95 protein-coding genes, 1 pseudogene and 1 other annotated feature (1 of these 97 only partly in view) are annotated in these 115,343 nt (G+C 49.9%); of the genes and pseudogenes, 63 read left to right on the forward strand and 33 right to left on the reverse strand.

Features of this window, described 5'->3' with window-relative positions; all coding sequences use genetic code 11:
- The 5 genes from yeiB to mglC form a co-directional block, all read left to right on the forward strand.
- A protein-coding gene (yeiB, locus tag M495_RS07260; protein WP_020825990.1) for a DUF418 domain-containing protein YeiB crosses the window boundary here: on the forward strand, window positions 1-941 show its 3' portion. Its footprint begins 241 nt before the window's first position; 941 of the gene's 1,182 nt are visible here — the last part of the coding sequence; its start codon lies beyond the left edge, outside the window; the stop codon is at window positions 939-941.
- A gap of 129 nt (window positions 942-1,070) precedes the next feature.
- Window positions 1,071-2,108: an HTH-type transcriptional regulator GalS gene (gene galS, locus M495_RS07265; RefSeq protein WP_020825991.1), complete on the forward strand. Its 1,038-nt coding sequence runs from the start codon at window positions 1,071-1,073 to the stop codon at window positions 2,106-2,108.
- 254 nt (window positions 2,109-2,362) lie between these two features.
- On the forward strand, window positions 2,363-3,355 hold the full coding sequence (gene mglB, locus M495_RS07270; RefSeq protein WP_020825992.1) for a galactose/glucose ABC transporter substrate-binding protein MglB: 993 nt from the start codon (window positions 2,363-2,365) through the stop codon (window positions 3,353-3,355).
- 164 nt (window positions 3,356-3,519) lie between these two features.
- Window positions 3,520-5,028 carry a galactose/methyl galactoside ABC transporter ATP-binding protein MglA gene (gene mglA / locus M495_RS07275; protein WP_020825993.1) on the forward strand — a complete coding sequence of 503 codons (1,509 nt, stop codon included), beginning with the start codon at window positions 3,520-3,522 and terminating at the stop codon, window positions 5,026-5,028.
- A gap of 11 nt (window positions 5,029-5,039) precedes the next feature.
- On the forward strand, window positions 5,040-6,050 hold the full coding sequence (gene mglC, locus M495_RS07280) for a galactose/methyl galactoside ABC transporter permease MglC (RefSeq protein ID WP_012005998.1): 1,011 nt from the start codon (window positions 5,040-5,042) through the stop codon (window positions 6,048-6,050).
- A 66-nt stretch (window positions 6,051-6,116) separates the two neighbouring features.
- Here the strand turns inward: mglC and sanA are convergent, their stop codons facing one another.
- The 7 genes from sanA to metG form a co-directional block, all read right to left on the reverse strand.
- Entirely contained in the window at window positions 6,117-6,854 is a 738-nt protein-coding gene (sanA, locus tag M495_RS07285) for an outer membrane permeability protein SanA (protein WP_020825994.1), read from the reverse strand.
- Between the two features lie 167 nt (window positions 6,855-7,021).
- On the reverse strand, window positions 7,022-8,719 hold the full coding sequence (locus tag M495_RS07290) for an NAD-dependent malic enzyme (RefSeq protein WP_020825995.1): 1,698 nt from the start codon (window positions 8,717-8,719) through the stop codon (window positions 7,022-7,024).
- A gap of 222 nt (window positions 8,720-8,941) precedes the next feature.
- Window positions 8,942-9,826, reverse strand: a complete 885-nt coding sequence (cdd, locus tag M495_RS07295; RefSeq protein ID WP_020825996.1) for a cytidine deaminase — start codon at window positions 9,824-9,826, stop codon at window positions 8,942-8,944.
- 135 nt (window positions 9,827-9,961) lie between these two features.
- Window positions 9,962-10,657 carry a CidB/LrgB family autolysis modulator gene (locus M495_RS07300; protein ID WP_020825997.1) on the reverse strand — a complete coding sequence of 232 codons (696 nt, stop codon included), beginning with the start codon at window positions 10,655-10,657 and terminating at the stop codon, window positions 9,962-9,964.
- Window positions 10,654-11,061, reverse strand: a complete 408-nt coding sequence (locus M495_RS07305; protein WP_020825998.1) for a CidA/LrgA family protein — start codon at window positions 11,059-11,061, stop codon at window positions 10,654-10,656. Before M495_RS07305 ends, M495_RS07300 begins: the two co-directional genes overlap by 4 nt.
- Window positions 11,062-11,197: 136 nt before the next feature.
- Entirely contained in the window at window positions 11,198-12,421 is a 1,224-nt protein-coding gene (locus tag M495_RS07310) for an MFS transporter (RefSeq protein ID WP_020825999.1), read from the reverse strand.
- 219 nt (window positions 12,422-12,640) lie between these two features.
- On the reverse strand, window positions 12,641-14,668 hold the full coding sequence (metG, locus tag M495_RS07315; protein ID WP_020826000.1) for a methionine--tRNA ligase: 2,028 nt from the start codon (window positions 14,666-14,668) through the stop codon (window positions 12,641-12,643).
- 160 nt (window positions 14,669-14,828) lie between these two features.
- Here metG and apbC point away from each other — a divergent pair, with 160 nt between their 5' ends.
- A complete protein-coding gene (gene apbC / locus M495_RS07320) occupies window positions 14,829-15,941 on the forward strand; it encodes an iron-sulfur cluster carrier protein ApbC (protein WP_020826001.1) in 1,113 nt (370 codons plus the stop codon).
- Between the two features lie 68 nt (window positions 15,942-16,009).
- Here apbC and M495_RS07325 read toward each other — a convergent pair whose 3' ends face one another.
- Window positions 16,010-16,624, reverse strand: coding sequence for a phosphatase PAP2 family protein (locus tag M495_RS07325; RefSeq protein WP_020826002.1), 615 nt, complete (start codon window positions 16,622-16,624; stop codon window positions 16,010-16,012).
- Window positions 16,625-16,867: 243 nt separating this feature from the next.
- On the opposite strand from M495_RS07325, the gene udk reads away from it, so the two are divergent.
- The 4 genes from udk (at window position 16,868) to dcuC (ending at window position 21,649) form a co-directional block, all read left to right on the forward strand.
- A complete protein-coding gene (udk, locus tag M495_RS07330; protein WP_020826003.1) occupies window positions 16,868-17,509 on the forward strand; it encodes a uridine kinase in 642 nt (213 codons plus the stop codon).
- 126 nt (window positions 17,510-17,635) lie between these two features.
- On the forward strand, window positions 17,636-18,217 hold the full coding sequence (gene dcd / locus M495_RS07335; RefSeq protein ID WP_012006010.1) for a dCTP deaminase: 582 nt from the start codon (window positions 17,636-17,638) through the stop codon (window positions 18,215-18,217).
- Window positions 18,218-18,261: 44 nt separating this feature from the next.
- Window positions 18,262-20,097 carry an outer membrane assembly protein AsmA gene (gene asmA / locus M495_RS07340; RefSeq protein WP_041414362.1) on the forward strand — a complete coding sequence of 612 codons (1,836 nt, stop codon included), beginning with the start codon at window positions 18,262-18,264 and terminating at the stop codon, window positions 20,095-20,097.
- Between the two features lie 193 nt (window positions 20,098-20,290).
- Window positions 20,291-21,649: an anaerobic C4-dicarboxylate transporter DcuC gene (dcuC, locus tag M495_RS07345; RefSeq protein WP_020826005.1), complete on the forward strand. Its 1,359-nt coding sequence runs from the start codon at window positions 20,291-20,293 to the stop codon at window positions 21,647-21,649.
- Between the two features lie 28 nt (window positions 21,650-21,677).
- On the opposite strand, the gene M495_RS07350 is transcribed toward dcuC, so the two are convergent.
- Window positions 21,678-23,264 (reverse strand): TerC family protein, encoded by a 1,587-nt coding sequence (locus tag M495_RS07350; protein ID WP_020826006.1) that lies wholly within the window; start codon window positions 23,262-23,264, stop codon window positions 21,678-21,680.
- A gap of 694 nt (window positions 23,265-23,958) precedes the next feature.
- Between M495_RS07350 and galU the strand changes: the two genes are divergently transcribed.
- The 34 genes and pseudogenes from galU to gndA all read left to right on the forward strand — a co-directional run bounded on the left by galU (window position 23,959) and on the right by gndA (window position 72,321).
- Entirely contained in the window at window positions 23,959-24,858 is a 900-nt protein-coding gene (gene galU, locus M495_RS07355; RefSeq protein WP_041414364.1) for a UTP--glucose-1-phosphate uridylyltransferase GalU, read from the forward strand.
- Between the two features lie 45 nt (window positions 24,859-24,903).
- Window positions 24,904-25,797 carry a UTP--glucose-1-phosphate uridylyltransferase gene (locus M495_RS07360; RefSeq protein ID WP_020826008.1) on the forward strand — a complete coding sequence of 298 codons (894 nt, stop codon included), beginning with the start codon at window positions 24,904-24,906 and terminating at the stop codon, window positions 25,795-25,797.
- 291 nt (window positions 25,798-26,088) lie between these two features.
- Window positions 26,089-27,225 carry a polysaccharide export protein gene (locus M495_RS07365; RefSeq protein WP_020826009.1) on the forward strand — a complete coding sequence of 379 codons (1,137 nt, stop codon included), beginning with the start codon at window positions 26,089-26,091 and terminating at the stop codon, window positions 27,223-27,225.
- A 3-nt stretch (window positions 27,226-27,228) separates the two neighbouring features.
- Entirely contained in the window at window positions 27,229-27,663 is a 435-nt protein-coding gene (locus tag M495_RS07370; protein ID WP_020826010.1) for an arsenate reductase/protein-tyrosine-phosphatase family protein, read from the forward strand.
- A 15-nt stretch (window positions 27,664-27,678) separates the two neighbouring features.
- Window positions 27,679-29,871, forward strand: coding sequence for a tyrosine-protein kinase Wzc (wzc, locus tag M495_RS07375; protein WP_020826011.1), 2,193 nt, complete (start codon window positions 27,679-27,681; stop codon window positions 29,869-29,871).
- A gap of 2 nt (window positions 29,872-29,873) precedes the next feature.
- Window positions 29,874-30,992, forward strand: coding sequence for a glycosyltransferase family 4 protein (locus tag M495_RS07380; protein WP_020826012.1), 1,119 nt, complete (start codon window positions 29,874-29,876; stop codon window positions 30,990-30,992).
- 27 nt (window positions 30,993-31,019) lie between these two features.
- The gene (locus tag M495_RS07385) at window positions 31,020-32,234 is read left to right on the forward strand and encodes a lipopolysaccharide biosynthesis protein (protein ID WP_020826013.1); all 1,215 of its coding nucleotides are present in this window, start codon (window positions 31,020-31,022) and stop codon (window positions 32,232-32,234) included.
- Window positions 32,221-33,390 carry an O-antigen ligase family protein gene (locus M495_RS07390; RefSeq protein WP_081667695.1) on the forward strand — a complete coding sequence of 390 codons (1,170 nt, stop codon included), beginning with the start codon at window positions 32,221-32,223 and terminating at the stop codon, window positions 33,388-33,390. Before M495_RS07385 ends, M495_RS07390 begins: the two co-directional genes overlap by 14 nt.
- Window positions 33,380-34,570, forward strand: coding sequence for a glycosyltransferase family 4 protein (locus M495_RS07395; RefSeq protein WP_081667696.1), 1,191 nt, complete (start codon window positions 33,380-33,382; stop codon window positions 34,568-34,570). Before M495_RS07390 ends, M495_RS07395 begins: the two co-directional genes overlap by 11 nt.
- A 7-nt stretch (window positions 34,571-34,577) precedes the next feature.
- Window positions 34,578-35,576, forward strand: coding sequence for an acyltransferase family protein (locus M495_RS07400; RefSeq protein ID WP_081667697.1), 999 nt, complete (start codon window positions 34,578-34,580; stop codon window positions 35,574-35,576).
- 33 nt (window positions 35,577-35,609) lie between these two features.
- The gene (gene gmd, locus M495_RS07405) at window positions 35,610-36,641 is read left to right on the forward strand and encodes a GDP-mannose 4,6-dehydratase (RefSeq protein ID WP_020826017.1); all 1,032 of its coding nucleotides are present in this window, start codon (window positions 35,610-35,612) and stop codon (window positions 36,639-36,641) included.
- Between the two features lie 11 nt (window positions 36,642-36,652).
- Window positions 36,653-37,537 (forward strand): GDP-mannose 4,6-dehydratase, encoded by an 885-nt coding sequence (locus M495_RS07410; protein ID WP_020826018.1) that lies wholly within the window; start codon window positions 36,653-36,655, stop codon window positions 37,535-37,537.
- A 5-nt stretch (window positions 37,538-37,542) separates the two neighbouring features.
- On the forward strand, window positions 37,543-38,652 hold the full coding sequence (locus tag M495_RS07415; protein ID WP_020826019.1) for a glycosyltransferase family 4 protein: 1,110 nt from the start codon (window positions 37,543-37,545) through the stop codon (window positions 38,650-38,652).
- 133 nt (window positions 38,653-38,785) lie between these two features.
- Window positions 38,786-40,219, forward strand: a complete 1,434-nt coding sequence (gene wbaP / locus M495_RS07420) for an undecaprenyl-phosphate galactose phosphotransferase WbaP (RefSeq protein WP_020826020.1) — start codon at window positions 38,786-38,788, stop codon at window positions 40,217-40,219.
- A gap of 208 nt (window positions 40,220-40,427) precedes the next feature.
- The gene (locus tag M495_RS07425) at window positions 40,428-41,840 is read left to right on the forward strand and encodes an undecaprenyl-phosphate glucose phosphotransferase (protein ID WP_020826021.1); all 1,413 of its coding nucleotides are present in this window, start codon (window positions 40,428-40,430) and stop codon (window positions 41,838-41,840) included.
- 17 nt (window positions 41,841-41,857) lie between these two features.
- Complete coding sequence (locus M495_RS07430) at window positions 41,858-43,729, forward strand: right-handed parallel beta-helix repeat-containing protein (RefSeq protein WP_051150506.1); 1,872 nt, start codon at window positions 41,858-41,860, stop codon at window positions 43,727-43,729.
- Window positions 43,730-44,073: 344 nt separating this feature from the next.
- Window positions 44,074-46,665 (forward strand): beta strand repeat-containing protein, encoded by a 2,592-nt coding sequence (locus tag M495_RS07435; protein ID WP_041414368.1) that lies wholly within the window; start codon window positions 44,074-44,076, stop codon window positions 46,663-46,665.
- Between the two features lie 384 nt (window positions 46,666-47,049).
- On the forward strand, window positions 47,050-48,816 hold the full coding sequence (locus tag M495_RS07440; protein ID WP_020826025.1) for a type I secretion system permease/ATPase: 1,767 nt from the start codon (window positions 47,050-47,052) through the stop codon (window positions 48,814-48,816).
- A gap of 54 nt (window positions 48,817-48,870) precedes the next feature.
- Entirely contained in the window at window positions 48,871-50,202 is a 1,332-nt protein-coding gene (locus M495_RS07445) for an HlyD family type I secretion periplasmic adaptor subunit (RefSeq protein WP_020826026.1), read from the forward strand.
- A 2-nt stretch (window positions 50,203-50,204) separates the two neighbouring features.
- Window positions 50,205-51,587, forward strand: a complete 1,383-nt coding sequence (locus M495_RS07450; protein ID WP_020826027.1) for a TolC family outer membrane protein — start codon at window positions 50,205-50,207, stop codon at window positions 51,585-51,587.
- 297 nt (window positions 51,588-51,884) lie between these two features.
- Window positions 51,885-53,309, forward strand: a complete 1,425-nt coding sequence (locus tag M495_RS07455) for a mannose-1-phosphate guanylyltransferase/mannose-6-phosphate isomerase (RefSeq protein WP_020826028.1) — start codon at window positions 51,885-51,887, stop codon at window positions 53,307-53,309.
- 1 nt (window position 53,310) lies between these two features.
- A pseudogene (gene cpsG / locus M495_RS07460) lies at window positions 53,311-54,677 on the forward strand (phosphomannomutase CpsG).
- Between the two features lie 196 nt (window positions 54,678-54,873).
- Entirely contained in the window at window positions 54,874-55,890 is a 1,017-nt protein-coding gene (galE, locus tag M495_RS07465) for a UDP-glucose 4-epimerase GalE (RefSeq protein ID WP_020826029.1), read from the forward strand.
- 637 nt (window positions 55,891-56,527) lie between these two features.
- Entirely contained in the window at window positions 56,528-57,940 is a 1,413-nt protein-coding gene (locus M495_RS07470) for a mannose-1-phosphate guanylyltransferase/mannose-6-phosphate isomerase (protein ID WP_020826030.1), read from the forward strand.
- Window positions 57,941-57,955: 15 nt separating this feature from the next.
- Window positions 57,956-59,329 (forward strand): phosphomannomutase CpsG, encoded by a 1,374-nt coding sequence (gene cpsG / locus M495_RS07475; protein ID WP_020826031.1) that lies wholly within the window; start codon window positions 57,956-57,958, stop codon window positions 59,327-59,329.
- 2 nt (window positions 59,330-59,331) lie between these two features.
- On the forward strand, window positions 59,332-60,126 hold the full coding sequence (locus tag M495_RS07480; RefSeq protein WP_169534191.1) for an ABC transporter permease: 795 nt from the start codon (window positions 59,332-59,334) through the stop codon (window positions 60,124-60,126).
- On the forward strand, window positions 60,126-61,355 hold the full coding sequence (locus M495_RS07485; RefSeq protein WP_020826033.1) for an ABC transporter ATP-binding protein: 1,230 nt from the start codon (window positions 60,126-60,128) through the stop codon (window positions 61,353-61,355). The genes M495_RS07480 and M495_RS07485 overlap by 1 nt, the downstream gene beginning before the upstream one ends.
- Window positions 61,345-62,787 carry a class I SAM-dependent methyltransferase gene (locus M495_RS24640; RefSeq protein ID WP_081667698.1) on the forward strand — a complete coding sequence of 481 codons (1,443 nt, stop codon included), beginning with the start codon at window positions 61,345-61,347 and terminating at the stop codon, window positions 62,785-62,787. The genes M495_RS07485 and M495_RS24640 overlap by 11 nt, the downstream gene beginning before the upstream one ends.
- Entirely contained in the window at window positions 62,787-66,512 is a 3,726-nt protein-coding gene (locus M495_RS07495) for a glycosyltransferase (RefSeq protein WP_020826035.1), read from the forward strand. The genes M495_RS24640 and M495_RS07495 overlap by 1 nt, the downstream gene beginning before the upstream one ends.
- A 38-nt stretch (window positions 66,513-66,550) precedes the next feature.
- Complete coding sequence (gene gmd, locus M495_RS07500; RefSeq protein ID WP_020826036.1) at window positions 66,551-67,591, forward strand: GDP-mannose 4,6-dehydratase; 1,041 nt, start codon at window positions 66,551-66,553, stop codon at window positions 67,589-67,591.
- Window positions 67,591-68,484 (forward strand): GDP-mannose 4,6-dehydratase, encoded by an 894-nt coding sequence (locus M495_RS07505; protein ID WP_020826037.1) that lies wholly within the window; start codon window positions 67,591-67,593, stop codon window positions 68,482-68,484. Before gmd (M495_RS07500) ends, M495_RS07505 begins: the two co-directional genes overlap by 1 nt.
- A gap of 2 nt (window positions 68,485-68,486) precedes the next feature.
- Window positions 68,487-69,620, forward strand: a complete 1,134-nt coding sequence (locus M495_RS07510) for a glycosyltransferase family 4 protein (RefSeq protein WP_041414373.1) — start codon at window positions 68,487-68,489, stop codon at window positions 69,618-69,620.
- Window positions 69,621-69,628: 8 nt separating this feature from the next.
- A complete protein-coding gene (locus M495_RS07515; protein WP_020826039.1) occupies window positions 69,629-70,744 on the forward strand; it encodes a glycosyltransferase family 4 protein in 1,116 nt (371 codons plus the stop codon).
- A 170-nt stretch (window positions 70,745-70,914) separates the two neighbouring features.
- Window positions 70,915-72,321 carry an NADP-dependent phosphogluconate dehydrogenase gene (gene gndA / locus M495_RS07520; RefSeq protein WP_020826040.1) on the forward strand — a complete coding sequence of 469 codons (1,407 nt, stop codon included), beginning with the start codon at window positions 70,915-70,917 and terminating at the stop codon, window positions 72,319-72,321.
- A 74-nt stretch (window positions 72,322-72,395) separates the two neighbouring features.
- On the opposite strand, the gene hisIE is transcribed toward gndA, so the two are convergent.
- The 9 genes from hisIE to hisL form a co-directional block, all read right to left on the reverse strand.
- Window positions 72,396-73,010 (reverse strand): bifunctional phosphoribosyl-AMP cyclohydrolase/phosphoribosyl-ATP diphosphatase HisIE, encoded by a 615-nt coding sequence (gene hisIE / locus M495_RS07525; protein ID WP_020826041.1) that lies wholly within the window; start codon window positions 73,008-73,010, stop codon window positions 72,396-72,398.
- On the reverse strand, window positions 73,004-73,780 hold the full coding sequence (gene hisF, locus M495_RS07530; RefSeq protein ID WP_020826042.1) for an imidazole glycerol phosphate synthase subunit HisF: 777 nt from the start codon (window positions 73,778-73,780) through the stop codon (window positions 73,004-73,006). The genes hisIE and hisF overlap by 7 nt, the downstream gene beginning before the upstream one ends.
- Window positions 73,762-74,499: a 1-(5-phosphoribosyl)-5-[(5-phosphoribosylamino)methylideneamino]imidazole-4-carboxamide isomerase gene (hisA, locus tag M495_RS07535; RefSeq protein ID WP_020826043.1), complete on the reverse strand. Its 738-nt coding sequence runs from the start codon at window positions 74,497-74,499 to the stop codon at window positions 73,762-73,764. The genes hisF and hisA overlap by 19 nt, the downstream gene beginning before the upstream one ends.
- A gap of 5 nt (window positions 74,500-74,504) precedes the next feature.
- Window positions 74,505-75,095 (reverse strand): imidazole glycerol phosphate synthase subunit HisH, encoded by a 591-nt coding sequence (hisH, locus tag M495_RS07540; RefSeq protein WP_020826044.1) that lies wholly within the window; start codon window positions 75,093-75,095, stop codon window positions 74,505-74,507.
- The gene (gene hisB / locus M495_RS07545) at window positions 75,095-76,162 is read right to left on the reverse strand and encodes a bifunctional histidinol-phosphatase/imidazoleglycerol-phosphate dehydratase HisB (RefSeq protein ID WP_020826045.1); all 1,068 of its coding nucleotides are present in this window, start codon (window positions 76,160-76,162) and stop codon (window positions 75,095-75,097) included. Before hisB ends, hisH begins: the two co-directional genes overlap by 1 nt.
- The gene (gene hisC / locus M495_RS07550; protein ID WP_020826046.1) at window positions 76,159-77,247 is read right to left on the reverse strand and encodes a histidinol-phosphate transaminase; all 1,089 of its coding nucleotides are present in this window, start codon (window positions 77,245-77,247) and stop codon (window positions 76,159-76,161) included. Before hisC ends, hisB begins: the two co-directional genes overlap by 4 nt.
- On the reverse strand, window positions 77,244-78,551 hold the full coding sequence (gene hisD, locus M495_RS07555; protein WP_020826047.1) for a histidinol dehydrogenase: 1,308 nt from the start codon (window positions 78,549-78,551) through the stop codon (window positions 77,244-77,246). Before hisD ends, hisC begins: the two co-directional genes overlap by 4 nt.
- Before the next feature lie 4 nt (window positions 78,552-78,555).
- Window positions 78,556-79,455 carry an ATP phosphoribosyltransferase gene (hisG, locus tag M495_RS07560; protein ID WP_041414374.1) on the reverse strand — a complete coding sequence of 300 codons (900 nt, stop codon included), beginning with the start codon at window positions 79,453-79,455 and terminating at the stop codon, window positions 78,556-78,558.
- 195 nt (window positions 79,456-79,650) lie between these two features.
- Window positions 79,651-79,777 (reverse strand) — a sequence feature (His leader region).
- Window positions 79,753-79,800, reverse strand: a complete 48-nt coding sequence (gene hisL / locus M495_RS25510; RefSeq protein WP_101495319.1) for a his operon leader peptide — start codon at window positions 79,798-79,800, stop codon at window positions 79,753-79,755. (Overlaps the previous feature by 25 nt.)
- Before the next feature lie 229 nt (window positions 79,801-80,029).
- On the opposite strand from hisL, the gene M495_RS07565 reads away from it, so the two are divergent.
- Window positions 80,030-80,854, forward strand: coding sequence for an SDR family oxidoreductase (locus M495_RS07565; RefSeq protein ID WP_020826049.1), 825 nt, complete (start codon window positions 80,030-80,032; stop codon window positions 80,852-80,854).
- Here the strand turns inward: M495_RS07565 and M495_RS07570 are convergent.
- Window positions 80,847-81,788 (reverse strand): LysR family transcriptional regulator, encoded by a 942-nt coding sequence (locus M495_RS07570; RefSeq protein ID WP_020826050.1) that lies wholly within the window; start codon window positions 81,786-81,788, stop codon window positions 80,847-80,849. The genes M495_RS07565 and M495_RS07570 overlap by 8 nt on opposite strands.
- 247 nt (window positions 81,789-82,035) lie before the next feature.
- Here M495_RS07570 and speB point away from each other — a divergent pair, with 247 nt between their 5' ends.
- Both speB and M495_RS07580 read left to right on the forward strand, forming a co-directional pair.
- Window positions 82,036-82,968: an agmatinase gene (speB, locus tag M495_RS07575; protein ID WP_020826051.1), complete on the forward strand. Its 933-nt coding sequence runs from the start codon at window positions 82,036-82,038 to the stop codon at window positions 82,966-82,968.
- 73 nt (window positions 82,969-83,041) lie between these two features.
- On the forward strand, window positions 83,042-84,424 hold the full coding sequence (locus M495_RS07580) for a sodium:solute symporter (RefSeq protein WP_020826052.1): 1,383 nt from the start codon (window positions 83,042-83,044) through the stop codon (window positions 84,422-84,424).
- A 39-nt stretch (window positions 84,425-84,463) separates the two neighbouring features.
- Here the strand turns inward: M495_RS07580 and M495_RS07585 are convergent, their stop codons facing one another.
- The gene (locus tag M495_RS07585; protein WP_020826053.1) at window positions 84,464-85,444 is read right to left on the reverse strand and encodes a magnesium and cobalt transport protein CorA; all 981 of its coding nucleotides are present in this window, start codon (window positions 85,442-85,444) and stop codon (window positions 84,464-84,466) included.
- A gap of 11 nt (window positions 85,445-85,455) precedes the next feature.
- The gene (locus M495_RS07590; RefSeq protein WP_020826054.1) at window positions 85,456-85,875 is read right to left on the reverse strand and encodes a GNAT family N-acetyltransferase; all 420 of its coding nucleotides are present in this window, start codon (window positions 85,873-85,875) and stop codon (window positions 85,456-85,458) included.
- A 131-nt stretch (window positions 85,876-86,006) separates the two neighbouring features.
- Between M495_RS07590 and M495_RS07595 the strand changes: the two genes are divergently transcribed.
- A complete protein-coding gene (locus tag M495_RS07595; RefSeq protein WP_020826055.1) occupies window positions 86,007-87,104 on the forward strand; it encodes a PQQ-dependent sugar dehydrogenase in 1,098 nt (365 codons plus the stop codon).
- Window positions 87,105-87,143: 39 nt separating this feature from the next.
- Here M495_RS07595 and M495_RS07600 read toward each other — a convergent pair whose 3' ends face one another.
- Together M495_RS07600 and M495_RS07605 are read right to left on the reverse strand one after the other, a co-directional pair.
- A complete protein-coding gene (locus M495_RS07600) occupies window positions 87,144-87,764 on the reverse strand; it encodes a glutathione S-transferase family protein (protein WP_020826056.1) in 621 nt (206 codons plus the stop codon).
- 106 nt (window positions 87,765-87,870) lie between these two features.
- Window positions 87,871-88,527 carry an HAD family hydrolase gene (locus M495_RS07605; protein ID WP_020826057.1) on the reverse strand — a complete coding sequence of 219 codons (657 nt, stop codon included), beginning with the start codon at window positions 88,525-88,527 and terminating at the stop codon, window positions 87,871-87,873.
- Between the two features lie 294 nt (window positions 88,528-88,821).
- Between M495_RS07605 and M495_RS07610 the strand changes: the two genes are divergently transcribed.
- Window positions 88,822-89,841, forward strand: coding sequence for an isopenicillin N synthase family dioxygenase (locus M495_RS07610; RefSeq protein WP_020826058.1), 1,020 nt, complete (start codon window positions 88,822-88,824; stop codon window positions 89,839-89,841).
- 69 nt (window positions 89,842-89,910) lie between these two features.
- Here M495_RS07610 and M495_RS07615 read toward each other — a convergent pair whose 3' ends face one another.
- Both M495_RS07615 and M495_RS07620 read right to left on the reverse strand, forming a co-directional pair.
- Complete coding sequence (locus M495_RS07615) at window positions 89,911-91,056, reverse strand: trans-sulfuration enzyme family protein (RefSeq protein ID WP_020826059.1); 1,146 nt, start codon at window positions 91,054-91,056, stop codon at window positions 89,911-89,913.
- 14 nt (window positions 91,057-91,070) lie between these two features.
- Window positions 91,071-92,438, reverse strand: a complete 1,368-nt coding sequence (locus tag M495_RS07620; RefSeq protein WP_020826060.1) for a pyridoxal-phosphate dependent enzyme — start codon at window positions 92,436-92,438, stop codon at window positions 91,071-91,073.
- Between the two features lie 464 nt (window positions 92,439-92,902).
- Between M495_RS07620 and M495_RS07625 the strand changes: the two genes are divergently transcribed.
- Window positions 92,903-94,108 carry a serine hydrolase gene (locus M495_RS07625; RefSeq protein ID WP_020826062.1) on the forward strand — a complete coding sequence of 402 codons (1,206 nt, stop codon included), beginning with the start codon at window positions 92,903-92,905 and terminating at the stop codon, window positions 94,106-94,108.
- Between the two features lie 68 nt (window positions 94,109-94,176).
- Here M495_RS07625 and M495_RS07630 read toward each other — a convergent pair whose 3' ends face one another.
- The 4 genes from M495_RS07630 to deoC form a co-directional block, all read right to left on the reverse strand.
- Window positions 94,177-95,544 carry an L-serine ammonia-lyase gene (locus M495_RS07630; protein WP_020826063.1) on the reverse strand — a complete coding sequence of 456 codons (1,368 nt, stop codon included), beginning with the start codon at window positions 95,542-95,544 and terminating at the stop codon, window positions 94,177-94,179.
- 90 nt (window positions 95,545-95,634) lie between these two features.
- On the reverse strand, window positions 95,635-96,930 hold the full coding sequence (locus M495_RS07635; RefSeq protein ID WP_020826064.1) for an HAAAP family serine/threonine permease: 1,296 nt from the start codon (window positions 96,928-96,930) through the stop codon (window positions 95,635-95,637).
- 968 nt (window positions 96,931-97,898) lie between these two features.
- Window positions 97,899-98,663 carry a DNA-binding transcriptional repressor DeoR gene (gene deoR, locus M495_RS07640; protein WP_020826065.1) on the reverse strand — a complete coding sequence of 255 codons (765 nt, stop codon included), beginning with the start codon at window positions 98,661-98,663 and terminating at the stop codon, window positions 97,899-97,901.
- A gap of 141 nt (window positions 98,664-98,804) precedes the next feature.
- Window positions 98,805-99,485: a deoxyribose-phosphate aldolase gene (gene deoC, locus M495_RS07645; protein ID WP_020826066.1), complete on the reverse strand. Its 681-nt coding sequence runs from the start codon at window positions 99,483-99,485 to the stop codon at window positions 98,805-98,807.
- A gap of 218 nt (window positions 99,486-99,703) precedes the next feature.
- Here deoC and M495_RS07650 point away from each other — a divergent pair, with 218 nt between their 5' ends.
- On the forward strand, window positions 99,704-100,543 hold the full coding sequence (locus tag M495_RS07650; RefSeq protein WP_020826067.1) for an aldose epimerase family protein: 840 nt from the start codon (window positions 99,704-99,706) through the stop codon (window positions 100,541-100,543).
- 34 nt (window positions 100,544-100,577) lie between these two features.
- Here M495_RS07650 and ybjG read toward each other — a convergent pair whose 3' ends face one another.
- Both ybjG and M495_RS07660 read right to left on the reverse strand, forming a co-directional pair.
- Window positions 100,578-101,183, reverse strand: coding sequence for an undecaprenyl-diphosphate phosphatase (gene ybjG, locus M495_RS07655; protein WP_041415284.1), 606 nt, complete (start codon window positions 101,181-101,183; stop codon window positions 100,578-100,580).
- A gap of 5 nt (window positions 101,184-101,188) precedes the next feature.
- Entirely contained in the window at window positions 101,189-101,923 is a 735-nt protein-coding gene (locus M495_RS07660; protein ID WP_041415286.1) for a phosphatase PAP2 family protein, read from the reverse strand.
- Window positions 101,924-102,083: 160 nt separating this feature from the next.
- On the opposite strand from M495_RS07660, the gene M495_RS07665 reads away from it, so the two are divergent.
- From M495_RS07665 to M495_RS07675, 3 genes are all read left to right on the forward strand, one after another.
- On the forward strand, window positions 102,084-102,932 hold the full coding sequence (locus M495_RS07665; protein WP_020826070.1) for a 5'-methylthioadenosine/S-adenosylhomocysteine nucleosidase: 849 nt from the start codon (window positions 102,084-102,086) through the stop codon (window positions 102,930-102,932).
- Between the two features lie 140 nt (window positions 102,933-103,072).
- Window positions 103,073-103,585, forward strand: a complete 513-nt coding sequence (gene eco, locus M495_RS07670; RefSeq protein ID WP_020826071.1) for a serine protease inhibitor ecotin — start codon at window positions 103,073-103,075, stop codon at window positions 103,583-103,585.
- A gap of 205 nt (window positions 103,586-103,790) precedes the next feature.
- The gene (locus tag M495_RS07675) at window positions 103,791-104,759 is read left to right on the forward strand and encodes a threonine ammonia-lyase (protein ID WP_020826072.1); all 969 of its coding nucleotides are present in this window, start codon (window positions 103,791-103,793) and stop codon (window positions 104,757-104,759) included.
- 283 nt (window positions 104,760-105,042) lie between these two features.
- On the opposite strand, the gene M495_RS07680 is transcribed toward M495_RS07675, so the two are convergent.
- On the reverse strand, window positions 105,043-106,731 hold the full coding sequence (locus M495_RS07680; RefSeq protein ID WP_041414378.1) for an aspartate:alanine antiporter: 1,689 nt from the start codon (window positions 106,729-106,731) through the stop codon (window positions 105,043-105,045).
- Between the two features lie 427 nt (window positions 106,732-107,158).
- Between M495_RS07680 and M495_RS07685 the strand changes: the two genes are divergently transcribed.
- Complete coding sequence (locus M495_RS07685; protein WP_020826074.1) at window positions 107,159-107,548, forward strand: inner membrane protein YbjM; 390 nt, start codon at window positions 107,159-107,161, stop codon at window positions 107,546-107,548.
- Between the two features lie 43 nt (window positions 107,549-107,591).
- On the opposite strand, the gene M495_RS07690 is transcribed toward M495_RS07685, so the two are convergent.
- Window positions 107,592-107,855 carry a GrxA family glutaredoxin gene (locus M495_RS07690; RefSeq protein WP_012006074.1) on the reverse strand — a complete coding sequence of 88 codons (264 nt, stop codon included), beginning with the start codon at window positions 107,853-107,855 and terminating at the stop codon, window positions 107,592-107,594.
- 242 nt (window positions 107,856-108,097) lie between these two features.
- Between M495_RS07690 and M495_RS07695 the strand changes: the two genes are divergently transcribed.
- From M495_RS07695 to M495_RS07730, 8 genes are all read left to right on the forward strand, one after another.
- Window positions 108,098-108,403, forward strand: coding sequence for a YbjC family protein (locus M495_RS07695; protein ID WP_020826075.1), 306 nt, complete (start codon window positions 108,098-108,100; stop codon window positions 108,401-108,403).
- Between the two features lie 56 nt (window positions 108,404-108,459).
- Window positions 108,460-109,362: a 30S ribosomal protein S6--L-glutamate ligase gene (rimK, locus tag M495_RS07700; protein ID WP_020826076.1), complete on the forward strand. Its 903-nt coding sequence runs from the start codon at window positions 108,460-108,462 to the stop codon at window positions 109,360-109,362.
- Window positions 109,363-109,523: 161 nt separating this feature from the next.
- Entirely contained in the window at window positions 109,524-110,003 is a 480-nt protein-coding gene (locus M495_RS07705) for a type III secretion system chaperone family protein (RefSeq protein ID WP_020826077.1), read from the forward strand.
- Window positions 110,004-110,411: 408 nt separating this feature from the next.
- The gene (gene potF / locus M495_RS07710) at window positions 110,412-111,521 is read left to right on the forward strand and encodes a spermidine/putrescine ABC transporter substrate-binding protein PotF (RefSeq protein WP_020826078.1); all 1,110 of its coding nucleotides are present in this window, start codon (window positions 110,412-110,414) and stop codon (window positions 111,519-111,521) included.
- 137 nt (window positions 111,522-111,658) lie between these two features.
- Window positions 111,659-112,792: a putrescine ABC transporter ATP-binding subunit PotG gene (gene potG, locus M495_RS07715; RefSeq protein ID WP_020826079.1), complete on the forward strand. Its 1,134-nt coding sequence runs from the start codon at window positions 111,659-111,661 to the stop codon at window positions 112,790-112,792.
- A gap of 25 nt (window positions 112,793-112,817) precedes the next feature.
- The gene (potH, locus tag M495_RS07720; protein ID WP_020826080.1) at window positions 112,818-113,783 is read left to right on the forward strand and encodes a putrescine ABC transporter permease PotH; all 966 of its coding nucleotides are present in this window, start codon (window positions 112,818-112,820) and stop codon (window positions 113,781-113,783) included.
- On the forward strand, window positions 113,780-114,625 hold the full coding sequence (gene potI, locus M495_RS07725; RefSeq protein ID WP_020826081.1) for a putrescine ABC transporter permease PotI: 846 nt from the start codon (window positions 113,780-113,782) through the stop codon (window positions 114,623-114,625). Before potH ends, potI begins: the two co-directional genes overlap by 4 nt.
- 222 nt (window positions 114,626-114,847) lie before the next feature.
- Entirely contained in the window at window positions 114,848-115,327 is a 480-nt protein-coding gene (locus tag M495_RS07730; RefSeq protein WP_051150507.1) for a YbjO family protein, read from the forward strand.
- Window positions 115,328-115,343 lie beyond the last annotated feature (16 nt).

Here is a 115,343-nt window from a genome sequence, read left to right on the forward strand (position 1 = left end):
TGCAGATGCTGCTGCGCCGCGGCAAAGGCTGGATACGTGCACGGCTGTCGTGGCTGGTGCTGTTTGGCCTGGGACATGCCATTTTCCTTTGGGACGGCGATATCCTGCTGGCCTATGGGCTGATCGGGTTGGTGTGCTGGCGGATGATCCGCGATGCGAAAGAAACCTATCAACTGTTGAAAACCGGCGTGGTGCTGTACCTGATTGGTGTCGGGGTGCTGTTGTTGTTGGGCTTCATTTCGCACGGTGAACCTGGCAGTTTCTGGCAACCCGGCGTGGCAGAGCTGCAGTATGAGAAGTTTTGGAAGCTGCAGGGCGGGATGGAAGCCTGGCGCAGCCGCACCGATCTTCTTTCCTCCAGCCTGCTGGCGATTGGCGCGCAATACGGTTGGGAGTTGGCGGGGCTGATGCTGTTCGGCGCCGGTTTAATGCGCAGTGGCTGGCTACGCGGCACTTATTCACCGGGTTACTACCGCCGGCAGGCAGCATGGCTGATACCGCTTTCATTGCTGATCCAACTGCCGGCCGTGGTGCTGCAATGGCATCTTCACTGGGACTACCGTTGGAGCGGTTTTTTATTGCAGGTGCCACGTGAGCTGGGGGCGCCCCTGCAGGCGATGGGCTATCTGGCGCTGTGCTACGGTTTTTGGCCGACGCTGTCGCGTTTGCGCATTGGGCACTGGTTGACGCAGGTCGGGCGCATGGCGCTGAGCAATTACCTGCTGCAAACGCTGATCTGTACCACGCTGTTTTATCGCTTTGGCCTGTATCAACAGTTTGACCGCCTGCAACTTTTGGCTTTCGTTCCGTTGGTCTGGCTGGCTAACCTGTTGTTTTCAAACCTGTGGCTGCGCTATTTCGAGCAGGGGCCGGTGGAGTGGCTGTGGCGCAAACTCACCGCCCTGGCTACCGGCAAGGTGGAGCCCAAGGTGGTGAATTGAGATCTGGCGCAGGTAGGTTAAAAAAATGTATGTAAACGTTTTCTTTCCTGTGACGTAATTCACGCAGAGGAGGATGACAAACGGGGTAGGATAGCGCCACTGTCAACTACCCCGACCTCAGGATCCTTCATGACCTCTGTTCACCCAACCACCATTCGCGACGTGGCGAAGCGTGCGGGCGTGTCTGTAGCGACAGTCTCCCGCGTGCTGAATCACAGCGCCTTGACCAGCAAAGAGACGCGCGAGCAGGTATTGAAGGCGGTGGCTGAACTGGGCTATCGACCCAATGCCAATGCGCAAGCCCTGGCCACCCAGAGCAGCGATACCCTTGGGGTGGTGGTGATGGACGTCTCCGATCCCTTCTTCGGCGCACTGGTGAAAGCGGTAGACACCGTGGCGCAACAACACCACAAATACCTGTTGATCGGTAACAGCTATCACCAGGCGGATAAAGAGCGCCACGCCATCGAGGTGCTGATTCGCCAACGCTGCAACGCCTTGATTGTTCATGCTAAAACTCTATGTGATGCCGAGCTGATCGCCTTTCTCGATCAGGTGCCGGGTATGGTGCTGATCAACAGAATCATACCCGGCTATGAACATCGCTGTGTCGGGCTCGATAACGTCAGCGGCGCAGAGATGGCGATGCGTTTGCTGCTGTCGCAGGGCCACCAGCGTATTGGTTATCTGGGCTCGAACCATCCAATCGAAGACGGGCCGCTGCGCCAGCAAGGCTACACGCAGGCGATGGCGGCGGCCGGGCTGGCAACGCCCGACAGCTGGCGCGCCTATGGTTCGCCAGATTTGCAGGGCGGGGAAGAGGCGATGATCGAACTGCTTGGCCGCAACCTGCATCTTAGTGCGGTATTCGCCTACAACGACGCCATGGCCGCCGGGGCGATGGCGGTGCTGAAAGAAAACGCTATCACAGTACCGCAAAACTTTTCGCTGGTTGGGTTCGACGACATCCCCATCGCTCGTTACACCAGCCCCAAGCTCACCACGGTGCGTTACCCGATTGTCACCATGGCGACGCTGGCCACCGAACTGGCCTTGCTGGGCGCGGCAGGCAAGCTGGAGCCGCAGGCCCGCCATTTGTTTATGCCGACCCTGGTCCGACGCCATTCTGTGGCCCCTTGGCAAAGTGAGGCGGCGGTCACTCTCTGAACATTTAATCTTGTGTAACCGTTTTCAATCTGTGAGAAAATTCACAGATTATTAACATCACGCCGTCTATGCTCTAGGCGTTTTCCAGCGTAAAGGCACTTGCCGCTGCTGTTTTAACTCACGCTGGCGCCACATTTTTCAGGAATAACATGATTCACGGATGACAGGGAAACTGCCAGGCCCGGTCGTGCTGACACCGCCGGTTGCCCTTGGCCTAATACCGAGCAAGACCCTACATAAACCGGAGACACACAATGAATAAGAAGGTTTTCACCCTGGCCGCGACGGCCGCAGCCATGATGTTTGGCGCCGCAGCTCACGCAGATACCCGTATTGGCGTCACGATTTATAAATATGACGACAACTTTATGTCGGTGGTGCGCAAGGCAATCGAGAAAGACGCCAAGGCCTCTCCGGATGTCACCCTGCTGATGAATGACTCGCAGAACGACCAATCCAAACAAAACGACCAGATCGACGTGCTGATCGCCAAGGGCGTAAAAGCGCTGGCGATTAACCTGGTGGATCCAGCGGCTGCCCCGGTGGTGATTGATAAGGCACGCGCAAACGATATCCCTATCGTGTTCTACAACAAAGAGCCTTCCCGCAAAGCGCTGGACAGCTATGACAAAGCCTATTACGTGGGCACCGACTCTAAAGAGTCCGGCGTGATCCAGGGCCAACTGATTGAGAAACACTGGAAGGCCAACCCGAACTGGGATTTGAATAAAGACGGCCAGATCCAGTACGTGTTGCTGAAAGGTGAACCGGGCCATCCGGATGCAGAAGCGCGTACCACTTACGTGGTGAAAACGCTGAATGACGACGGTATCAAAACTCAGCAACTGCAGATGGACACCGCGATGTGGGACACCGCACAGGCAAAAGACAAGATGGACGCCTGGCTGTCCGGCCCTAACGCCAACAAAATCGAAGTGGTTATCGCCAACAACGATGCCATGGCGATGGGGGCGGTAGAAGCGCTGAAAGCGCACAACAAATCCAGCATCCCGGTATTCGGTGTCGATGCCTTGCCAGAGGCTCTGGCGATGGTGAAATCCGGCGCAATGGCAGGGACGGTGCTGAACGATGCCGACAATCAGGCCAAAGCCACCTTCGAGCTGGCGAAAAACCTGGCGGCGGGCAAACCTGCTGCCGACGGCACCCAATATAAAATCGACAATAAAGTGGTGCGCATTCCTTACGTTGGCGTAGATAAGGACAATTTGTCCAAATTTGTTAAGTAAGTTCTGAATGGCCCCGCCTGCGGTGCGCTGCCCGGCGCCAACACCAGGAAAGCCGCCGGCGGGGTAATTTTTCTTAAAATCACAGCCCAGATCCGATGAGTTTCAAGCTGCAGCTAATTAGGCGGCGGTTTGGAAGGTGTCGGGTCACATAGCCAGGTGTATTTATGGCCGACAGCCCACGCGAATTTTTGCTGGAAATGACTGATATCAGTAAATCATTTCCCGGCGTCAAGGCATTGGATAATGTGAATCTGCGCGTTCGTCCGCACTCCATTCATGCATTAATGGGAGAGAACGGCGCGGGGAAATCGACATTATTAAAATGCCTGTTCGGCATTTATAAAAAGGATGCCGGCAGTATTATTTTTCAGGGCCAGGAAATAGATTTCAAAAGCTCTAAAGAGGCGCTGGAACACGGCGTGTCCATGGTGCATCAGGAATTAAACCTGGTCTTGCAGCGCACCGTGATGGACAACATGTGGTTGGGGCGCTACCCGACCAAGGGCATGTTTGTCGATCAGGACAAGATGCTGAAAGATACCCAGGCGATATTCGACGAGCTGGATATTGATATTAACCCGCGGGATAAAGTGGGCACGCTATCGGTATCGCAAATGCAGATGATTGAAATCGCCAAGGCTTTCTCCTATGACGCCAAGATTGTCATTATGGATGAGCCCACTTCATCGCTGACGGAAAAAGAGGTGAACCACCTGTTCACCATTATCCGCAAGCTGAAGGAACGCGGCTGCGGCATCGTCTATATCTCGCATAAGATGGAAGAGATCTTCCAGCTGTGCGACGAAATCACCATTCTGCGTGATGGCCAGTGGATCGCCACCCAGCCGCTGGAAGGGCTGGATATGGACAAGATCATCTCGATGATGGTGGGGCGTTCGCTCAGCCAGCGTTTCCCCGATCGACAGAATACGCCGGGCGAGGTGATCCTGGAGGTGAAGAACCTGACCTCCTTGCGCCAGCCTTCGATTCGCGACGTCTCTTTCGATCTGCATCAGGGCGAGATCCTCGGCATCGCCGGGCTGGTGGGGGCCAAACGTACCGACATCGTCGAAACCCTGTTTGGCATCCGCGAAAAAATTGCGGGTACCATCAAGCTGCACGGTAAAACCATCAACAACCACAGCGCCAATGAGGCGATAAACCACGGTTTCGCACTGGTCACCGAAGAACGTCGTTCCACCGGGATTTATGCCTATCTGGACGTGGGGTTCAACTCGCTGATCTCCAATATTCGCAACTACAAAAATAAAATCGGCCTGTTGGATAACGCACGCATGAAAAGCGATACCCAGTGGGTGATCGATGCCATGCGGGTCAAAACCCCGGGCCATCATACCCACATAGGTTCGCTGTCGGGCGGTAATCAGCAGAAGGTGATCATCGGCCGTTGGCTGCTGACTCAGCCGGAAATATTAATGCTGGATGAGCCGACGCGCGGCATTGACGTCGGCGCCAAATTCGAAATTTATCAGCTGATGACCGAACTGGCGAAGAAGGGCAAGGGGATCATTATTGTCTCGTCTGAAATGCCGGAGCTTTTGGGAATTACCGACAGAATACTGGTGATGAGTAATGGTCAGGTTGCGGGCATCGTTAACACCAAACAGACCTCGCAAAATGAAATTTTACGTCTCGCATCCCTGCACCTTTAAGGATCAGAATTATGAACGCGCTGAATAAAAAAACTTTGTTCACCTATTTCAAGGAAGGTGGCATTTACGTGGTGTTGCTGGTGCTGCTGGCAATTATTATTATCCAGGATCCGACCTTCCTCAGTCTAATGAACCTGAGCAATATCCTGACCCAGTCTTCGGTGCGCATCATTATTGCACTGGGCGTGGCGGGGCTGATTGTTACCCAGGGGACCGACCTGTCCGCCGGGCGCCAGGTTGGCCTGGCGGCGGTGATCGCGGCGACGTTGTTGCAGTCGATGGACAACGTGAACAAGGTATTTCCGCATATGGAAACCTGGTCGATCCCACTGGTGATCCTGCTGGTGTGCGCCGTGGGTGCGGTGATCGGTCTGGTGAACGGTTTGATCATCGCTTACCTCAATGTGACGCCGTTTATTACCACGCTGGGCACCATGATCATCGTTTACGGCATCAACTCGCTGTATTACGACTCCGTTGGCGCATCGCCAGTGGCGGGGTTTGATCCCAAGTTTTCCACCTTTGCCCAGGGGTTCCTGCGTTTTGGCGACTTTAAGCTGTCGTACATCACCTTCTACGCCATCATTGCGATTATTTTTGTCTGGATCCTGTGGAATAAAACCCGCTTCGGCAAAAATATTTTCGCCATCGGCGGAAACCCTGAGGCAGCCAAGGTTTCTGGCGTGAACGTGCCGTTGAACCTGATCATGATTTATGCGCTGTCCGGGGTGTTCTACGCCTTCGGTGGTTTACTGGAAGCGGGCCGTATCGGCAGCGCCACCAATAACCTGGGCTTTATGTATGAACTGGACGCCATTGCGGCGTGCGTGGTAGGCGGGGTGTCCTTTGCCGGCGGTGTCGGGACGGTGCTGGGGGTCGTGACCGGGGTCATCATCTTTACGGTTATCAACTACGGCCTGACCTACATTGGCGTTAACCCTTACTGGCAGTACATCATCAAGGGTGGCATCATTATCTTCGCCGTGGCGTTGGACTCCTTAAAATACGCCAAGAAAAAATAGTTGTGTCTCAGCTATGAAAACGGCCAGCAAATGCTGGCCGTTGCTGTTTCCAGGGCGGGATAAAGCTTATTTGGCCTTTTGTTTTTCCGCAGCCAGCTTGTGTTCCAGCTCAACCAATTGCTCTGGCGAAACTGCCGGGTAGCCTTGGGCATCTTCCGGTACGGTATGCATGGCGGAAATGGGGATCAGTGGCCCGAGGAAGCGCGGCTCGCGTTTTAGTATGTACAAATCGGTCAGTGCGCCAAGGCGGGCGAAGATCTCGCGTGCCCGTACCGTCATCATGTCTTTTGGCGAAGGAACTGCGTAGCACTGAGCCTGGATCCCCATATGCAGCGCGATAAACAGCGCGCGCTCGCAATGGAAGCGCTGGGTGATAATGATAAAGTCGTTGGTGTCGAACACTTTGCGGGTGCGTACGATAGAGTCAAGAGTACGGAAACCGGCATAATCCAGCACGATATCGCTGGGTGCTACGCCGGCGGCGATCAAATCGCGGCGCATGGTCATCGGCTCGTTGTAGCTTTGCTGGGCATTGTCGCCGCTCAGCAGCAGGTATTTCACTTTGCCGCTGTTATAGGCATTAATCGCGCCCTGAATGCGGTAGCGATAATATTGGTTGATCACGCCGGTGCGGTAATATTTGGCCGTGCCCAGTACCACGCCGACCTGGCGATGAGGCAGGCCTTGCAGTTCGTCATAGACGTAAGGCGCGGTTTTCCAACTGATCCAACGATCGAGCGCGAGAGCCGAAAGCATCAACAGCGCAGTGATGATGAACAGGCTGATTATCAGGCGTTTCCACATGTTATTGCCTTACGCGCACAGGGGCCAAAAAAGATGGCTCAAGGCTACTTTACCTGACAGGCCGACGCAAGCTTGACGCCCTATCAAGCAAGCATTGCACCGCATTTTTAGGCGGTTTGAGCATAAAAAAAGCCCGGCGAGCCGGGCCTGATGTTTAACTGTGCAAATCAGAATGAAGTGCGCTTATAGCTGCGGTATTGCGGGCGCCAGAAGTTGTGTTCGATGCCTTTCGACAGCGCTTCTTCTGAGGTGACCACAGCAACGCCTTGCAGCTGTGCCGCTTTACCCACTTCCATGGCAATGCACTTGGACACGCCCTGAATATCGTCGATATTCGGCAGCAGTGCGCCATGCCCATCAGTTGCCAGCGGCGAACAGTCGGCCAGCGCACGGCTGGCGGCCATCAGCATCGCGTCGGTGACGCGGGTGGCGCCGGAGGCCAGTACGCCCAATCCAATCCCCGGGAAGATATAGGAGTTGTTGCACTGGGCAATCGGGAATACCTGATCTTTGTAGCTCACCGGCGCAAACGGGCTGCCGGTTGCTACTAATGCAGCGCCTTCGGTCCAGTTAATGATGTCTTCCGGGCGGGCTTCCACGCGGGAGGTTGGGTTGGACAGCGGCATGACGATCGGGCGCGGGCAGTGCTTGTGCATTTCGCGGATCAGTTCTTCGGTAAACAGGCCTGGCTGGCCCGAAACGCCGATCAAAATGGTTGGCTTGGCATTACGCACCACGTCCAGCAGGGAAATGGCATCGCTTTCTGTCTGCCATGCAGTCAGATTCTCGCTCTTTTGCACCAGCTTGCTCTGGAAATCGAGCAGGTTAGGCAGTTTGTCGGTCAGCAGGCCGAAACGGTCGACCATAAAGACGCGCGCACGGGCTTCGTCTTCGCTCAGGCCTTCGGATTTCATCTGCGCGATAATTTGCTCGGCAATACCGCAACCTGCAGAGCCGGCACCCAGGAAGGTGACGGTCTGATCGCGCAGTTGGCTGCCGGCGGCGCGGCTGGCGGCGATCAGGCTGCCCAGCGTGACGGCTGCGGTGCCCTGAATGTCGTCGTTGAAGCAGCAGATTTCGTCACGGTAGCGGTTCAGCAGCGGGGTGGCGTTATTCTGCGCAAAATCTTCGAACTGCAGCAGCACGTTCGGCCAGCGGCGCTTGACTGCCTGGATAAACTCTTCAACAAAGGCGTGGTATTCGTCGCCTGAAATACGCGGGTGACGCCAGCCCATGTACAGCGGATCGTTCAGGCGCTGCGGGTTGTTGGTGCCGACGTCCAGCACCACCGGCAGGGTATACGCCGGGCTGATGCCGCCGCAGGCGGTGTACAGCGACAGTTTACCGATTGGAATGCCCATGCCGCCGATACCCTGGTCGCCCAGACCGAGAATGCGCTCACCGTCGGTGACAACGATCACCTTAACGTTTTGCTTGGTGGCGTTTTGCAGCATGTCGTCAATGCGGTCGCGGTTAGGGTAGGAGATAAACAGCCCACGCGCCCGGCGGTAAATATCGGAGAAGTGCTCACAGGCCTCACCCACCGTCGGCGTGTAGATGATCGGCATCATCTCGCTCAGGTGCGCTTCCAGCAGGCGATAGAACAGGGTTTCGTTGGTGTCCTGGATATTACGCAGATAAATGTGTTTATCGCTGTCGTTTTTGAAATCCTGGTACTGGCGGTAGGCACGTTCCGCCTGCTCTTCGATGGTTTCTACCGCTTCTGGCAGCAACCCGTGCAGGTTGAAATGGCTGCGTTCATCCTCGGTGAAAGCGCTGCCTTTATTGAGCAGCGGAAATTCCAGCAGAATAGGGCCGGCATAAGGGATGTAGAGAGGGCGTTTGCTTTCGTATTCAAGTTCCATGGCTTTTGCTCTTCAACGTATCGGATAACTTTATGGGCTAGATCCTAAAAGATCGGGGAAATATGTACAGCAATTGTTATCGGATCATGAGGTAAATTGGCGTAATTATCGACGATCAAGTCCTAATTTAACTAAAGAAAGTGTTTTAAGACGTGAATGCCATTGTAATCGGCTGGCGGGGCTGGTAACAGCGGTGCCGGGCAGCACCGCCGGGGGGCAGATTTAGAAAGTGATACGACTGACATTTTGGCAACCCAGCGCGGCCAACGTGGCGCGGGTGGCATCCCATTGGGTGAGGATGGCACTGTCGGGCTCGGCCAGCACCGCTCGAACCACTTTTTGGCAGTCGCCGCCGGAGACGTTCATCAGAATCAGCGCGGCCTGCAGCGGCGGCAGGCTGGGGTTGAAGGCTGCGTTTTCCGCATAGCGACCGCTATAAATCGTCCCGTCTTCGGCTTCCAGTGCGACGCCGCTGTGGGCATTGCTGTAGGGCGCGTGACTCTGATTGGCGGCAGCCAGCGCGGCCATCTCCAGTTCGTCGGTCAGCGTCAGTTGGAAACCATGATCGACGTGGTCCATCAGCAACGTGGCGATATTCAGGTCTTTCGGGCCGAAGGCATCCGGCAGATAGTCGCCCAGGGTGGCCGGTTCGCGACCGGGCAGACGAATTTTCAGCGTGGTACCACTGTTGAGTTCGTTCATAAACTGACGGCAGTGACCACAAGGCGTGTAATTAACGGTGATGGAGGCTAACGTTGATTCGCCGCGTAGCCAGGCATGAGTCACGGCACACTGCTCTGCATGAATGGTTTGTTGCATCGGCGCGCCGCTGAACTCCATGTTGGCGCCAAAATACAGGTTGCCGCTCTGCCCGCGAGCAATGGCGCCAACATAAAACTGCGAAATCGGCGCTAACGAGCAGGCCGCCGCCAGCGGCAGCAGAGCGAATGCCAGAGCATCATCATCCAGCCCGCAGCGCTGCTTGATAGCATCCACTTGTTCCGCCTTGAGCATGGCCGGAAAATCAGGCGCATCAAAATAAGGCAGCAGGGCGGATTGCAATGTGGCGGGCAGTTCAGCAAAAGCGGTTTGAAAACGCGGGTGCATAGAAACTCTCTCTACAGGTTAACGGGATAACATTCTAGGCAGCCCGGCGCGAATAAAGTGTGATGTAAATCTCTTTATTGATGAAATCAATGCAATGAAAACCATAAATGCGAGATGTATCGCAAGTTTTAGACCTTACGCAAACAGGTGCAACAGTACCGGAAACAGAAACGGCGCCAGCAGCGAGGTGATGATGCCGCAGATCACCAGGGCCAGTGAACCAAATGCCCCTTCCTGATAGTCCATTTCCGCACAGCGTGCCGTGCCGAGCGCATGTGACGCGGTCCCCATAGCCAACCCGCGTGCCGAGCGGGTTGTGATTTTCAATACTTTGAACAGCGTATGCCCGAAAACCGCGCCGAGAATACCGACGAAAATCACGCAAACGGCGCTGATTGCCGGAATGCCGCCGAGCGACTCTGCGACCGCCATGGCGATGGGCGTGGTGACCGATTTTGGCATGATGGAAGCGGCAATTTCCGGCGTAGCCCCCATCCATAAAGCGATGGCGCCGCCGCTGATCATCGCGGTGAGGCTGCCGATAAAGCAGACGGCGATAATGGACTTCCAGCGCGCGCGGATCTGATGCAGCTGTTCATACAGCGGATAAGCCAATGCCACTACGGCCGGTTGCAGCAAGTCATTGAGGATTTTACTGCCCTGAAAATAACGCTCATAAGGAATGCCGGTCAGCAACAGCAGGGGGATGATCACCGCCATCGACACCAGCAGTGGGTTCAGCAACGGCATGTTCAGCCATTGCGCCAGTTTGCGCGCTGCAAAATAGATGGCCAGCGTCAGCGGTAATGACCACCAGATTTCATGGATCATTTTTCGCCCTCCGCGGCATCAGGCTTGCCGATGATGGTGCGTTCCCGGTGGAAATAATGTGAGGTGTAGCCGACCACCACCAACACCATCAGGGTGCTGACGATGCAGGACACCACCAGCGGCCCCAGATGCTCGATAATTTGGTCATAGTATTTCATCACTCCCACGCCGATAGGCACGAACAACAGCACCATATAGCGGATCAGCAGGTGGCAACCGGGTTTGACCCATTTGGCCGGCAGAATTTGGGTGGAGAGCAGGGCGAACAGCAACAGCATGCCGATAATGCTGCCCGGAATGGCGATCGGCAGCAGAGCCGCGATGGCATTGCCGGCGAACAGACAAAGGTAGATAAGGACGAATGCCCTCAGGTATTTCCAGCACAGAGTGAGTAGCTTGGCCATAACTTAATCCCGTTTAACCGATGCATTCATCATACAATTAAACTGTGATCTTCGCCACAAATCACACCATGAATTCTCTCTATGGCTACCATGCCGATGGGGCTGGTTGACAACCGCGATGAAAAGGGACGCAGGTTTATTCTGCACTGGCGAAGTTGGCATTCTGTTGTTGCCTCTGCGCCAGGCGATGCCCGAGAAAAAAGAATAGCAGGCTGAGCAGCGCAGCAGCAATCAACATCAGAAACATCATTTGCGGCGCGGCGTAGCTGAGAATAAAACCGCACAGTACCGGATTGATGGCGCCGCCCAGAGCGCTCAGGTTTTGTACGCCGTAATAGCTGCCTTTCAGGTGCTGTGGCGCGATGAAGTCGATAAACATATATTCCACCGGGATCACTATGATTTCGCCCAGGGTGAATATCGCCATGGCAAGGATCCAGAGCCAGAGCGATTGCCCGGCCAGCCAAAAACCGATCAGCCCGAGAATGAAAAATAGCGTGCCCAGCGTCAGCCAGCGCAGCATATTTTCCTGACGCATGCCGCGGCTGAGCAGATACTGCAGGGCGATGACGATACAGGCGTTGACGATCATCACCGCCCCAATGACCTGATAAGCGAACTCTGCATTAGAAACGGTGATCAGGTATTGCGATAAATAGCCGGAGAACTGGCCGAAAACCACCGCACCCAGCGTACTGCCAAGTGTGAAGTAAATCAGCCGGCGATCGTTACGCAGAATGGTCAGCGTTTGGCGAAAATTAGGGCGCGCGGTGGGCGTTGCATCCAGCGCGACCGGGGCCGTAGCGGGCTGCTTGCCCAGGATGACGTTCAGCGTCGCCACCGTGAATAAAGCCAATCCACCGGAAAGGTAAAACGGCAACAGCGGATCCAGACCTGCCACCAGTACCCCCAACGATGATCCAACCGCCCAGCCGACGTTGACCAGCGTATAGTTTATTGAAAAGGCTTTGATGCGCTGCGCGACCGGCAGCCAGTCGGCAAAGCACGCTTTAATGGTGATGCCCAATACGGAATAGGCGGTATGTAAAATAGCCAAAACCACAACGATACCCCCCGGCCGCGGGATCCACGGGATAGCGAAAAAACTCAGGGCGAACAAAAGAATGGAAATCAGGATCAGCGTGTTTTTGTTGAATTTGTCTACCAGGTAGCCGCCATACAGGCTGGCGAAAATGCCGATCGCCAGGCTGATACCCAGAATGATGCCGACGCTTTTGGGCAGCAGATGAAAATGCCCGGTCAGATAGATAGTAATGAACGGCAGCGTTACGCCGCGGCCAATGGTCAGTACCAGCGAACTGACCAGCAAGGCGTTAATCAGCGGTGGGAATCCCTTCATATCAGACCTGTTTATGCATACAGTGATAAAACCAGTATGGATAACATAGCTCATTTTGGCCGTCTGGGAAGAGGCGATGTAAAAAAAGAGGTTACTTCGGTAAGCTCCTGGAGAGGGATTACTTGCCGGTTTTAGCCTGAAGCCTGGCGTATCACTACTGGACTAAGCGCATAAAAAGGGCCGAGCAAGCTCGACCCTTTAGAGGTTGGAAAACAGGTATTATTTCACCTGCATTCCTGGCTGTGCGCCGCTGTCCGGGCTCAGCAGGAAGATCTCTTTCCCTCCTGGGCCGGCAGCCATCACCATGCCTTCAGAAATCCCGAAGCGCATTTTACGCGGTGCCAGGTTGGCGACCATGATGGTCAGACGGCCTTCAAGCGCTTTCGGATCCGGGTAAGCGGAGCGAATGCCAGAGAAGATCTGACGTGATTCGCCGCCCAGATCCAGCTGCAGCTTCAGCAACTTGTCTGAACCTTCAACAAAGTCGGCGCTCTTGATCAGCGCAATGCGCATATCAACCTTGGCGAAATCGTCAAAGGTGATGGTTTCCTGAATAGGATCGTCCGCCAACGGCCCGCTGACCACTTTCGTTGCCGCCATGTCTTCTTTCGAGGCGCTAACCATTTCATTGACCTTATCCAGGTCGATACGGTTGAACAGCGCCTTGAATGCGTTGACCTGATGCCCCAACAGCGGTTGCTGGATGCTGTCCCAGGTAAGCTCGCAGTTGAGGAAGGCTTCGGTACGTTCGGTCAGTGACGGCAGCACCGGTTTCAGATAGGTCATCAGCACGCGGAACAGGTTGATGCCCATGGAACAGATGGCCTGCAGATCGGCATCGCGGCCTTCTTGCTTCGCCACCACCCAAGGAGCCTGTTCGTCCACATAGCGGTTAGCCAAATCGGCCAGCGCCATGATTTCGCGGATTGCACGGCCCGACTCACGGCTGGCGTAGGCGTCGGCGATGCTTTGCGCTGCGTCAACGAAGGTCTGGTACAGCGCCGGATCGGCCAGCTTGTCGGCCAGTTGGCCACCGAAACGCTTGCTGATAAAGCCGGCGTTGCGCGAAGCCAGGTTGACCACTTTGTTGACGATGTCGGCGTTCACCCGCTGCACGAAATCTTCCAGATTCAGGTCGATATCGTCAATGCGTGAAGACAGCTTGGCGGCGTAGTAATAACGCAGGCAGTCGGCATCCAGGTGTTGCAAGTAGGTGCCGGCCTTGATGAAAGTGCCGCGAGATTTGGACATCTTGGCGCCGTTCACTGTCACATAGCCGTGCACGAACAGATTGGTCGGTTTGCGGAAGTTACTGCCTTCCAGCATCGCCGGCCAGAACAGGCTGTGGAAATAAACGATGTCTTTACCGATAAAGTGATACAGCTCGGTCGTGGAGTCCTTACGCCAGAACTCGTCGAAATCCAGATCGCCGCGCTTGTCGCACAGGTTTTTGAATGAACCCATGTAACCGATAGGCGCATCTAGCCAGACGTAGAAGTATTTGCCCGGCGCGTCCGGGATTTCAAAGCCGAAATACGGCGCATCGCGGGAGATATCCCACTGTTGCAGGCCGGATTCGAACCACTCCTGCATCTTGTTTGCCACCTGTTCTTGCAGCGCGCCGGAACGGGTCCAGGCCTGCAGCATTTCGCTGAACGACGGCAGATCAAAGAAGAAGTGCTCTGAATCACGCAATACCGGTGTTGCCCCGGAAACCACGGATTTCGGCTCGATCAACTCGGTCGGGCTGTAGGTCGCGCCGCAGACTTCGCAGTTGTCGCCGTATTGGTCCGGTGATTTACATTTCGGGCAGGTGCCTTTGACGAAACGGTCGGGCAGGAACATGCCTTTCTCCGGATCGTACAGCTGGGAAATGGTGCGGTTCTTGATAAAGCCGTTTTCTTTCAGGCGGCCGTAAATCAGGCTCGACAGTTCACGGTTTTCATCGCTATGGGTGGAATGATAGTTATCATAGCTGATGCCAAAACCGGCGAAATCCTGTTGGTGTTCCTGGCTCATCTCCGCAATCATTTCTTCCGGCTTGATGCCCAACTGCTGAGCTTTCAGCATGATTGGCGTGCCGTGCGCATCGTCCGCACAGATGAAATGAACCTCGTTGCCGCGCATTCGTTGGTAACGAACCCAGATATCTGCCTGGATATGCTCGAGCATGTGGCCGAGATGGATGGAACCATTTGCGTACGGTAGCGCGCACGTCACCAATAATTTTTTCGCGACTTGAGCCATAGTGAGAACTTGGTTTCTGTAATGAATAAAAAGGGTCTTCGATGTTACCCGATCGCGCCCGCCACGGCTAGGGCGGTTTCTTTGTGCGGACATGCGCCGACCGGCTCTCACTTCTGATATGCTTAGCGGGAAGCTATCCATTCAAAATCAAGGAGCCGGGATGAACGCAAAATCCCCCGAGCAGACCAACCCCGAAGTTCTGCGTGCCCTGGTGACCGGTGTACTGGCCGCCTTTGAACACCCGACGTTAAAAAACAATCTGACTGCGCTGAAGGCAATTCACCACTGCGCGCTGCTGGATAATGTGCTGCATATTGAATTGACCATGCCCTTTGCCTGGCAAAGTGGTTTTGAGGCGCTCAAAGACAGCGTCAGCGCAGAACTGCTGCGCGTGACCGGCGCCGAAGCGATTGACTGGAAACTGAAGCATGATATCACCACGCTGAAACGCGCCAACGATCAGGCTGGCATCAAGGGCGTGCGCAATATTATCGCCATCAGTTCCGGCAAGGGCGGGGTAGGCAAATCCACCACAGCGGTTAACCTGGCGTTAGCGCTGGTGGCAGAAGGCGCCAAGGTCGGTATTTTGGACGCCGACATCTATGGCCCGTCAATTCCGAACATGCTGGGGACCGAAAACGAGCGACCAACCTCGCCGGACGGTCAGCACATGGCGCCGATCGTGGCCCACGGGTTAGCGACCAACTCGATCGGTTATCTGGTGACCGATGACAACGCCATGGTTTGGCGTGGCCCAATGGCCAGCAAGGCGCTGATGCAACTGCTGCAGGACACGCTGTGGCCGGATCTGGACTATTTGGTGCTGGATATGCCGCCGGGCACTGGCGACATCCAGTTGACGCTGTCGCAAAATATTCCGGTCACTGGCGCTCTGGTTGTTACAACACCGCAGGATATTGCGCTGCTCGATGCCGCCAAGGGCATTGTGATGTTTGAAAAAGTGCATGTGCCGGTCTTGGGTATCGTGGAAAACATGAGCGTGCATATTTGCAGCAACTGCGGACATCACGAGCCGATCTTCGGTACCGGCGGGGCGGAGAAGCTGGTGAAGAAATACCACAGCCGCCTGTTGGGGCAACTGCCGCTGCACATTTCTCTGCGCGAGGATTTGGATCGCGGTGCGCCAACGGTGATAAGCCGACCGGACAGTGAGTTTGCCGAACTGTATCGCCAACTTGCCGGCCGGGTGGCCGCGCAAATGTACTGGCAGGGCGAAGCTATCCCAACAGAAATTTCTTTCCGCGCGTTGTAGTTGTAATCGTCGCAGGCAGAAAGATAAAACCCCGGATATTTCCGGGGTTTTGCTTATGGGGGAATAACTTATTTGTGCAAATCAGCCCTGGTGTACGGGCGTTCGATCTGTGCCAATACGGTGGCAATATGCTCCAACAGCCCCTGAGTCGGTGCCGGTTGCCGTACGCCCATGAGCACCATTGGTAGCGCCAGTGCGACGATAATCTGCGGAACGGAAAGCTGGGGGCGTGGTTTACCACGCTGCAACCACAGGAACAGGGTGCTGGCCAGATAACCCAGAATCAGTCCGCTCACCACTTCCGAAGGTGAGTGCACATGGATAGCAAGCCGAGAGAGCCCGATGGTAAGCGGCAAGACCAGACCCACCACCAGCGCCATGCTGCGCACGGCATGAGAAAATCGGCCGGTCAACGTCCAGAGCAGTACTGGCCAGATGCTGGCCGCCAACGCAGAGTGGCCGCTAAAACCGGTAAAATCATAGCTTTTAATGCCAATGCCCCAGCCCATAAAGGCCAGTTTGGATGCACACACCACGCCACCGGCGCAGCCGAAGACCAGCGCCCACTGCCAGCCGGCAGTCCGGGTGGTGCGAGGGGCGACCAATACGGCAAAAAGAATCAGCGAGCAGGGCAACAGCAACATGCTGTCGCCAAAAAATGTCAGAAAATGCCAGTCCAGCACGTCAATCTCCGGTAAAAGATATCATCCCATTAGCAGGATGATGAGCAAGCGTCGGAGTTTACCCTGTGGCGTTCAATTGCCCTAGACGCAATAATCTTAAAACGCTGCCATGCCTATTCTGGCGAAATAACCGCAGATAGCGCCCAACGGCGCCAATATAGTCTGGCGCAATGCCCGCTAACTCCCTATAATTGTCGCGTTTTAGTCCCCCCCTTCACACTACGAAATCAGGTCTTTAATTTTATGACTGACAAGCCGCATCAGTGCGTCATTATTGGTATCGCCGGCGCATCTGCCTCCGGAAAAAGCCTTATCGCCAGTACATTGTATCGTGAGCTTCGCGATCAGGTTGGCGATGAACATATCGGCGTTATTCCTGAAGACAGTTACTACAAAGACCAGACACACCTGACCATGGAAGAACGGGTCAAGACCAACTATGACCACCCGAGTGCCATGGACCACAATCTGCTGTTCCAGCATCTGCAAATGCTGAAATCAGGCAGGGCGATAGAATTACCTTTGTATAGCTACACCGAACACACACGCAAAAAAGAGACTGTTCACCTGGAACCGAAAAAGGTGATTATTTTGGAGGGGATCCTGCTATTAACGGACATCCGTTTGCGTCAGGAAATGAACTTCTCGATCTTTGTCGATACGCCACTGGATATTTGCTTAATGCGCCGTATGAAGCGCGACGTGAATGAGCGTGGTCGGTCAATGGATTCGGTGATGGCGCAATACCAGAAAACCGTTCGTCCGATGTTCCTGCAGTTTATCGAACCTTCCAAACAATATGCTGACATTATCGTTCCTCGCGGGGGTAAAAACCGCATTGCGATCGATATTCTGAAAGCCAAAATCAGCCAATTCTTTGAATAATGCCGTTCAATGGCCGGGAAACCTGTGTTTCCGGCCAGCGGGCAACTATTTACGCTGCAGCGTAGACCTTTCGCTCGTTGTGTGGCAATTTTTGTTTTAGTGACACGCTTTGATGGAGATAAACAAATGAGACTGTGCGACCGTGATATAGAAGCCTGGCTGGATTGCGAAAAACTGGTGATTTCACCGCGTCCGCCGATTGAGCGTATTAACGGGGCCACAGTGGATGTCCGTTTAGGCAATCAGTTCCGCGTGTTTCGCGGCCACACCGCCGCGTTTATCGATCTCAGTGGGCCGAAAGACGAAGTCAGTGCCGCATTGGATCGCGTGATGAGTGATGAAATCGTTCTGCCAGAAGGCGAAGCCTTTTTCCTGCATCCGGGCGAACTGGCACTTGCGGTGACGCTGGAGTCGGTGACGCTGCCAAACGATCTGGTGGGGTGGCTGGACGGTCGTTCCTCTCTGGCGCGTCTGGGTTTAATGGTGCACGTTACCGCACACCGTATCGACCCAGGCTGGCAGGGCCGAATTGTTCTGGAGTTCTATAATTCAGGTAAGCTGCCGCTGGCATTACGCCCGGGCATGCTGATTGGCGCGCTGAGTTTTGAACCGCTTTCAGGGCCGGCGGCACGTCCTTACAACAGCCGGCAGGATGCAAAATACCGCGATCAACAGGGTGCGGTAGCCAGTCGAATCGACAAGGACTAACAGCGCTGGAAGCACTGTCGGTGTGGCGTTGACAAGAGGATGGCATGAGAAGATTACTGACGACTTTGGTGATTTTGCTGGTGGTGCTGGTGGCGGGGATGTCTGCGCTGGTACTGTTGGTTAATCCGAATGATTTTCGTGCCTACATGGTCACGAAGGTTGAACAAAAGAGCGGTTATCATCTGACGTTGGATGGCGATCTGCGTTGGCATATCTGGCCACAGCTCAGCATTCTTGCAGGGCGTATGACGCTGACCGCGCCGGGGGCCACAGCCCCAGTGGTGAGCGCAGAAAACATGCGTCTTGATGTCAAACTGCTGCCGTTGCTGTCGCATCAACTGTTTGTAAAACAGGTGATGCTGAAAAATGCCGTCATCCGCCTTACGCCAGAAAGTGAAGAACAAGATCAACCTGATGCGCCTATTGCTCCCGCCGGCCGTGCTGAAGCGTCGGTAGATACGCCCTGGAAATTTGATATCGATAACCTTCGCGTGGTGGACAGCCTGCTGATTTGGCAGCGCCCCAATAACGAACAGATTAACGTTCGCGATATCAACCTCAGCCTGCAGCAAAATGCCAAACGCCAGGCGCAAATGGAACTGTCCAGCCGGGTGAACCGCAATCAACGCGATCTAAGTTTCAGCATCGCAGCGGATATCGATTTACAGCAATACCCTCGGCGTATTGCGGCCAATGTGAGCCAGTTCAGTTACCAACTGGAAGGTGCAGACATTCTGGCCGGTGGCATCAAGGGTGATGGCACCACTCAGGTGGTATATCAACAAACACCACAGCAAGTCGCGCTGAGCCAACTGAATGTTAGCGCTAATGACAGCCGGTTTACCGGTGCAGCCGATATTAAACTCGGTGAAATCCCGACTTATGTGCTGAACCTGGCATCCACTGCGGTGAATATGGATGCGTATACCGGTTGGCAATCCAACGGTTCGCAAGTCCAGCAAGCGCAGGGCGTGACTTCGGCGCCAGTCATTGCCAGCCAAATTGACGATCCGCAACAAAATCTAGAGGTGTTGCGAGACTTTAACGCGCAACTCAAACTGAACGTGGATCAACTGACCTATCGCGGTATGAGCATTGCCCATTTGGTGCTAGAGGCGGAAAACCGCCAGGGCTTGTTAACATCGCATTCATTCTCAGGTCAGTTGGCCGGTGGTGATTTCGCGTTGCCGGGGACGCTCGACGCCCGGGGCAGCCACCCGGTAATCACTGTACAGCCGGTACTGAAACAGGTTGAACTTGGCACCGTTTTGAAAGCGTTTGAGATGCCACAGGTGTTGACCGGCAAATTCAGCATGCAGGGGGATTTAACCGGCGATCGCTTTACCTCACAGTCATTTGAACGACGCTGGCAGGGCACGGCTCAGATGACGATGCAGGACGCGCAGTTGCACGGCCTGAATATTCAGCAACTGATTCAGCAAGCGGTGGCGCGTAACGACAACAGCGTGCGCGGGCAAGACGATTACCAGCGTTACACCGAAGTGAAGCAATTGTCGGCGAAAGCCAGCCTAAATCACGGCATGATAAAAATCACCGAGCTGGGCGCAGATTCCCCGTTGTTGAACCTCAGTGGTGGCGGCAGCGTAAATATGCCGGGCAAACAGTGCGATATGGCGCTTAATGTGCGGGTAACCGGTGGTTGGCAAGGGCGCAGCGATCTGATCGAACAACTGCAGAAAACGCCGATTCCGTTGCGGGTTTATGGCCCGTGGAATCAGCTCAACTACCAATTGCAGGTCGATCAGGTACTGCGTAAAACGCTGCAGAACCGGGCGAAGGACGCGCTGAACAAATGGGCTGAAAAGAACCAGGATTCACGCGAAGGGCAGGATCTGAAAAAGCTGCTCGATAAACTCTAATCTTAACGATGCGGGTCGGTTCTCGGCCCGCATTTTTGATAAACCCCGTAAAGTGTTTCTCCCCCCAATAATTTCCTCCCGTAACATTGACGAACATCATGATGCATTTGGCTGAGTTTGTGCAGAGTGTGCGCAGTTAAGCGATTTATACGCTTTGGCATGGTCAATAACGATAAAGATAAGTTGAGGGAATATGATAGAGCTTCTGATTGGGGCGGTCGTCGCGGCGGGCGTTGGCCGCTACATCATCAAGGGCTACTCCGCTACCGGGGTGTTGATGGTGGGGGGCTTATTGCTGTTGGCAATCAGCGCCCTGATGGGCAAAAGCCTGTTGCCTGCCAGTGCTGCCACTACCGGGTGGCGTGCGACTGACATCATCGAATACGTCAAAATCTTGCTGATGAGTCGCGGTGGCGATCTTGGCATGATGATTATGATGCTGTGTGGCTTTGCCGCTTATATGACGCACATTGGCGCGAATGATGTGGTGGTGAAGCTGGCTTCTCGTCCGCTGCAGATGATCAACTCTCCCTATCTTTTGATGGTCGCGGCTTATTTTGTCGCTTGTCTGATGTCACTGGCGGTCTCTTCAGCTACGGGCCTGGGCGTGTTGCTGATGGCCACGTTATTCCCGTTGATGGTCAACGTCGGCATCAGCCGAGGGGCGGCGGCAGCTATCTGTGCTTCGCCTGCGGCGATTATCCTGGCGCCAACCTCGGGTGACGTGGTGTTGGCAGCCAAGGCGGCGGAAATGCCACTGGTCGATTTTGCATTTAAAACCACTTTACCGATTTCCATTGCGGCCATTGTCTGCATGGCCATCGCGCATTTCTTCTGGCAACGCTATCTGGACAAAAAGAACAACGAACAGCATCACATTATGGATGTGAGTGAAATCACCACCCACGCACCCGGTTTCTACGCCGTACTGCCTTTCACACCGATACTCGGTGTATTGGTATTTGACGGCAAATGGGGGCCGGAACTGCATATCATCACCGTGTTGGTCGGGTGCATGTTGCTGGCGGCGGTAATTGAATTTCTGCGCAGTTTTAGCGCCAAACAGGTATTCACCGGGTTGGAAGTGGCCTATCGCGGTATGGCGGATGCGTTCGCCAGCGTCGTTATGCTGTTGGTGGCAGCCGGCGTTTTCGCTCAAGGGTTGAGTACCGTCGGGTTTATCAGTGGGCTGATTAGCCTGGCGCAGTCGTTCGGTACCGGTGGCATTATCATGATGTTGGTGTTGGTGGTGATTACCATGCTGGCAGCCATGACGACCGGTTCGGGTAATGCGCCATTTTATGCTTTCGTTGAACTTATCCCTAAATTGGCGGCACAGATGGGGGTTAATCCGGCGTATCTGGTGATCCCGATGCTACAGGCGTCAAATCTGGGACGCACCCTGTCACCGGTTTCCGGCGTGGTGGTTGCGGTGGCCGGCATGGCTAAGATCTCGCCTTTCGAGGTGGTAAAACGCACTTCGGTGCCGGTGATCGTCGGGTTAATCGTGGTTATCGTGGCGACGGAGTTGCTGGTTCCCCAGCATTTATAAAAGAAGCCGGGCTAGGCCCGGCCTGAGTTTAAACTTCGTAGTCCGGTTCTGGTACTGACAACGGCGTGATTTTCACTTTCAAAATACGGTGGCTGCTGACTTCCAGCGGTTCAAACAGGTAGTCACCGATCCGCAATTGCTCACCTTCCTGAGGGATACGTTGGCTGTGCTCCATCAACAAGCCAGCCAGCGTGTGGTACTCACGCTTATCCTCCAGTGGTAATGGCAGATAAAGTACCAAATCCTCCAGTGGCATATAGCCATTGGCAGTCCAACTGCCATCCTCATTTTGCTGGATGTCATGCCGGGCATCGACTTCTTCACCTGCTTCCGGCAGGTTACCGGCGATGGTTTCCATCACGTCGGTCAGCGTGACAATCCCTTCGACCGAGCCGAACTCATCAACCACAAAGGCAAAATGCGTCTGTGCCTGGCGGAATTGCTCCAGCGCACTCAGCAGGGTTAACTGTTCGGGGAAGATCAGCGGTTGCAGCACCAGAGAGCGTAAATCAAGTGGGGCTTGGTTCAACTGCTGTTTCAACACGTCAATAGTATGGATGACGCCGAGCGGCTCATCACTGGCGCTGTTTTCCACCACAACGATGCGCGTATGCTGGTTTTTTTCCAGCAACTGGGTCAGTTTTTCTTGTGGATCGTTCAACTCAAGGTATTCCACATCATGGCGGGAGGTCATGATGCTGCTAACCGTACGCTGTGCCATGCCCAGCACGCGTTCTATCATGTGACGTTCCTGCTGATTGAAAATCTCGCCGCTTTCACTGTCGCTATCGGCCAGTAGATTAGCGGAGTGGCTGTCCACTTCAGCTTCCTCATGCTTGCCGCTCAGCATGCGCAGCACGGCTTCTGCCGTTCGTTCGCGCAGGGGCCGCACCTTGGAAAGAAAACGGCGGCGATTAAACTGTGACAGCTGGTTCAACGCTTCAATCATTACGGAGAAGCCTATTGCAGCGTACAAATAGCCTTTAGGAATGTGGTAGCCAAAACCTTCGGCGACCAGGCTAAAGCCGATCATCAGCAGGAAGCTCAGGCACAGGATGACGATTGTAGGATGGGCATTGACGAAGCGTGTTAATGGCTTGCTGGCCAACAGCATCAAGCCGATAGCGATACAAACCGCAATCATCATGACGGCGAGATGGTCGACCATGCCGACGGCGGTTATCACCGAGTCGAGCGAGAAGACGGCATCCAACACCACAATTTGCGCCACCACAGGCCAGAAACGGGCGCCTTTGCGCGAACCATGTTGCTCTTCATCTTTACCCTCCAGCCGCTCGTTAAGCTCCATGGTAGCTTTGAACAACAGGAAGATACCCCCGACCAGCATAATAAGGTCGCGTCCGCTAAACGGATGACCGGCGGCAAAAAACAGCGGTTGGGTGAGCGTGGCCAACCACGAGATGGAAGCCAGCAGGGCCAAGCGCATCAGCAGTGCCAGTAACAAGCCAACGATGCGGGCTTTATCTCTTTGATGTTTAGGTAATTTTTCCGCCAGAATGGCGATAAAGATAAGGTTGTCTATACCCAGAACGATTTCCAGCACGACCAGAGTGGCCAGGCCGGCCCAAATTGTTGGATCTGCGATCCATTCCATACGCCCAATTTCACCTGTAAGTTCGACGGCTTATGCCGCCTGTGAATGATGGGTGCTTGACGGGGAAAATTCAACTTTAAAACCGCTGTCTGGCATGACAAGCAAGCAAAATGAAGGAAATGGCCAAAATAGTGCATAAAAAATCACCCCCTTAAGTGGAGAACAACACAATACGAAGTGGAAATATGAGGGTTTTTGAGTGAAGAATCTGGTACTGGAGCAGAAGTATGGGAAGTTGTAGATAAAATCAACGGAAATATAAGGTTTTAAAAACATATCGTTAGGGACATTATGGACTGTTAGACTTTGTACAATCTTTCCGTCTTGGTAGTCTTATTCTGAAAAGGGTACTTAACGGGTATCTTAGGCTTGTATCGATAAGGCAATAGTATAAGAATCTTAGCCATATAAACATTTACAAGTATCATCGTTTGGTTATAAGGGTGTATTTATTTTGTCTTTTCTGTGATCTGTCGAACGCTTAACAAAAGAGCAGGATCCTTAACTTACATTAAAATGCGATTAGTCGCCGGACGCCCATACAACGCCGACATAAGAGAACGATGACAGTGCATTGGTAGCTGAAAGCCAGGGGCGGTAGCGTGGCTAAACCACGTTGATCCAGATTTCATAAGCGTCTTGGGATAGGCTGAGTTCAGCTGCGTTATAGTTATTTGATTGTGGATAAAAAAACATGCAAAAGAGACTGAAGGCTGTGATCCCCGTAGCTGGCCTGGGAACCCGTATGTTGCCAGCCACGAAAGCCATTCCTAAAGAAATGCTGCCGGTGGTCGATAAACCACTGATTCAGTACATTGTTAACGAGTGTGTGGCTGCCGGGATCAAAGACATTGTGCTGGTCACCCACTCCTCAAAAAATGCGATTGAAAACCACTTCGATACCTCTTTTGAGCTAGAGGCCGTTTTGGAATCCCGCGTAAAGCGTCAGTTACTGGAAGAAGTGCAGACTATCTGCCCAGCCGACGTGACGGTTATGCAAGTGCGCCAGGGGCAGGCAAAAGGTTTGGGTCACGCGGTGTTATGTGCCAAACCTATGGTAGGTGATGAGCCATTTGTCGTTTTGCTGCCTGACGTATTGTTGGATGATTCCACTGCAGACCTGCGTAAAGAAAACCTGGCCAAGATGATCGAACGTTTTACGGAGACTGGTTTTAGCCAGATCATGGTGGAACCGGTACCGGAGCAAGACGTCTCGAAATACGGGGTTGTCGATTGCGGTGGTGCAACGTTATCTGCAGGTCAGAGTACCCCGATGACGGCGGTTGTTGAAAAGCCAGCGCTTGAAGATGCACCTTCTAACTTGGCGGTAGTGGGGCGTTATGTTCTGTCGGCCGATATCTGGCCGCTACTGGAAAAAACCTTACCGGGCGCCGGTGATGAAATTCAACTGACCGATGCCATTGCGGCATTGATGGAGCAGGAAACCGTAGAGGCTTTCCACATGAGCGGCAAATCACACGACTGTGGTGATAAGCTGGGTTATATGAAGGCATTCGTGCAGTATGGTCTGCGTCACACCTCGGAAGGCGAAGGCTTTACCCAGTGGTTAAAGCAGACGTTGAACAGCAAGTAAGAGTTGCGGCTGAAAAGACGATCATAATATTGAAAGAGGATTACCATGACCAAGTTGAAAGCTGTCATTCCTGTTGCAGGGTTGGGTATGCGTATGCTGCCTGCAACCAAGGCTATTCCCAAGGAAATGTTGCCGATCGTCGATAAGCCATTGATTCAATATATTGTCAATGAGTGTGTTGCGGCAGGAATCAAAGAAATTATTTTGGTGACGCACTCTTCTAAAAATGCGATTGAAAACCATTTCGATACCTCATTCGAACTGGAAGCCATGCTTGAAGCGCGTGTAAAACGTCAGTTGCTGGACGAGGTACAGTCGATTACACCAAAAGGTGTAACACTGATGCATATTCGTCAAGGTCAACCAAAAGGGTTAGGGCATGCGGTACTTTGTGCTAAACCCTTAGTAGGTGATTCGCCTTTTGTCGTTTTACTTCCCGATGTCTTACTTGATGACGCAAAAGCCAATCTGAAAAAAGACAACCTTCCGCATATGATTGCCCGCTTTGAACAGACAGGCCTGAGTCAGGTGCTGGTTCAGGCAGCCGATGAGCATGTGCTGCATGATTACTCCGTTGTTGAATGTGAGACTAACAGCTTACAGCCAGGTGAGAGCTCGCGGATGACTTCTATTATCGAGAAGCCTGGTCGCGAGGTGCAACTGAAGTCCAATTATTCCGCAGTGGGACGCTATGTTTTGTCTGCAGATATTTGGCCACTCCTTGAGAAGACCGAGCCAGGGGCCTGGGGACGGATCCAGCTTACGGATGCCATTGCTGAACTGTTAAAACACAAACCGGTTGAGGCAATGGAGCTGGTGGGCGAATCATTCAACTGTGGCGAAAAAATGGGGTATCTGCGGGCATTTGTCACCTATGGTTTGCGCCATCCTACTCAGGGTAAGGCTTTTCGTGCTTGGGCAGAGCAGCTTTCATTATAATAAAGTTAATTTCCCCGAGAGTCGGGGAGAGTCGATGTTTAGGTGGTTTTAAGTTGCGTTTAACGAGGATGCCTTTAGATAGGCATACCTTTTTTTTTGGTTATTATGCAATAATGCTCTTGACGTAACTTTTATAGTAGCAGGTGCGAATTCAATGCTTGCACAATGAGTGCGAATTTTTCATACCCGCTTGAACAGATGACAAATCATTTTGCTGAGTGCCGATAGCGCTATGGTTGGCCCGGGGCTTGGCACTGCAAACATTCTTACTTTGATAGCGATGATAACTCGATGGCAAAAAAACAATGGAAACTGATACCGCTTTTGGTATCGATCAGTGTGATCAGTGGCTGTACGATCGTCCCCGGTTCTCACCTTTCAACCAGTGGCAAAGATGTAGTCAAGCAACAGGATAGTGATTTTGATATCGATAAGTTGGTGAATATTTATCCAATGACGCCAAGCCTGATTGAAAAATTACGACCAAAGCCAGTCATAGCACAAGCTAATGCATCACTAGAGCGAGAACTACAAAATTATGAATATCGCATTGGCGTTGGCGATGTGCTAATGGTGACCGTATGGGATCATCCAGAATTGACTACGCCGGCGGGCCAGTATCGTAGCGCAAGCGATACGGGTAACTGGGTGAATTCTGATGGGACTATTTTTTACCCGTATATTGGTAAAGTAAAAGTTTCAGGAAAAACAGTTAGTCAGGTCCGTGGCGACATAGCAGGAAGGTTGGCACAGTATATTGAAAGTCCGCAAGTTGATGTCAGTATTGCTGCATTTCGTTCACAAAAAGTTTATGTGACCGGTGAAGTCGAAAAGTCAGGCCAGCAACCTATCACCAATGTTCCATTGACAATTATGGATGCAGTCAACGCGGCGGGTGGTTTAAGTGCTGGCGCGGATTGGCGAAATGTAGTGTTGACACATAATGGAAAAGAGCATCGGATTTCTTTGCAAGCCTTGATGCAAAAAGGTGATTTGACTCAGAACCGCTTGCTGTACCCTGGTGATATCTTATATATCCCGCGTAATGATGATTTGAAAGTTTTTGTGATGGGTGAGGTAAAAAAACAATCCACTTTACGTATGGACAGAAGCGGGATGACTTTGACTGAGGCGCTGGGTAATGCTGAAGGTATGGATCAGGCCATGTCAGACGCAACCGGTGTGTTTGTCATTCGTCCATTACGTGGAAGTGAAGGTCAGAAGATTGCGAATATCTATCAGTTAAATGCTTCAGATGCATCTGCGTTGGTGATGGGAACCGAGTTCCAATTGCAACCTTATGATATCGTTTACGTTACTACTGCACCAATAGTTCGTTGGAATCGTGTTATTTCACAATTGGTACCAACAATTACAGGTGTACATGATATGACTGAAACGGTACGTTTCATCAAACAATGGAATTAACATATGTTTGATTCAATTTTAGTTGTTTGCGTAGGTAACATATGCCGCTCTCCTATAGGGGAGCGTCTTCTTAAACAGAAACTGCCACACAAAAAAATAGCTTCTGCAGGTCTTGGTGCCTTAAAAGGACACTCTGCGGATGATACTGCGATAGAGGTATCTTCAGAGAAGGGCCTTTCTCTGGATGGGCATATTGCTCAGCAGCTTACAGCCACATTATGCAGGCAATATGATCTTATTTTAGTAATGGAAAAGAGACATATTGATGCGGTGAGCAACATTCAACCTGAAGTTCGCGGAAAGACAATGCTTTTCGGCCATTGGGTTGATAAGAAAGAAATTGCAGATCCATATCGGCAAAGCAAAGAAGCATTTGAGCATATATATAAACTCCTCGAAGAGTCCGCTGAACAGTGGGCTCAGGTGCTGAATAAATAATTTATAAGGCCTATAATGTTAGATAAAAGCAAGGGGTCTGCATCCCCAAATGTAGCGAAGAATGAAGATATAGATTTAGGGCGATTGGTCGGAACATTAATTGACCATCGTTGGTTGATTACTGGTGTCACATCTATATTTGCTCTAATAGGTTTGGTATATGTCATATTTGCAACACCAATATATCAAGCAGATGCATTGGTTCAAGTTGAACAAAATATGGGTAGTTCTATACTCAGTGATATATCTAAAGTCCTCCCAGATAGCCAACCGGTTTCAGCAACTGAAATTGAGTTGATTAAGTCCCGGATGGTTATTGGTAAAACGCTGGATGAAATGAATTTAGATACTGAAGTGGAACCTAACTACTTTCCAGTATTTGGCAAAGGCTTTACGCGTCTCACCAAAAGTATTAGTGAAAGACCTCAGGTTGCTCTGAGTAGTTTGCGTGTTCCAAATTATTTGTTAGATGAAAAATTAAAATTGTCCTTTAAGAATAAAAATTCTTACGAGTTATCATACGGTGGCGATAAAATTTTAGATGGTAGCATCGGTAAATTATCAGAAGCCCATGGCGTAAGTATTCTAGTTAGCGACTTCCAGGGGGACGAAGGTACTAGTTTTACTGTAAAAAAACGCCCTAGGCTCGATGCAATTAATGATCTTATCGATAAGATGACTGTAGCAGATAAAGGAAAAGATACCGGAATTTTGGCTCTGAGTTTGACAGGGGATGATCCTACCAAGATAAAGAAAGTTCTTAATAGCATCATCAATAATTATCTGCAGCAAAATGTTGAAAGAAAATCTGAAGAGGCAGGGAAAAGCCTCGAATTTTTGAAAGAGCAATTACCGCAGGTCAGACAGAATCTGGATTTAGCAGAAAATAAGCTTAATCAATTCAGACAGCAAAATGATTCAGTCGATCTGTCGTTAGAGGCAAAATCCGTTCTGGATACAATGGTGGCGGTAGAGTCTCAACTTAACGAGCTAACGTTCAAAGAGGCCGAAATTTCCAAGCTGTATACGAAAGAGCATCCTGCATATAGAGCATTAATTGAGAAAAGGGCAACTTTAGAAAAAGAAAAGGCCAAACTCAATAAACGCGTAAGTAATATGCCGAAAACACAGCAAGAGATTCTAAGTTTAACGCGGGATGTCCAAGCTGGTCAAGAAGTGTACATGCAGTTGCTAAATAAACAGCAAGAGTTAAGTATAAATAAAGCAAGCACCGTAGGTAATGTCCGAATTATTGATTATGCAGATACTCAGCTAAAACCAGTGAAGCCAAAGAAGATTTTCTTTGTATTGTTTGCTGTTATTTTAGGTGCGGTAATCTCAGTGACGCTTGTGTTAATAAAAATGTTGCTGCATAAGGGTATTGACAGTGCGGAGGAGTTGGAAAGTAACGGCATCAGTGTATATGCGAGCATTCCACTATCAGAATGGCAAAGTGCAAAAGATAAAGAGCTAGCCTTACGTGGTAAGAAATTAAATACACGTTCAAATGAGTTGTTAGCGACAGGTAATCCTGCCGACTTAGCTATTGAGGCAATTAGGAGTTTGAGAACTAGTTTGCATTTTGCAATGCTAGATGCAAAGAATAATATTCTAATGATTTCAGGTGCAAGTCCTTCTATTGGTAAAACTTTCGTGAGTGTGAACTTGGCTGCAACCATTGCGCAGTCCGGGCAGAAAGTCTTAGTTATTGATAGTGATATGCGCAAAGGTTATATACACGATATCTTTGGTTTTACCGCGAACAATGGTCTGTCTTCTATATTGGCTGGACAGCTCAGTGCAGAACAAACGGTTATTCGGTCGAATGTCGATAATCTAGATGTAATAGCTAGAGGTAAGGTCCCGCCGAATCCCTCCGAATTATTGATGAATGAACGGTTCGAAAAACTAATGAAGTGGGCAAGTGAGCATTATGATTTTGTGCTTATTGATACGCCACCTATTTTAGCTGTCACTGATGCGGCAATAATAGGGCATCATGTTGGTACTTCGCTAATGGTTGCGCGTTTTGAAATCAACACTACAAAAGAAGTTGAAGTTAGTATTAGGCGCTTTGAACAGAATGGTGTCGAAATTAAAGGTGTGATTCTTAATGCTATGGTACGGAAGTTAGGTTCCTACTACTCGAATTACGGTTACTACCAATATGAATATAAGAGTGACAGTAAAAGTAAGGGAAGCAAATAATAATGAAAGTACTATTACTGACTAATGAGTATAGTCCCTTTAATGGAGGGATTTCCCGTTATACTCAAATGCTTGTTCAGCATAAACCAGCTGGTGTGGAGATCGAGCTTGTAGCACCTAGTTATCATAAAGAAGTTTCCGAGAATAGCGACGCGCTTAAAATTAAAGTGAAGAGATATAAGGGTGGGAAGTTTACATGGAAGGATTTCCCCACGCTTTTAAAAATAGTGGCGAAAATAAATACTCGCGAATATGATAGGATTCATGTGGCTGACTGGCCATTTTGGCTTGCAGTTTGTTTTAGAAACAAATTTATGCCATGGAAGGAAAAAATAAAATTCACTTGTACCATTTATGGCAGTGAGATTCTTAATTTTAAGAATGGCAGAATCTCTCTATTGGTTAAACGACTCTTACCATTTAGAGATGTCACAGCATTATATCCGATAAGTGATTATACCAAGAATATCATGGTAAATACGTTTCCGGAAAGCCGAACACTACCATGTAAAACAGTACTATTGGGTATTGATGAGGCTTGGCGAAAAGAGATTGATGTTAATGATATAAAAAGAAAAGTGGACCAGGATAAAACGGATTTTGTATTGGTTACAGTGGGGAGGCTGGATTCTAGGAAGGGGCATGATCTAATTATCGAGGCGATTAGCCAGTCTGGTTTGGCTGCTAATATTATATATAATGTTATTGGCAGAGGTGATGATGATTATAAACGTGCCCTTAAAGATCTTGGGGAAAAAAATAATGTCAGAGTAAATATATTTGATAATTTAAGTGATGATGAAGTTAAATGCCAATATAGACAGTCTGATCTATTCGTTTTAGCTGCGCGTACAGATGCACGAAAAGTTGAAGGCTTCGGGCTTGTTTTTCTTGAAGCAGCTGCATGCGGTGTGCCTTCATTAGCTACGAACGTTGGGGCTATCCCAGAAGTCGTCAGTTCAGGATTAGGACTTATAGTTGAAGAATCCAGTGACAGTATTGCATCAGGTATTCGTCAGTTGTATTACGACACAGAGCAACTAGCCAGTCTCAAGCAGACATGCGGAAAAAAAGCTGCTTCCTATAATTGGGAAAAAACCGCGCAAGAAACCTTCTCATAAATTCTCACAGGCAGCTACGGGCAGTATATGAAAGGAAGTATAATTAACATAGCATGTCAGTTTTTGAAGCTTGGTTTTCAGTTCCTGTATTTTACAATTGCTGCAAAAATGCTCGGGGCTGATAAATTTGGTCTTTGGGCATCTATATCTGCGTTGTGCAATATTCTTAGCCCACTTATCATTATGGGTATCGGACCTTGTATAATAAAGGTACATGCTTCTGATAAAAACTATAGCTTATTTAGGAGTTATTATTACTTAGGTGCTATTCTACTTCTTCTCGGAACATTGATTTTAACGCCTGTAGCTGGCCTGTTATATAAAACGGATTTCTACACGGTATCATTAGTGTTGCTTGCCGAGCTATTTGTATTTCGGCAGGTAGAGTTGTTATCACAAATGTACTTGGCTAAAGGAAATAAGCTTGCTTTCTCACTTTTCCCTGTCGTATTTATAATATTCAAACTGTCATTTGTTTTTTCGACAGATTGGATTAATATATCAAATGACTTTATTTATATGAATTTCTTAGCATCATTAATATTTATAATTCCAGTTATGTTCTGGGAGGAGCTAAGGAGTATAAAAGGAAACGTGAAGCTGAAGTTTTTATCAGCAATAAACATGATGAGAGAAGCTATCTATTTTTCGTTGGCAACAACGGCAAAGACAGTATATACGGATTCAGACAAGGTTATTTTAGGTACTGTTAATAATTTAAGAGATGTAGCAAACTATAATATTGCCTATAAATTAATTAGTTTAGTTTTCGTACCTGTTTCTGCTGTATTATCCATTCAAGCTCCGACTTTATACTATCTTGGTTCATTAAAGAACAAGTCTGAGCTTAAAAGAAAAATAACACGCCTTATAATATTATGTGTTTCGATGTCGACGATAATTGGTTTGGTAATGGTCACAACTCTTCCATTTATCATAAGCTTCTTTGGTCATGAGTATGCCGCTGCTAAAAACATGGTTTATCTTTTATTGCCAGCTCCGATAATAATGAGTATGCATTATGTTTTTGCTGATGGTATTACCGCTATGGGATTCCAAAAGTTGCGGGCATATATGTCAATTATTACTGCGGTAATAAATGCGGTTTTGGGGTTGATCTTTATACCTATATATGGTGTTGCGGGGGCGGTTGCTGTTACTCTATTTTCCGAAAGTCTTCTGCTGATACTATTTTCATCTGTTTATAGAGCGAAATTAAAGAAAAAATATGATGAATATTAAAATATCATGGTGGGGAATATACGTATTAACAGCGTTTATATTAGGTTGCGTTAAGGTAAACATTGGTAATGGCGATGTTTATTTTATTGATATTTTTAGCGCTCTAACGTTTTTTTATGTTGTTACGAATATTCCCAACTCGATTAGAACAAAGTCATTTATATTTATTATCAGCTATACCTTGATTTGTTGTTTAATTGCTGTAAATTCTTCGATAAGGCACGGAGTACAGCTCCCTACGATCGTAGGTATGGTTAGGTATTTTGAATATTTGATATGGGGTGTGGCCTTTTTCATTAAGTATCAACATAATTATGATACGGGAAAAGTCCCTATAGAAATTAAAATATTATATATATTTTTACTTGCTGTATCAATTCTGCAATTCTTTGGTTTTACAGTTTTTCTTGAATCATGGCAAGAATTCAACTTCAAATATGGCGATGGATTCCGTGCACCTGGTGTTTTTTTACATCCTAATATTAATTCATTCTTTCTTTCGTTTTTCCCGATATTGTATTTTTATGGGCGACGAGAAAATATTCGAATTCAGATGCTGGTTGCATTTATAATTGTTGTCGCTTTAGTGTTAACGAATAGTCGAGGGAATTTTGCAATAGCCAGTATTGCTTTTGTTATGCTTTATGTCCGAGGAATAAAAATTACCCTTCTAGCAGTATTTGCTGTTTTGGGAGTTATTGGGATATCCAGTTATATCGACTATTCTGGCTTGGCTGGTTGGTTACGTTTGGACTCAAGCTATTCATTAACTGACAATACCTCTTTCACTTTACGATTACAGCTTTGGGAAAGTGCATTAAAGATGTTTTATCAGTCTCCAATTTTGGGGCAGGGATTTAAGCAGTTTCCTGTGTTAACAGATGTATTTATTTGGGGAGACTCGGGGAACGGTGTTGAAGAAGTTAAAACACATGCGAATTCATTTATCCTAGGTTCCTTGGCTGAGAATGGGCTGGTATTTACGCTTCTAATTCTTTATAGAATGAAAAAAATTCTAGCTGAGTACGGAACAATGTTTTTCTCGCTATTTGTTTTTATTTTAATGTATGACGATTTGTTCCATGATCCATATTCAATGACATTGCTACTCTTTATGGCAATTTCTTTAACTAGGTATAAATTGGATGAAAAATAACCAAATACTAGGGGTTATCTGCAATAACAGAATGTTGTCTGATACATCAGGTAATTATTGGGTCAGCAAGCAAACATACGGAGATAACTTCTGGAAACGTTATTTAACGATTTTTTCAGTGGTGCGACCAATCTGCAGAGTTACTCTTGTTGACAATATACCTGATGGATGGGTAAGAATAACTTTAGATAATGTAAAACCAATTCCAATTCCTGATTTCCAGGGGGTTGGACAGTTATTGAAAATTTTTAGCAAGTTAAGAAAGGAGTTACTTAGCGCAATAGGGCTGGTTGATAAGATAATTATCAGGGGGCCAACTATTCTATCTTCAGTAATCCAAGATAAATTTTTGGTTCCCAAAACTGCATATGGAATTGAAGTTGTTTCAGATCCCTGGGATGATTTTGCAAAAGGTTCTTACAATCATAAACTAAGGATTTTTCTGCAGCAATTCTTTTATCTGACTTTCAAGATGCTTGTAAAAAATGCATATGTTATATCTTATGTGACATCAAATTATCTTCAGAAAAAGTATCCAGCTAAAAATGCCGAATTTAGTACTAACTACTCATCTATATCGCTAACATCTTCAGACATTATTGATTCTGGCATAACGTGCTTCCCGCGAAGTGACGTATGGCATATTGGGTTGATTGCGCGTTTGGATACACCCCATAAAGGCGGTGATATCCTATTGAAGTCAATTAAGAAATGTCTAGACGTTGGGGCGAATGTTAAATGTACCATTGTGGGAGATGGTATCGAATTAGCCGTTCTAAAAAGATTGACCCAGCAATTAGGGATACAAAAACATGTAATGTTCCCTGGTGCAGTATCAACAAAAGACGAGGTGTTTGCCTATCTTGACTCCTTTGACATATTCGTCCTGCCTACTCGTCAAGAAGGGTTGCCGCGAAGTGTGATTGAAGCAATGGCACGAGGGTTACCTTGCCTTTCAACGCCAATTGGTGGAGTTCCAGAAATTGTTAATGAAAACGAGTTGTTCAAATTAGATGACTTGGATGAGTTGGCGATGAAAATAATGAACCTTATGGATAATCCTGATTACTGTACTCGCCTTTCACAAGAGAATCTGCATAAAAGTAAATGTTTTGAAGAGGCTGAGTTAGAAAGTCGTCGGAATAAACTTTATTCAATCTTGCTTGCAGCTCCTATGTAGGGATTATATGAATAATTCAAATAAACTTACTGCAATTCAAGTTATGCGAGGCATTGCAGTAGTGTTGGTTCTTTTTTTTCACGCTACTGAAAATCTTGTTGCTAAAGGGGTCGGTGGCACCGTGTTAAGCACAGGTCAGTCTGGGGTAGATATATTCTTTATTATTAGTGGATTTATAATATTTTACTCAGCTAAAAACAAAGTTGGCAAATCCGGAATGATTTCTTTCCTCGCAAGCAGAGTAAAGAGAATTGTTCCTAATTACTGGTTTTATACTTTTTTTTTCGCGGCTTTATTGATTGTATTTCCAGATAAGTTCGATCGCTCTATATTTGATATAAACCATCTTGCTCATTCTTTGTTTTTCGTTCCAATGACTGATAATGCACCGCCTTTAATATCACTTGGTTGGACCTTGAACTATGAAGTGTACTTTTATTCTGTTTTCTTAATATCTATATTAATGTCGGTTAAGTACAGGCTCGCTTTCGTTTCATTTGTGATTTTTTTGATATTCATATTTGCAAACAATAGCAACCTTAATCAATTTTATAAAAATGATGTTGTCTTCGAGTTTATCTTGGGTGCAATGCTTTATATATATTACACTAAGTATTATAGGGAATTCACTTATATCCCTGAGACCGTTTTCTATATTGCAATAGCATTGATTATTTACTTGATGAGTCGTATTTCTATAGAGTCAAGATTTTTGAGTTTCGGGATTCCAAGCTTTATTGTTATGGTGCTTTCCCTTCATGTTAGATTCAGTGGTTTAATTGGAGAGTTATTGGAAAGAATAGGAGAGGCTTCTTATTCTATTTATCTTTCCCATGCGCTATCAATGCCGTTTGTTATAAAACTACTTCTCTTCTTTGGGAGTGGTTTCTATCTATCAATGACAATCTCTATAATATTTTGTTTAATGGTTGGTTGGTGTTCATATCAAGTATTAGAACGGAGATTATTTGATTTTTCTTGGTGGAAGTTTAAAGTGGTGATTTAGGTTTTTTTCTGATTTTTTATTAAGGAAATAAAAATGAAAGCGATTGTTACTGGTATTACTGGTCAGGATGGGGCATATTTGGCTGAGTTACTCTTAAATAAAGGGTATACTGTTTATGGTACTTATAGAAGAACCAGTTCCGTTAATTTTTGGCGGATAAAGGAACTTGGTATCAAGGGGCATAAAAATCTTCATCTAGTTGAATATGATTTGACAGATCTCAGTGCTAGTATTCGACTTTTGCAAGAGACTGAAGCAACAGAAGTATATAACCTTGCAGCGCAAAGCTTCGTTGGGGTTTCTTTTCAACAGCCTATTACAACCGCAGAGATTACAGGGATTGGGCCTTTAAATTTACTGGAAGCCATCCGCATAGTAAATCCAAAAATTCGGTTTTACCAAGCTTCGACTTCAGAAATGTTTGGTAAAGTACAGGAAATTCCTCAAGTGGAGTCTACACCGTTCTATCCACGTAGCCCGTATGGTGTTGCAAAACTATATGCGCATTGGATGACGGTCAATTATCGCGAATCTTATGATATATTTGCAACCAGTGGTATTTTATTCAACCATGAGTCGCCGCTTCGTGGCCAAGAGTTCGTTACAAGAAAAATCTCTGATGGGATTGCAAAAATAAAATTAGGCCAGCTCGATAAAATTGAACTTGGCAACCTTGATGCAAAAAGGGATTGGGGGTTTGCTAAAGATTACGTTGAGGGCATGTACTTAATGTTGCAGGCTGAAAAACCTGATACATACGTACTTGCCACTAATCGTACCGAAACCGTTCGTGATTTTGTTTCACTTTGTGCACAAGCTGCGGGAATGGATATCGAGTGGAATGGAAAAAATGAAGATGAGTATGGTGTGGACAAGCTTACAGGTAAGACCATTGTTAGCATCAATCCGAAATTTTATCGCCCGGCAGAGGTAGAGCTCCTAATTGGTAATCCAATTAAAGCCAGCAACGATTTAGGTTGGTCGCCAAAAACCACTTTGGAGGACTTGGCAAAAATGATGGTTGAAGCAGACTTGGGAAGAAATTCAAAAGGTTATTCTTTTTAAAGGTGATCTAAATGAAAGTACTCGTCACTGGAGGTAATGGGTTCACTGGTAAATATGTGGTCTCAGCTTTTGAAGCGGCGGGTTATCAAGTATTAGTAGGGGGGCGTAGCTCCCCTTCATCAAAAAAAGAAGTAATATTTGATATCCTGGATAAAGGTTGTTTGCGTGAAACTTTATCATTACATAAGCCAGATGGAGTCATTCACCTTGCAGGTAGTGCCTTTGTTGGTGAAGGGGACTCTAGCGTTTTCTATCGCAATAATACAATTGGAACTATTAATCTCCTAGAGGCTGTAAAAGAATCTGGAATAGATGTTAATAAAATCATCATTTCCAGTTCTGCTAATATATATGGAAACCCGGCAACCTCAGTAATAAATGAAAATGTAGAGCCTATGCCTGTGAACCACTATTCGTCAAGTAAGTTGGCTATGGAAAACATGGTTAAAGGCTGGTTTTCTGAATTTCCAATTATCATAACCAGACCGTTTAATTACACTGGTGTTGGGCAGAATGTTGAGTTTTTAGTTCCCAAAATAGTATCGCATTTTAAACGTAACTGCGACATTATAGAACTTGGTAATATAGATGTTCAGCGGGATTTTTCTGACGTCTCTGAAATAGCTATTTGTTATTTGAAACTTTTTGATAGCAAGCATTCATCTACTACTGTCAATCTTTGCTCTGGGGTTTCAACTTCATTGGACAAAATAATTAAAGAAATGACAGATATAAGTGGACGAAAAATAGAAGTGAAAGTAAACCCAGATTTTGTGCGAAATAATGAAATTAAAATTCTATGTGGCGACAATTCAAGGCTTAAAAACATGATTAACTTCGCCCCTTCAGGGGAGCTGCGAAGTACATTAGAAAATATGTTTAACTCATCAATGTGAAAATTATGAAAATTGCTATTATTCATGACTGGCTGGTAACTTATGCGGGGGCGGAGCGTGTTCTAGAAAGGATGCTCAAAGTTTATCCAGATGCTGATTTGTTTTCTATGGTTGATTTCTTAGATAAAAGAGACTTTATACAGAATAAACCAGTTACTACAAGTTTTATTCAAAAATTGCCATTTTCCAAAAAAAAATACAGAGGGTATTTACCATTAATGCCGTTTGCCGTTGAGCAACTTGATCTGTCAATGTATGATGTAATCATATCTAGCTCCCATGCAGTCGCAAAAGGTGTTATTACTGGTCCGGATCAGTTACATATTTGTATGTGCTATAGTCCTATTCGCTATGCATGGGATCTGCAACATCAATATTTGAAGGAATCGCAACTTGAGTCTGGTATAAAGTCTTTTTTTGCCAGGTATTTCTTACATAAAATTCGTCTTTGGGATATTAGAAGTAGTTATGGCGTAGATAATTTTATTGCCATTTCAACTTTTATTAAACATAGAATTAATAAATGCTACCGTAGAGATTCCGATGTTATCTATCCCCCCGTATTTGTGGAAGACTTTGAGACGGTTTTTGATAAAGATGATTTCTACATGACATCTTCTAGACAGGTGCCGTATAAAAAAATAGATCTAATTGTTGAAGCATTCAATAAAATGCCAGATAAAAAACTCATCGTTATAGGAGATGGCCCGCAACATAAATTAATAAAATCTATTGCCGGGGATAATGTCTCAATAATGGGGTATCAGAGTTTTGGAGTTCTTAAGGATTATCTTAGTAGAGCCAAAGCATTTGTCTTTGCTGCAGAAGAGGATTTTGGTATTGCTCCCCTTGAGGCGCAGGCCTGCGGCACACCTGTGATTGCTTACGGTAAGGGGGGGGCAAAAGAAACAATTATTATCGACGGAGAAAATAGAACTGGCGTATTCTTTAAAGAACAGACTGTAGATTCTATTATTGGTGCCGTTAGGGACTTTGAGGCGTTGAATATTTCCCCGTCGGCATGTCGAAAAAATTCAGAAAGATTCTCGTCATCTGTTTTTGACAAGAAATTTAAAGATTATATCGAATGTAAAATCAGTGAAAAATTCGATTGATAATTAAAATAATATAAAGATCAATGTGGGCGCGTGATACGGCTAAGGTATACTCCGCAGCGCCCTTTAATTTTACAAGGGGCTTATATGGCCGTTTACTGGATTAGAAATCTCTCTATACATGGGATTTTATATGAAATCATCTAATGGCTTTGCATCTGCCTTTATATCAAAAGTTTTATTAGCATTATCAGATTTATTTCTTTTTAATTTCTCAATTTTAGTTGCATATTTCTTTATATCAAGCGCGTTTGGTAATTTTAGCGAGTTCGTGCCAGAGGGTGAACTTGGTGCACGAGTTCTTGCACACTTTATATTATCCATTTTGTGTGTGCTATGGTTTTGGACAAGGTTAAGACATTATTCTTATAGAAAACCATTTTGGTTTGAATTAAAGGAAATATTTCGCACGTTAATAATATTTGCTGTTTTAGATTTGGCCTTAGTTGCTTTTTCAAAGTGGAATTTCTCTCGATACTTATGGTTTGTAACTTGGATATCTATTCTATTCCTAGTTCCAATTGGTCGAGTTCTTGTTAAGAAGGCCCTTAATTATTTGGGGTTTTGGAAGAAACAGACAATCATAATCGGTTCTGGAAGAAATGCATTCGAAGCTTATGCCGCATTGCAAAGCGAAGAGGTCCTTGGGTTTGATGTTGTTGGTTTTGTTTGTACAGATATCCCTTGTGAGTCACAGTACTTTGGAGTTCCAGTAATTAAAAATGAAGATGAACTTTGGAATTTAGCAGACGTTGATAATACACAATTTATTGTTGCATTGGAGTTTGAACAAAACCTTCTCCGTGACTGGTGGCTTAAAAACTTAGCGAAAAGGAATTGTCGTTCAGTTTCAGTGATTCCTACTTTGCGAGGTGTTCCTCTATACGGAACAGATATGTCGTTTATCTTCAGTCATGAGGTAATGATATTGCGAGTAAGCAATAATTTGGCAAAACGGTCATCCCGGTTAATTAAACGAGTCTTTGATATTGTTGGTTCTTTATTTATTATGTTGCTTTTATCCCCTTTGTTGTTACTGATCGCTTATAAAGTATCTAGGGATGGTGGAAAACCAATATATGGACATGAGCGTGTCGGGCACAATGGTAAAAAATTTAAATGCCTGAAGTTCCGTTCTATGGTGTTAAATTCCCAAGAGGTTTTGCAGAATTTATTGGCTAGCGATCCTGAAGCTCAAGCTGAATGGAATAAGGATTTCAAACTCAAGAACGATCCAAGGATTACTAGCGTTGGTGCTTTTTTGCGTAAAACGAGCCTAGATGAGTTGCCTCAGCTATGGAATGTGTTTATTGGTGAGATGAGTCTTGTAGGGCCGCGGCCTGTAGTAGAGCAAGAACTTGAGCGTTACGCTGGAGATGTTGACTATTATTACATGGCTAAGCCAGGAATGACTGGATTGTGGCAAGTCAGTGGACGTAATGATATTGACTATGATACCAGAGTTTATTTTGACGCTTGGTACGTAAAAAACTGGGCTCTTTGGAATGATATCGTTATCCTTTTCAAGACTATAGCTGTTGTACTTAAGCGAGATGGTGCATATTAAACTTGCTTTATCAATAAATTTTATTTTTAGTTAACTGACCATTCTAGTGCCTTTTCAAGTTGGTGAATGAACGCCGTTTGAAACGCCACACTAGAATGGTTTTTTTATTCTATAAAACCACCTTGGTCACATTAAAGCTGCATATGTAGTTAGACAATGTGTCGGAGGGTAACTATACTTCAATAAGTATCTTTTTAAAGGTGTGGTTATGGATTGTCTTTCAAATATTAAAACAAAAACAAAAACAAAAACAAAAACAAATACCTCAATCATTTCTGCTATGCAAAGGATCTGCGATCTTGTTTCTATTCTTTTAGGATGGTTTTTTGCAAATATATACGATAATGAGATGATTACTCAAGTATCGCTACTAAGTATTATTATTTTATTCCAGTTCATTACCAGTATAAATAATGTATATACAACTTGGCGTGGCGAGAAATTATTAACTACAGTATATAGAGTTGGTATAAATTGTTTCTTATCTTTCTTTGTTTTTTTTGTTGTGAACTTTTCATTTTCAAAATATAGTCTTGATGATCTCCGTGTTTTGGCAATGTGGTTTTTGATTACACTGTTTTTTTTCTCCTTATTTGGTTTTTTTATTAGATGCCTATGTAAGTATATGAGGAAAAAAGGTTTTAGAGTTAAAAAAGTTGCTATTTTTGGTAAGTCAGAAAATGCATATAAACTTTTTAATCACTTTAAGGATTATCCGTGGTTAGGTTTTTATGTATACGGGTTTTATAATAACTCCTCGTTAAAAAATACATCTGAGTATCCTATTTATTATGCTGGAAATGAAAATAATTTAATGTTCGACATCGGTAATGGATTGGTTGACCATGTTTATATTGCCACTGACTATTATAATGAACAAGAAATAAAATCATTGCTCTTTAAACTTTCCAATACTACAAGCAGTGTGCATTATATTCCAAATATGATCTCATATGGTCTGTTGCAATCCGCAAACACTGATATTGAAGGCATTCCCATCCTTCCTATATATGAGACATCGTTTAATGGAATGAATATGTTGTTGAAACGTCTTATCGATATTCTTCTTTCATTTGTACTGATTGTATTGTTTTTACCGATCATGATATTAACATATCTTTCTGTTATGTTAACCTCACCTGGATCCGTTATTTTTAAACAAAAACGTTATGGTCTAGATGGAAAGGAGATTAATGTTTTTAAATTTAGAACAATGCATGATTCAGCCAATGGCAACAATATAAGGCAAGCCACTATTGATGACTCAAGAGTAACTAAGATAGGCCGGATTTTACGCAGAACTTCGCTGGATGAGCTACCTCAATTATTCAATGTTTTTTTAGGAAGCATGTCACTTGTAGGCCCTCGCCCGCATGCTGTCGCTCATAATGAAGAGTTTAGAAAATTAATTCATGGCTATATGTTGCGCCATAAAGTAAAACCTGGGATTACCGGTTGGGCGCAAATTTGTGGTTGGCGAGGTGAGACTGACACATTGGATAAAATGAAAAAAAGAATTGAATATGATTTTTATTATATAAATAATTGGTCTGTAATGTTTGATGTGAAAATTCTTTTCCTAACTATTATCCATGGTTTGTGGAATAAAAACGCATATTGATTTACGTGAGGTGTGAGATGGAAAGACGGTTGTTTTTGAAGAGAATTAGTATCCTGACATCATGGGGAATACTGCTAGGTAAGTGTGATTTTTCTTTTGGCCAGGATAGTCGAAAAAATTCTTTGAATAAAATTTCTTTTAATGATGTAAAAAATAATATTATGCCTAGTGGGGTAGACGATATACTAATTGAACTTGCCGCACATGATTATGATGGCAGTTTTGAGACGACTTTGGTTAGAAATAAATCAGAAGATAATCACCTGATGGCAGGAAAAAATTGGTCTGATGTCGGATTGGTAAATAAAAAGGCATTGGTATTTGATGCAGAGGGAAAAGCATTCTTGTTAACGTCTAAAAATGGTATCTTCTCTATTGAGAGCCTTGGAGGGGGGATCGGTCAGGATGATAGCTCCCTAATGGAGATTGCTCAATACCTTTCTTCCAAGCCTGTTCATTTGGTAAAGAATAAGGTTTATTACTATAGCAAGCCTGTCAGTCACACTGTAGGTTTTGGTTGGATAGGTAATCATGCCACAATTAAATTCTTGCCGAGGATGGATAATGAACCTAGAGTTCCTTTTATAACCTCACCTGCAACAGATAAAAATATAATTAACGATTCTCATAATTCCAGCACTGGTGTGAAAGGTGTATTGTTTAAAGATCTTACTATAGATACTAATTATAATGATTATTCTGGTAAAGTCGGATTTCTTTATGCCGAAAATACGTTGGATAATTGGTCTAGTTGTCAGTTTGAAAATGTTTCATTTATTAATTCAAAATTTGACAACCTTGCATTGCAAAATAATTGCAGAGATATAATTTTCTCTAGGTGCACATTTAATAACTCTGGTGAAGACGGTGTAACTATTAGGAAAAACTGTAATAATATTAAATTTATTGATTCTTGCGTTTTTTCAAATACCGCGAAGGTACAAAGTGGCGGCGATGGAATAGTTGTTAAAGGAAGTCACATTAGCGTTATCGGTTGCCGATTTGAAAATATCGGCATAGGTAAAAAAGGGGCTGCTATTGCGAATAATGCTGAAGACGCTGATAATGCCGAGCAAGCCAGTTATGGTGTTTTTAACCATAATTATTTTTTGAACTGTCATGGTGGGTTAGGTATTGGTACTGTGAAGAGCTCCCTGGCATTTTCGAATGATTGGATATCGAATATTACTGCTTCAAATAATATTTTTGAAAATGTAGGAAAAGTTGCCATTGGTGCACGATATGTTCACAATTTTACCTCTCACCATAACGTTATTAAAAATCAAACCAGTGCGAAGGATTTTGCAGTTGAGCTTCTTCATGTCACTGGAGCAGATTGTGATTTCTCTGTCAGCCAGTCTCAAGGTGGGACCTTACATTTACGAGATTGTTCAGGTGGTGTGAAACTTTCATCTACGAATGTAGCACTGGCAGGTTTCAATAATGCAGTGTTTATAGAGAAATGTGTCGATGTTAAGGTTGAGTTGGATATAAGTAATTCTGGAAGAGGTGGTTGTTATATTGACACTATAAGCTCTAGTACAGTTTCTATAAAAGCGATTGATATTAAGGGAGTTGCTCTTCAAGTAATAAATTCAATTAATACAAACTTCAATTCTACAGTGGTAAACTCTGCTTTTGATGGTGTCATACTCAGAAAGTTTAAAAATATAATTCTTAATGCTGATATAAAAAATATCGGCACTACCGCAAAAGGTAAATATAATTCCGTTGGTGTCTACTCTGGTAATGGCGCAGTGTTAAATATATCATCTGATTCTAACAATGCTAATTATGATTTGTTTGTTGATAAGAGTTCCACTGGTATAAAAATGTCCCCTAAATCAGAAAATCCATCCATATTGAGAACTAATTATAATGAATTTTGATGAGGCAGTTGGTGACTCCTTCCTATCTTTCTTCTTTTTATGTGTTTTTTCACTTTATTATCCCTATCTAATAAATAATGCCATTTAGATTACAAGGAAATGATTCACATCCTAATGTTTTCCTATGGTATTAATTTTTTGTTTTTGTTATTTATTGAAAAATAAAGGGAAAAAATCAAAAATTAATATGTTGTGGCCTTACTTGACAAAGTTTTAGTTAGCTCCTTTATTTAGATTGTAGGGATGTGCGTCTAGTCCCTATACAGCTTAAGATTTCTGATGTTTTCCCTCTTCATTCGTTAGGTCGGATGAGTTAGAGGTTGGTCTTTCTAAAGGGGTAATTTATGGCTTCTCTAGCAAATCAGCAAACCGCTGCTGCGATTTTCTATGCGGTCTTGGGTCGAAATCCCAGTGAGTATTCTTTTAAGAATTTTGGTGAGCAATTAGAAACTGGTCAGTATACTTTGGCTAATTTTGTCAGCACACTGTTGGCGAGTGCCGAAGGGATAACCCTCTTTCAAGGGAAAAGTAACTCGGATATTGTCACGAAGGTTTATACCTTAGTATATGGTTCAACACCGAGTTCGAGTACAGTTTCAGATCTCCTGACTACTGGTAGTTTACCTAATGTGATTGCTTCCTTAGTAGACAATGTTCTGCATTATGAAGGCTTTGACTCATCACTGCTGAGTTCACAACTTGCATTCACCAACAAAATTAACTCGATCCTCTATTCTTCTACGGCCAGTTTGCCTGCACTGAATCTCCAAGAGCAAATTGCGGCGTTATATCTGGGCATTCCAGGAAGAGAAGTTGATTCTAGCGGATTGAAATACTGGAGTACAGATTTACAAAGAGGCACCAGCTATGCTGATGTAATTCGTAAACAACTTCTTACCCCTGAATATCAACAGAAAGTAGGGCAACTTTCTGGTGATGCGTATATTCAGCATGTTTATACCTTAGTTCACGGTGTTGGAGCAACAGCCCAGCAACTTGCGATATATTCTGCATTAGGTTCTGATAAAGCTTTGATTGCTCAGGCAATCATTAATGATTTACGAACATCAACCGCTACTGATACAACTACAGTCACTCAACAACATGGGTTTGAGTTCGATATCGGCACCAGCTTGTTGTATAAAACTGCTGCCTCACTCACGGCAACAGCGGCTGGCGGTAATGCCACCGGCACGGTTAACACCGGTTCTTCACACCAGATCAGTAATGCTGAAACCGCCGTACTGCAAAACGTGTTGTTAAACGCCAACGCGGCCAGTGTAGTTAACCTGAAGTTCGCCGATCATCTGGCGAATCTGACTATTAACGGCTCCAGCGCAGCAACGGTTAACCTGTCAGACAATGGCGTCAACCCGGGTGTGGACATTACTGTGAATAACGGCAACGTTATTCTTAACGCCAGTTCTGGTGCTGATGATGTTCTCGTTACTACCGATGCAAACGTTGGCCTTGCAACTTCGACGGCCAAGTTTAACCTCGGCGAAGGTAATGACAGCCTGAAATGGTTAGGCAATGCCGCGGTTGGTGGTGCTAACACGGTAAGTGCCAACATCCAGGCCAACGGTGGTAATGGGGTTGATACCATTTCGGCCAACTTTATTACCAAAAACGTGGTGATGGGAGGGAACGCTCTGGCTCGTACGGCGACGATTACCACCAACTCCTCACAATTCTCTAACTTTGAGAAAATTGACCTGGCTGGTTATATTGGCAAAGCGACGGTAAGCAGTGGTTCAACGGCTGCCAACCATACCTTTGACTTTGGTGTATTAACTGGGCGCGCCACCTCAGAATCAAGCCTTACTGGGACTCTTAGCACCACGGTCAATCAGGCAGCAACTTCCACTATTGGCTCACAAGGTTTTGTGTTGTCTGGTTTGGCCGAGGCAGTGAAAGTGATTAATGCTGCCGGCGGTAACTCCGCGCAGTTGGAAGTGACCGGTAATGCGACGGCGGCAAGTAGTGTGGAAATTACTTTCCTGCAGAATGCCACGGACCACTTTAACGTCACTTTCGATGCCGTTAGTTCAACCGATGTGAATGCCGGTTCACTGGCTCTGAACAGCAGCAGCAGTCTGTTGTTGCCAACTGTACTGAGCACGCTGAACATTGCGTCTGGCGGTACCGGTAGTTTTGACAATATCTTGTCACTGACTGGCACAAATGCTCAGGTGCAAAACATTGCTGTTACAGGCGATCACTTACTGGATCTGACTGTGGGCAGTGGTTTTAGTAACGTGCGTGATATTAACGCTTCTGCTAATACTGGTGGTTTGGATCTGAACTCAAACCATGCCGGTACCGGTGACGGTATTATCGTTCAATTGCTTAACATCCTGCCGTTGAGTGCCGTGACTACAGGGCTGTTGGCTCCGGTACTTACCGCTTTAGGCCTGAACGGTTATCAACTGACTGTCGAAGGGACCGGCGCGGCTGACAGCTTCAACGTCCTGGGTAACACAACCCTGGCCGGTGGCAACGGTGTGAATACCTATGAACTGAAGTCCAGTACCACTCAGGCCGGTGTTACCATTACCGACTTTGACAGCACCAAAGACAAGATCGTTGATGCAGCCTCTGCTTTGACCATCTCCGGCAATACCAGCGGCACTGCGGTGGCGGATTACGGCACCCGTGCTTCTGATACTCTGGATGCGCTGCTGGGTACTCTGGTTGGCGGCCTGACCAACGGTGTTATTGGCCTGTTGGGCGGTATCCTCGGTCTCGGTAGCAGCAACGCACTGACGGCTAAAGTGGGTGTGGCGTCAGTAGTGTTTGGCGGTACTGGCGATAATGCCAGCTCTTATGTGATTATTGATAACAACAATAACCACACGCTGGATACTAGCGACAGCGTTGTTTACCTGACAGGGCAAAACCATCAGCAACTGCTGGATACTTTGCATTACGCATAAGGTAAGCTCTGCAGGTTAATAGTTTCCATTGAAACTGTTATTAGTTAAATAATACGGGGAGGTCAAACTTCCCGTATTGTTTTATTTTGTGATCGGCGTCATTATCTCTAACTTATTCCATTCCTCATAATTCCCTCATATTTCATCATGTCTTTCATCTTGTTGTTTTCCCTGCGTTTCTAACAAATGTTTCTGCGGTTTTTTTTTACGTATTGCCTTGCTGATATGTGCTTTCTCTACCTATAGTTAAAAAAAGTATCTGCAGTCTCGAGCATGTTTGGGGAGGCTTCTTTAGGATTTTCTTTATTTTTGTTTTTTTAGGAATTTCCTTAGAAGAAATCAATGCGGATTGGGCTGACAGTGCACATGATGTAAGGGCAGAATGTGAATCAATTTATACCGCGCAATGAAATTGCGGATGTTATACGGACACGCAGTAAAGTTTTTTGGACCGTTGGCATATTCACCGCATTTATTAACTTGTTAATGCTTGTTCCTTCAATCTATATGCTCCAGGTTTATGACCGGGTGCTTCCTTCGCGCAATGAAATCACCTTACTGATGCTGACGCTTATTATGCTGGGAATGTTCGGCATGATGGCGCTGCTGGAGTATGTGCGCAGCATGGTGGTGATCCGTATCGGCAGCCAATTGGACATGCGGTTGAATACGCGTGTCTACACGGCAGCCTACGAATCTAACCTTAAGAATGGTTCTTCCGATGCAGGGCAGATGCTGGGCGATTTGACTACCGTACGGCAGTTCCTGACCGGCAGCGCACTGTTTGCTTTCTTCGATGCGCCCTGGTTCCCGATTTACCTACTGGTGATTTTCCTGTTCAACCCGTGGTTGGGTTTGTTTGCTCTGGTTGGCTCATTGCTGCTGGTTGCGTTGGCGGTGGTCAACGAAATGGTGTCCAAGCAACCCTTGGGCGAAGCGAGCAAGTTATCGATCATGTCCAGCAGCCTGGCAAGTACCAATTTGCGCAATGCTGAAGTGATCGAAGCATTGGGCATGCTGCCTAATCTAAAACGACGTTGGTTTGGATTGCATCAGAGATTTCTCAATAGCCAGCGTGTTGCCAGCGAGCGCGCGACCACCGTCAGTTCCATCACCAAATTTGTTCGTCTCTCTCTGCAGTCATTGGTCCTGGGGCTAGGGGGATGGTTGGCGATTGATGGGCATATCACCCCCGGCATGATGATCGCGGGCTCTATTTTGATGGGGCGTACTCTGGCGCCCATCGAGCAGGTGATTAACGTCTGGAAAAGCTGGAGCTCAGCCAAACTGTCCTATCAGCGTTTGGTCAAACTGCTTGATAAGCATCCACCGCGCGGAATGGGGATGTCGCTTCCCCGTCCAGAAGGGATCATCTCGGTCGAAGGCGTCACCGCCACCCCTCCGGGATCAAAAGCCGATGCGGTGTTGCACAATGTCAGCTTTGCTATTCAACCGGGCGACGTGCTGGGGATTATCGGGCCAAGCGCTTCCGGTAAGTCTACGCTGGCGCGTTTACTGGTCGGTATCTGGCCAGTCAGTGAAGGCATTGTGCGTCTTGATAATGCTGATATCTACCAGTGGAATAAAGATGAGCTGGGGCCTTACATTGGCTACCTGCCGCAGGATATCGAACTCTTTGCCGGCACCATCGCTGAAAACATCGCTCGCTTTAACGATATCGACTCCGAGAAAGTTATTGAAGCCGCCAAGCTGGCCGGGGTGCATGAACTGATCCTGCGCTTCCCTAATGGTTACGACTCGATCATCGGTAACGGCGGGGCAGGGTTATCCGGCGGACAGAAGCAGCGAATTGGCCTGGCGCGTGCGCTGTATGGCGATCCATCTCTGATCGTGTTGGACGAGCCTAACTCCAATTTGGATGACGCCGGTGAGAAGGCACTGAATCAGGCCATTTTGTTCCTCAAGCAGCGTAATAAAACGGTGATTCTGATTACTCATCGCACCAACCTGCTGTCGATGACCACCAAGCTGCTGCTGTTGGTCAACGGTAGCGTCAATGCGTTTGGCCCAACGCAGCAGGTTCTGCAAGCCCTGGCCAATGCGCAAAAAGCGCAGACTCCACAGCAAGCCGTGCGTGCGGTCAATTCCGAGCCGGACGAAGGCAATATCCCAAAAACTCAAATTAATTAAGCCGTGAACTTGCCGGGCGGGGCCACAGCGCCGCCTGCAGTCGAAGGAGTTGGTATGTCTACGCACATTGGCGAGCCGCAAGACTCGTATTCAGAAGAGATCCCACAGGACGAGCGGCGTTTTACCCGCATGGGATGGTTGGTGGTGGGGCTTGGCCTGTTTGGTTTTTTCGCCTGGGCTGCATTTGCACCTTTGGATAAAGGGGTTGCTTCGCCAGGCTCGGTGATTGTTTCCGGCAACCGCAAGACCGTGCAGGCGCCAGCCAGCGGCATCATTAAAAGCATCACCGTAAAAGAAGGCGACAGGGTTAAAGCCGGTGAAGTATTGGTGCAACTGAGTCAGGTACAGGCGCAGGCGCAGGTTGATTCTCTGCGCGATCAATACTACACCACTCTGGCCACCGAAGGCCGCTTGCTTGCTGAACGTGATGGTTTAAGCAAAGTGACTTTCTCGCCGGTCTTCGAACAACTTCAGGCTCAGCCGCGGGTTGCCGAGATCATCGCGCTGCAAACCCAGCTCTTCTCCTCGCGCCGTCAGGGGCTGCAAAGCGAAGTCGACGGTTATAAACAGTCGATGGACGGTATGCGCTTCCAACTAAAAGGCCTGCAGGATTCCAGGGTCAACAAGCAGATCCAGCTTTCCAGCCTGCGTGAGCAGATGAACAGCATGAAACAACTGGCTGCCGACGGCTATTTACCGCGTAACCGCTATCTTGAAGTACAGCGTCAGTTTGCGGAAGTTAACAGCAGCATCGATGAAACCGTCGGGCGGATCGGCCAAGTACAAAAACAGCTGCAGGAATCTCAGCAGCGGATCGATCAGCGTTTTGCCGACTACCAGCGCGAGGTCAGAACCCAACTGGCGCAAACGCAGATGGACGCCAGTGAATTCCGAAACAAACTGGAAATGGCGAATTTTGATCTCGGCAACACCGCTATCACCTCGCCGGTGGATGGCACCGTAGTCGGATTAAATATCTTTACTCAGGGGGGCGTCGTGGGAGCGGGTGACCACCTGATGGACGTTGTACCCAGTCAGGCTACGCTGGTGGTGGATTCCCGCCTGAAGGTAGAGTTGATTGACAAGGTGTACAACGGGTTGCCGGTGGATTTGATGTTTACCGCTTTCAACCAGAACAAAACCCCGAAAATCCCGGGGACGGTGACATTGGTTTCTGCCGACCGTTTGGTTGACAAGGCCAATGGCGAACCCTACTACCAAATGCAGGTCACGGTATCTCCAGAAGGCATGAAAATGCTGGGTGGGGAGGATGTTAAGCCGGGTATGCCTGTTGAGGTGTTCGTGAAGACAGGGTCACGCTCACTGCTGAGCTATTTGTTTAAACCTATTTTGGATCGCGCTCATACTTCATTAACCGAGGAATAATTTTGATTCAATTTAAACGACAGGTTGCTGGCCTTGCTATCAGTACCCTCTTGTTTGCGATATCTGCGCCGGTTCATTCGATAGGGATTCTAGACGCATATTCGCTGGCACTTGAAAAAGATCCGACCTTTCGGGCGGCTATAAAAGAAAAAGAAGCGGGGGATGAAAACGAAAACATCGGCAGGGCGGGGTTGCTGCCGAAGGTGTCGGCCAATTACCAGAATTCGCCACGTAACTGGCAGACACAAAAGTCTCAGCAGCGCGAAAGTTTTTTTAGCGACGCTCTTACTGAGGTTACCAAGCGGCAACAGTACCGCAGCTATTCCAGTTCGATAACGCTGACACAGCCGTTGTTCGATTATGAAGCCTATGCGCGTTATAAGGCCGGCGTGGCGCAAACGCTGATGTCAGATGAGCGTTACCGCAGTAAGTATCTTGATCTGGCCGTGCGGGTAATTTCCGCCTATGTTGAAGTGGCTTACTCCAAAGACCAGATTGCGCTGGCCTCAGCGCAAAAGGCGGCTTACAAAGAGCAATTGGCGCTAAACGATCGCTTAATGAGCGCGGGTGAAGGCACCATTACCGACGTTTCAGAGACCCAGGCGCGCTACAGTCTGGCAGAGGCGCAGGAAATTGAGGCACGTGATGCTCTGGATGCGGCACAACGCGAGCTGGAGGTGATTATTGGCGTACCGCTCGATCAACTGGATGAGCTACAGGTACTGCGCCCCGGTAAATTCCAGGTGGCGCCGTTAATCCCTTCCAAATTTGAAGAGTGGCAAAAAATTGCCCTGGAGAATAACCCGATGTTGGCTGCCTCGCGCCATGGCGTTGATGCCGCCAAGTATGAAGTGGAGAGAAACCGCGCGGGCTTTATGCCGCAGGTTCAGCTCTATGCTTCGCATTCGGAAAATGACTCCAGCAGTGATAACACGGTTAACCAAAAATACCGCACCGACAGTATCGGCGTGCAGGTGAGTGTGCCGATCTATGCCGGCGGTGGGGTATCAGCATCGACTCGCCAGGCGGCATCACGCTATGGGCAGGCGATGTATGAAATGGATGCACAAGTCGGTACCACGCTTAACGATCTGCGTAAGCAGTTCAATCTTTGCATCAGTAGTCGCGCAAAATTAGCGGCGTATGAACTGGCGGTAAAATCTGCGACAACGCAGGTAACGGCCACCCGCCAGAGCGTGTTGGCAGGGCAGCGCGTCAACGTCGATGTGCTGAATGCCGAGCAACAACTTTACAGCGCGCAGCGAGACCTGGCTTCGGCTAAGTACACCTACATAAAGTCCTGGATCACCCTGTTGAGCGACTCTGGAACGCTTGACGAAAAGGACGTAAAACGAGTGGCGCAGTATTTCTCTATGAATCGTTGACCGGGTAGGGATAAATGGTTCAAATACTCACCATGAGTATTTGTCTGAAAGAGCAGCCTCAAGCTGCTCTTTTTTGTCTCAATACGTTATGTTATCGGCCAGTAGCGCTCTTGCCCTGACTCAGAATGGTCCAGTTTTCGGAAAATGTAGCCGCGTCTTTCATTATGGGTGCTCAGAGGCTTAGGGTGGGGTATGATTTTAATATATACATAATTGTATGACTTTTATAATTGTGGGTTGATGGGCACTACGTCGTGCTCTCATTTTTAAGACCGACGACTGGGTAAAGGGTTAATAATGTCAAAACTAATTCCTGTGGTTATGGCCGGTGGCACTGGAAGCCGGCTGTGGCCGCTGTCGCGCGAATCATTTCCAAAACAATTCCTCTCTATAGATGACAGTGGGTTCAGTTTGCTGCAGCAAACTTTGCAGCGTTTGTCTGGGTTGGATGGGGTTAAAGTGGCTGCACCTTTGGTTATCTGCAATGAAAACCATCGTTTTCTGGTTGCGGAACAACTACGCGAAATTGATCAACTTGCCACTAATATTATTTTAGAGCCTGTTGGGCGCAACACCGCTCCAGCGGTGGCTTTGGCTGCTCATCTGGCTGCAGAAGAAGACGAAGACAGCATATTGCTGGTTTTGGCTGCCGACCATTTGATTAAAAAGGTGGATAATTTCCACTCGGCAATAAAAACGGCCATTCAGCATGCCAGCGAAGATCATTTGGTGACTTTCGGCATTATTCCAGAGCACCCGGAAACGGGTTATGGCTATATCAAGCGCGGTAGTGCGCTCTCTGACGAATGCTTCAAAGTCGATGCATTTGTCGAGAAACCTAGTTTGGACAAGGCCGTTGAATACCTGGCAAGCGGTGAGTTTAGCTGGAACAGCGGCATGTTCATGTTCAAAACTGATAAATTCCTGCAAGAGCTGCAACAGTTCAGTCCGGAAATTTTTAGTACCACGCAACAGTCCGTCGCGGATAGTCAGCGCGATATGAACTTTATCCGTGTCGATCAGGAAATATTCAAGCACTGCCCAAGTGACTCGATAGATTACGCGGTGATGGAAAAAACAGGTGATGCAGTGGTTATTCCTATCGATGCTGGTTGGAGTGACGTAGGCTCCTGGTCATCACTGTGGGATGTTTCAGAAAAAGATCACTTGGGGAACGTAAATGTTGGCGAAATTATATCCATAGATTCAACTGACAACTATATTTCTTCGGAGTCTGCACTGGTAGCTACTATTGGGCTTGATAATCTGATTGTGGTCAATACTAACGATGCATTGCTGATTGCTAGTAAAGATAGGGTGCAAGATGTGAAGAAAGTGGTGGATGAGCTTAAGAAACGCAAGCTTCACCACTTCCGTAAACACTCTTCTTCATACCAGCCTTGGGGAAAGATTAGCGAGATTGACAACGGTAATTATTACCAAGTAAAAAAAATTGTTGTGCGTCCGTCGGAGGGATTGTCTGTTCAACGTCATCACCATCGTTCCGAGTACTGGGTAGTAGTTAGCGGTACAGCTAAAGTTCAGGTAGATGATAAAGAGTTTTACCTAACAGAAAATCAATCTACTTTTATCCCCGCAGGTAGTGTTCATACCCTTGAGAATAGAGGGAAAATTGACTTGGAGATGATTGAGGTCAGATCCGGGCAATATCTTGGCGACGATGACATTGAGCGATTGCATGACCGGTATGGGAGAAAATAAAATGGAAAAGTTAGCATGTTTTAAGGCTTATGACGTTCGCGGTAAGTTGGGTGAGGAACTGAATGATGATATCGCCTACCGTATTGGGCGCGCTTATGGCGAGTTCTTAAAGCCAAAGACTATTGTCCTTGGAAGCGATGTACGGCTGACCAGTGAAAGCTTGAAGTTGTCTTTGGCAAAGGGGCTGCAAGACGCTGGTACCGACGTGATCGACATTGGTATGACCGGCACCGAAGAGGTCTATTTTGCCACCACTCATCTGAAAGCGGGTGGTGGTGTGGAAGTGACCGCTAGCCATAATCCGATCGACTACAACGGGATGAAACTGGTTCGTGAGGGCTCACGCCCTATCAGCGGTGATACCGGCTTGCGCGCTATCCAGGAATTGGCGGAGAAAAACCAATTTCCTGCACCGGCCGTAACTCGTGGCAGCTATGTTCGTCAGGATGTGCTGGCCGATTATGTTCAACATGTGCTGTCCTATGTGAACGTCGCAAACTTTAAGCCACTGAAATTGGTTATCAACTCTGGTAACGGCGCAGCCGGACATGTGGTAGACGCCATTGAAGCTTCCCTCAAAGCTTTGAACGTCCCTCTGGAGTTTATCAAGGTTCATCACCAGCCGGACGGTACCTTCCCGAATGGTATCCCTAACCCGTTATTACCCGAATGTCGTGCGGACACCGCCAATGCAGTGCGCGAACATGGCGCAGATATGGGAATTGCCTTCGACGGCGATTTTGACCGCTGCTTCCTGTTTGACGAAAAAGGCGACTTTATTGAGGGATATTATATTGTCGGCCTGCTGGCGGAAGCCTTCTTGCAAAAACAGCCTGGTGCAAAAATCATTCATGACCCGCGTCTGAGCTGGAACACCATCGATGTGGTGAGTGAAGCGGGGGAGTGCCGGTAATGTCGAAAACCGGGCATGCCTTTATCAAGGAACGCATGCGTGCGGAAGACGCCATTTATGGCGGAGAAATGAGCGCGCACCATTATTTCCGTGATTTCGCCTACTGTGATAGCGGCATGATCCCGTGGTTGCTGGTGGCTGAATTGGTGTGTGTTAAGGGGCAAACCCTGGGGCAATTGGTACAGGACCGCATTGCGGCTTATCCTTCCTCAGGGGAAATCAATATCAAACTGACCCAGCCGGCGGCTTCAATTGAAAGCGTCAAGCAATATTACTTGGCGCAGGCAGGCGAGGTTGACTACACCGATGGCATCAGCATGGCGTTTGGTAACTGGCGCTTTAACTTGCGCTCATCCAACACCGAGCCGGTCGTTCGCCTAAACGTGGAGTCGCGTGCTGACGTGGCGTTGATGCAAGAGAAGACCGACGAAATTTTAGCAATGTTATCACGTTAAGAAATATCAACGATGGTGATCTGAATACACAGAGCTGCTGAGGCAGCTCTTTTTCATAATGCTGGTATATACACTCTGAATCTTGATGATTAGGTATGGTTCAATACGATACTTGGGTTAAGACCCTTGTGTAAAAATTCCCAGGCTTGATGAAAAAGTTTTTATTTCAGATACATGGATGCGAATAAGGATTTTTATGGCCATTTTAGTTACAGGTGGTGCCGGTTATATCGGTTCTCATACCGTTCTGAGCCTGCTGGAGCGTGGTGACGATGTCATTGTATTGGATAATTTGTCGAATTCATCAAAAGAGTCGTTGCATCGCGTCGAAAAGTTAACGGGTAAAGCTGCCGTGTTTTATCAGGGAGATATCCAAGACGCTGAGTACCTACATCGCATCTTTGATGCCCATGATATTACCGCTGTAATTCATTTCGCTGGCCTGAAAGCCGTAGGAGAGTCGACTCGTAAGCCTCTGGAGTACTATCAGAATAACGTTGCTGGTACGCTGGTTCTGTTGGATGAAATGCGTCGTGCCGGTGTGACCAGGTTTATTTTCAGTTCCTCTGCAACGGTTTATGGTGCGAACTCACCGGTTCCTTATGTCGAAACAACACCCATTGGCGGAACTACCAGTCCTTATGGCACTTCAAAGTTGATGGTTGAGCAAATTCTGCAGGATTTCACTAAGGCGGAGCCGCAATTTTCCATTATCGCCCTGCGCTACTTCAATCCGGTAGGTGCTCACGAATCGGGTGTGATAGGTGAGGACCCAAATGGCATTCCAAATAATTTGCTGCCTTATATCTCCCAGGTAGCTATTGGCAAGCTAGACAAGTTGGGTATCTTTGGTGGGGATTATCCTACGGAAGATGGTACCGGAGAGCGTGATTACATTCACGTGATGGATCTGGCTGAGGGGCATCTGATGGCTATGGATCACTTGAAGAGGGGTGATGGCTTCAAAGCATACAATTTAGGGGCAGGGGTAGGGCACTCGGTGTTGTCCATGGTGCAGGCTTTTGAAAAAGCATCGGGCGTGGAAATACCGTATCAAATACTACCTCGTCGTGATGGCGACCTACCTGCATTTTGGGCCGATGCGAATCTTGCTCGACAGGAACTGGGTTGGGAAGTTCGGCGTGGCATCGATGAGATGATGCATGACACCTGGAACTGGCAAAAGAATAATCCCCAAGGTTACTGCAAATAACTCACTTCTCACGCGATAGTGCGGTCATTTCTCCATCTCATGATTGCAGCTTGTAGTTTACGGCTGCAATCATATGTCTAAGATATATCCTTAATTCTCGCACACACTAAAATAATTACCTTGCTAACTATTTGATTTGTATTGTAGATGCAGGGTAAGTATTTTTCTGCGTGCTTAATGAGCATTCATTTTCAGATAAGCCTGAAAGAAGGGATAATGTACAGGTGTTTTGATGGGTAAGGTGATAGCATACGCAACAAAAATATTGCGCTGTTGTCCTATTTAACCTACGAAGATGGCAAAAATGTGACTCATTGCGTTATGACTGGATTTTAGCGGCGTGACGTAATGTGAGAATATATAAAAAATCATTTCAATATCAGTCTATTGGTAGCTGTTGAGCCAAGGGCGGTAGCGTGCACTTTTTTAGTGGCAGGACCTGGAAAAGGTCAAGTTAACCCCTTGAACTCGCTTCATTCACAGACTACGAGACTGTAGCCTTTGTGATGAGTCCTACATCGTTATATCTCTAACAGTAAGATGCAATACGTAGTAAGTGCAGCTCCTTAATGTGATGCATTTTCTCGTTCTTTTCGATTTTATGGTTCTATATAGCTAAGTGTTATAAGGATAAAAAATGTTACTACCGGTAATTATGGCAGGTGGCACGGGTAGCCGTTTATGGCCGATGTCCCGCGAACTTCATCCAAAACAGTTTTTACGTTTGCATAGCTTGCATTCAATGCTGCAGGAAACGTTAAAACGTCTTGATGGAGTTGAGGTTAGCGAACCTGTCGTAATCTGTAACGAAGATCACCGCTTTATGGTAGCTGAGCAACTGCGTCAAATTGACATGTTGTCTCATAACATCATTCTTGAACCTATTGGCCGCAATACGGCGCCGGCGATCGCTTTGGCTGCCTTGAATGCTGTCGCCCAGGGGCATGACCCTATCATGTTGGTGTTGGCTGCAGACCATATCATTAAAGACGTTGCAACTTTTCATAACGCTATTGAAGCCGCAATACCATATGCCGCCAGTCAGAGTCTTGTGACCTTTGGTATTGTGCCTAGCGGACCGGAAACAGGATATGGCTATATCCAACGAGGCGAAAGCTCTGGTGAAAATGCTGTAGCATCTAGCGTAAAGCGTTTTGTTGAAAAACCCGATCTCGCTACAGCACAGACCTATGTGGATTCCGGAGAGTACTTCTGGAATAGCGGTATGTTTATGTTCCGTGCCAAGCGATATCTGGAAGAGTTAGAGAAGTTTCGCCCAGACATTATTGACGCATGCCGTCGTTCTTTAACCGACACTGAGTGCGATAAAAACTTTATTAATGTCAATTATGATGCATTCTCCAGTTGCCCCGACGAATCGGTTGATTATGCGGTAATGGAGAAGACCCATGATGCTGTCATGATCCCGCTGGATGCCGGTTGGAGTGATGTTGGTTCATGGTCGGCATTGTGGGAGGTCAGTCAAAAGGATGATGCCGGCAATGCGCTGACTGGCGATACCTTCCTGCATAATACCCGAGACTGCTATATCAATACTGATGAAAAGTTGGTTGCCGCTGTAGGTGTAGACAACTTAGTGATAGTGAATACCAAGGATGCTGTGCTGGTTGTCGACAAATCCAAGGTTCAGGATGTCAAAAAAGTCGTAGAACATCTGAAAAAGCATAAACGTAGTGAATATAGAAGACACCGTGAAGTTTATCGCCCATGGGGCATTTGCGATCTTCTTGTGGATGAAAAACGTTTTAATGTAAATCGCATTACTGTCAACCCAGGTGAAGCTTTTTCTTTGCAAATGCACCACCATCGCACTGAACATTGGGTGGTACTTGCGGGTACGGCAAAAGTAACAACTGGAGATAAAACCTTTTTGCTAACTGAAAATCAGTCCACATTTATTCCTATTGGCGTTGTTCACCGTTTAGAAAACCCAGGGAATATTCCGTTGGAATTGATTGAGATACAAGCTGGTTCTTATTTAGGTGATGATGACATTATTCGCATTAAAGATCATTACGGTCGTTGCTAAATTTCTGAGGTTTTAATGAGTAGCTTAACCTGTTTTAAAGCATATGATATTCGCGGCCGGCTCGGTGATGAGTTAAACGAAGATATTGCCTACCGCATTGGTCGAGCTTATGGTGAATATCTGAAACCGCAGCGAGTTATTGTCGGTGGAGACGTGCGGTTGACCAGTGAATCACTCAAACTGGCCTTGGCTAACGGATTGCGAGATGCTGGTGTTGATGTGTATGACATTGGTATGAGTGGCACCGAAGAAGTGTACTTCGCGACTTTCCATCTGGGTATGGACGGTGGTATCGAAGTTACGGCTAGTCATAATCCAATGGATTACAACGGCATGAAACTGGTTCGTGCGAATGCACAACCGATAAGTGGTGATACCGGTCTGTTGGCAATTAAACAACTGGCCGAAAAAAATTCGTTCCCTTCTGTTGTGGAAAACGAACGCGGGAGCTATCAGGAAATATCAGTCCTGAAGGAATATGTTGATCACCTGCTAAGCTATATTGATACTTCGACATTGAAACCGATGAAGCTGGTGATTAACTCCGGAAATGGTGCTGCAGGACATGTTGTCGATGAAATAGAGCGTCGATTTAAACAAAATAATGTCCCTGTGTCTTTTGTCAAAGTTAACCATCTGCCGGATGGTAATTTCCCTAATGGAATACCTAATCCATTATTGCCGGAATGTCGTGCTGACACAGCGAAAGCTGTACTTGAGAATCAGGCTGATATGGGGATTGCTTTCGACGGTGATTTTGACCGTTGCTTCCTGTTTGATGAGAAAGCCAACTTTATCGAAGGTTACTACATAGTTGGTCTTCTGGCCGAAGCTTTCTTGCAAAAAAATCCAGGCTCCAAGATTATTCATGACCCCCGCTTGTCATGGAATACCATCGATATTGTTAATCAAGCCGGTGGTATTCCTGTCATGTCCAAAACGGGGCATGCTTTTATCAAAGAACGCATGCGAAAAGAAGATGCCATCTATGGCGGTGAAATGAGTGCGCATCATTATTTCCGGGATTTTGCCTATTGTGATAGTGGCATGATCCCGTGGTTGTTGGTGTCTTCCTTGTTTTCTATTAAAGGGATGCCGCTAAGTCAGTTGGTAAAGGACAGAATTCAGGCTTATCCAGCATCTGGTGAGATAAATCGAAAGTTAAGTTATGCTTCTCAGAAAATAAAAAGCATAAGGGATATTTATGAAAGAGACGCATTGCGAGTTGATTTAACTGATGGTATCAGCATTGAATATTCCGACTGGCGCTTTAATCTACGGACATCGAATACTGAACCCGTTGTACGACTGAATGTAGAATCTAAGGGAGACATCGGTCTGATGAATGAAAAAACGGGTGAGATCTTGACGCTCCTTGGTGGGGAATAATTTTGAAAGAGTTACTGTTGACTATTTATCGTTATCGAGGATTTATTCTTGGTAGCGTAAAAAGAGAGTTTCAAATTCGTTATAAAATGAGCATGCTAGGTGCGACCTGGCTCATTCTTCAGCCTTTGTCAATGATTTTGGTTTACACATTAATTTTCTCTCAAGTAATGAAAACGCGACTTCCTGGAACGGGAGGTGCATACTCTTACAGTATTTATCTATGTGTAGGGATAATTACATGGGGTTTGTTTGCTGAGATTATTAGTAGAAGCCAAAATATCTTCATAGAAAGTGCAGGATTATTGAAGAAATTAAATTTCCCCCGAATATGCTTGCCAATTATTGTGGTTATATCAGCGATAATAAATTTTTCCATCATTTTTTCTCTGTTTATTATATTTTTGATTATTACCGGAAATTTCCATTTTCTCTCTATTGTGGAAATAATTCCGCTACTAATGATTGAAGTCGTATTTGCATTAGGTTTGGGCGTGGTACTGGGGGTTGTCAATGTTTTCTTCCGTGATGTTGGACAGTTTGTCACTGTGTTGCTGCAGTTCTGGTTTTGGTTTACCCCGATCGTCTATGTATTAGCTACATTGCCAGTATGGGCTCAGGGTATACTAAAATACAATCCGATGGCAGTTTTGGTTGATAATTATCAGCGCGTTGTTATTCATCAACAGCCGATCGAATGGGGTAGTATCTGGCCAGTAATGGTGGTGGCTATTGCTCTATGTATTTTAGGCATGCACCTTTTTAGAAAGCATGCAGCAGATATGGTGGATGAATTATAATGGGACAAATTTCAGTTGATAGTGTTGGCAAAGCCTATAAAAAATATTCATCGCGCTTTGGTCGTTTAATTGAGTGGATTTCACCTTATAATGTTGTTAAGCATTCGAAAGTTTGGGTTTTAAATGATATTACCTTTAAGGTACGTCCTGGCGAAGCTGTCGGTATCATTGGTATAAATGGTGCAGGAAAAAGTACACTCTTAAAGTTAATCACAGGTACTATCCAACCGACTGTTGGTAAAATACAACTAACAGGTCGAGTTGCAGCGTTGCTCGAATTGGGTATGGGCTTCCATCCTGATTTTACAGGTAGACAAAATGTCTATATGTCTGGTCAATTATTAGGATTGAATAACAGCGATATAGATAGGTTAATGCCTGAAATTGAGGCGTTTGCGGAAATTGGCGAATACATAGACCAACCTGTTAGGGTTTACTCTAGTGGTATGCAAATGCGTTTGGCATTTAGTGTTGCCACTGCCGTGAGACCCGATATATTAATTGTAGATGAAGCCTTATCAGTAGGTGATGCTTACTTCCAACATAAAAGCTTTGATCGTATACGTAGGTTCCGAAGTGAGGGGACCACGTTGTTAATCGTCTCTCATGACAAAATCGCAATACAGTCTATCTGCGACAGAGCAATTTTGCTTAATGCAGGAAGAATAGAAAAAGAAGGTGAACCTGAAGCAATTATGGACTACTACAATGCCATGCTTGCGGAAAAATCGGGAACAACACGAACGGTCAAACAAGAACTCACAGAATCTGGGCAGCTTCAAACAATTTCTGGCTCCGGAGATGCTAAAATAAAGGATATTGGTTTGTTTTCACTTGATAATAAGCCTGTTGAAATTATCAGTGTTGGTGATCGTGTTAATTTAAAAATAACCGTAAAAGTCGAAAGTAATATCCCTGAACTTGTTCTTGGCTATATGATAAAAGACCGGCTGGGACAACCTATTTTCGGAACCAATACATATCATCTTGGTAAGATGTTAAGTGATCTAAATGCAGGGCAAGAAATAGAATTTTATTTCAAGTTCGATATGAATTTAGGTGAGGGTAACTACTCAATTGCAGTTGCTCTTCACGATCGCGATACTCATATTAACAAAAATTATGAATGGCGAGATTTAGCATTTGTATTTAATGTGATAAATGTTAATAAAGACACATTTGTAGGAGTATCTTGGTTACCTGCGGAGGTGGACATTAATGAAAGATAGTTTTTACAGTTCCTTCGAGAATAAACATCGTGGGAGTCGTGAATCAATAAAAGAACGACTGAGTGTTTATATGCCATTCGTTTTGCCATTCAGAAATTTATATCCTGGTGAAACTATTATTGACCTGGGATGTGGCCGAGGGGAATGGCTAGAAATTATGAAGTCCCTTGAGTTTGATGGAAAGGGAATTGATCTAGACGATGGGATGCTTTCATACTGTTACGATCTTGGTCTAAATGTTGAAAAAGGGGATGTGATTTCATTTTTAGAAAATATTCCCGATGATTCAGTTGCCATTATATCATCTTTCCATTTGATTGAGCATATTGGGTTTGATAACGTCAAACGATTGGTTGAAGAGTCTTTCAGGGTGCTAAAACCAGGTGGTCTACTGATTATGGAAACGCCTAACCCTGAAAATATTATTGTATCAACCAATAATTTCTATCTTGATCCAACACATATAGTCCCTATTCCAAGTTTATTATTAGGTTTTCTTACAGAGCATCAAGGATTTGAGCGTACTAAAATATTACGCCTCCAAGAGGATAAGAGCCTAAATACTAAACAAAATATTCAAATTATCGATGTTCTTGGTGGTGTTAGTCCTGATTATAGCGTTGTCGCTCAAAAAAGAGGTGAGTTAGCCTCATTAAGCCTGCTAGATGCCGCCTTTGATGCCAACTACGGAATTGGATTACAAGAGTTATCAAATAAGTTTAATCAATATTTAGAAAACTCATTCAAAACTAGGGATGAGAAAATTTCAAGTTTAGATGATGCTGTGAGTAAGCTGAACCTCTTGGAATATGACAAAAAAATAAAAAGAATTAATCAACTTGAGAGTGAGATTGAGCAGGTGCGACAAGAGATAAATCAAACACCGCAGTCCGGGGAGTTTGAAAAACTATCTGAGCTTTTCCTATCACACTTAAGAGAAGAAAATTCCGATTTAAAAGTGAAGCTATCCGAGTTAAATAATCAGCTGAGTGTAGAGTCTCAGCGTCATGCTGATAGCCGGAATATGATTAATTTGATTTACTCAAGTACATCATGGAAATTAACATCTCCGGTTCGTGCCGTTTCTAGAGTATTACGTTGTTGTATTAATGCATTAAAAATAAATAGCTTTAAGAGTCTTATCCAAAGAGGCAAATCTTATCTGAAAAGAAAATTAGTCGGCTTTTTTAGAGTTGGAATTCGTATTTTAAATAGGAAACCTAAACTAAAAGGAATTCTATTGAGAATTGTAAATAAGATGGGTTTTTATGACTTTGCCAAGAAAATATACTATAAATCTTATGGGCAGTCGATTTTATCTAATCCACAAAATTGTAGTTCAAGCGAAGAGTCTGATTTGTCTCCCAAAGCTAGAGAAATTTACAAAGCTCTAAAGAAAAAAAGTTCCAGCGATATCATGAGGAACCGTTAATGCGTATAGTAATAGATATGCAAGGACTGCAAGCGAGCAACGCCAAAAGGGGCATCGGGCGTTATACCTCAGACTTAATTGAAAATATGCTTGCATTGAACATAAAGCATGAAGTTATCCTTTTGTTAAACGGTATGTTGCCTAACAGTATTGATAATATCCGCCGGAATTTTAGTCGCTATTTGCCGACCGAAAATATTATTGTGTGGAGTGGGGTGGGGCCAGTAAATGCTTTAGATGAAAGTAATGTTCAACGGCGAAAAATTTCGGAGAAAATTAGAGAGGATTTTATAAAAAAAATATCTCCAGATGTGCTGTTGATTACTTCATTGTTTGAAGGGTTGTCCGATGATGCTGTAACAAGTATTGGAAGTGTTATAACTAGTGTTCCTACCGCAGTGATTCTTTATGATCTTATTCCATTAATACATAAAGAAGTATATTTAGAAAATAGTATGGTCGAAAATTGGTATTTGAATAAAATTGATCAATTACGGCGAGCTGACATGCTATTGTCAATTTCAAACTCCTCAGGAGGTGAAGCCGTTCGTTACCTAGGTTTCGATAAGAAAGATGTCATCAATATCTCAACCGCCTGTGATAAAGAATTTAAAAGAATAAATTTATCCGAAATTGAGCGTTTGGCTCTTTCTGATAAATACAAATTATATACCCCATTCATTATGTATACTGGTGGGATTGATCACAGAAAAAATATTGAAGGATTGCTCAAGGCCTTCTCGTTGTTGCCTGAAAAACTGAGAGCTGATCATCAGTTGGCTATTGTCTGCTCTATCCAGGAAACGGATCGAATTCGATTAACTCAATTGTGTAAAATATATGGGTTGAATGAACAGGATGTCATCTTTACCGGTTATATTCCTGAGTCGGATTTAATTTCCCTATATAATGCCTGTGAATTTTTTGTTTTCCCGTCTTGGCATGAAGGTTTTGGTTTACCTGTATTAGAAGCAATGTGTTGCGGAAAGGCTGTTATTGGGGGAAATAGATCAAGCATCCCTGAGGTAATTGGTAATGAAGAGGCTTTGTTTGATCCATATGATAGCCAAGAGATAGCAGACAAGATAGCGAAGGTTTTAACAGACAAAGATTTTAAAGCATCGTTGGAAAAACATGCTGAATCACAGTCTCAAAATTTCTCGTGGGGTATTTCTGCGAAGAGTGCATGGGAAGCACTGGAGAAATTTCAAGAGGAAAATACAGCTAATAAATCATCTTGCAAACTTTCCCCCTCCAATAATCGGAAACGATTGGCTTATATATCGCCATTGCCACCGGCTAAAAGCGGCATTGCAGACTACAGTGCTGAGTTGATATCTGAACTTAGTCGGCACTATGTCATTGATGTAATCATTGCGCAGAATGAAAAAGTAATAGAACCCTACGTTACTTCTAACTGCAGTATAAGAGACATCAAATACTTCGAAGAAAATGCTGCTCAATATGAGCGTATATTATACCACTTCGGTAATTCTGCTTTTCATGGACATATGTTCAAACTATTGAATGATTATCCAGGAGTTGTAGTTCTCCATGATTTTTTCATCTCCGGGGTTGTTGCTCATGTCGACGTTACTACCGCACAAATTCCGGGGTTTTGGAGTAAAGAGTTACATAAATCAGGAGGGTGGCCTGCTGTATTTATGAGATATAAAGCAGCAGACACCGCGGATGTTGTATATAAATACCCTTGTAATATATCGGTATTGCAAAGCTCTGTAGGAGTTATTGTTCATTCTGATTTTTCTAGAAGATTAGCCTCATCATTATATGGGCATACCATCACTTCTGACTGGGCATTAATTCCTCACTTGAGAGTCCCAGTTTATGATGTGCCGCGTAAAAAAGCACGAGAAACACTCGGGATTGACGAAAATGCGTTTGTAGTTTGCAGTTTTGGTTTGTTAGGCCCGACAAAACTAAATCATAAACTACTTACTGCTTGGTTAAATTCTCCATTGTCAGATAATGAACGGTGTCATCTTGTGTTTGTTGGCGAAAACCATAACGGCAAATATGGTGAAGATTTACTGAGGCTAATTAAGAAAAGCAAAAATGGAAAGAGAATAAAAATCACCGGTTGGGCCGAAGCTGATGATTATAAAATGTGGCTCGCTGCCGCTGATGTTGGGGTCCAGCTTCGGACGCTTTCTCGTGGGGAAACTTCAGGCACTGTGCTAGATTGTATGAATTATGGTTTAGCAACGATAGTTAATGCTAATGGTTCTATGGCGGACCTTGATGATTCCTGCGTTGCGAAGCTAGTCGATGATTTTTCTGAGATTGATCTTATTGATATTCTTAAATTACTTTATAATGATATTGGTTATAGAGAACGTTTAAAATCTGCCGCTATAAATAAAATCAGAATATTACATAAGCCAAGAGCTTGCGCTGAAGAATATAAGATGGCTATTGAGAAGTTTTTTAATAATTCGCATCACAGCGCTCAAAAACTGGTTGATAGCATTATTAATGAGGCGGAGGATGATATATCCGGAGAGTATTTGAAGCTGGCTACAGCCATTACCAATAACTACGAACCTGAACCTAGGAAAAAACAATTATTAGTTGATGTCTCTGAACTTGTCCAAAGAGATGCTAAAAGCGGTATTCAGCGTGTTGTTAGAGCTATTCTTAACCAGTTACTGCAAAACCCGCCAGAAGGGTGGGTTGTTGAACCAGTATATGCAACTGAATCCTCCCACGGTTATCGATATGCCCGTAGTTTTACGTGTGCTTTCTTAGGAATACCGTCAGGTTGGACTGAAGATGCGCCAATCGAAGCCTGGGCGGGAGATATTTTTCTGGGGCTCGATCTTCAGCCAAATATTGTACAGTCTAAGCAGAGTTTCTTACACGATATACATCGTCGTGGTATCGGCGTACATTTCGTTGTGTATGATTTATTGCCAATATTAGCACCTGAGTCATTTTTCCCCGGTGCAAAAGATACTTATGAAATGTGGCTTAATTGTATCACCACGTTTGATGGGGCAATTTGTATTTCTCAAACCGTCGCCAATGAGTTATCTAATTGGGTTTGCGTTCAGTATCCAGATAGGAAATATTCATTTGATATTCAATGGTTCCATTTAGGGGCGGATTTAGTCAGTTCAGTACCTTCAAATGGTAAACTCGCGGATTCTGAGTATGTGCTTGAAAAAATGTCTAAACGGACAACTTTTTTGATGGTTAGCACGGTCGAACCCCGCAAGCAGCATGCTCAAGTTTTAGCCGCTTTTGAATTACTCTGGAATAATGGCGAAGATATTAATCTTGTAATTGTAGGCAAGCAAGGGTGGATGGTTGAACAACTAATCAACCGAATTTCTCATCATAATGAGTTGAATCATAAACTTTTCTGGTTGTCTGATGTTAGTGATGAATATCTTGAAAGCATTTATGGTGCTGCAGATTGTTTGATTGCGGCGAGCACTGGTGAAGGTTTTGGTCTGCCATTAATTGAAGCAGCTCAATATGGAAAACCTATAATTGCACGAGATATTCCAGTGTTCAGAGAGGTTGCTGGTGATAGTGCATTCTATTTTGATGGTTTATCTCCGAACGATCTTTCTGACGCGGTGAATGAATGGCTTAGATTGAAGAGTATCGCTGGAGTCCCCGATGTAACCGGTTTAAAATGGTCAACTTGGGAACAAAGTGCAATGCAATTATTGAATGCTATTTTAAAAAAGAATTGATTTTTACACGGTGTGTATAACTTGTGATGGATAATAAAATGACTCAAAAAGTAGCCGTAATTACTGGTATCACTGGCCAAGACGGTGCTTATCTTGCAGAACTTCTGTTAGAGAAGGGCTATGCGGTTCATGGTACCTATCGACGTACCAGTTCTGTCAATTTCTGGCGGATCGAAGAATTGGGTATTGATAAGCACCCAAATCTGAATTTGGTTGAATATGATCTGACCGATCTTTCCGCCAGCATTCGTCTGCTCCAACAAACCGGAGCAACAGAGGTATATAACTTGGCAGCGCAGAGTTTTGTGGGTGTTTCATTCGAGCAACCAATTACCACTGCTGAAATCACAGGCATCGGCCCGGTAAATTTGCTGGAAGCGATCCGTATCGTTAATCCGAAGATTCGCTTCTACCAAGCCTCAACGTCTGAAATGTTCGGCTTGGTGCAAGCTGTACCACAAAAAGAAGATACCCCATTCTATCCGCGTAGTCCTTATGGCGTTGCGAAGTTGTATGCTCACTGGATGACCATTAACTATCGCGAAAGCTACGGTATTTTCGCTTCCAGCGGCATTTTGTTCAACCATGAGTCACCTCTGCGTGGTCGTGAATTTGTTACACGAAAAATCACCGATTCGGTTGCCAAAATCAAACTGGGCCAACTGGATGTGCTAGAACTGGGTAACATGGACGCGAAGCGTGACTGGGGTTTTGCCAAGGAATATGTGGAAGGAATGTGGCGGATGCTTCAAGCCGAGCAACCTGATACTTTCGTGCTGGCCACCAACCGTACCGAAACCGTTCGTGACTTCGTCTCCATGGCCTTTAAGGCTGCGGGCTTTACTCTGCGCTTTGAAGGTAAAGATGAGCAGGAAGCGGGCATCGATGTTGCGACGGGTAAAACATTGGTTCGCGTTAATCCTAAATTCTATCGCCCTTCCGAGGTTGAGCTGTTGATAGGTAACCCTGAACGCGCTAAAGAAATTTTAGGTTGGGAACCAAAAACCACGCTAGAACAGTTATGCCAGATGATGGTTGAACAAGACATTCGTCGTAATCAGAATGGGTTCTCATTCTGATGTTTGGCGCCGGCAAACGTGCCTTAATCACGGGCATTAATGGGTTTACCGGCCGCTATGTGGCAGCGGAATTATCCGCTGCCGGATATCGGGTGTTTGGGTTGGGGTCATTATCCTCAACCCAAGAGGATTACTTGCAGGTCAACCTATTAAATGCGGATGAACTGACTGATGCTATTGCACAGGTTAAACCTGATGTCGTGGTCCATTTGGCCGCGATTGCCTTTGTTGGCCACGGCGATACCAGTGCATTTTATAGCGTAAACGTACTAGGAACCCGTAATTTATTGCAGGCGCTTTATGATTGTGGCAAATCCTTGGATGCTATCCTGATTGCGAGCAGTGCCAATGTTTATGGCAATAGCATCGAGGGTAAACTGGACGAATCCACGCCAGCAAATCCGGCAAATGATTATGCGGTAAGTAAGTTGGCTATGGAATATATGGCCAAGTTATGGGTAGATAAGTTACCGATATTTATTACCAGGCCCTTTAATTATACCGGCGTTGGCCAAGCAGATAACTTCTTGTTACCGAAGATTGTTAAGCACTATAAAGAGAAGGCTGCAATCATCGAATTGGGTAACATCGATGTCTGGCGTGATTTCACCGATGTTCGTGCTTTAAGTAAAGCCTATGTGGCATTACTCCAAGCTGGCCCTGTTGGGGAAATTATCAACGTTTGCTCTGGTAGAACGTACTCATTACGTGAAGCTGTTGCGCTGAGTGAACAGATCTCTGGCCACTCTTTGGAGATTCGTGTGAATCCTTCCTTTGTTCGCCCGAACGAAGTCAAAAGCCTGTGTGGGGATGCATCTAAATTGCGAACCATTATCGGTCAGTGGGATACACCTCCTCTGGAGGATACGTTGCGCTGGATGTTGGAAAACTAAGAATGAAAGTTATACTGGGTACTGACCCGATTAAATACCCTTTAACCGGTATTGGTCGATATACCTATGAGTTAGCCAACTGCTTGCAAGAGAGTTCAGAGATATCTGAGCTTTTATTTCTTCAAGGGCGCCATTTAAGCCAACAGGTTCCTATTGTCAAGGGTGCTAGCTCATCGACTCAAGGTTTACGTCGCCGGTTACAAAAAAGTCACATAGCGGCAGAACTATACCGTTTAACTGCTCCGTGGTTAAAGACACATGCGTTAAGAAAGCACCCTGATGCCATATACCATGGACCAAATTTTTATTTACCACCCAACGTTGATCGCTGTGTAGTCACATTTCATGATAATTCGGTCTTTACCTTGCCACAATGTCATCCGGCAGAGCGAGTCCGTTTTATGCAGAAAGAGTTGTTGTTGACTATTAAGCGTGCCAGTATTCTTATCACGGACTCCGAATTCACTCGCCGTGAGTTGGCTGCGTACTTTAATTTGCCTTTAAATAAGGTATATGCAGCACAATTAGCTAGCAGCGGGGAGTTCTATCCACGTGAGCCCGAAGAGATTTCGCGTGTTTTGTCACCCCTCAGTTTAAAAATAAATCAGTACTGTTTATTTACCGGTTCTATCGAACCGCGCAAAAATATTGAAACGCTTCTGGATGCCTACAAGCGTTTACCACTGGCTCTGCGCCTGGATGTTCCTTTGGTTATCAGCGGATTTAAAGGATGGAGCAGTGAAAGGTTGCATCAACGTTTTGAACGCGGCCAGAGAGAGGGGTGGCTGCGTTATCTCGGCTACACTAAATCAGCAGATCTACCTTTTCTGTTTGCTGGTGCTCGTAGTTTTCTGTTTCCGTCGTTGTATGAAGGCTTTGGACTGCCGGTGCTGGAAGCCATGGCATCTGGAGTGCCGGTTGTTTGCTCAGACAGCGCCTCACTACCCGAAGTGGTCGGCGATTGTGCCTTGATGTGCGCAGCAATGGATATTGAAACACTCTCTGAGCTGATTCAAAAGAGTATTGAAGATGAAGTCTGGCGCGAAAAAGCCAGGACAAAGGGTATAAATCGGGCAAAACATTTTTCTTGGCAACGTTGTGCGCAAGAAACCATTCTCGCATACCAGCAGGTTTGATATTTTTCATGTTGAAAGTTCTGCATTTTTATAAAACATATTATCCGGATTCTTTTGGCGGCATAGAGCAGGTTATTTTTCAATTAAGTGAAGCTGGCGTATGTCACCAGATTGAGTCGACGACACTTTCTTTGAGTACCCGTGGTGACATTGACAATGCGCGCGTAGGAGTTCACCCGGCTTACTACGCGGCGACTAACTTCGAAGTGGCATCCACTCCGTTCTCGACAGGCGCCATATGGAAATTTAAAAAATTGGCGGCCGAAGCGGATATTATCCACTATCATTTCCCATATCCATTTATGGATTTGGTGCACTTTATTGCCGATGTTAAAAAGCCTACGGTAGTCAGTTACCACTCAGATATTGTTAAGCAAAAGTTGGCGCTGAAAATGTATACGCCGCTGATGAACAAGTTTTTGAGTTCGGTAGATTGCATCGTCGCGGCTTCGCCAAACTATGTGAAAACCAGTCCGGTGCTGCAAAAATATCTGCCAAAGGTGAGAGTGATACCTTATGGCCTGGATAAAAAGTCTTATCCGGTTGCTGATGAGGCTCATCTTGAGCGCTGGTGCCAGCAGGTTGGCGATCGCTTCTTCCTGTTTGTCGGGGCATTTCGATACTATAAAGGCCTGCATATTTTGCTTGAGGCTGTTCAGGGTACTGATTTTCCGTTGGTCATTATTGGTGCCGGTCCAATCGAAGCTGAGCTTAAGCAGCAGGCGCAGGAGCTGGGATTAAAAAATATCCATTTTCTCGGCGCGTTGCCAGATGAAGATAAGGCCGCGTTGCTGCAGCTATGTTATAGCGTCGTATTCCCTTCACATTTACGTTCTGAAGCTTTCGGCATAACCTTGCTTGAAGGCGCGATGTATGGAAAATCGCTGATTTCAAGCGAAATTGGTACAGGAACGACTTATATCAACATTGATCAGGAAACTGGCCTTGTTGTACCGCCATCCGATCCGCAAGCATTGCGTGCGGCAATGACAACACTATGGGAAGATCCTGAGCTGGCACAGCGATATGGTGAGAATGCAGCTAAACGTTTTCAGGCGCTGTTTACTTCGGAGCGTATGGCGGAAAGTTACATTGAACTTTATCAGCGGCTGATAAATAAGTGATTGGTAAATAACAATATTATTGTTATATGGCGTTAGGTGATGTGCAAAAGTATGACCTATCGCACCAATCACTACCCACGCAGCAGCTTCCTGAGTTAACATGTGTGCCACATCACAAAACCTGTTGGCCACAGTTGTTAACAGGGTCATCCTCAGACAGGAGTTCTTCAATGTCCAAGCAACAAATCGGCGTTGTCGGCATGGCGGTAATGGGCCGCAATCTGGCACTGAACATCGAAAGCCGTGGTTACACCGTTTCGATCTTTAACCGTTCAGGCGATAAAACTGATGAAGTTATTGCCGAGAATCCAGGTAAAAACCTGGTGCCGCACTACACCGTCGAAGAGTTCGTTGAATCGCTGGAAAAACCACGCCGCATCTTGCTGATGGTGAAAGCGGGTGAAGCGACTGACAAGACCATTGCTTCCCTGACTCCGCACCTGGATAAAGGTGACATTCTGATCGACGGTGGCAACACCTACTATCAGGACACCATCCGTCGTAACCGCGAACTGTCTGATCAAGGCTTCAACTTCATCGGTACCGGTGTTTCCGGTGGTGAAGAGGGCGCGCTGAAAGGGCCTTCAATCATGCCTGGCGGCCAGAAAGAAGCTTACGAGCTGGTGGCGCCAATCCTGGAGAAAATCGCTGCGGTAGCGGAAGGCGAACCTTGCGTGACCTACATCGGTGCTGATGGCGCCGGTCACTATGTGAAGATGGTGCACAACGGCATCGAATACGGCGACATGCAGCTGATTGCAGAAGCCTATTCCCTGTTGAAGCAGGCGCTGAACCTGAGCAATGAAGAACTGGCTGACACCTTTGCCGAGTGGAACAAAGGCGAACTGAACAGCTACCTGATCGACATCACCAAAGATATCTTCACCAAGAAAGATGAAGAAGGTAAATACCTGGTTGATGTGATCCTGGACGAAGCTGCCAACAAAGGCACCGGCAAATGGACCAGCCAGAGCTCTCTGGATCTGGGCGAGCCGCTGTCGCTGATCACCGAGTCGGTATTCGCACGTTACCTGTCTTCACTGAAAGACCAGCGCGTTGCCGCATCTAAAGTGTTGACCGGTCCTAAAGTGACGCCAGTCAGCGGTGACAAAGCCGAATTCGTCGAGAAAGTGCGCCGCGCGCTGTACCTGGGCAAAATCGTTTCCTATGCGCAGGGCTTCTCTCAGCTGAAAGCGGCTTCCAAAGAAAACAACTGGGATCTGCACTACGGCGACATTGCCAAGATCTTCCGCGCCGGCTGCATCATCCGTGCACAGTTCCTGCAGAAAATCACCGACGCTTATGCACAGGACGCGGATATCGCTAACCTGTTGCTGGCACCTTACTTCAAGCAGATTGCTGACGAATATCAGCAGGCGCTGCGTGACGTGGTGTCCTACGCGGTGCAGAACGGCATCCCTACGCCGACCTTCTCTGCGGCAATCTCCTACTACGACAGCTACCGTTCAGCGGTTCTGCCTGCCAACCTGATCCAGGCGCAGCGTGACTACTTCGGTGCTCACACCTACAAACGTATCGACAAAGAAGGCGTGTTCCATACCGAATGGATGGAATAATCCCAACGTTTGAAGCATAAAAAAAGCCGCCGAGGTTAACGCCCGGCGGCTTTTTTATTACCTGCAAAGCAAGACTATTTCTGGTGGCGTTCGCGCAGCCGGCCAATCACCTTGCTCAAATCCAGATCCTGATCCTGCAATAGCACCAGCAGGTGATAAATCAGATCGGAGGCCTCGTTGGTCAGCTCTTCGCGATCGTTCACCGTCGCGGCCAATGCGGTTTCCACGCCTTCTTCACCGACTTTCTGCGCGATACGCTTGGTGCCGCTGGCGTACAGGCTGGCGGTGTAAGAGCTGTCGGGGCTGGCGTTTTTACGCTCCGCTAGCAGTTGCTCCAACTGATACAGAAAACCCCAATCGCTGGCGGCCGGGTGGAAGCAGCTGGTATTGCCCAGATGGCAGGTCGGGCCAATCGGATTGACCAAAATCAACAGCGTGTCGTTATCACAGTCTGGGGTGATGCTCACTACGTTGAGGAAGTTGCCAGAGCTTTCGCCCTTGGTCCACAGGCGTTGCTTGGTGCGAGAGAAGAAGGTGACCTTGCCGCTTTGTTCGGTAGCGGTCAGCGCTTCCTGGTTCATGTAGCCGAGCATCAGCACTTCGCCGGAAACGGCATGCTGCACAATCGCCGGCAGCAGGTGGTCAGTTTTTTCCCAGTCGAGCTGGTTTCTTTGTTGTTCTGTTAACACAGGCGGATCTCCACACCTTGGGCGGCCAGGAACTTTTTCAGTTCGCCGATATTAATGATTTGCTTGTGGAACACCGACGCGGCCAGGGCGCCGTCAACGTCCGCATCACGGAACGCTTCCAGAAAGTGTTCCATGGTGCCCGCGCCGCCGGAGGCAATCAGGGGCACCTTGCATACCTCACGGACCTTCCTCAGCTGTTTCAGATCGTAACCGTTGCGTACGCCATCCTGGTTCATCATGTTCAACACAATCTCGCCGGCACCGCGTTTTTGCACTTCTTTAACCCAATCCAAGGTTTCCCATTGAGTGACGCGGGTGCGGCTTTCGTCGCCGGTGTATTGGTTAACGTGATACTTGCCGGTTGAGGCTTCGAACCAGGTATCAATACCCACCACGATGCACTGTACGCCAAAGCGATCTGCCAGACGGCTAATTAGATCGGGGTCGGCCAGCGCCGGAGAGTTGATGGAAATCTTGTCGGCGCCGAAAGAGAGGATCTGGCTGGCATCTTCCGGGCTTTTGATCCCACCGGCGACGCAGAAGGGGATATCAATCACTTCCGCCACCCGTGACACCCAGCTTTTGTCCACTACACGACCATCGCTTGAGGCGGTGATATCGTAGAACACCAGTTCGTCCGCACCTTCCTGCGCATAGCGTTGCGCCAGCGGCACGATGTCACCGATGATTTCATGGTTGCGGAACTGCACGCCTTTCACTACTTGCCCGTCTTTGACATCCAGGCACGGGATTATCCGTTTTGCCAGCATGCGATTGCCTCCTCAACGCTAAACTTACCTTCCAACAGGGCACGCCCCACAATCACACCTTTAACGCCACTGCCACGCAGTTGGGCGATATCGTCCAGGTTGCCGATGCCGCCGGACGCCTGGAAGTCAATCTGCGGATAGCGTTGGCTGATTTCCTGGTACAGCGCCACGTTGGAGCCAGCCAGCGTGCCATCGCGGGAAATATCGGTGCACAGCACGTGCTTGAGGCCGTAGGGCAGGAACTGCTCCACCACCTGTTCCAAAGTGGCGTCTGAGTTTTCTTGCCAGCCGCTGATCGCCACGCGCTTGGTGCCGTCGGCGTCGATACGCACGTCCAGCGCCAGCACCATGGCCTCTGCGCCATAGCGCTCAAACCAGCCCTGCACCAACTGCGGTTGTTTCACTGCGGTGGAGCCGATGACCACGCGGGTCGCACCGGCTTCCAGCAGTGCCGAAACGTCCTGCTCATTGCGAATGCCGCCGCCAACCTGTACCGGCACGTTAACCCCGGCGAGCAGTTGGCGCAGCAGCGGGATCTGGCGTGCAGCAGGATCTTTGGCCCCGGTCAAATCGACCAGATGCAATACCTGTGCACCCTGTTGTTGATAGTCCTGCAGGCGTGAGCGCGGATCGTTACCGTAGTCGCGCTGTTGGCCGTAATCACCCTGATGCAAACGCACCACGTTGCCGTCGATCAAATCCAAAGCTGGAATAATCATGCTGCCTACATCTCCAGAAAGTTTTTCAACAGTTGCGCACCGGCTGTTCCAGAACGTTCTGGATGAAACTGCACGCCGAAGAAGTTGTCCTTTTGCACGGCGGCGGTGAAGGGCTCGCCGTAGTTCGCCTGGGCGATGGTGCTTGGGCATATCGGCATCGCATAGCTGTGAACGAAGTAGAAGTAGGCACCGTCTTCAATGCCGCGGAACAGATGGTGGCCGGCTTGTGCCGACACCTGGTTCCAGCCCATGTGCGGCAGCGGCAGACCGAAGTCGGTCATCTGGGTGACCGGCGTCTCGATAATGCCCAGCGTGTCGATACCGCCATTCTCTTCGCTGCTTTTTGCCAGCAACTGCATACCGAGGCAAATACCCAGCACCGGCTGAGTGCAGGCTTTGATCAAATCGATCAACTCGCGTTGCTTCAACTGATCCATGGCCGCCTGCGCTGTGCCGACGCCCGGCAGGAAAAGCTTATCGGCGCGCAACACGATCTCCGGGTCACGGCTTACCTGAGGCTGATAACCCAGTCGCTGCACCGCGTAGGTGACAGAAGACAGGTTGGCGCAGCCGGTGTCTAAAATCACCACGTTCATCACAGCACTCCTTTCGAGCTCGGGAGGGTATTGCCCTCAACGCGGATCGCCTGGCGTAGCGTACGGCCAAACACTTTGAACAGGCTTTCGACGCGGTGATGGTCGTTTTTGCCTTTGGTTTTCAGGTGAAGCGTGCAACCCATGGTGTAAGACAGCGAGCGGAAGAAGTGTTCGACCATTTCGGTGCTCAGATCGCCGACGCGTTGATAGTTAAATTCAGCCTTGTATTCCAGGTGCGGACGGCCGGAGATATCCAGCGCGCAGCGCGCCAGGCACTCGTCCATTGGCAGCACAAAGCCGAAACGTGCGATGCCGCGTTTGTCGCCCAATGCCTTGTTCAGGGCTTCGCCCAGCGCCAGACCGGTGTCTTCTACCGTGTGGTGATCGTCGATATACAGATCGCCCTTAACATTGATGTCCATGCGGAAGCCGCCGTGGGTGGCGATCTGATCCAACATGTGATCGAAGAAACCCACGCCGGTTTTGATCTTGCTGCCGCCTTCGCGATCCAGCCAGACGTTGACGTCGATCTGGGTTTCTTTGGTGGCGCGGTTAACCTGCGCATGACGATCGCGCTGGGTCAGTTGGCGGGTGATCTCTTTCCAGCCCAGGGTATCGCGCTGATAGCGCAAGCCCTGAATGCCCATGTTTTCCGCCAGTTGAACGTCGGTGGGGCGATCGCCGATCACGTAGCTGTGAGCGGTATCCATCACGCCGGGCTCCAGATAGCCTTTGACCAGCGCGGTTTTGGGTTTGCGGCAATCGCAGTTGTCCGCCGGCAGATGTGGGCAGATCAGGATATCTTCAAAGTGAATACCCTGGGAGCTGAGGATCTGCATCATCAGGCTGTGCGGCGGATCGAAGGTTTCCTGCGGAAAAATGGCGGTACCCAGGCCATCCTGATTGGTGATCATCACCAGTTGGTAACCTGCCTGCTGCAATTCAAGCAGGCAAGGAATGACGTCCGGCTCCAGCGCCAGCTTGTCCAGGCGATCAACCTGGAAGTCTTCTGGGGGTTCAGCAATCAGCGTGCCGTCACGGTCAATAAAGAGGAATTTCTGGCTCACATTGGCTCCTGGCGAGTCTCGGTTGCACCGGGCAGGGCAGACAGCGCGTCAACCACGCGCTGGCATTCGTCACGGGTGCCGATGGTGATGCGCAGGCAGCCGGACAACCCAGGTTGTTTATTTTGGTCTCTTAAGATAATGCCCTGATCCCATAAGGTTTTAAACACATTACTGGAAGCAGTGAAACGAGCCAGCAGGTAATTGCTGTCGCTGGCGAAAACCTGCTCAACGCAAGCGCAGTTTTGCAGCGCCTGCTGCAGCCAACTGCGGTTGGCGGCAATCTCGGTAACGCGCTGACGCATCACGCGGATCCCCTCGGTGCTGAGCGCCTGTGCAGCGATATCGGCGACCGGAGTAGACAGCGGATAAGGTGCGATCACCTTCAGCAGCAGGGCGATCAAGTCCTCGTTGGCCAGAGTAAAACCACAGCGCAGGCCAGCCAGCGCGAAGGCTTTTGACAGAGTGCGCAGAACAGCCAGGTGCGGATAGTCGCTCAACCAGGCGGCCACGCTGGCCTGCGGGCAGAATTCGATATAGGCCTCATCCACCGCGACGATTGCCTTGCCTTTGGCCATTTCCAGCAGGCTGCGCAGATCGTTGGGATCGATCAGATTACCGGTTGGGTTGTTTGGGCTGCAGACGTAAATCAGTTTCACGTTATCCAGGCTGTCGGCAATGGCAGCTAAATCCAATTGCCAGTCCTTTTTGGTCGCCACGGTGCGACGCTCCACGCCAAAGGTTTCAGCGCTGACGGCGTACATGCCGTAAGTCGGCGGGCAGAACAGGATGGCGTCTTTGCCCGGCTCGCAGAAGGCGCGGATCAGCAGTTCAATGCCTTCGTCCGCCCCACGACTGACCAGCACCTGTTCCTTTTTAACCCCGGCGTAATCGGCGTAGCGCTCGATCACCCGTACCGGCTGGCACTCCGGATAGCGGTTAAAGGTTTGAGCGGTCAGTTGGAATTCCGGGGCGATCGGGTATTCGTTGGCGTTCAGCCACACATCGCCATTGCCCCCCAGGCGGCGAGCCGATTGATACGGGGTCAGCTCGCGAACGTTGGCGCGCGCCAGGTTTTCAATGCTCATGCTTGCTCCTTCAGTGCGGCAACGCGCAGGGTGACGGCGTTTTTGTGGGCAATCAACTGCTCGGCGGCGGCCAGGGTTTCAATGGTGGCGGCCAGGTTCATAAAGCCTTGCGGCGTCAGTTCCTGCACCGTCATGCGTTTTTGGAAATCCGCCAGGCCCAGGCTGGAACAGGTCGCGGTATACCCGTAGGTCGGCAATACGTGGTTGGTGCCGGACGCATAGTCACCGGCGGACTCTGGCGACCAGTCACCGAGAAATACCGAACCGGCGCTGGTGATGCTGTCGACCAGGGCGCGGGCATCGCGGGTCTGAATGATCAGGTGTTCCGGGCCATACTGATTGCTGATCGCCACGCACTCGGCCAGATCTTTGGCGACGATCAGTCGGCTGCTGGCCAGCGCCTGACGAGCGGTTTCGGCGCGAGGCAGTTGCGCCAGTTGCTGTTCGACCGCTTCGGCTACCGCCTGTGCCATAACGGCGTCCGGCGTCAGCAGGATCACCTGCGAGTCTGGGCCGTGCTCCGCCTGCGACAACAAATCAGAGGCGACAAACGCCGGCGTCGCACCGGCATCGGCAATCACCAACACCTCGGAAGGACCGGCCGGCATATCGATCGCTGCGCCGTCCAACCGTTGGCTGATTTGGCGCTTGGCTTCGGTGACAAAGGCATTGCCCGGCCCGAAGATCTTCGCCACGCGCGGTACGGAGTCGGTGCTGAATGCCATAGCGGCAATCGCCTGCGCGCCACCAACCTGAAACACTTCCTTTACCCCGCACAGCTGCGCGGCATAGAGAATTTCATCGGCAATCGGTGGCGGTGAGCACAACACCACGCGGCGGCAACCGGCGATACGTGCCGGCGTCGCCAGCATCAGTACGGTAGAAAACAGCGGCGCGGAGCCACCGGGAATATACAGCCCGACCGAGTCGATCGGGCGGGTGACCTGTTGACAACGCACGCCCGGCTGGGTTTCCACATCCACCGGCGGCAGCTTTTGCGCATTGTGGAAGGTTTCGACGTTAGCGACCGCGACTGCCATCGCCTGCTTTATATCATCACCCAGACGAGCGCTGGCGGCGGCGATCTGGTCGGCGGTGACGCGCAGCGCGCCAACCTCGGTTTTATCAAATTTGGCGCTGTAATCGCGCAGCGCCTGGTCACCGTTAGCCTTCACGTTGTCGAGGATCTCGCTCACCGTGCGGGTGATGCTGTCCGAGGCGGAGATCGCCGGGCGCATCAACAGTGCCGCGCGCTGTTCGGCGCTGCAGTCTGCCCAATTGACCGGAGTATTGAAAGTCGACATGGCGTTACTCCATCATCTTCTCAATTGGCAACACCAGAATCGAACTGGCACCGAGCGCTTTCAGCTTTTCCATGGTTTCCCAGAACAGGGTTTCACTGCTGACCATGTGCATTGCCACGCGATTTTGCGCACCGGCCAGTGGCAGAATGGTTGGGCGTTCCGCGCCCGGCAGCAGCGCAACGATTTCATCGAGGCGCTCGCTCGGCGCGTGCAGCATGATGTACTTGGATTCTCGTGCCTGGATCACGCCCTGAATACGGGTCATCAGGCGGTCGATCAATTGCTGTTTGGCTTCCGGCATTTCGCCGTCACGTTGGATCAGGCAGGCTTTCGAGCGGTAAATCACTTCCACTTCGCGCAGACCGTTGGCTTCCAGCGTGGCACCGGTGGAGACCAGATCACAGATGGCGTCGGCCAGACCGGCACGCGGTGCCACTTCCACCGAGCCGTTCAACAGGCAGGATTTGAAGCGCACGCCTTGTTTATCGAGATATTGTTTCAGCAGGTGCGGATAAGAGGTGGCGATGCGGGCGTCTTGCAGGCTTTGCGGGCCGGTGTATTCCGTGTCGAGCGAGGTAGCCAGCGACAGACGGCAACCGCCGAAGTCCAGGCGGCGCAGGGTGAAGTAACGGGGATCTTCGCCCTGAGCGCGGCGGGTGAGCAGCTCTTCTTCCAGCACGTTCTCACCGATAATCCCCAGATCGACCACGCCGTCCATCACCAGCCCTGGGATATCATCATCACGGACGCGCAGGATATCAATCGGCATATTCTCCGCGAAGGCAATCAGGCGCTGTTGCTGCAGGTTGATTTTAATGCCGCAGCGCGCCAGTAACTCCTGGGATTCATCACTCAGGCGGCCTGACTTCTGCATTGCTATCCGTAAACGTGTTTTGTCCAGCATGGTAACCTCTGTTTAATCTGTAATTTTATACCCGTCATACTTCAAGTGGCTTGGGTGTTGGCTGCCTTCATTCACTCCAGTCACTAACTTGAGTAAGCTCCTGGGGATTCACTCAGTTGCCGCCTACAAGCAACTCGAATTATTTGGGGTATTTGAATTTATTTTAAAAATTATTTTTTCTGTCTGTCCGGAGCCAAAAAAAAACCCTCGGAAGAAATCTTCCGAGGGCTCTCTCTTGCATTCTGCGCGCCACTGGAAGATTAAAAAACCGTCTTCCAGCACTCATCGCCTGAAAGACTAGTCAGGATGATGGTGATGATGGTGGCTGAACTGAATGCGTGTCATGGTGTTTTCTCTGTATAAAGTCGCTACAAACTCAATTGCTAATTAACCTAAACTATCCGCCGTCTGTCACGCAACCCTTTTTTACGGTCATAAATTTAATTTATTGAAACAGGTTGAGTTATTAGCTGGACGCGACTTTACCTAAGCTTAAACTGGGTGGATTGTATCACTTCACGCAGTGGCGTAGCCTTAATGGGTAAAGCGCTGCGATCTTCAGGAGAGGAAGGTGATGAAAAAGGTAGCCATTATTGGTCTGGGCTGGCTGGGCATGCCGTTGGCCCTGTCGCTGATGAGCCGTGGGTTTGACGTCGTTGGCAGTAAAACGACGCCGGATGGCGTTGAGGCCGCGCGGATGAGCGGCATTGAATGTTATCAGTTGGAAATGACGCCGGAGCTGATTTGCGAACCGGAGGATCTGGAGTCTTTGCTGCGCGTTGATGCGCTGGTGGTGACATTGCCTGCGCGCCGCACTGTCGAGGGCAGCGAGAACTACTTCAATGCGGTACGCATGCTGGTGGACAGCGCGATGGCTTTTGGCGTACCGCGTATTCTGTTTACCAGTTCGACTTCGGTATACGGTGAAACTACCGGCACGGTACGCGAGGATTCGCCGCTGCAGCCGGTTTCGCCGTCGGGGCGAGTGCTGGTGGAACTGGAGCGTTGGCTGCATGAACTGCCGAACACGTCGGTGGATATCTTGCGGTTGGCGGGACTGGTGGGTGTGGATCGTCACCCCGGTCGTTTCCTGGCCGGCAAAGTCGACGTCAAAGGCGGTTCGCAAGGGGTGAATCTGGTGCATCAGGACGATGTGATCGCCGCGATTCAACTGTTGCTGAAACTGCCGAAAGGCGGTCACGTTTATAACCTTTGCGCCCCGGCCCATCCCACCAAGCGTGAATTTTACCCGGCGCTGGCCGAACAGCTGCATCTGGCCCCGCCGCAGTTCGCCATTGAGGCAGAGCAGGGTGGGCGCCTGGTGGACGGTAGCCGCATCTGCAATGAGCTGGGATTCGAATATCAGTATCCGGATCCGGCGCGCATGCCGGTCAATTAATATCAGTATCTGACCCCGCGCCTGCGGGGTTTTTTGTCTGTGGCGCTCGCGCCAATCCGCTCAAATCCTCTATCAGCGCCAACAAAGCCTCCTTTGGCGCTCCGGGCCGGGTCACCAGGCTCAGGGTTGCCTGGTAGGAGAGCGCCTGCCCGCCTAACTGCCGCAGTGCTCCCTGTTCAACCCAGCGCGCGGCATAATGGGTCGGTAGGTACCCGAGATATTCACCGCTGAGCACCAGATGGGCGACCCCCTCCATATGGTGGGCGACGGCACCAAGGTTTAACGGCGCCAACGGGCAGAGCTGCTGTGCCAACAGATAACCGCGCTTGACCCAACGCGCATTCTCAATTTGTTCGCGACCCGGTTGCTCTGCGGTAAACAGCGGATGATCGCTGCTGCAGTAGACCGCCTGCGTTTCGCTTATCCAGGGTTGATACTGCAATGCTTCCAACTGCTGGCCGAAATAACCGATGCCCAAATCGAGCTGCTGATTCAGCAGCCCCTGTTCAATTTCGCCGGGGGCGCAAATTCGGCACTGCAACTGCACGTCCTGATGGCGGCGTTGAAACTGTTTGATAGCACGGCTGAAGGGGTTGCCCGGCAGCGACACCAGATTATCCACCAGCCCGATTTGCAGATCGCCGGTCAGCAGTCCGTTCAGCGACTGGCTGACCCGGGTGAAGTCGCGTGCGGCGTTAAACAGCGTGCGGCAGGCGATCAATATGCGCTCCCCTTTGGGCGTCAGCATAAAGCCGGATCGCCCTCGCTGGCACAGACGAAACCCCAGCCGGGTTTCCAGCGTCGCAAGATGGGTGCTGATAGTCGACTGATTCATCAACAGCGGCTCCTGGGCGGCGCTGACGCCATGGGCTTCTGCGACGGCGACGAACACCCGCAGCAGCCGCAGATCGATGTCGCTTAGATTAGTGAGCATCTTTTCCTCCGCAAAAACTTTCCTTGTTAACCGATCGGTAACATTTGTGGCATCGCTCTGATGGGCCTACACCACTCTTTTTATGTCACAGATTACAAATAAAACCAACAGTTCAACGCGTTACAAAACATCGGTGTTTTCAATGCTTACATCACAAAGATGGAATGGTAGCCCTGTCGGCCATCGGGGTAGCCTGTATTTGTTATCTAAATGTTGAAATTAAATCATGCCAGAACGAGGAAAACACATGCTTAATCAACCCCAGAGTGGCAACGACATGCCGCGGTTTGCCGGTATCCCTACCATGATGCGCCTGCCCGTTGCCGAAGATGCACGCGGTCTGGATGCGGCCTTCGTTGGCATTCCTCTTGATATTGGCACTTCAAACCGCAGCGGCACGCGCTATGGGCCTCGGCAGATCCGTCAGGAGTCGGTGATGATCCGCCCGTACAACATGGGTAGCGGCGCTGCCCCTTTTGAACGGTTGCAGGTTGCCGATCTGGGGGATGTCGCCATCAATCCCTACAGTCTGGCGGACAGCGTTCGGCGTATCGAACTGGCCTATAGCGACATTCTGGCCCATGGCTGCATCCCGCTGACGCTGGGAGGCGATCACACGCTGACGTTGCCGATCCTGCGTGCCGCCGCCGGCCGTCATGGCCCGGTCGGTTTAATTCACGTGGATGCGCATTCAGACACCAATGAGGAGATGTTTGGCGAGCAACTGGCGCACGGCACCACTTTCCGTCGCGCCTTTGAAGAGGGGCTGTTGGCACCCCAGCGGGTTGTGCAGATTGGGCTGCGGGGCAGCGGCTATGAAGCTGCCGATTTCGACTGGTCGTGCCGGCAGGGGTTTCGCGTGGTGCAGGCGGAAGAGTGTTGGTATCGCTCTTTAGCGCCGCTGATGGCCGAAGTGCGCGAGCAGATGGGCAGTGGGCCGGTTTATCTGAGCTTCGATATCGATGGGCTGGATCCGGCGTTTGCTCCGGGTACCGGCACGCCGGAAGTTGGCGGGCTGTCGGTGTGGCAGGGCCTGGAAATTGTCCGAGGATGCCGGGGGCTGAATCTGATCGGCGCCGACGTGGTGGAGGTCTCACCGCCTTACGATCGTTCCGGTAATACCGCGCTGCTGGCGGCCAACCTGCTGTTTGAAATGCTGTGCGTGCTGCCTGGGCGATAAGACGTCGCCACACCTGACCGGCGGAGCCGTTGCGCCTGGATCCAATAACAATAATAAACATGCGGAGTGACTCATGAATCTCGATCTGCTGGTAGTGGTGTTTTACTTTTTGGTGATAGGAGCGGTGGGTTGGTTAGGCGTTCGCCGGGCGACGACCAAAGAGGATTATCTGGTTGCCGGACGTAATCTGGGGCCCTGTTTGTATCTGGGCACCCTGTCTGCGGTGGTGCTGGGCGGGGCGTCAACCATCGGCAGCGTCAAACTGGGTTATACCTACGGCATCTCTGGCGTGTGGCTGTGCGGTGCGCTGGGGGCGGGCATCGTGGTGCTGAGCATGGTGTTGGCAAAGCCGCTGCTTAAGCTAAAGCTCTACACCGTCAGCCAGGTGCTGTCGCGCCGTTATCACCCAGCGGCCAGAGTCACCAGCGGCGCCATTATGTTGGCCTACGATCTGATGGTGGCGGTGACGTCGATCATTGCCATCGGCAGCGTGATGCAGGTGATGTTCGATCTGTCGTTTATCACGTCGATTTTGCTCGGTGGCGGTTTGGTAGTGCTGTATTCAACGTTGGGCGGCATGTGGTCACTGACGCTGACCGACATTATCCAGTTTATCATCATGACCGTTGGCATGATGTTGGTGCTGATGCCGATGAGCATCGTCAAAGCCGGGGGTTGGACGGCGTTCAGTAGCCAACTGCCGGATAGCTACTACCGGCTATCATCCATCGGGCTGGATACTATCGCGGTATTCTTCCTGATCTACTTCTTCGGCATTTTGATTGGTCAGGATATCTGGCAGCGGGTATTTACCGCCCGCAGCAACACTATTGCTCGTTATGCCGGATTAGGGGCCGGCGTGTATTGCGTGCTGTATGGCGTAGCCGGTGCGTTGATCGGCATGGCCGGCAAGCTGGTGTTGCCGCAGTTGGCTAATACCGACGGGGCTTTTGCCGCCATTGCGCAGGCGGTACTGCCGCCGGGCGTCAGCGGATTGGTGGCCGCCGCCGCACTGGCTGCGCTGATGTCGACCGCCAGCGCCTGCCTGCTGGCGTCATCGACCATCGCGCTGGAAGACGTATTGCCGGCGATTCGCAAGCGCCCCTCGGGCGGACTGGCCGCCGGGCGATTTACTACGCTGATCATGGGCTGCATCATGCTGGGGTTGGCGTTTGTGGTGCGGGACGTGATGGCGGCGCTGACGCTGGCTTATAACCTGCTGGTGGGCGGCATGCTGATCCCGCTGATTGGCGCGATTTTCTGGCAGCGGGCCACCAGCACCGGCGCTATCGCCAGCATGCTGACCGGCAGCCTGAGCGTTTTGGGGCTGATGTATTATCAGGGTATTGAAGCCAACAGCCCTATCTACGGCGGCTTGCTGGCGGGCGGCGCGGCCTTCGTGATGGGCAGCTTACTGACCCGGCCAAGCCCACAGCCGCAGGTACAGCCCGAGTAACCGGTAATCAGGGGCTGCCATGCGCAGCCCCATCCTCGTTTAAAGCCAGCCGGAGCGCTTCAGCTTCTGGTAGAGGAAGAAGCAGCCGACGACGGTGACCCCCAGCGTGGCGTGGTAGGCCCATGGAAATGTCAGCTCTGGCATGTCGGCGAAGTTCATGCCGTACAGGCTGAATATCACCGTAGGGATCGCCAGGATCGCCCCCCAACCGGCCAGGCGTTTCACCACTTCGTTCTGTTTTACGGTGACCAGCGCCAGATTGACGTGCATCGCGTTGGTCAGCATTTCGCGCATATCGTCGATATTGCTGACCACCTGATGCGCATGGTCTTGCACGTCGCGTACGTAGGCGCGCAGCTCTTTCGGGATCACTTCTTCATGCAGGCGGATCAACTGATTGCAGATTTCGTCCATCGGCATCGCGGCATTGCGCAGCGCCAGCAGGTGCCGCCGCAGGGTGTAGACGTTCTCGATGGCGGCCTGATCAAATTCCGATTTGAACATGTTGGCTTCAATGCCTTCAATGGTTGCCTCGAACTTCGCCACCACGCTACGGTAGTTATCTACTACAAAGTCCAACACCGAATACAAGGCAAAGCCCGGGCCGCGGCACATTTGCTTATGGTTCTCTTCGGCCTTGGCGCGGATTGGGGCGTAGCTGGGCGATGCACCGTGTCGTACCGTGATCAGGAAGTTCTTGCCCACGAAGAAGTGTGTTTCGCCGTACTCAATTTCGTCATTGCCCCATTGCGCGGTTTTGACCACGATAAACAGCGAGTCACCGTAGGCTTCAAGCTTCGGTCGCTGGTGGGCGCACAGCGCATCTTCAATCGCCAGATCGTGCAGCCCGAACTCCTCCTGCACTTTGCGCATAAAGGCGTCTTCCGGCTGCCACAGCCCGAGCCAGACGAAGGTATCCGGCTGTTTGACCACCTCGCTGATATCATCAATGGTCACTTCGCCCAGCCGTTCACCGGCCTTGTATGCCACGCAATTCACAACCATGGTTGCGGTTTCCATCAGGTCACCTGCTATTCAATTAGGGTTTTGGTGAGAAAGTAACATTCATGTTCCACCGGGTAATTCTGCAGCGTCATCTGCAGTTGATAACCGAGTTTTTCGTAGAACGGCCGCGCCTGAAAACTAAAGGTATCCAAACGAACATAGCGGCAGCCGCGTGCTTTCGCCTCCCGTTCCGCCGCCAGCAATACTTTACGCCCCAGGCCGCTGCCGCGTTGCGAGTCCGCTACCCATAGCCATTCAACGCTCAGCCAGTTGCCCCAGGTCTCGCCGGTCAGGCCGGCGACCACCTGGCCGGCGGCACCCTGGGCGTAAATGCCAAGCGGCTTACGCAGGCTGGGATCCACATAGGGGCTGTTATGGGCTCGTAACCCCTGACGAATAACGTCGAGGGTGTCTTCATTGAGCGTCTCGGTTACGGTGATGTTCATTTTTCCTCCTTGGTGAACTCTTAACTTAAGCGCAGTCTGACTAAAAGGCAACATATTGAAATTTAAAACAAACGTTAAGAATAGTCTGCTGAACTACACTGAATAGGTCAGTTTTTGTCCAGGAGGACGCTATGCACCGATTAATTATGATGACCGCTTTGCTGTTGTTCAGCGGCTTGCTGCTCGCCGCGCCGACGGTAACGCAATTGCAGGACAAGTTGGAACACCCGTGGTCGCTGGCATTTCTGCCCGGCGAACAGGGAATGTTAATCACCGAACGGCCGGGACGTTTACGGCTCTGGCAGCCGGGCCAGGGGCTTTCGGCGCCTATCGCCGGTGTGCCGCAGGTATATGCCGAAGGCCAGGGCGGTTTGCTGGAAGTGTTGCTGGCGCCAGATTTTTCCACCAGCCGACGAGTTTACCTCAGCTTCGCCGAAGCGGGTGATGAGGGTAAAGCGGGGACGGCGGTAGGCTACGGGCAACTTAGCACCGACAACCGACGGCTGGAGAATTTCAAGGTGATTTTCCGCCAGCAACCCAAGCTGTCGGTCGGCAATCATTTTGGGGGCAAGCTGGCGTTTGATCGTCAGGGGAATCTGTTTATCGCGCTCGGGGAGAATAATCAGCGGCCGACGGCACAGGATCTGGACAAGTTACAGGGCAAAATGGTGCGCTTAACCGCCGACGGCGCGGTACCGCCGGAAAATCCTTTTGTCGGCCAGGCCGGCAAGCGGCCGGAAATTTGGTCATACGGTCACCGCAATCCTCAGGGGCTGGCGTTGAATCCGTGGAGCGGGGTGATGTGGGAGAACGAACACGGTCCACGCGGTGGCGATGAGGTTAATATTCCGCAGGCAGGGAAAAACTACGGCTGGCCGATAGCCACCTATGGCATCAATTACTCCGGGCTGGCGATCCCGGAGGCGAAAGGGCAGAAGGTCGCGGGCACCGAACAACCCCTGCATTATTGGCCGGTGTCGCCGGGCATCAGCGGCATGGCATTCTATGATTCGCCGCGTTTCCCTGCCTGGAAGCATTCGCTGTTTATTGGTGCGCTGGCCCAGGAAGCGCTGATCCGCCTGACGCTGCAGGGAGACAACGTGGTTTCTGAAGAAAGGCTGCTGGAGGATCGCAGTGAACGCATTCGCGAAGTGCGGGTCGGGCCTGACGGCTATCTTTACCTGTTAACCGATGCAAGCAACGGCAAGCTGCTGCGGGTAGGGCTCTAGGAGAGAATTGCGCCCCAGCGGATGCGGGGCGCAGGAAACTCAGGTTAACTCACTCATCACACCGCGCTGATAGGCTGGCCGCTCGGTCAGTTGCTTATACCAGCGCTCCATGTTCGGGCGAGCTTGGCGCTTGATCGGCATGGAGAACCAGGCGTAGGCGAAACTGCCCAGCGGGATATCGCCGATGCCGAAGTCTTCACCGGACAGGTAAGGCTGACGACCCAGGGTGTCTTCCACAATGTCGAAATGCTTTTCCAGTGTGGCAATCGCCGCTTCGATCTTCGCCATGTCACGCAGTTCCGGCTTGGTACGCACCAAACCCCAGAACACCACGCTAAAGTGACTGACAATGGTGGCCGTGGTCCAGTCCATCCATTTTTCGGCGCTGGCACGCGCCTGCAGATCCTGCGGGTAGAAAGGTTCGCTACCAAACTTCGCAGCCAGATAGCGCACTATGGTGTTGGACTCCCACAGCACAAAGTCATCGTCTTGCAGCAGCGGCACCAGTCCATTCGGGTTCAATGAACGGTAGAGTTCGTCGTTCACCTTGCCGAAAGCGCCTCCGGCGTTGATATGGCTGTAACTCAGCTCCAGCTCTGCGGCGCACCACAGCACTTTCCTGACGTTGTTCGAATTTTCACGACCCCAAATGGTCAGCATAGAACGCCTCTTTTACGTGGGTTAATCAACCTAACTAATTATTCCTACTCCACAATTCAGCGCTTGTCACACTGGAAGGCATTTTTTGCAGACGTGGGCGACACATTCAGCGTTCCCAGCGGCAAATCTCCCAACCATTCTCCAGCGCCAACGCGTTGAGTTCGCTGTCGGGGTTGATTACCGTGGCGCTGTCGACGTATTCCAGCATCGCCTTGTCGTTGAGGGAGTCGCTGTAGCCGTGGCTGTGCTCGAAGCTCAGTTCCGGATGTTCAGCCAACCACTTTTTCAGGCGGATAACCTTGCCCTGTTGGTAGGTCATGGTGCCGTAGGTGTTGCCGGTGAAGCGGCCGTCTTGCACTTCGACGCCGATGGCCAGCGCGCCGTCGGCGCCAAGCTGGGCGGCAATGGGGGCCACCAGGTGCTCGCCCGTGGCGGAAATCACCAGAATGCAATCACCACGCTCGCGGTGCCACAGCAGCCGCTCGCGGGCGGCAGGGTAGACTCGCGGCAGGATATCGCGGCGAATATAGCGCTGCACCCAGCCGGCCACCGTTTCGGTACTCAGGCCGGCCAGCGGCGCCAGCGTGGCCTGCATGTAGTCCTCCATGGACAGCTTGCCCTGATAATAGTGCTGCATCAGTTGCTGTTCCTGCTGTTCCAGTTCCGCCGGTGCAAACCCTTCAGTGACCAACCAACGCATCCATAGGCTGGCGCTGTCTTCATCAATCAGGGTTTCATCCAGGTCGAATAAGGCTAAATCCATCAGTATTTCTCCGGCAGGCAGGGAGGGGGAATGGGGCTGTTTATAGAATAGCGGATAGCGTTAGTCGCCAGCCAGTGGCGACAACGAAATTGCGCAGAGCATAAGTCGCATTGATGACAGTTTTGCGACGCTTTGTTGAAGGTTTGCATAACTTAGAACGCAACAATATTGGCTGACGCTTGAGCCGCGGTGGTAACTATAGGGGTAATACGCTGGCTATCCAGGAGTTGAAGATGCTGATAATTCGCCTTTATACCGGCCCGATTTTTGTCGGGGATGAAGAGGAACAGGATGATGACACCCCCACTGACGCTGAAGAAGCTGCCGCTGCTGGATCTTTCGCAGCTTGATGGCGACGCCGGGCAGCGGCAGGCGTTTCTTGACGGTTTGCGTATTGCGGCGCGTGACGTCGGCTTTTTCTATTTGCGTGGCCACGGCGTTGATAGTGCCCTGAATGCACAGCTGCAACGGTTGGCGAGGCAGTTTTTCGCCCTGCCGGAAGCCGACAAACTGGCGGTGCAGATGGTGCATTCGCCGCATTTTCGCGGCTATAACCGTGCGGCGGCTGAATTGACCCGCGGCCAGCCGGACTGGCGCGAACAGTTTGATATCGGTGCAGAGCGAGCGGCGCTACCGTTGGCTGAAGCAACCCCACGCTGGGCGCGTTTGCAAGGGCCGAACCAATGGCCGGGGGCACTGCCCGAACTGAAACCGCTGTTATTGCAATGGCAGCAGGCGATGACCGCCATGTCGCTGCGGCTGTTGCGCGCCTTTGCCCTGTCGCTTTCACTGCCGGAACAAGCATTTGATTCGCTCTACGGCGACAAACCCAATGAACATATCAAACTGATCCGTTATCCAGGGCGTGAAGCGACCGCGAGCGGGCAGGGGGTTGGCGCCCATAAAGACTCCGGTTTTCTCAGCTTCCTGCTGCAGGACCGGCAGAAAGGTCTGCAGGTTGAAGTGGATGAAGGGCGCTGGGTTGACGCCGAACCGCTTGAGGATACCTTTGTGGTCAACATTGGCGAATTGCTGGAGCTGGCAACCAACGGCTACCTGCGCGCCACGGTACATCGGGTGGAGACGCCGCCGGCGGGGAGCGATCGACTGTCGATTGCTTTCTTCCTCGGGGCGCGACTGGACGCAGTGGTGCCTGTGTATCAGCTGCCTGAACATCTGGCCGCGGAAGCCCATGGCCCAGCCAGCGATCCGCATAATCCGCTGTTGCGCGACGTAGGCTTTAACTACCTGAAAGGACGCATCCGTTCCCATCCGGATGTGGCGCAGCGTTATTACCAGGATGTGGTTGCTTAAGGGAGGAGGCCGCATACCGCGCCCAACCGGGTGAGTCGGGTCGAACATGTTCGACCCGATTGTTTTGAATTACTCTGCCAGTGCCTGCTGCAGATCGGCGATCAAATCTTCCGCATCCTCAATCCCTACCGACAGGCGCAGCAATTGCGGCGTAATACCGGTTTTCATCCGCTGTTCCAGCGGGATAGAAGCGTGAGTCATGCTGAACGGCTGACTGATCAGGCTTTCCACGCCGCCGAGGCTCTCTGCCAGGGTAAACAGCTGTGAACGTTTGATCACCCGGCGCGCATAGGCATCGTCGCCTTTCAGCCGTACGGAAATCATGCCGCCAAAGCTGCTCATCTGCTTGGCCGCCAACGCGTGCTGCGGGTGGCTCGGCAGGCCAGGATAGTAGACTTCTTCTACCTGAGGTTGGCCTTCCAGCCATTGGGCAATACGCAAGGCGCTATTGCTGTGACGCTCCATACGCAATGCCAGCGTGCGGATGCCGCGCAGCGTCAGGAAGCTGCTGAACGGATCGAGAATGCCGCCCACCGCGTTTTGCAGGAAGCCGAGCTGCTCGGCCAACTCTGGGTTATTCCCCACCGCAGCGACACCGGCGACCACGTCGGAATGGCCGTTGAGGTATTTGGTGGCGGAATGCACCACCACATCAAAGCCGAGTTCCAGCGGACGCTGGATATAAGGCGAGGCAAAGGTGTTGTCCGCTACGCTGATCAAACCGTGTTTTTTAGCGATGGTGGCGATGGCGCTCAGATCAGCCAATTTCAGCAATGGGTTGGTCGGCGTTTCAACCCAGATCATTTTGGTATCCGGTTCGATTGCCTGTTCCAGCCCGGCAAGGTCCGCCGGGGAAACATAGGTGACGCGCAGGCCTGCGGTGCGGCTGCGGACCTTCTCCAGCAGGCGATAGGTGCCGCCGTACAGATCGTCGACCGCCACCAGATGGCTACCCTGATCGAGCAGCTCCAGCACCGTTGAACAGGCGGCCAGGCCAGAGGCAAAGGCATACCCATGGCTGCCGCCTTCCAGTTCGGCAATGGCGCTCTCCAATGAGGTGCGCGTTGGGTTGGCGCTGCGTGAATATTCATAACCGGTATGCTCCCCCGGCGCCGGTTGGGCGTAGGTGGAGGTCGCATAAATGGCCGGCATTACCGCACCGGTGGCATCCGGCGTGTAACCGGCATGAACGGTCAACGTATCAAACTTGGCCATACAATCATTCCTTATTAACGTAATTTTTGGCGCCAGGCGTTAAGCACGTCTGTGCGGGTAATCAAACCGAGGAAACGCTCACCGTCGAGGACGACCGCTACGTGGCCGTGATTGAAGGTGGCCAGTAAATCCTGATAGCTGGCTTCTTTTTGCAGCGTATTGACCGAATGGGTCATGGCGCGGGCGGCCGGCAGACTGAAGTGGCTGGCGTCCGCCTGCACGGCATTGAGCAGATCCCACTCGTCGATCAGGCCGACAACCCGATCGCCTTCCAGCACCGGCAGCTGCGAGATGTCATACAGCCGCATGCGGGCATGAACGATAGCCAGCGTGTCTTCCGGTGCGACCGAAACGGCGGCCCCTTCGTCATGACGGTAGGCGATCAAATCGCGTAAATCCTGATGCTGCGGCTTGCTCAGCAGGCCTTGTTCCAGCATCCAGTGGTCGTTATACATTTTAGACAGGTATTTGTTGCCGCTGTCGCAGACGAAGGTGACCACGCGTTTCGGCTCTGTTTGTGCCTGGCAATAGCGCAGCGCTGCCGCCAACAGGGTGCCGGTGGATGAGCCTGCCAACACGCCTTCTTTGCGCAGCAGATCGCGCGCGGTGGTGAAGGCTTCGGCATCGCCGATACGATAGGCATTGCGCACCTGGTTAAAGTCGCTCAGCGGCGGAATGAAATCTTCGCCGATCCCTTCCACCAGCCAACTGCCGGCCTCGCCGATCTGGCCGTTATCAAGATAGTCCGCCAGGATCGAGCCAGCCGGATCCGCCAACACGAACTCGGTTTGCGGCGAGACTTCGGCAAAATAGTGGCTCAGGCCGCCGAGTGTGCCGCCGGAACCGACGCCAACCACGATGGCATCGACCTGATGCTCCATCTGCTGCCACAGTTCCGGCGCGGTGGTGCGGGTATGGGCCGCCGGGTTGGCGGGGTTGTTAAACTGATCGATATAAAACGCACCGGGGATTTCGTCGGCCAGCCGTTTGGCGTAATCCTGATAGTAAGCCGGGTGCCCCTTGCCCACGTCGGAGCGGGTCAGCACCACTTCTACCCCCAGGGCGCGCAGATGGAAAATCTTCTCGCGGCTCATCTTGTCCGGTACCACCAACAACAGCTTATACCCCTTCAGGGCCGCCACCAGCGCCAGGCCCAAGCCGGTGTTGCCGGCGGTGGCTTCAATGATGGTGCCGCCGGGCTGCAGGTTGCCGTCGCGTTCCGCTTGCTCGATCATCGACAGCGCTACGCGGTCTTTGATGGAGCCGCCGGGGTTTTGATTCTCAAGCTTGACGAACAGGCGGCAGGGGCCGGTATCAAACTGAGTCAGTTCCAGCATCGGGGTGTTACCGATCATATCGATGACGGAATGCGGTATTGCCATGAGGATCTCCAGAATAATTCGGTTTAAAGCCGTTATCTGGATGATAGCGCTGTCAATAAGCCCATTAAAAAGAACAAATAACCACTCAATATGCTTTTTTGGAATATATTAATTCAATTTGGACGTATGGAGGCATGGATGTTCAGCGGTGCAGATGTTCAGCCGTATGGCCGTGGGCCGTTTAAAAAAACGACGCACCGTCGGCTTTTCATCCAATTTACGCGTAACAGCGTACAGTTATGTAAAAATGCTGAAAATTCGCGCTAAACCCTGCAAAAATAAGATGAATCTAATAAACTCACAGCAAGGGCATTTTCGGTACGCCGCTCAACCCGTCATGGGGCCGCAGGGAGTTTGCGGTTGGAAAACGCGTATCGGGCCACTCTCGCTGGTTGGCTGAAAACGTGAATATGTTTGAAAGTTAACGCTATTTCAATGATTTGAATGGATACTCTGGCGACGTCATGATGAAAAAAAACTTTTCCACTACCCTGAAAAAATTAACCTTTAGCGTCAGCATCCTGTTGTTGGCTGCGCCTGTCGTACAGGCGGCGGAAGCGCCGGCTGCCCCGCAGGTCGATGCCAAAGCTTTTGTGCTGATGGATTACAACAGCGGCAAAATTCTGACGGAGGGCAATGCCGATACCCGGCTCGATCCCGCCAGCCTGACCAAGATCATGTCCAGCTACGTGATTGGCCAGGCGATCAAGGCCGGCAAGATCAAGCCGGAAGACATGGTCACCGTAGGTAAAGATGCCTGGGCAACCGGTAACCCGGCGTTGCGTGGCTCCTCGCTGATGTTTATCAAGCCGGGCGACCAGGTGCCGGTGATGGAGCTCAACAAAGGCATCGTCATTCAGTCGGGCAACGACGCCAGCATCGCGCTGGCCGATTATGTCGCGGGTAGCCAGGATTCGTTTGTCGGCCTGATGAACAACTACGCCAAATCGTTAGGCCTGCAGAATACCCACTTCCTGACGGTGCACGGGCTGGATGCGGAAGGGCAGTACAGTACCGCACGTGATATGGCGCTGCTGAGTCAGGCACTGATCCGCGACGTGCCGGATGAATATGCGCTGCATAAAGAAAAAGAATTCACCTTCAACAAGATCCGCCAGGTTAACCGCAACCGTCTGTTGTGGAGCTCCAACCTGAACGTTGACGGCATTAAAACCGGTTACACCGGTGGCGCCGGTCATAACCTGGTGGCCTCGGCCACCGACGGCCCGATGCGTTTGATCTCGGTAGTGCTGGGTGCGCCGAGCGATCGCGTCCGCTTTAGCGAAAGTGAAAAGCTGCTGACCTGGGGCTTCCGCTTCTACGAAACCGCCACCCCTATCAAAACCGACAAGCCGTTTGTTACCCAGAAAGTGTGGTTTGGCGACGTTGGCGAGGTGCCGTTGGGCGTAGCGAAAGATGCGGCGGTCACTATCCCGAAAGGGCAGATGAAAAACCTGAAGGCCAGTTACAAGCTGAACCAGCCGACGCTGGAAGCGCCATTGGCAAAAAATCAGGTGGTTGGCACCATCGATTTCCAACTTGACGGCAAAACCATCGAGCAATATCCGCTGGTGGCGATGCAAGAGGTGAAAGAAGGGAACTTCTTCAGCCGTATCTGGGACATGGTGATGATGAAACTGACCCAGTGGTTCGGCAGCGTGTTCGGCTAGTTATCACGAGGGTTCAAAGACCACGTTGTTATCAAACAGAGGGCGCATGATGGCGCCCTCTGCTTTTATCAGTTACAGGCGACCACCTTGATCGCCAGACCGCCCTGCGACGTCTCACGGTATTTGGCGTTCATGTCCTTGCCCGTCTCATACATGGTTTCAATCACCTTATCCAGGCACACCCGCGGCTCGCTGGTACGACGCAGCGCCATACGTGCTGCATTGACCGCTTTCACCGCGGAAATCGCGTTACGTTCGATACAGGGCACCTGAACCTGGCCAGCCAATGGATCGCAGGTCAGCCCCAGATGGTGCTCCATGGCGATCTCCGCCGCGATGCAAACCTGAGCTGGGCTGCCGCCCATCAATTCCGCCAGACCGGCCGCCGCCATGGAGCAGGCGACGCCCACTTCCCCCTGACAGCCCACTTCTGCGCCCGAAATAGAGGCGTTCATCTTGTACAGCGCGCCAATGACGCCGGAGGTCAGGAAGTAACGGCTATAGGAATTAGGGTTCACCGGACGAATAAACTGGTCGTAATAGGCCAGTACCGCCGGGATGATGCCGCAGGCACCGTTGGTTGGGGCGGTCACCACGCGGCCACCGGCGGCGTTTTCTTCATTCACGGCGAAGGCGAACATATTGATCCAATCAACGACGTTCATCGGATCGATGTTGTTCTTGTCGCCGGTCACCAGAATACGGCGCAGAGCAGCAGCGCGGCGCTGAACCTTCATTGGGCCGGGCAGCAGGCCTTCGGTATTCATGCCGCGTTCAATACCGGCACGCATCACTTGCCAGACTTCGGCGAAGTGCGCGTCGATCTCGGCCTTGCTGTGCAACGCCAGCTCGTTTTGCATCACCAGACCGGACAGCGAAAGGCCGGCGTCCTTGCAGTGCTGTTGTAAGTCACGCGCCGAATTGAACGGGAAGGGCACCTGAACCGGATTCGCCTCCGACAGGCCAAAATGTTCCTCATCGACGATAAAACCGCCGCCGGTAGAGTAATAGGTTTTGCTGTGCAGCAGACGTTCGTCGGCGAAGGCGCTAATGCGCATGCCGTTTTCATGCAGCGGCAGATTATTGCTGTGGAAGTTCATGCTGGTTTGCAGCGGAAAATCCACTTCGTGATGACCCTTGGCCATCAGCAGGCGACCGCGTTGCTCAACGTCACGGATAAAACCGGCGATACCGTCGATATCCACGTCGTGCGGCAGGTTACCCGCCAGGCCCATAATAATGGCGATATCGGTGTGGTGTCCTTTGCCGGTCAGAGACAGCGAGCCGTAGACGTCCACCACGACGCGGGTGGTATCCATCAACTGCTGGCTGGCGATCAACTCATCGGCGAACAGCTTGCCGGCTTTCATCGGACCGACGGTGTGGGAGCTGGATGGGCCAATACCAATTTTAAAAATATCGAAAACGCTGACCATGGTTTCGCCTCCTTCTTCAGGTGTTAGGCGTTAATGCAGGAAAGGGGGCCGTGCAGAGAAGCCGGCGCACAGGGCGCCGGCCGGGCTGGATTAGAGGCTGTACAGGATTGCGGAGATGGCGATCAGGCCCATCACTACCACGAACACGTTACTGATGTGGCCGCTGTACTTGCGCATGGCAGGCACTTTACGGATAGCGTACATCGGCATCAGGAACAGCAGCATGGCGATGATTGGACCACCCAGGTTCTCGATCATGCCGAGGATGCTTGGGTTCAGGGTCGCAACAATCCAGGTAGTCACCAGCATGAAGATGGCGGTGATGCGGTTCAGCTTGTTGGTGCTGATGGTTTTACCGCGGCTCTTCATCGATTTGGCGATCAGACCGTTAAAACCTTCACGTGCGCCCAGGTAGTGGCCCAGGAACGATTTGGTGATGGCGATAAAGGCGATAACCGGCGCGATGTAGGCGATCATCGGGTTGTTAAAGTGGTTGGCCAGGTAGGACAGAATGGAGATGTTCTGTGCCTTGGCTTCAGCCAGGTTTTCCGGCGACAGGCTCAGCACGCAGCTGAACACGAAGAACATAACGGTCAACACCATCATGATGTGAGCGAAGCCCAGAATGCGAGAACATTTCTTCTCGGCTTCTTCCTGGCCGTATTCTTCACGTTTGGCTACCGCAAAGGCGGAGATGATCGGCGAATGGTTGAAGGAGAACACCATGACCGGGATCGCCAGCCACAGGGTGATGATCAGGCCGTGGCCCATACCGGTACCGGCGCCAGACAGGGAAACGTTGTCGAAGATGGCGGTGGACCAGTTAGGGATCAAGTACAGGGCCAGCAGCATCAGCACGCCAACAAACGGGAACACCAGGATGCTCATGGTCTTCACGATAGCCTGCTCACCGAAACGAACGATGGTCATCAGGCCCACGATCAGGATCAGCGACAGAATGGCGCGCGGTGGCGACGTCATACCCAACTGGTGAGTAATGAAGCTGTCGACGGTGTTGGTGATCGCCACGCTGTAAACCAGCAGGATTGGGTAGATGGCGAAGAAGTAGAGCAGGGTGATCAGCTTACCGGCGCCGATACCAAAGTGTTCTTCAACTACTTCGGTGATGTCTTCACCGGCATTTTTACCGGAGAGCACGAAACGGCACAGGCCACGGTGGGCGAAGAAGGTCATCGGGAAAGCGATGATGGCCATGATGATCAGGGGAATCAAACCACCGATACCGGCGTTGATTGGCAGGAACAAAACGCCTGCGCCGATCGCGGTGCCGTACAGGCCCAACATCCACATGGTGTCGGTTTTACGCCAGGTACTGGTAGAGCCAGAAGCCGCAGAGGCAATGGTGCCGGTCTGTGTAGTGTCCATAAATATCTCCGAAGTGAACACGTTAATTTAAAATTAAAGGCAAAACTTAAGGTTAAAACCGAATGTCGCAAGAGCAGATGGCGGCATCGGTAAGAATCAGGTGTTGCTTGCGGGGATAATTGGCGTCCCCCTGGTTGTTTATTTTGCTAATTACCGTTGGCCAGTGTGGCGGATAATTAATCAAATGATATTCCGCTCCCGAAGGGCCTCACATCGATACTGCTGCCGGAAGGTCATGGCCTGCCGATTTTCGTTGGCGGCAAGATAACGATTTACAGTAGAAACAACCGTGATCATGCTCTCAAATGCGTAATATGTGCGGTTAATTGCTTTTTTATTGGCTTTTCATGCATATGTTGCGCGCTTGTGTAAGATTTCATGCTGAAAACGCTCTCATGGATGTTTCAGGATTTATCCGGTGTGGACGATCTGTAACCAGATAAAACGCTGCCGTTGTCAGCAAGCCGAGCAATATATTTTAAGCGTGGGTTTGGATCTAGCTAAAAACCCGGAATAAGCGGTTTTAGTGACGTAGATCACATTGTGATTTTAAGTGAATTAACTTTTAATTAATTGTTTTATATGGTTTTATTTAAAATATCCCGCTAATAACGAAGGTAAACTACTTAACTGGATAGCGGATAAAAATGCTTAACCATTCATCATATAAATAAACCAAATTGGTTATATTTAAACCGGATTGGTTGCGTAATTGTTGATATTTATCTTGTAGATGTTATTGCGATTTATCATATAAAACCCCGCAGATACCGGGCGTGAAAGTAATATTGTGTGGGATTTATCCGTGCTAAAGGAATAAGCAGGAAGAACTGTTGCAATTTATTAACCTGAGATTGGCTGTGGATAAAGAGATTTGCGCATCAATCGAAGATTATTCGTTCAATTTTTGCAGAGAGAAGGGAGCCAGGGAAGGGCACCGTCGGCTGGAACCGACGGTAAAATTCAGCTTAAAAACGAATGGCGATCGCGTTTTCACTGAAAAAGTCCGCAAACTGCGGCTCTGGCTGACGATCGGTTATCACCCGGTCGAACTGCGTCAGTGGACCAATGCAGGCGGGCTTGGTTTTGCCGAACTTGCTGTGATCGGCCACCAGGATTTTTTGCTGTGCCATGGCCATTGCCCGGTGTTTCATTTCCAGCTCGTCAAAATTAAAGCAGGTGGCGCCATGCTGCAGGCTCAGACCGGCGGCGGAGATAAAGGCGATATTCGGGCAGATATGATCCAGCTCGTTGTGCTGGCCGACGGCGGTGAAAATGTAGTTGTTCGGCTTGAATTCACCGCCGCACAGGATCACTTGGCAGTTCGGTTTGTCCTGGAGCGCCAGAAAGGTATTTAGCGAGTGGCATACTGCGGTGAACACCAGATCGTCGGCAATGGCATCGATGATCGCCGGGGTGGTAGTGCCGCAGTCGAAAAATACGGTGTCGTTTTCGTTGATCAACGCTGCGGCCAGCAGGCCGATACGACGCTTTTCCGTGACCTGTTTGGCCTTTTGATCGGAGACAAAATAGTTGGTGACGCCATTGCTGCGGGGATCGGCGACCACATAGCCGCCCAACAGCACCACGGCGGCCGGCTCCGCGCTGAGATCGCGGCGGATGGTCATTTCTGAAACGCCCAACAGCACGGCGGCTTCTTTTAAATGGATCTTGTCAGAGCGCTTTAACGCCTGGACTAACCGATTGATTCGTTCTTCGCGCCGAGTTTCCATCTGTCTTCCCACAGGGTTAAGAGCCATTCTCCAGGGCCGAACACACAAATGCGGGGTAATAGTTGACCAGCCTAAGGCTGGACACATTACCCCGCATCAGATTATCACGGCGCGCGCCCGGTACTGAGGCGCCTCAGTTTATCAGTAGCTGCCGGCGGCAGCCTGATCACCGGAAACGATTGCTACGCCAGAGCTGGTGCCGATACGAGTAGCGCCTGCTTTGATCATCTTCTCGGCGGTTGCGCGATCGCGCACGGCGCCGGATGCTTTAACCCCCATCTCACTGCCTACCGTCGCACGCATCAGCTTGACGTGTTCTTCACGAGCACCGCCGGTGCTGAAGCCGGTAGAGGTTTTAACGAAGGCCACATCGAGTTCGCGACACATTTCACAAACCTGAACGATCTGCGCATCGCTGAGCAGACAGGTTTCCAATATTACCTTCAACGGGATCGCCGCGCAAACCTCGCGCACGGCGGCGATGTCGGCTTTGACTTCATCCAGCAGGCCGCTTTTCAGCCAGCCTACGTTGATCACCATGTCAATTTCCTGCGCGCCGGCTGCAATCGCCGCTTTGGCTTCGAAAGCTTTGGCTACGGTCAGGCCGGCACCCAGAGGGAAGCCGATCACCGAACAGATTTTCACTTCGCTTTCCTGCAGCAGATGCGCAGCCAGCGGCACATAGCCGGAGTTAACGCAAACGGCGTAGAAGTTGTGCTGCTGCGCTTCTTCACAGAGTTTGGCGATTTGTTCTTCGGTGGCATCCATCGCCAGCAGGGTGTGGTCGACATAGCGGGCGTAATCAATGTTTTCAGTCGTCATTTCGATTCCTTGTTGAGGTTTGATCAAAGCACAATGTGAGTAATGTTAGAATAATAACATTCATCTGACGGTTAGGATAGCGTGATTTTAAAAATGAAGCACAGATCATCGTTTTTAGGCTGTGTGGTGTATAACATTGGCAGTGATGATATGTTATTTAAATAACATTTTGGTGCTGGATGCAGGTTTGACCTGCGAGAACACCCAGGGGAAAAACTATGGATATGCTAATAAATCTGGTGCCACAGCGGTTTGGGGCACAACCAGATGAAGTTTTCCGCAATGCGGATTTTGTGGTTACCGCTGTTGATTGTGCTCAGGCAGGGCCGATGCTGACGTTGGAAAATAGCCGCGGCTCGCTGCGGGTATTGCCCTACAGTGGGATGACGATTTGGGATGCCGATTTTGATGGCTACTCGCTGAAGTCGGGCCGGCGTAGCGTCAAGGCGGCCCGTTGCCATCCTCATAGCGGCGTTGCTTTCCATTCACCCTGGCCGTATGAGGATGGTTCATCATCAGAATTAAACATGCAGCGTGTAGCGTTGCAGCTAGAGGGGAATACCCTGACGCTGTACGGCAGTGGCGAACTTGCCGATCGGCAGTGCAGGTTGCGCCCGGCGGTGAGCTTGACGGCGGACAGCGCACAATTTTCCATTGATATGCAAATCACTAATCTCGCCGAAGCGCCTTTACCGCTGAATTATGTCTGCCAATTAAATTATGGCTGCATCCCAGCAGCCATTTTCCGGCAGAATTTACCGGCACCGGCCTTGATGCCAACGGGGAGCATCGCCGATCGGGGCGTGCTGTGTTCGGACGATTTGTCGTTGTATGTCGATCAGGCCGAGTTTTTTATGTTGGCCTCAAAGGGCAGACGATACGTCACGCGTTTTTCCACCGCACAATTTAACTATGGTCTGCGCCCCGTCACACAACAGGGCAGCCAGCGTTTGTTCAGGTTTATCCAACCGGCCACCGGTAAGGGCGACAAACTGCCTGCAATGGTGATAGAGGCGGGGAAAATGAGAGCCTTCAGTGTCACCACCGGGGTGGTGTGAAACAGGAGCGGAGCCGCCCCTGTCTGAAGAGAGATTACTCTTTAACCCACCCTTTACGGATCGGGAAGGCGAACAGGAAACGGTACAGGCGCGTCAGTTTGGCGGCAATGATGTCGCCGAACAGGTTCCACACCAGTTGGGCAAACAGGCAGCCTACCAGACCGAGCAGGAAGCCACCCACCATGTCCAACGGCCAGTGCACACCCAGATAGACACGGGACCAGGCGATGCCAGCCGCCACGATTAACAATAAAATCCCCGACCAGACACGGTGCCAGAACAGGAAAGCCAGTGCGAAAGTAAAGATGGCGGTACCGTGATCGCTGGGGAATGAACTGTCCGGCGCATGCGCCAGGAAGGTATACCCCACACCGGCGACGAATGGCCGTTCATGTGGCAGCAACATGCCGATAGTGGCGGCAGAAAGCATGGCAAACAGCAGAGCAATTGTCGTCTTGGCCACCACTTCACGTTGCGACACCAATTGGTTCTGCGGCCCCCACAGCCATAGTCCGATAATCAGCATCGGCACGATAGCGATCAGATCGCGAGCCAGAAAAGTGGCGACATCGATCGATCCTTCGGGGGACGCCGGGGTCGCGTTGATCCAGGCGAAAAGAAGATAATTCAACTGCTCTATCATAGTTACCTCGTCTTGCGGCGGATAAACCCGCTCGCCATGCAATAAACAGCCAGTTGGCTGAGCCAGACCCACCAACCCGCCCACAGGTTATGGGTAAGAAAATGTGCGCCGCGCATGACCTGACCAAAACCCATCAGCATGCCGAGCACAATGCCGCCGAACCAACACCAGTAAGCCAGGCGTGGGCGTTGCGGATAAAACAGGAAAAACAGCGCCATCACGGCAAAGCCGCTGGAGGCATGACCGCCAGGGAAGCAGCGCCCCGGTCCAGGTACCGCCGGTATTGCGCCGAACAGAGGATAGGACATCGCCTTACCGCCGTATTCGATTAAATCCCAAGGGCAGGAATGTGCGCTGGTGGCTTTCAGAATCCCGACCACCAAGGGACCAATGCCGATCAGCAGCATGGTGACAATCATGCGCGGGTTACGGCGATAAATGCCCCAGAACAGCGCCAGCACCGCACCGGTAATCACGCCGATTTTCAGCAGGCGGTGGTTAATCAAGTCCAGCCAGTGATTGTTCTGCCACGGAAAATGCCCGCTGGCGGCGTCGAACCAGTAATTGCTGATGGCCCAGTCCAGCTGTTCATTGCGCGACAGCCAAAGGAACAGCAACCCACTGGCTATCAACCCAAAAACCTGCCAACGGTAAAAGGATGCCGGCAGCGAGTAAAGGGCGTTAGTCTGAATTTGGGGTGTTGTTGAGGATTGATTTAGTGAAGGTTTTGGATTCACGCAGGGCTCAGATTCAATCAGAGTGATAGAGAGCCCCACTGTAATAATTCTGTCTTAAGAAAACCTTAATGCAAGGGCAAGCCTGCTGTGAGAAAGGAATAGGCGGGCTATCGGCTTTCAGTTAAGGTAATCGTTTGCTTTTTATTGGGAAGATGTGGCGATGACAAAAAAATTGAATCTTGTGCTGTTGGCGGTCTGTGGCGCGCTGTTTTCTCCTCTGACGGTGGCGCAGCAGGGCGTTGTCCCCGGGCCGATTGTGGTTCAGGGCGCAATGCCGGTGGAGGCGGAACGTTTCGCCCAACGTCTGGACAACCCGCGTGAAGAACAAATTGGCGGCTGGCGCTTCTGGCGCGGCACCGTGGACGGTTATCCGGTCGTGGTGTCGGAAACGCTGAAAGGCATGTCTAACGCGGCGGCGGCTACGGCGATCGCCGCGACCCAGTTCCGTCCGGTGGCGATCATCAATCAGGGCACTGCCGGCGGCCACGATCCTGCGCTGAAAGTGTATGACATCGTGCTGGGAAAATATTCGGTTAGCCTGGGCGCGTTTAAAACGCCGAAAAAAGAACAGGGCGAAGGCAGTGATTCACGGCAGTGGCAACCTATGGATTTGCTGGCTTCGAAAGGCAGCGCCGGTGAGGATAAAAATCCCCATACGATCCGTCAATTCCCGGCAGACGCTAAACTGTTGGCGATAGCGGAGAGCGTTAAGGGCAGCTACGCGCAGGGCAAGGTCGTTGAAGGAGTGATTGGCTCCGCCGACGTCTGGAACAGCGAACTGGATCGCATTCGTGACTTCCGCGAAAAATATCATACCTCGGTAGAAGAGATGGAAACGGCTTCGGCCGCTCAGATAGCCGCGGCTTTCAATATTCCTTTTGTCGGCATTCGCGTCCTGTCCAACAATATTACCAACCAGGGTAAATACGATCCGCAGACCGGGCTGGCGTGTCAGGATTATGTCTACCAGGTGGTGAAGGCTTATATCGCTGAAAACGCATCTCGCTGATTGCTTATCCTGATTTGTGGTCGGCATTCTGGTTGTTGTTGCTGACCATTGTCCATTGTAAAGAAGATTAAACTGCTGGCGAGCTTGTCAGTAGTGTATTAGCTTATGGGCGAAGCATTTAATCATTGTAGGGATAAAACATGAACAAGGCATCCGTCGTATTTTCCGGCCTGCTGATGGCCGTTTCCGCCAGCGCCATTGCTGCCACCTCTGCCGAAGACACCGATATCAGCAAACAGCCGCTGGAAAAGGTCGCGCCATACCCTAAAGCGGAAAAAGGCATGAGCCGTCAGGTGATTTACCTGCCTAAACAGGAACACGAAGAGAACTTCAAGGTGGAACTGCTGATCGGCAAAACGCTGGAAGTGGACTGCAACCACCACATGATCGGCGGCACGCTGGAAAGCAAAACCCTTTCCGGCTGGGGCTATGACTATCTGGTGTTGGAAAAACTGTCCGATCCGGCCTCCACCTTGATGGGGTGCCCAGACAATAGCAAACAGCAGAAATTTATCGCTGCCAATTTGGGTGACGCGTCCATGCAGCGTTACAACAGCCGCTTGCCGATTGTGGTCTACGTGCCGAAAGACGTGGAAGTGAAATACCGCGTGTGGAAAGCCGAAGAGACGGTGAGCAAGGCCGAGCAGAAATAATATCGATGCGTGCTAACCATTAGCACGGCTAAGTCATTACCGAATAAAAGCCCGTTTGGGGGAGTGCATTGCGCCGTTGGCCATAGCCCCCCAAACGGGCTTTTTTTTGTGTGTCGCACAATGGGGTGTAGCAATAGAAAACGGCAGTAAAAGTATGTAGTTTGGTGTCGATACACAGCAACGCAATCTACCTAACTGGGCCAACATGACAAAATTAATTGAATTTAACGCCATCATTGAAGCAGCAGAGCGTTTATCTGAGAAAGTGATTCGCACGCCGGCCATTCCCGGTTCGAAACTGGCTGAAAAGATCCAGCGGCCCGTCTTCCTGAAGCTGGAAAACACCCAGCTTGGCGGCTCTTTTAAAGCCCGAGGGGTGCTTAACAAATTTTTGAAACTGGCGGATGATCTCAAAGATAACCGGTTTGTTGCGGTGAGCGGCGGTAATTTTGGTATTGCGATCGCCGAGGCTGCGAAAATCTTTGGCGCTGACGTCACCATTATTATGCCACCCAGCGCACCCTCCACCGCTATCGACCGGGTCCGACAGTTGGGCAGTAGCGTCATGATAGAAACGGATGTTCATGCGGCGTTTGAGCGAGCGAAGGCCTTGGCAGCCGAAGGTTATGTGGTTATCGATGACTGTAACGATTCGCTGATAGCCGAAGGGCATGGCACCCTGGCACTTGAGTTTATCGCCGATTGTCCTGATTTAACTGATGTTTTTGTTGCTGTAGGTGGCGGTGGCATGCTGGCCGGTGTGGCGACGGCGCTGAAAACCATCAAGCCGGAGATCAGAATTTGGGGTGTTGAAACTGCGGGCGCCAATTCAATGCATCAGGCGCTTGGCGCCGGGAAACCTGTCGAGATTGAGGTCACGTCCATTATTTCCACGCTGGGGGTGCCCGTCATTGATGAAATGATGCTTGCGCATGCTCAAGCTTATGTCGAAGACATAGTGGTTGTTTCAGATAAGGCTGCCATCGAAGGGATGATCGCTTTTGGCGAAGAGGCTAAGCAGTGGGTCGAATTGGCTTCCGGAACGCTCATTCCCGCTGTGCTGGCTATTGCACCCAAGCTGCCCGCCAATGCGGTGATCGGGATGGTGGTGTGCGGTGGGAATATATCCCATCAAGACATGGCGAAATGGGTGAGTTATTCGCGCAATCTTTGAGTTCATCGCAATTTTCGGATGAGTGACGCCTGCCTATAAGTCACGTCTGAGCATCAATGAATTTAATGGTTTTGTTGGGCCGAACCACCGGCTCACTTTATTTGGGCAACAAAAAACCCGATAGTCTTGAACCTAAAAAGGCGGGACTAACGGGCTCCACAAAATGGGGACATCAAAGAAAAGCAGTGGCACTAATTCAGACTACCCCCGGCAAGGAAAGTTCTCACCAGGGATAAAAATTTCAAAATATTTTTGCCACTGATTCATCTTCATTGCTTATCGTTTAGCCGAGGATCCCCGGCCACAACACTACAATCAGCGAACCGGCCAGGGTTAACAATACGTTAGCGATAGCATAGGTACCGGCATAGCCCAGGGCAGGGATATTGCTGCGTGCGGTGTCGCTGATAATCTCCATCGCCGGCGCACAGGTGCGGGCCCCCATAATGGCGCCAAACAGCAGGGCACGGTTCATGCGCAGCACGTAAGCGCCGAACAGGAAGCAGATCACCACCGGCACCAGGCTGACGATCAGTCCGGCGATCAGCATCTGGCCGCCAACGGCACCCAGGCTGTGGCCAATACCCGCACCGGCGCTCAGGCCAACACCGGCCATAAACACCATCAGACCGAACTCTTTCACCATATTCAACGCGCCCTGCGGAATGTAGCCAAAGGTCGGGTGGTTGGCACGCAGGAAGCCGAGCATGATGCCGGACATCAGCAAGCCGGCGGCGTTACCGATGCCGAACGAGAAGTTACTGAACTGGATGGTGATCTGGCCAATCAACAGCCCGATGATAAAGAAGGCGCAGAATGCCAACAGGTCGGTGACCTGACTGTGGATCGAGATAAAGCCAATCTTCTCCGCCACGCTTTTCACCCGGCGAGCGTCGCCGCTGACCTGCAGTACATCGCCTTTGTTGAGCACGATACTGTCGTCGATAGGCATTTCAATCTGGCTACGGATCACCCGGTTGAGGAAGCAGCCATGATCGGTCAGCTTCAGCTGGCTCAGGCGCTTGTTCACCGCATTGCTGTTCTTGACCACAATCTCTTCGGTGACGATGCGCATGTCCAGCAGATCGCGGTCGAAGACCTCTTTGCCGTTGCGGAAGCTGGGATCCAGCCGTGCATGGGCATCGGGGTAGCCAACCAGCGAGATTTCATCGCCTACCTGTAGCACCGCGTCACCGTCCGGGTTTGCCAAAATACCGTTACGACGAATGCGTTCGATATAGCAGCCGGTCTGGCGATAGATGCCCAGTTCGCGCAGGTTTTTGCCATCGGCCCAGGCCACCAGCTCCGGTCCCACGCGATAAGCGCGGATAACCGGCAAATAAACCTTGCGTTGGCTGTCCGTGTCCAGGCCACGTTCGCGGGCAATTTGCTGAGCGGAGGTGGAAAGGTCCTGGTGTTGCAGCTTAGGCAGGTAACGTGCGCCGAAAATCAGACTCACCAGGCCAATCAGGTAGGTCAGGGCATAGCCGAGGCTCAGATGATCCTGTGCCGCCAGCAGCGCCGGGCCGTTGGTGATGGTATTGCGCAGCGTATCGCCGGCGCCTACCAGGACTGGGGTAGAGGTCATGGATCCGGCGAGCATGCCGGCGGTCAGGCCAATATCCCAATGGAAAAGTTTGCCGAGACCGATAGCGATCACCATCGCGGAACCGACCATTACCAGCGCCAGCATCAGGTAATTTTTTCCGTCGCGGAAAAATATCGAGAAAAAGTTGGGCCCGGCTTCCACACCAACGCAGAAAATAAACAGCATAAAGCCGAGATTTAGCGCTTCGGTGTTAATGGCGAAATGTTGTTGGCCAAGCAGCAGCGAAACCACCAAAACGCCAATGGAATTACCGAGTTGAACGGAGCCCAGACGGACTTTACCGAGGCACAGCCCCAGTGCGAGTACCACGAACAGTAACAGGATGTAGTTACCGTTTAACAAACTAGCGACGTTTATGTTCACGGAGGATAACTTATTGTTTACCAGTAAGTGCTTGATATAGATAACTATAAGATATAAATTCAGTCAAAAATCGACGTCATAAATAACTAACCAGCGGAAGGCGATTCGAACCATCGATCGGCGGCGTTTATTCTAGTCGCTATGGCGCATGACAGCCAGCATAAAGCTGAGTTCCTGCGCCGCCGAACGCATTTTTACTCGTTGTATTTCAAGCCGCAACGCCGTCGTCTGCAGCCAGAGACGTGCTCTGCCCAACGGCATAGCCGCCGGGGCCGAGGATACGCAGCCTGAAATTTAGCGGGGTAGCTCTCTTTTAGTAGCCAAGGAAAAAGTTCAGTTCAGCGTTGCCGTTCTTCGGCAAGGCGTCACCGGCTTTGTGACACGGCTGATTTCTACGGTGTGGTAACAGATTAAGGGGGAGTAGGGTATGGCGAGCGAACGGTATTGGTGGAGTATTTTGAGCTGTTTCCTACTGTTCAGCCTGGTGTATCTTGGCCAGCAGAGCGGAGTCTTTGGCAGTACCGATCATGAGCATCGGGGGGAGACCGGCCTGTTGCTGTTCGTGATACCCGGCGTGGTTGCCAGTTATCTGTCGAGTAAAAAACGCATTCTCTGCCCGTTACTGGGCGCGCTCTATGCACTGCCGCTGTGCCTGATCATCCGCCACTTTTGGTTAACACCCTCTTATTCGTTCTGGCAGGAATTGGCTTACGCCACCAGCGCGGTATTCTGGTGCATGTTTGGCGCGCTGCTGGCGCTGTTTATCGGCGGCTTGTTGCAGGCTTATCTGCAATGTCACCGCCGTGAACGGCAATAAAAAAAGGCGCTCTGAGCGCCTTTTTGTCGTTGTTGCCTGAAACTTACTGGAACAGGTTCAGGTTTTCTTTGGCATAAGCTTCGAAATCGGTGCAGCCGCCGATGTGTTTCTCATCGAGGAAGATCTGCGGAACGGTTTCTACCGGTTTGCCAACGGTTTTTTCCAGATCGGCTTTGGTGATGCCTTCAGCGTGGATATCAACATAACGGAAGTTGAAATCGTCACGTTCTTCAGTCAGTTTTTCCGCCAACTCTTTCGCACGGACACAATAAGGACAGCCTGGGCGCCCGAAGATAACTGCAAACATGCAACACTCCTTAGATTGATATTCAATAATTTAATCGCAACTGCAATGACATTCTGTCAGTCAAAAAAGACTTAAGGTTGAGCATTACCCGCATTGATGGCGCCTACTATGCCCGTTGGGTCAGCGAAAAAAAAGCAGGAATTACCTGTTAATCTGATTCATCTAACCGATTAAGCCGCCGGGGCTGTCGCCATCGGGGGGAATTCACTACACTGGAGGCAGAGCTTCTGGAGAAGAAAAATATGCGTTCATTCGGTGACTTACCCCGTACGGTGTTGGTTTTGGAAGGCCTGGGCATGCTGTCATTAGTGCTGGCTTATCTGAGCATTCACGGTCACGTTCAATTGCCGGGCTGGTTGGCTTCCCAGCAGGCAGCGGTGGGCATGATTTTCCTCGGCGTGGCGCTGATGGTCCCGGCGGCGGCTTTTTTGGTTTGGCGCGTGGTGCAAGGATTTGGCCCGCTAATGCGCGGCGGTCAGCCGCCGCAGAACGATCGGCATAAGCCTCATTCGCCGGTCGATAAAAACGACAGTGAGCCGCGCGCCTGAGTGACGGCCGTCGGTGCAGGCCTGCCTGGCAGGTGATTGCCTTTTTGGGGTGACGAGTGAAAATTGCCATTCTTTCGCGCGATGGAACGCTGTACTCATGCAAGCGTTTGGTGGAGGCGGCAGAGCAGCGCGGCCACAGCGTGGATATTATCGATCCGCTTTCTTGCTATATGAACATTAACCCGGCCGCGCCGACCATTCACTATCGCGGCCGTCAGTTGGAACGCTACGATGCGGTGATCCCGCGCATCGGCTCCGCCATCACCTTTTATGGTACCGCCGTACTGCGCCAGTTTGAGCTGCTGGGCAGTTACCCGCTGAATGAGTCGGTGGCGATCACCCGTGCACGCGACAAACTGCGTTCGCTGCAGTTGCTGGCACGCCAGGGGATCGATCTGCCAATCACCGGTTTCGCCCATTCGCCGGACGATACCGGTGATTTGATTGAGCTGGTCGGCGGTGCGCCACTGGTGGTGAAACTGGTGGAGGGGACGCAGGGTATCGGCGTGGTGTTGGCGGAAACCCGCCAGGCGGCGGAAAGCGTGATTGACGCCTTTCGCGGCCTTAACGCCCATATCCTGGTGCAGGAATATATTCGCGAGGCACAGGGCAGTGACGTGCGTTGTCTGGTGGTCGGCGGCAAGGTAGTGGCCGCGATTGAGCGTCAGGCCAAGCCCGGGGAGTTCCGGTCCAATCTGCACCGTGGCGGTACCGCCCGCAAAGTGAGCATCACCGCCAAAGAGCGAGCTATTGCGGTTAAGGCGGCCACCACGCTGGGACTGGACGTCGCCGGGGTAGATATTTTGCGAGCGACTCGCGGCCCGCTGGTGATGGAAGTGAACGCCTCACCGGGGCTTGAAGGGGTGGAAACCACCACGGGATTGGATATTGCCGGCATGATGATCGAGTATATCGAGCCGCGCGCCAGAGCGGGATTTCGTCTCAAGTCGGGCGGCTGATGTCGCCGACCAAAATCGGCTTTGCAATCGCCAGCTTTGCGGTTTTTTCCCGGCGATATTTGCCCAAATAGCGAATTAAGCCGCATTGATCGTGGCATCGCGGGGGAATATTCCGTAAGCTATGCGCCTTTTCGCGTTTTGAATATTGTGAGGCTGGTATTATGGATTCACTCATTGTCCCTGATTTGGCGTTGTTGCGACGCTGGCTGGATCAATCGGGCATTTCATTCTTTGAGTGCGATTCCTGTCAGGCGCTGCACCTGCCGCACATGCAAAACTTCGACGGCGTATTTGACGCCAAACTCGATCTGGTGGACAACGTTATTCTGTTTTCCGCCCTGGCAGAGGTGAAGCCGACCGCGCTGATCCCTCTGGTGGCCGATCTCAGCCAGATTAACGCCAGTTCGCTGACCATCAAAGCCTTTGTCGATATCCAGGACGATAACCTGCCGAAGCTGATCGTCTGTCAGTCGCTAAGTATCGCCGTGGGCGTCACGCTGGAACAGTTCACGCACTTTATGCAGCAGGGCGAAGAGCAGATCTCCATGGTGATCCTCGAGGCGCGGGCGAACGATCTGCTGTTTATGGGTGACGAAGAAGAGAACCCGGCTAGCGCCGAACGCCTGCCAATGTTGCACTGATCCCCGCTGTAGATTATGCATGTCGCCTTTCTGGCGGCATGCTGCCGTTATTCCCTTCCACGATAATATATTCTGCGTTTTACCCTATTTTGCCCGATATTTCTCGCCGTTTATGCCATTAATGGCGTATCACATAGAGAGAAACTGCATAAAAAATCGATAAAAGCCGTTTTTGCCCCCGGAGGCTGGTGCGTTTTGGCAACAGCGGTTATGCTGCTGATTCTGCTAAGGGCTTGCGATTCCCCAGGTGACCATGCGGGCTGGGCAGTTGAAAAAGGTGTCTGCAATCAACTGCATAGCTATTCAATCCGCGGTTGCAACGATTGCGCTCGATCAGGAAAGGTTTTGTATCAGTTTGCGATACAAGTTCAATTCTATGATTCACCCCTGTTTTGGAGGAAGTTACGGATGGTCACCCAACGTAAAAAGTGGTTATCGGGTGTTGTTGCCGGCCTGCTGATGGCCGCGTCCGTCACGGCGTCAGCCGAGGAAAAAACGCTGCACGTCTATAACTGGTCCGACTATATTGCGCCGGACACCTTAGCCAAATTCCAGAAAGAAACCGGCATTAAAGTGGTGTACGACGTCTTTGACTCCAATGAAGTGTTGGAAGGCAAACTGATGGCGGGCAGCACCGGTTATGATCTGGTAGTGCCTTCATCCAACTTCCTTGAGCGCCAGTCGAAGGCCGGTATTTTCGAGCCCCTCGACAAGAGCAAGATGCCGAACTACAAAAACCTTGATCCCGAAATGCTGCAGTTGGTGGCACACAATGACAAGGACAACAAGTACGGTATCCCTTACCTGATGGTGACCACCGGCATCGGCTATAACGTCGACAAGGTGAAGGCGGTACTGGGCAAAGATGCGCCGGTCGACAGCTGGGATCTGATCCTCAAGCCAGAGAACCTCGAGAAGCTTAAAAGCTGTGGTGTTTCCTTCCTGGATGCGCCGAGCGAGGTTTACGCTACCGTACTGCACTACCTGGGCAAGGATCCCAACAGCACCAACGCAGCGGATTACACCGGTGCGGCCAACGATCTGCTGCTTAAGCTGCGGCCGAACATCCGTTACTTCCACTCTTCCCAATACATCAATGACCTGGCGAACGGCGATATCTGCGTAGCGATAGGCTGGTCCGGTGATGTGATGCAGGCGGCCAACCGCGCCAAAGAGGCGAAGAACGGCGTGAACGTGGCCTATGCCATTCCTAAAGAAGGGGCGCTGACCTATTTTGACATGTTTGCCATGCCGGCAGATGCCAAAAACAAGGACGCCGCCTACCAGTTCCTGAACTTCCTGATGAAGCCTGATGTGATGGCCGGCATCAGCAACTACGTCTATTACGCCAACGCGGTGAAGGACTCCACTCCGCTGGTGAAAGCGGAAGTGCGTGATAATCCGAACGTCTACCCGCCGGCCGATCTGCGTGCCAAGCTGTTCACGCTGAACGTGCAATCGCCGAAGTTGGATCGTGTGATTACCCGCGCCTGGACTAAAGTTAAAAGCGGACGCTAGTACTCAGGGCCCAAAATGCCGGGCCCGGCTTTCAGTGTTGTCTTGACCAGCAGGCGGGGCTACCCGCCTGCATTGCCATTTTGGGCCATGGCAATCGCCGTGGTTTTTTGTACTGTTTGCACCGGAGAGCACCCCGATTGAACGACGCTATCCCTCGTCCTCAAGCCAAGTCGCAGAAGGTCTTCACCCCTCTGCTGGAAATCCGTAACCTCACCAAAACCTTTGACGGCCAAAATGCGGTCGAAGACGTTAGCCTGACCATCTACAAAGGCGAAATATTTGCCCTGCTGGGCCCCTCCGGCTGCGGCAAGTCGACGCTGTTGCGCATGCTGGCCGGTTTTGAACAGCCGACGGAAGGGCAAATCGTACTCGATGGGCAAGACATGTCGCACGTGCCGCCATACCAGCGGCCGATTAACATGATGTTCCAGTCCTACGCCCTGTTCCCGCACATGACGGTGGAGCAAAACATCGCCTTCGGCCTGAAACAGGACAAGATGCCGCGTGGGGAAATCACCGAGCGGGTAGCGGAAATGCTGTCGCTGGTCCATATGCAGGAGTTTGCCAAACGCAAGCCGCACCAGCTTTCTGGCGGCCAACGCCAGCGTGTGGCGCTGGCGCGCAGCCTTGCCAAGCGGCCAAAGCTGCTGCTGCTGGATGAACCGATGGGTGCGCTGGATAAAAAACTGCGTGACCGTATGCAACTGGAAGTGACGGACATTCTTGAGCGCGTCGGCGTGACCTGCGTGATGGTCACCCACGATCAGGAAGAGGCGATGACCATGGCAGGCCGTATCGCCATCATGAATCGCGGCAAGTTTGTGCAGATCGGCGAGCCGGAAGAGATCTACGAACACCCGAACAGCCGTTTCAGCGCCGAGTTTATCGGTTCGGTCAACGTATTTGACTGCGTGCTGCAAGAGCGTCAGGACGATGCTCTGATCCTGCAAAGCCCCGGTTTGCGTCATGCGATCAAGGTAGACTCCGACGCCTCGGTGGTGGACGGGGTGCCGATCCAGGTTGCGTTGCGACCGGAAAAAATCATGCTGTGCGAAGAGATCCCGGAAGATGGCTGCAACTTTGCCGTGGGGGAGGTGGTGCACATTGCCTATCTCGGCGATTTGTCGATCTACCACGTGAAGCTGCTCAGCGGCCAGATGCTCAGCGCCCAATTGCAAAACGGTCACCGTTTCCGCAAAGGGATGCCGACCTGGGGCGACGAAGTGCGGCTGTGTTGGGAAGCCGACAGCTGTGTCGTGTTAACGGTGTGAATGGCGAAGGTGAGGAATAATCATTATGACAATGCTTGCTGAACGCACGCCGCCGGAACCGCCGGCCAACGGGCCCGGCCCGCTGAAAGCCTTTTTCCAGCGCCTGCAAATGGCCCACGGCCGCAAACTGGTGATTGCGGTGCCGCTGCTGTGGCTGACGTTGCTGTTCCTGCTACCGTTCCTGATTGTGTTCAAGATCAGCCTGGCGGAGCTGGCGCTGGCGGTCCCGCCCTACACTGACCTGATGAGTTGGGCTGACGGCAAGTTGGACATCGCGCTCAACTTTGCCAATTACCTGCAACTGACCGACGATCCGCTGTATCTGGACGCCTATCTGCAGTCGCTGCAGGTGGCGGCGGTGTCAACGGTGTGTTGCCTGATCATTGGTTATCCGTTGGCCTGGGCAGTGGCGCACAGCAAAGCATCAACCCGCAATATTTTGCTGCTGTTGGTGATCCTGCCGTCGTGGACCTCATTTTTGATCCGCGTTTATGCCTGGATGGGCATATTGAAAAACAACGGCATCCTTAACAATTTCCTGCTGTGGCTTGGGGTTATCGATCAGCCGCTGGTGATCCTGCATACCAATCTGGCGGTCTATATCGGCGTGGTTTACTCCTACCTGCCGTTTATGGTGCTGCCGATTTATACCGCCTTGACGCGGCTGGATTATTCGCTGGTGGAGGCCTCGCTGGATCTGGGCGCCAAACCGCTGAAAACCTTCTTCAGCGTGATTGTGCCGCTGACCCGTGGCGGTATCATTGCCGGCTCGATGCTGGTGTTTATCCCGGCGGTCGGCGAGTTCGTGATCCCGGAACTGCTGGGCGGGCCTGACAGTATTATGATTGGCCGGGTACTGTGGCAGGAATTCTTCAATAACCGCGATTGGCCGGTAGCTTCGGCGGTTGCCACAGTGATGCTGCTGCTGTTGATTTTGCCGATTATCTGGTTCCACAAGCACCAGAACAAGGAAATGGGGGGGCAGGGATGAACAACTTGCCGGTAGTGCGCTCACCGTGGCGTATCGCTATTTTGGTGCTTGGTTTCACCTTCCTGTATGCGCCGATGCTGATGCTGGTGATTTACTCGTTCAACAGTTCAAAACTGGTGACGGTGTGGGCGGGTTGGTCGACGCGTTGGTATACCGCGTTATTCCATGATTCGGCGATGATCAGCGCCGTCGGGCTCAGCCTGACCATTGCTGCCGCTTCAGCGACCGCCGCCGTAGTGCTTGGTGCGATTGCTGCGGTGGTGATGGTGCGTTTTGGCCGTTTTCGTGGTTCAACCGGCTTTGCCTTTATGCTGACTGCACCGCTGGTTATGCCGGATGTGATTACCGGTCTATCGCTGTTGCTGCTGTTTGTGGCGATGGGGCATACGTTGGGTTGGCCGTCGGAACGCGGCATGTTCACCATCTGGCTGGCGCACGTCACCTTCTGTACTGCCTACGTTTCAGTGGTGATCAGTTCGCGCCTGCGTGAATTGGATCGCTCGATCGAAGAGGCCGCGATGGATTTGGGCGCGACGCCGTTGAAGGTGTTTTTCGTGATCACGTTGCCAATGATTGCACCGGCGCTGGTTGCCGGCTGGATGTTGGCATTCACACTGTCGCTGGATGACCTGGTGATTGCCAGCTTCGTCGCCGGGCCGGGCGCGACCACCTTGCCGATGCTGGTGTTCTCCAGCGTGCGTATGGGGGTTAATCCGGAAATCAACGCCCTGGCCAGTTTGATCCTGCTGGTGGTGGGGATTATCGGTCTGATCGCCTGGTGGTTTATGGCTCGCTCGGAAAAACAGCGATCGCGCGAATTACAAAAGGCCGCCCGTAGCTGAGTCTGATTAAACCTGCTATTTTTGCAATTATTGGTATTGCAATTGATTACCTGACTTTATATATCTCGTTTGAATATACCCTACAGCTTTAGAGTTACAGCCAGGCGGCCAGCTCGCTCTTCACCAAGCACTTAAGTAAGTAACTGGGGTGCGAGCGCAGGTAACAACGCTGCGACTTGAAAGATGAGGGTATAGACGGCGTTTTCGTTGCGGAACATGGACATGGCAGACATGCTGAACAGCAGGCAGGGAATGAGAACGACTTCAGATGCGCCAGTACCGGTGATGGTGGCCGGTACGGCGATGGTGGCTATCAAATGCATCAGCGTGCTGTTGCTGTTGGGTGAACTGGGCGTTGATGGCGCTCAGGAGTTTGTCAGCACCAGCGCCCAGGCCTGGGATTCCACCCTGATATTTTTGGCTGGTCTGGTGCTGCTGTGCCTGCAAATCAGCTGCGGTTTTGCGGTAATGCGCGGTCGCAATTGGGGGCGTTGGATCTATGTGGCCTGTCAGTGTGCGGTGGTCGGTTATTTGCTGTTGGCGACCATCGGCAGCTTTTTGCCCGAAGTCTTTACCGTGGAGGGCGAGACCAGCGGCCAAATTCTGCACGTGTTAATCCTGCAGAAAATCCCCGATGTCGTCATCCTGGCCTTATTGTTCGTTCCTGCCACTAGCCGCCGCTATTTCGCCGCGCGCAATTGAGATTTTAAGGGCGTAG

It is taken from the genome of Serratia liquefaciens ATCC 27592 (assembly GCF_000422085.1).
In the GTDB taxonomy this organism is placed as follows: domain Bacteria; phylum Pseudomonadota; class Gammaproteobacteria; order Enterobacterales; family Enterobacteriaceae; genus Serratia; species Serratia liquefaciens.

Coding starts and splice junctions, on each gene's coding strand:
- galS (WP_020825991.1), top strand. CDS start 1,071: ATGACCTCTGTTCACCCAACCACCATTCGCGACGTGGCGAAGCGTGCG.
- mglB (WP_020825992.1), top strand. CDS start 2,363: ATGAATAAGAAGGTTTTCACCCTGGCCGCGACGGCCGCAGCCATGATG.
- mglA (WP_020825993.1), top strand. CDS start 3,520: ATGGCCGACAGCCCACGCGAATTTTTGCTGGAAATGACTGATATCAGT.
- mglC (WP_012005998.1), top strand. CDS start 5,040: ATGAACGCGCTGAATAAAAAAACTTTGTTCACCTATTTCAAGGAAGGT.
- sanA (WP_020825994.1), bottom strand. CDS start 6,854: ATGTGGAAACGCCTGATAATCAGCCTGTTCATCATCACTGCGCTGTTG.
- M495_RS07290 (WP_020825995.1), bottom strand. CDS start 8,719: ATGGAACTTGAATACGAAAGCAAACGCCCTCTCTACATCCCTTATGCC.
- cdd (WP_020825996.1), bottom strand. CDS start 9,826: ATGCACCCGCGTTTTCAAACCGCTTTTGCTGAACTGCCCGCCACATTG.
- M495_RS07300 (WP_020825997.1), bottom strand. CDS start 10,657: ATGATCCATGAAATCTGGTGGTCATTACCGCTGACGCTGGCCATCTAT.
- M495_RS07305 (WP_020825998.1), bottom strand. CDS start 11,061: ATGGCCAAGCTACTCACTCTGTGCTGGAAATACCTGAGGGCATTCGTC.
- M495_RS07310 (WP_020825999.1), bottom strand. CDS start 12,421: ATGAAGGGATTCCCACCGCTGATTAACGCCTTGCTGGTCAGTTCGCTG.
- metG (WP_020826000.1), bottom strand. CDS start 14,668: ATGGCTCAAGTCGCGAAAAAATTATTGGTGACGTGCGCGCTACCGTAC.
- apbC (WP_020826001.1), top strand. CDS start 14,829: ATGAACGCAAAATCCCCCGAGCAGACCAACCCCGAAGTTCTGCGTGCC.
- udk (WP_020826003.1), top strand. CDS start 16,868: ATGACTGACAAGCCGCATCAGTGCGTCATTATTGGTATCGCCGGCGCA.
- dcd (WP_012006010.1), top strand. CDS start 17,636: ATGAGACTGTGCGACCGTGATATAGAAGCCTGGCTGGATTGCGAAAAA.
- asmA (WP_041414362.1), top strand. CDS start 18,262: ATGAGAAGATTACTGACGACTTTGGTGATTTTGCTGGTGGTGCTGGTG.
- dcuC (WP_020826005.1), top strand. CDS start 20,291: ATGATAGAGCTTCTGATTGGGGCGGTCGTCGCGGCGGGCGTTGGCCGC.
- M495_RS07350 (WP_020826006.1), bottom strand. CDS start 23,264: ATGGAATGGATCGCAGATCCAACAATTTGGGCCGGCCTGGCCACTCTG.
- galU (WP_041414364.1), top strand. CDS start 23,959: ATGCAAAAGAGACTGAAGGCTGTGATCCCCGTAGCTGGCCTGGGAACC.
- M495_RS07360 (WP_020826008.1), top strand. CDS start 24,904: ATGACCAAGTTGAAAGCTGTCATTCCTGTTGCAGGGTTGGGTATGCGT.
- M495_RS07365 (WP_020826009.1), top strand. CDS start 26,089: ATGGCAAAAAAACAATGGAAACTGATACCGCTTTTGGTATCGATCAGT.
- M495_RS07370 (WP_020826010.1), top strand. CDS start 27,229: ATGTTTGATTCAATTTTAGTTGTTTGCGTAGGTAACATATGCCGCTCT.
- wzc (WP_020826011.1), top strand. CDS start 27,679: ATGTTAGATAAAAGCAAGGGGTCTGCATCCCCAAATGTAGCGAAGAAT.
- M495_RS07380 (WP_020826012.1), top strand. CDS start 29,874: ATGAAAGTACTATTACTGACTAATGAGTATAGTCCCTTTAATGGAGGG.
- M495_RS07385 (WP_020826013.1), top strand. CDS start 31,020: ATGAAAGGAAGTATAATTAACATAGCATGTCAGTTTTTGAAGCTTGGT.
- M495_RS07390 (WP_081667695.1), top strand. CDS start 32,221: ATGATGAATATTAAAATATCATGGTGGGGAATATACGTATTAACAGCG.
- M495_RS07395 (WP_081667696.1), top strand. CDS start 33,380: ATGAAAAATAACCAAATACTAGGGGTTATCTGCAATAACAGAATGTTG.
- M495_RS07400 (WP_081667697.1), top strand. CDS start 34,578: ATGAATAATTCAAATAAACTTACTGCAATTCAAGTTATGCGAGGCATT.
- gmd (WP_020826017.1), top strand. CDS start 35,610: ATGAAAGCGATTGTTACTGGTATTACTGGTCAGGATGGGGCATATTTG.
- M495_RS07410 (WP_020826018.1), top strand. CDS start 36,653: ATGAAAGTACTCGTCACTGGAGGTAATGGGTTCACTGGTAAATATGTG.
- M495_RS07415 (WP_020826019.1), top strand. CDS start 37,543: ATGAAAATTGCTATTATTCATGACTGGCTGGTAACTTATGCGGGGGCG.
- wbaP (WP_020826020.1), top strand. CDS start 38,786: ATGAAATCATCTAATGGCTTTGCATCTGCCTTTATATCAAAAGTTTTA.
- M495_RS07425 (WP_020826021.1), top strand. CDS start 40,428: ATGGATTGTCTTTCAAATATTAAAACAAAAACAAAAACAAAAACAAAA.
- M495_RS07430 (WP_051150506.1), top strand. CDS start 41,858: ATGGAAAGACGGTTGTTTTTGAAGAGAATTAGTATCCTGACATCATGG.
- M495_RS07435 (WP_041414368.1), top strand. CDS start 44,074: ATGGCTTCTCTAGCAAATCAGCAAACCGCTGCTGCGATTTTCTATGCG.
- M495_RS07445 (WP_020826026.1), top strand. CDS start 48,871: ATGTCTACGCACATTGGCGAGCCGCAAGACTCGTATTCAGAAGAGATC.
- M495_RS07455 (WP_020826028.1), top strand. CDS start 51,885: ATGTCAAAACTAATTCCTGTGGTTATGGCCGGTGGCACTGGAAGCCGG.
- galE (WP_020826029.1), top strand. CDS start 54,874: ATGGCCATTTTAGTTACAGGTGGTGCCGGTTATATCGGTTCTCATACC.
- M495_RS07470 (WP_020826030.1), top strand. CDS start 56,528: ATGTTACTACCGGTAATTATGGCAGGTGGCACGGGTAGCCGTTTATGG.
- cpsG (WP_020826031.1), top strand. CDS start 57,956: ATGAGTAGCTTAACCTGTTTTAAAGCATATGATATTCGCGGCCGGCTC.
- M495_RS07485 (WP_020826033.1), top strand. CDS start 60,126: ATGGGACAAATTTCAGTTGATAGTGTTGGCAAAGCCTATAAAAAATAT.
- M495_RS24640 (WP_081667698.1), top strand. CDS start 61,345: ATGAAAGATAGTTTTTACAGTTCCTTCGAGAATAAACATCGTGGGAGT.
- M495_RS07495 (WP_020826035.1), top strand. CDS start 62,787: ATGCGTATAGTAATAGATATGCAAGGACTGCAAGCGAGCAACGCCAAA.
- gmd (WP_020826036.1), top strand. CDS start 66,551: ATGACTCAAAAAGTAGCCGTAATTACTGGTATCACTGGCCAAGACGGT.
- M495_RS07505 (WP_020826037.1), top strand. CDS start 67,591: ATGTTTGGCGCCGGCAAACGTGCCTTAATCACGGGCATTAATGGGTTT.
- M495_RS07510 (WP_041414373.1), top strand. CDS start 68,487: ATGAAAGTTATACTGGGTACTGACCCGATTAAATACCCTTTAACCGGT.
- M495_RS07515 (WP_020826039.1), top strand. CDS start 69,629: ATGTTGAAAGTTCTGCATTTTTATAAAACATATTATCCGGATTCTTTT.
- gndA (WP_020826040.1), top strand. CDS start 70,915: ATGTCCAAGCAACAAATCGGCGTTGTCGGCATGGCGGTAATGGGCCGC.
- hisF (WP_020826042.1), bottom strand. CDS start 73,780: ATGCTGGCAAAACGGATAATCCCGTGCCTGGATGTCAAAGACGGGCAA.
- hisA (WP_020826043.1), bottom strand. CDS start 74,499: ATGATTATTCCAGCTTTGGATTTGATCGACGGCAACGTGGTGCGTTTG.
- hisH (WP_020826044.1), bottom strand. CDS start 75,095: ATGAACGTGGTGATTTTAGACACCGGCTGCGCCAACCTGTCTTCTGTC.
- hisC (WP_020826046.1), bottom strand. CDS start 77,247: ATGAGCATTGAAAACCTGGCGCGCGCCAACGTTCGCGAGCTGACCCCG.
- hisD (WP_020826047.1), bottom strand. CDS start 78,551: ATGTCGACTTTCAATACTCCGGTCAATTGGGCAGACTGCAGCGCCGAA.
- hisG (WP_041414374.1), bottom strand. CDS start 79,455: ATGCTGGACAAAACACGTTTACGGATAGCAATGCAGAAGTCAGGCCGC.
- M495_RS07565 (WP_020826049.1), top strand. CDS start 80,030: ATGAAAAAGGTAGCCATTATTGGTCTGGGCTGGCTGGGCATGCCGTTG.
- M495_RS07570 (WP_020826050.1), bottom strand. CDS start 81,788: ATGCTCACTAATCTAAGCGACATCGATCTGCGGCTGCTGCGGGTGTTC.
- speB (WP_020826051.1), top strand. CDS start 82,036: ATGCTTAATCAACCCCAGAGTGGCAACGACATGCCGCGGTTTGCCGGT.
- M495_RS07580 (WP_020826052.1), top strand. CDS start 83,042: ATGAATCTCGATCTGCTGGTAGTGGTGTTTTACTTTTTGGTGATAGGA.
- M495_RS07585 (WP_020826053.1), bottom strand. CDS start 85,444: ATGGAAACCGCAACCATGGTTGTGAATTGCGTGGCATACAAGGCCGGT.
- M495_RS07590 (WP_020826054.1), bottom strand. CDS start 85,875: ATGAACATCACCGTAACCGAGACGCTCAATGAAGACACCCTCGACGTT.
- M495_RS07595 (WP_020826055.1), top strand. CDS start 86,007: ATGCACCGATTAATTATGATGACCGCTTTGCTGTTGTTCAGCGGCTTG.
- M495_RS07600 (WP_020826056.1), bottom strand. CDS start 87,764: ATGCTGACCATTTGGGGTCGTGAAAATTCGAACAACGTCAGGAAAGTG.
- M495_RS07605 (WP_020826057.1), bottom strand. CDS start 88,527: ATGGATTTAGCCTTATTCGACCTGGATGAAACCCTGATTGATGAAGAC.
- M495_RS07610 (WP_020826058.1), top strand. CDS start 88,822: ATGACACCCCCACTGACGCTGAAGAAGCTGCCGCTGCTGGATCTTTCG.
- M495_RS07615 (WP_020826059.1), bottom strand. CDS start 91,056: ATGGCCAAGTTTGATACGTTGACCGTTCATGCCGGTTACACGCCGGAT.
- M495_RS07620 (WP_020826060.1), bottom strand. CDS start 92,438: ATGGCAATACCGCATTCCGTCATCGATATGATCGGTAACACCCCGATG.
- M495_RS07625 (WP_020826062.1), top strand. CDS start 92,903: ATGATGAAAAAAAACTTTTCCACTACCCTGAAAAAATTAACCTTTAGC.
- M495_RS07630 (WP_020826063.1), bottom strand. CDS start 95,544: ATGGTCAGCGTTTTCGATATTTTTAAAATTGGTATTGGCCCATCCAGC.
- M495_RS07635 (WP_020826064.1), bottom strand. CDS start 96,930: ATGGACACTACACAGACCGGCACCATTGCCTCTGCGGCTTCTGGCTCT.
- deoR (WP_020826065.1), bottom strand. CDS start 98,663: ATGGAAACTCGGCGCGAAGAACGAATCAATCGGTTAGTCCAGGCGTTA.
- deoC (WP_020826066.1), bottom strand. CDS start 99,485: ATGACGACTGAAAACATTGATTACGCCCGCTATGTCGACCACACCCTG.
- M495_RS07650 (WP_020826067.1), top strand. CDS start 99,704: ATGGATATGCTAATAAATCTGGTGCCACAGCGGTTTGGGGCACAACCA.
- M495_RS07665 (WP_020826070.1), top strand. CDS start 102,084: ATGACAAAAAAATTGAATCTTGTGCTGTTGGCGGTCTGTGGCGCGCTG.
- eco (WP_020826071.1), top strand. CDS start 103,073: ATGAACAAGGCATCCGTCGTATTTTCCGGCCTGCTGATGGCCGTTTCC.
- M495_RS07675 (WP_020826072.1), top strand. CDS start 103,791: ATGACAAAATTAATTGAATTTAACGCCATCATTGAAGCAGCAGAGCGT.
- M495_RS07685 (WP_020826074.1), top strand. CDS start 107,159: ATGGCGAGCGAACGGTATTGGTGGAGTATTTTGAGCTGTTTCCTACTG.
- M495_RS07690 (WP_012006074.1), bottom strand. CDS start 107,855: ATGTTTGCAGTTATCTTCGGGCGCCCAGGCTGTCCTTATTGTGTCCGT.
- M495_RS07695 (WP_020826075.1), top strand. CDS start 108,098: ATGCGTTCATTCGGTGACTTACCCCGTACGGTGTTGGTTTTGGAAGGC.
- M495_RS07705 (WP_020826077.1), top strand. CDS start 109,524: ATGGATTCACTCATTGTCCCTGATTTGGCGTTGTTGCGACGCTGGCTG.
- potF (WP_020826078.1), top strand. CDS start 110,412: ATGGTCACCCAACGTAAAAAGTGGTTATCGGGTGTTGTTGCCGGCCTG.
- potH (WP_020826080.1), top strand. CDS start 112,818: ATGACAATGCTTGCTGAACGCACGCCGCCGGAACCGCCGGCCAACGGG.
- potI (WP_020826081.1), top strand. CDS start 113,780: ATGAACAACTTGCCGGTAGTGCGCTCACCGTGGCGTATCGCTATTTTG.
- M495_RS07730 (WP_051150507.1), top strand. CDS start 114,848: ATGGCAGACATGCTGAACAGCAGGCAGGGAATGAGAACGACTTCAGAT.